The 115343-nt window shown below is 49.3% G+C and carries 104 protein-coding genes, 3 tRNA genes and 4 pseudogenes (1 of these 111 running past the window's edge); 85 read left to right on the top strand and 26 right to left on the bottom strand.

All coding sequences use genetic code 11. The features are described from left to right. Positions 1–347 precede the first annotated feature (347 nt). From ACXX82_RS05395 to ACXX82_RS05380, 4 genes are all read left to right on the top strand, one after another. Entirely contained in the window at positions 348–1508 is a 1161-nt protein-coding gene (locus ACXX82_RS05395; RefSeq protein WP_458562560.1) for an RluA family pseudouridine synthase, read from the top strand. Between the two features lie 95 nt (positions 1509–1603). Then, the gene (locus tag ACXX82_RS05390; RefSeq protein ID WP_458562559.1) at positions 1604–2263 is read left to right on the top strand and encodes an HAD-IIIA family hydrolase; all 660 of its coding nucleotides are present in this window, start codon (positions 1604–1606) and stop codon (positions 2261–2263) included. A gap of 27 nt (positions 2264–2290) precedes the next feature. Next, positions 2291–2662 (top strand): Rieske (2Fe-2S) protein, encoded by a 372-nt coding sequence (locus tag ACXX82_RS05385; RefSeq protein WP_458562558.1) that lies wholly within the window; start codon positions 2291–2293, stop codon positions 2660–2662. Between the two features lie 44 nt (positions 2663–2706). Continuing rightward, on the top strand, positions 2707–3693 hold the full coding sequence (locus tag ACXX82_RS05380) for a S49 family peptidase (RefSeq protein WP_322232538.1): 987 nt from the start codon (positions 2707–2709) through the stop codon (positions 3691–3693). A 539-nt stretch (positions 3694–4232) separates the two neighbouring features. Here the strand turns inward: ACXX82_RS05380 and ACXX82_RS05375 are convergent. Continuing rightward, the gene (locus tag ACXX82_RS05375) at positions 4233–4985 is read right to left on the bottom strand and encodes an SAM-dependent methyltransferase (protein WP_322232537.1); all 753 of its coding nucleotides are present in this window, start codon (positions 4983–4985) and stop codon (positions 4233–4235) included. 68 nt (positions 4986–5053) lie between these two features. Beyond that, positions 5054–5713, bottom strand: coding sequence for a Maf-like protein (locus ACXX82_RS05370; RefSeq protein ID WP_416186772.1), 660 nt, complete (start codon positions 5711–5713; stop codon positions 5054–5056). Between the two features lie 114 nt (positions 5714–5827). On the opposite strand from ACXX82_RS05370, the gene ACXX82_RS05365 reads away from it, so the two are divergent. The 28 genes from ACXX82_RS05365 to ACXX82_RS05230 all read left to right on the top strand — a co-directional run bounded on the left by ACXX82_RS05365 (position 5828) and on the right by ACXX82_RS05230 (position 31155). Continuing rightward, on the top strand, positions 5828–6322 hold the full coding sequence (locus ACXX82_RS05365) for a YceD family protein (RefSeq protein ID WP_322232536.1): 495 nt from the start codon (positions 5828–5830) through the stop codon (positions 6320–6322). Positions 6323–6536: 214 nt separating this feature from the next. Next, positions 6537–6719, top strand: a complete 183-nt coding sequence (rpmF, locus tag ACXX82_RS05360; protein ID WP_014006864.1) for a 50S ribosomal protein L32 — start codon at positions 6537–6539, stop codon at positions 6717–6719. Between the two features lie 151 nt (positions 6720–6870). Beyond that, the gene (gene plsX / locus ACXX82_RS05355) at positions 6871–7974 is read left to right on the top strand and encodes a phosphate acyltransferase PlsX (protein ID WP_322232535.1); all 1104 of its coding nucleotides are present in this window, start codon (positions 6871–6873) and stop codon (positions 7972–7974) included. Further along, positions 7971–8957 (top strand): beta-ketoacyl-ACP synthase III, encoded by a 987-nt coding sequence (locus ACXX82_RS05350; protein WP_322232534.1) that lies wholly within the window; start codon positions 7971–7973, stop codon positions 8955–8957. The genes plsX and ACXX82_RS05350 overlap by 4 nt, the downstream gene beginning before the upstream one ends. 148 nt (positions 8958–9105) lie before the next feature. Then, positions 9106–10038: an ACP S-malonyltransferase gene (gene fabD / locus ACXX82_RS05345; protein ID WP_458562557.1), complete on the top strand. Its 933-nt coding sequence runs from the start codon at positions 9106–9108 to the stop codon at positions 10036–10038. Positions 10039–10146: 108 nt separating this feature from the next. Next, positions 10147–10911 (top strand): 3-oxoacyl-ACP reductase FabG, encoded by a 765-nt coding sequence (fabG, locus tag ACXX82_RS05340; RefSeq protein WP_323506644.1) that lies wholly within the window; start codon positions 10147–10149, stop codon positions 10909–10911. A gap of 233 nt (positions 10912–11144) precedes the next feature. Then, on the top strand, positions 11145–11387 hold the full coding sequence (gene acpP / locus ACXX82_RS05335) for an acyl carrier protein (RefSeq protein WP_205321776.1): 243 nt from the start codon (positions 11145–11147) through the stop codon (positions 11385–11387). Between the two features lie 30 nt (positions 11388–11417). Further along, positions 11418–12659, top strand: a complete 1242-nt coding sequence (fabF, locus tag ACXX82_RS05330; protein ID WP_322232531.1) for a beta-ketoacyl-ACP synthase II — start codon at positions 11418–11420, stop codon at positions 12657–12659. 54 nt (positions 12660–12713) lie between these two features. After that, positions 12714–13268, top strand: a complete 555-nt coding sequence (locus tag ACXX82_RS05325) for a flagellar hook-length control protein (protein ID WP_458562556.1) — start codon at positions 12714–12716, stop codon at positions 13266–13268. Between the two features lie 42 nt (positions 13269–13310). After that, complete coding sequence (gene rpoE / locus ACXX82_RS05320) at positions 13311–13940, top strand: RNA polymerase sigma factor RpoE (RefSeq protein WP_322232529.1); 630 nt, start codon at positions 13311–13313, stop codon at positions 13938–13940. A 58-nt stretch (positions 13941–13998) separates the two neighbouring features. Continuing rightward, on the top strand, positions 13999–14637 hold the full coding sequence (locus ACXX82_RS05315) for a sigma-E factor negative regulatory protein (protein WP_322232528.1): 639 nt from the start codon (positions 13999–14001) through the stop codon (positions 14635–14637). A gap of 1 nt (position 14638) precedes the next feature. Beyond that, positions 14639–15655, top strand: a complete 1017-nt coding sequence (locus ACXX82_RS05310) for a MucB/RseB C-terminal domain-containing protein (protein WP_322232527.1) — start codon at positions 14639–14641, stop codon at positions 15653–15655. Between the two features lie 12 nt (positions 15656–15667). Beyond that, complete coding sequence (locus tag ACXX82_RS05305) at positions 15668–17173, top strand: DegQ family serine endoprotease (protein ID WP_322232526.1); 1506 nt, start codon at positions 15668–15670, stop codon at positions 17171–17173. Positions 17174–17354: 181 nt separating this feature from the next. Beyond that, positions 17355–17633 carry a glutaredoxin family protein gene (locus ACXX82_RS05300; RefSeq protein ID WP_458562555.1) on the top strand — a complete coding sequence of 93 codons (279 nt, stop codon included), beginning with the start codon at positions 17355–17357 and terminating at the stop codon, positions 17631–17633. A gap of 353 nt (positions 17634–17986) precedes the next feature. Next, positions 17987–19780: a translation elongation factor 4 gene (gene lepA / locus ACXX82_RS05295; RefSeq protein WP_322240161.1), complete on the top strand. Its 1794-nt coding sequence runs from the start codon at positions 17987–17989 to the stop codon at positions 19778–19780. After that, entirely contained in the window at positions 19777–20694 is a 918-nt protein-coding gene (gene lepB, locus ACXX82_RS05290; RefSeq protein ID WP_322232524.1) for a signal peptidase I, read from the top strand. Before lepA ends, lepB begins: the two co-directional genes overlap by 4 nt. A gap of 34 nt (positions 20695–20728) precedes the next feature. After that, entirely contained in the window at positions 20729–21121 is a 393-nt protein-coding gene (locus tag ACXX82_RS05285; RefSeq protein ID WP_322232523.1) for a DUF4845 domain-containing protein, read from the top strand. Between the two features lie 20 nt (positions 21122–21141). Next, complete coding sequence (gene rnc, locus ACXX82_RS05280; RefSeq protein ID WP_322232522.1) at positions 21142–22134, top strand: ribonuclease III; 993 nt, start codon at positions 21142–21144, stop codon at positions 22132–22134. Positions 22135–22192: 58 nt separating this feature from the next. Beyond that, complete coding sequence (era, locus tag ACXX82_RS05275; RefSeq protein WP_322232521.1) at positions 22193–23104, top strand: GTPase Era; 912 nt, start codon at positions 22193–22195, stop codon at positions 23102–23104. Between the two features lie 9 nt (positions 23105–23113). Further along, positions 23114–24103, top strand: a complete 990-nt coding sequence (gene recO, locus ACXX82_RS05270; RefSeq protein ID WP_458562554.1) for a DNA repair protein RecO — start codon at positions 23114–23116, stop codon at positions 24101–24103. A gap of 18 nt (positions 24104–24121) precedes the next feature. After that, entirely contained in the window at positions 24122–25393 is a 1272-nt protein-coding gene (locus ACXX82_RS05265; protein WP_458562553.1) for a benzoate/H(+) symporter BenE family transporter, read from the top strand. 118 nt (positions 25394–25511) lie between these two features. Then, on the top strand, positions 25512–26276 hold the full coding sequence (gene pdxJ / locus ACXX82_RS05260) for a pyridoxine 5'-phosphate synthase (RefSeq protein ID WP_323506645.1): 765 nt from the start codon (positions 25512–25514) through the stop codon (positions 26274–26276). Positions 26277–26307: 31 nt separating this feature from the next. Then, a complete protein-coding gene (gene acpS, locus ACXX82_RS05255) occupies positions 26308–26700 on the top strand; it encodes a holo-ACP synthase (RefSeq protein WP_458562552.1) in 393 nt (130 codons plus the stop codon). Positions 26701–26873: 173 nt separating this feature from the next. Then, complete coding sequence (gene nagZ / locus ACXX82_RS05250) at positions 26874–27887, top strand: beta-N-acetylhexosaminidase (RefSeq protein WP_458563959.1); 1014 nt, start codon at positions 26874–26876, stop codon at positions 27885–27887. 36 nt (positions 27888–27923) lie between these two features. Further along, positions 27924–29780 (top strand): excinuclease ABC subunit UvrC, encoded by a 1857-nt coding sequence (uvrC, locus tag ACXX82_RS05245; protein WP_458562551.1) that lies wholly within the window; start codon positions 27924–27926, stop codon positions 29778–29780. A 324-nt stretch (positions 29781–30104) separates the two neighbouring features. Next, positions 30105–30677, top strand: coding sequence for a CDP-diacylglycerol--glycerol-3-phosphate 3-phosphatidyltransferase (gene pgsA, locus ACXX82_RS05240; protein WP_322232515.1), 573 nt, complete (start codon positions 30105–30107; stop codon positions 30675–30677). Between the two features lie 123 nt (positions 30678–30800). Beyond that, a tRNA-Gly gene (locus tag ACXX82_RS05235) sits at positions 30801–30876 on the top strand. A 205-nt stretch (positions 30877–31081) separates the two neighbouring features. Then, a tRNA-Cys gene (locus tag ACXX82_RS05230) sits at positions 31082–31155 on the top strand. 140 nt (positions 31156–31295) lie between these two features. Here the strand turns inward: ACXX82_RS05230 and ACXX82_RS05225 are convergent. Further along, positions 31296–32948: an isovaleryl-CoA dehydrogenase gene (locus tag ACXX82_RS05225; RefSeq protein ID WP_458562550.1), complete on the bottom strand. Its 1653-nt coding sequence runs from the start codon at positions 32946–32948 to the stop codon at positions 31296–31298. Positions 32949–33152: 204 nt separating this feature from the next. Between ACXX82_RS05225 and ACXX82_RS05220 the strand changes: the two genes are divergently transcribed. The 7 genes from ACXX82_RS05220 (at position 33153) to ACXX82_RS05190 (ending at position 40338) form a co-directional block, all read left to right on the top strand. After that, positions 33153–35354, top strand: coding sequence for a DNA polymerase III subunit gamma/tau (locus tag ACXX82_RS05220; RefSeq protein ID WP_458562549.1), 2202 nt, complete (start codon positions 33153–33155; stop codon positions 35352–35354). Positions 35355–35667: 313 nt separating this feature from the next. Then, the gene (locus tag ACXX82_RS05215; protein ID WP_205321753.1) at positions 35668–35988 is read left to right on the top strand and encodes a YbaB/EbfC family nucleoid-associated protein; all 321 of its coding nucleotides are present in this window, start codon (positions 35668–35670) and stop codon (positions 35986–35988) included. Positions 35989–36000: 12 nt separating this feature from the next. Continuing rightward, on the top strand, positions 36001–36309 hold the full coding sequence (locus ACXX82_RS05210; RefSeq protein ID WP_322232512.1) for an antibiotic biosynthesis monooxygenase family protein: 309 nt from the start codon (positions 36001–36003) through the stop codon (positions 36307–36309). Between the two features lie 8 nt (positions 36310–36317). Next, on the top strand, positions 36318–36914 hold the full coding sequence (gene recR, locus ACXX82_RS05205) for a recombination mediator RecR (protein ID WP_322232511.1): 597 nt from the start codon (positions 36318–36320) through the stop codon (positions 36912–36914). 307 nt (positions 36915–37221) lie between these two features. Beyond that, a complete protein-coding gene (locus ACXX82_RS05200; protein WP_322232510.1) occupies positions 37222–38259 on the top strand; it encodes an ABC transporter substrate-binding protein in 1038 nt (345 codons plus the stop codon). Positions 38260–38545: 286 nt separating this feature from the next. Next, positions 38546–39370: an ABC transporter ATP-binding protein gene (locus tag ACXX82_RS05195; protein ID WP_322232509.1), complete on the top strand. Its 825-nt coding sequence runs from the start codon at positions 38546–38548 to the stop codon at positions 39368–39370. Between the two features lie 116 nt (positions 39371–39486). Next, positions 39487–40338: an ABC transporter permease gene (locus ACXX82_RS05190; RefSeq protein ID WP_322232508.1), complete on the top strand. Its 852-nt coding sequence runs from the start codon at positions 39487–39489 to the stop codon at positions 40336–40338. A 70-nt stretch (positions 40339–40408) separates the two neighbouring features. On the opposite strand, the pseudogene ACXX82_RS05185 reads toward ACXX82_RS05190, so the two are convergent. The 6 genes and pseudogenes from ACXX82_RS05185 to tal all read right to left on the bottom strand — a co-directional run. Further along, a pseudogene (locus ACXX82_RS05185) lies at positions 40409–40994 on the bottom strand (ABC transporter permease subunit); the annotation flags it as partial. Positions 40995–41275: 281 nt separating this feature from the next. Beyond that, positions 41276–41509, bottom strand: a pseudogene (locus ACXX82_RS05180) (TolC family protein); the annotation flags it as partial. Between the two features lie 12 nt (positions 41510–41521). Then, positions 41522–41728 (bottom strand): hypothetical protein, encoded by a 207-nt coding sequence (locus ACXX82_RS05175; RefSeq protein ID WP_458562548.1) that lies wholly within the window; start codon positions 41726–41728, stop codon positions 41522–41524. Between the two features lie 15 nt (positions 41729–41743). Beyond that, a complete protein-coding gene (locus ACXX82_RS05170) occupies positions 41744–42016 on the bottom strand; it encodes a TolC family protein (protein WP_458564056.1) in 273 nt (90 codons plus the stop codon). Further along, positions 41958–42302 (bottom strand): annotated as a pseudogene (locus tag ACXX82_RS05165) (efflux RND transporter permease subunit); the annotation flags it as partial. The gene ACXX82_RS05170 and the pseudogene ACXX82_RS05165, both read right to left, overlap by 59 nt. 140 nt (positions 42303–42442) lie before the next feature. Continuing rightward, the gene (gene tal / locus ACXX82_RS05160) at positions 42443–43378 is read right to left on the bottom strand and encodes a transaldolase (RefSeq protein ID WP_322232507.1); all 936 of its coding nucleotides are present in this window, start codon (positions 43376–43378) and stop codon (positions 42443–42445) included. Positions 43379–43739: 361 nt separating this feature from the next. On the opposite strand from tal, the gene ACXX82_RS05155 reads away from it, so the two are divergent. The 18 genes from ACXX82_RS05155 to ACXX82_RS05070 all read left to right on the top strand — a co-directional run bounded on the left by ACXX82_RS05155 (position 43740) and on the right by ACXX82_RS05070 (position 61918). Continuing rightward, positions 43740–45308, top strand: a complete 1569-nt coding sequence (locus ACXX82_RS05155) for a hypothetical protein (protein ID WP_458562547.1) — start codon at positions 43740–43742, stop codon at positions 45306–45308. Positions 45309–45722: 414 nt separating this feature from the next. Next, positions 45723–46121 carry a hypothetical protein gene (locus ACXX82_RS05150; RefSeq protein ID WP_458562546.1) on the top strand — a complete coding sequence of 133 codons (399 nt, stop codon included), beginning with the start codon at positions 45723–45725 and terminating at the stop codon, positions 46119–46121. 75 nt (positions 46122–46196) lie between these two features. Beyond that, positions 46197–47546, top strand: coding sequence for a TolC family protein (locus tag ACXX82_RS05145; protein ID WP_323506656.1), 1350 nt, complete (start codon positions 46197–46199; stop codon positions 47544–47546). After that, complete coding sequence (locus tag ACXX82_RS05140) at positions 47543–49144, top strand: efflux RND transporter periplasmic adaptor subunit (protein WP_458562545.1); 1602 nt, start codon at positions 47543–47545, stop codon at positions 49142–49144. The genes ACXX82_RS05145 and ACXX82_RS05140 overlap by 4 nt, the downstream gene beginning before the upstream one ends. After that, entirely contained in the window at positions 49141–52323 is a 3183-nt protein-coding gene (locus ACXX82_RS05135) for an efflux RND transporter permease subunit (RefSeq protein ID WP_458562544.1), read from the top strand. The genes ACXX82_RS05140 and ACXX82_RS05135 overlap by 4 nt, the downstream gene beginning before the upstream one ends. A gap of 172 nt (positions 52324–52495) precedes the next feature. Then, entirely contained in the window at positions 52496–52861 is a 366-nt protein-coding gene (locus ACXX82_RS05130) for a copper-binding protein (protein WP_458562543.1), read from the top strand. Positions 52862–53097: 236 nt separating this feature from the next. Beyond that, entirely contained in the window at positions 53098–53379 is a 282-nt protein-coding gene (locus ACXX82_RS05125; protein ID WP_322232500.1) for a metal/formaldehyde-sensitive transcriptional repressor, read from the top strand. Positions 53380–53654: 275 nt separating this feature from the next. After that, positions 53655–53861, top strand: coding sequence for a DUF1289 domain-containing protein (locus ACXX82_RS05120; RefSeq protein WP_322232499.1), 207 nt, complete (start codon positions 53655–53657; stop codon positions 53859–53861). Positions 53862–53929: 68 nt separating this feature from the next. After that, positions 53930–54988 (top strand): DMT family transporter, encoded by a 1059-nt coding sequence (locus ACXX82_RS05115; protein ID WP_322232498.1) that lies wholly within the window; start codon positions 53930–53932, stop codon positions 54986–54988. Positions 54989–55302: 314 nt separating this feature from the next. Beyond that, positions 55303–55716: a hypothetical protein gene (locus ACXX82_RS05110; RefSeq protein WP_458562542.1), complete on the top strand. Its 414-nt coding sequence runs from the start codon at positions 55303–55305 to the stop codon at positions 55714–55716. Positions 55717–55845: 129 nt separating this feature from the next. Continuing rightward, positions 55846–56223, top strand: a complete 378-nt coding sequence (locus tag ACXX82_RS05105) for a hypothetical protein (RefSeq protein ID WP_322232496.1) — start codon at positions 55846–55848, stop codon at positions 56221–56223. Positions 56224–56232: 9 nt separating this feature from the next. Then, positions 56233–57639, top strand: a complete 1407-nt coding sequence (locus ACXX82_RS05100; protein WP_322232495.1) for a TolC family protein — start codon at positions 56233–56235, stop codon at positions 57637–57639. 27 nt (positions 57640–57666) lie between these two features. Next, positions 57667–59058 carry a multicopper oxidase family protein gene (locus ACXX82_RS05095; protein ID WP_458562541.1) on the top strand — a complete coding sequence of 464 codons (1392 nt, stop codon included), beginning with the start codon at positions 57667–57669 and terminating at the stop codon, positions 59056–59058. A gap of 66 nt (positions 59059–59124) precedes the next feature. Then, a complete protein-coding gene (locus tag ACXX82_RS05090) occupies positions 59125–59610 on the top strand; it encodes a cupredoxin domain-containing protein (protein WP_458562540.1) in 486 nt (161 codons plus the stop codon). A 47-nt stretch (positions 59611–59657) separates the two neighbouring features. After that, complete coding sequence (locus tag ACXX82_RS05085; RefSeq protein WP_416186843.1) at positions 59658–59999, top strand: copper-binding protein; 342 nt, start codon at positions 59658–59660, stop codon at positions 59997–59999. A 155-nt stretch (positions 60000–60154) separates the two neighbouring features. Then, positions 60155–60436 carry a metal/formaldehyde-sensitive transcriptional repressor gene (locus tag ACXX82_RS05080; protein WP_323506663.1) on the top strand — a complete coding sequence of 94 codons (282 nt, stop codon included), beginning with the start codon at positions 60155–60157 and terminating at the stop codon, positions 60434–60436. A 7-nt stretch (positions 60437–60443) separates the two neighbouring features. Then, positions 60444–61730, top strand: a complete 1287-nt coding sequence (gene dmeF, locus ACXX82_RS05075; RefSeq protein ID WP_416348544.1) for a CDF family Co(II)/Ni(II) efflux transporter DmeF — start codon at positions 60444–60446, stop codon at positions 61728–61730. After that, the gene (locus tag ACXX82_RS05070) at positions 61727–61918 is read left to right on the top strand and encodes a DUF1289 domain-containing protein (protein WP_322232491.1); all 192 of its coding nucleotides are present in this window, start codon (positions 61727–61729) and stop codon (positions 61916–61918) included. Before dmeF ends, ACXX82_RS05070 begins: the two co-directional genes overlap by 4 nt. Positions 61919–62323: 405 nt before the next feature. Here the strand turns inward: ACXX82_RS05070 and ACXX82_RS05065 are convergent, their stop codons facing one another. The 4 genes from ACXX82_RS05065 to ACXX82_RS05050 all read right to left on the bottom strand — a co-directional run bounded on the left by ACXX82_RS05065 (position 62324) and on the right by ACXX82_RS05050 (position 67017). Then, on the bottom strand, positions 62324–63481 hold the full coding sequence (locus ACXX82_RS05065; RefSeq protein WP_323506665.1) for an ABC transporter ATP-binding protein: 1158 nt from the start codon (positions 63479–63481) through the stop codon (positions 62324–62326). 161 nt (positions 63482–63642) lie between these two features. Next, positions 63643–64539 carry a carbohydrate ABC transporter permease gene (locus tag ACXX82_RS05060; protein WP_322240155.1) on the bottom strand — a complete coding sequence of 299 codons (897 nt, stop codon included), beginning with the start codon at positions 64537–64539 and terminating at the stop codon, positions 63643–63645. Positions 64540–64543: 4 nt separating this feature from the next. Further along, positions 64544–65506, bottom strand: a complete 963-nt coding sequence (locus tag ACXX82_RS05055) for a carbohydrate ABC transporter permease (protein ID WP_322232489.1) — start codon at positions 65504–65506, stop codon at positions 64544–64546. A gap of 245 nt (positions 65507–65751) precedes the next feature. After that, entirely contained in the window at positions 65752–67017 is a 1266-nt protein-coding gene (locus ACXX82_RS05050; protein ID WP_322232488.1) for an ABC transporter substrate-binding protein, read from the bottom strand. 367 nt (positions 67018–67384) lie between these two features. On the opposite strand from ACXX82_RS05050, the gene zwf (ACXX82_RS05045) reads away from it, so the two are divergent. Both zwf (ACXX82_RS05045) and ACXX82_RS05040 read left to right on the top strand, forming a co-directional pair. Further along, a complete protein-coding gene (zwf, locus tag ACXX82_RS05045) occupies positions 67385–68860 on the top strand; it encodes a glucose-6-phosphate dehydrogenase (RefSeq protein ID WP_322232487.1) in 1476 nt (491 codons plus the stop codon). A 138-nt stretch (positions 68861–68998) separates the two neighbouring features. After that, a complete protein-coding gene (locus ACXX82_RS05040; RefSeq protein ID WP_322232486.1) occupies positions 68999–70975 on the top strand; it encodes a glucokinase in 1977 nt (658 codons plus the stop codon). 116 nt (positions 70976–71091) lie between these two features. Here ACXX82_RS05040 and ACXX82_RS05035 read toward each other — a convergent pair. The 6 genes and pseudogenes from ACXX82_RS05035 to pgi form a co-directional block, all read right to left on the bottom strand. Beyond that, a pseudogene (locus tag ACXX82_RS05035) lies at positions 71092–71175 on the bottom strand (cytochrome b); the annotation flags it as partial. Positions 71176–71366: 191 nt separating this feature from the next. Then, positions 71367–72482: a porin gene (locus tag ACXX82_RS05030; protein WP_458562539.1), complete on the bottom strand. Its 1116-nt coding sequence runs from the start codon at positions 72480–72482 to the stop codon at positions 71367–71369. A 680-nt stretch (positions 72483–73162) separates the two neighbouring features. After that, positions 73163–74374 carry an AGE family epimerase/isomerase gene (locus tag ACXX82_RS05025; protein ID WP_458562538.1) on the bottom strand — a complete coding sequence of 404 codons (1212 nt, stop codon included), beginning with the start codon at positions 74372–74374 and terminating at the stop codon, positions 73163–73165. 127 nt (positions 74375–74501) lie between these two features. Beyond that, a complete protein-coding gene (locus ACXX82_RS05020) occupies positions 74502–75356 on the bottom strand; it encodes an SIS domain-containing protein (protein ID WP_322240154.1) in 855 nt (284 codons plus the stop codon). Between the two features lie 15 nt (positions 75357–75371). Continuing rightward, entirely contained in the window at positions 75372–76844 is a 1473-nt protein-coding gene (zwf, locus tag ACXX82_RS05015) for a glucose-6-phosphate dehydrogenase (protein ID WP_322232483.1), read from the bottom strand. A gap of 150 nt (positions 76845–76994) precedes the next feature. Further along, complete coding sequence (gene pgi / locus ACXX82_RS05010) at positions 76995–78698, bottom strand: glucose-6-phosphate isomerase (RefSeq protein WP_458562537.1); 1704 nt, start codon at positions 78696–78698, stop codon at positions 76995–76997. Positions 78699–79075: 377 nt separating this feature from the next. Here pgi and edd point away from each other — a divergent pair, with 377 nt between their 5' ends. Then, entirely contained in the window at positions 79076–80929 is a 1854-nt protein-coding gene (gene edd, locus ACXX82_RS05005) for a phosphogluconate dehydratase (protein ID WP_458562536.1), read from the top strand. 103 nt (positions 80930–81032) lie between these two features. Next, positions 81033–81683, top strand: a complete 651-nt coding sequence (gene eda, locus ACXX82_RS05000) for a bifunctional 4-hydroxy-2-oxoglutarate aldolase/2-dehydro-3-deoxy-phosphogluconate aldolase (protein ID WP_322232480.1) — start codon at positions 81033–81035, stop codon at positions 81681–81683. Between the two features lie 320 nt (positions 81684–82003). On the opposite strand, the gene ACXX82_RS04995 is transcribed toward eda, so the two are convergent. After that, positions 82004–82150 carry a hypothetical protein gene (locus ACXX82_RS04995; RefSeq protein WP_322232479.1) on the bottom strand — a complete coding sequence of 49 codons (147 nt, stop codon included), beginning with the start codon at positions 82148–82150 and terminating at the stop codon, positions 82004–82006. Positions 82151–82219: 69 nt separating this feature from the next. Between ACXX82_RS04995 and ACXX82_RS04990 the strand changes: the two genes are divergently transcribed. From ACXX82_RS04990 to ACXX82_RS04975, 4 genes are all read left to right on the top strand, one after another. Next, a complete protein-coding gene (locus tag ACXX82_RS04990) occupies positions 82220–82936 on the top strand; it encodes an ABC transporter permease (RefSeq protein ID WP_323507047.1) in 717 nt (238 codons plus the stop codon). 72 nt (positions 82937–83008) lie between these two features. Then, the gene (locus ACXX82_RS04985) at positions 83009–83923 is read left to right on the top strand and encodes a glycine betaine ABC transporter substrate-binding protein (protein ID WP_416186771.1); all 915 of its coding nucleotides are present in this window, start codon (positions 83009–83011) and stop codon (positions 83921–83923) included. Between the two features lie 10 nt (positions 83924–83933). After that, positions 83934–84584, top strand: coding sequence for an ABC transporter permease (locus ACXX82_RS04980; protein WP_322232477.1), 651 nt, complete (start codon positions 83934–83936; stop codon positions 84582–84584). Beyond that, a complete protein-coding gene (locus ACXX82_RS04975) occupies positions 84584–85705 on the top strand; it encodes an osmoprotectant ABC transporter ATP-binding protein OsmV (RefSeq protein ID WP_322232476.1) in 1122 nt (373 codons plus the stop codon). Before ACXX82_RS04980 ends, ACXX82_RS04975 begins: the two co-directional genes overlap by 1 nt. A 295-nt stretch (positions 85706–86000) precedes the next feature. Here ACXX82_RS04975 and ACXX82_RS04970 read toward each other — a convergent pair whose 3' ends face one another. The 4 genes from ACXX82_RS04970 to gloB form a co-directional block, all read right to left on the bottom strand. After that, entirely contained in the window at positions 86001–87419 is a 1419-nt protein-coding gene (locus ACXX82_RS04970) for a DEAD/DEAH box helicase (RefSeq protein WP_322232475.1), read from the bottom strand. 482 nt (positions 87420–87901) lie between these two features. Beyond that, entirely contained in the window at positions 87902–88684 is a 783-nt protein-coding gene (gene fabI, locus ACXX82_RS04965; RefSeq protein ID WP_322232474.1) for an enoyl-ACP reductase FabI, read from the bottom strand. Between the two features lie 239 nt (positions 88685–88923). Further along, the gene (locus ACXX82_RS04960) at positions 88924–90507 is read right to left on the bottom strand and encodes a transglycosylase SLT domain-containing protein (RefSeq protein WP_458562535.1); all 1584 of its coding nucleotides are present in this window, start codon (positions 90505–90507) and stop codon (positions 88924–88926) included. 263 nt (positions 90508–90770) lie between these two features. Then, a complete protein-coding gene (gene gloB, locus ACXX82_RS04955; protein ID WP_458562534.1) occupies positions 90771–91574 on the bottom strand; it encodes a hydroxyacylglutathione hydrolase in 804 nt (267 codons plus the stop codon). On the opposite strand from gloB, the gene ACXX82_RS04950 reads away from it, so the two are divergent. The 5 genes from ACXX82_RS04950 to ACXX82_RS04930 all read left to right on the top strand — a co-directional run bounded on the left by ACXX82_RS04950 (position 91573) and on the right by ACXX82_RS04930 (position 94976). Continuing rightward, entirely contained in the window at positions 91573–92448 is an 876-nt protein-coding gene (locus tag ACXX82_RS04950) for a class I SAM-dependent methyltransferase (protein ID WP_458562533.1), read from the top strand. The genes gloB and ACXX82_RS04950 overlap by 2 nt on opposite strands. An 83-nt stretch (positions 92449–92531) precedes the next feature. Then, complete coding sequence (gene rnhA / locus ACXX82_RS04945; RefSeq protein ID WP_322232470.1) at positions 92532–92966, top strand: ribonuclease HI; 435 nt, start codon at positions 92532–92534, stop codon at positions 92964–92966. Between the two features lie 227 nt (positions 92967–93193). Continuing rightward, a complete protein-coding gene (gene dnaQ / locus ACXX82_RS04940; RefSeq protein WP_323507045.1) occupies positions 93194–93919 on the top strand; it encodes a DNA polymerase III subunit epsilon in 726 nt (241 codons plus the stop codon). 118 nt (positions 93920–94037) lie between these two features. Continuing rightward, positions 94038–94114 (top strand) — tRNA-Val (locus ACXX82_RS04935). Between the two features lie 616 nt (positions 94115–94730). Continuing rightward, complete coding sequence (locus tag ACXX82_RS04930; protein WP_322232467.1) at positions 94731–94976, top strand: hypothetical protein; 246 nt, start codon at positions 94731–94733, stop codon at positions 94974–94976. Between the two features lie 75 nt (positions 94977–95051). Here ACXX82_RS04930 and ACXX82_RS04925 read toward each other — a convergent pair whose 3' ends face one another. Next, on the bottom strand, positions 95052–95420 hold the full coding sequence (locus ACXX82_RS04925) for a DUF1304 domain-containing protein (protein ID WP_322232466.1): 369 nt from the start codon (positions 95418–95420) through the stop codon (positions 95052–95054). A 518-nt stretch (positions 95421–95938) separates the two neighbouring features. On the opposite strand from ACXX82_RS04925, the gene ACXX82_RS04920 reads away from it, so the two are divergent. The 15 genes from ACXX82_RS04920 (at position 95939) to upp (ending at position 114454) form a co-directional block, all read left to right on the top strand. Next, positions 95939–96607, top strand: a complete 669-nt coding sequence (locus ACXX82_RS04920; protein WP_322232465.1) for a response regulator transcription factor — start codon at positions 95939–95941, stop codon at positions 96605–96607. Next, positions 96604–97986: a sensor histidine kinase gene (locus tag ACXX82_RS04915; RefSeq protein WP_323507044.1), complete on the top strand. Its 1383-nt coding sequence runs from the start codon at positions 96604–96606 to the stop codon at positions 97984–97986. Before ACXX82_RS04920 ends, ACXX82_RS04915 begins: the two co-directional genes overlap by 4 nt. Before the next feature lie 318 nt (positions 97987–98304). After that, a complete protein-coding gene (locus tag ACXX82_RS04910; RefSeq protein ID WP_322232463.1) occupies positions 98305–98847 on the top strand; it encodes a hypothetical protein in 543 nt (180 codons plus the stop codon). Between the two features lie 124 nt (positions 98848–98971). After that, entirely contained in the window at positions 98972–100129 is a 1158-nt protein-coding gene (locus tag ACXX82_RS04905; RefSeq protein WP_458562532.1) for an efflux RND transporter periplasmic adaptor subunit, read from the top strand. Beyond that, complete coding sequence (locus ACXX82_RS04900) at positions 100122–103217, top strand: efflux RND transporter permease subunit (protein ID WP_458562531.1); 3096 nt, start codon at positions 100122–100124, stop codon at positions 103215–103217. Before ACXX82_RS04905 ends, ACXX82_RS04900 begins: the two co-directional genes overlap by 8 nt. 60 nt (positions 103218–103277) lie before the next feature. Further along, a complete protein-coding gene (locus tag ACXX82_RS04895) occupies positions 103278–104777 on the top strand; it encodes an efflux transporter outer membrane subunit (protein WP_458562530.1) in 1500 nt (499 codons plus the stop codon). A 430-nt stretch (positions 104778–105207) separates the two neighbouring features. After that, positions 105208–107115: a threonine--tRNA ligase gene (gene thrS / locus ACXX82_RS04890; protein WP_458562529.1), complete on the top strand. Its 1908-nt coding sequence runs from the start codon at positions 105208–105210 to the stop codon at positions 107113–107115. A gap of 59 nt (positions 107116–107174) precedes the next feature. After that, on the top strand, positions 107175–107696 hold the full coding sequence (gene infC, locus ACXX82_RS04885; RefSeq protein WP_108439777.1) for a translation initiation factor IF-3: 522 nt from the start codon (positions 107175–107177) through the stop codon (positions 107694–107696). Positions 107697–107939: 243 nt separating this feature from the next. Further along, on the top strand, positions 107940–108137 hold the full coding sequence (gene rpmI, locus ACXX82_RS04880; RefSeq protein ID WP_168055223.1) for a 50S ribosomal protein L35: 198 nt from the start codon (positions 107940–107942) through the stop codon (positions 108135–108137). A 23-nt stretch (positions 108138–108160) separates the two neighbouring features. Beyond that, positions 108161–108520: a 50S ribosomal protein L20 gene (gene rplT / locus ACXX82_RS04875; protein WP_168055225.1), complete on the top strand. Its 360-nt coding sequence runs from the start codon at positions 108161–108163 to the stop codon at positions 108518–108520. A gap of 394 nt (positions 108521–108914) precedes the next feature. Next, the gene (gene pheS, locus ACXX82_RS04870) at positions 108915–109931 is read left to right on the top strand and encodes a phenylalanine--tRNA ligase subunit alpha (protein WP_323507040.1); all 1017 of its coding nucleotides are present in this window, start codon (positions 108915–108917) and stop codon (positions 109929–109931) included. 100 nt (positions 109932–110031) lie between these two features. After that, a complete protein-coding gene (pheT, locus tag ACXX82_RS04865; RefSeq protein WP_458562528.1) occupies positions 110032–112458 on the top strand; it encodes a phenylalanine--tRNA ligase subunit beta in 2427 nt (808 codons plus the stop codon). A 309-nt stretch (positions 112459–112767) separates the two neighbouring features. Then, positions 112768–113181, top strand: coding sequence for an integration host factor subunit alpha (locus ACXX82_RS04860; RefSeq protein WP_322232456.1), 414 nt, complete (start codon positions 112768–112770; stop codon positions 113179–113181). A gap of 8 nt (positions 113182–113189) precedes the next feature. Next, positions 113190–113618: a MerR family transcriptional regulator gene (locus ACXX82_RS04855; protein ID WP_322232455.1), complete on the top strand. Its 429-nt coding sequence runs from the start codon at positions 113190–113192 to the stop codon at positions 113616–113618. A gap of 185 nt (positions 113619–113803) precedes the next feature. Beyond that, the gene (gene upp / locus ACXX82_RS04850; RefSeq protein ID WP_458563958.1) at positions 113804–114454 is read left to right on the top strand and encodes a uracil phosphoribosyltransferase; all 651 of its coding nucleotides are present in this window, start codon (positions 113804–113806) and stop codon (positions 114452–114454) included. Positions 114455–114645: 191 nt separating this feature from the next. Here the strand turns inward: upp and curA are convergent, their stop codons facing one another. Continuing rightward, positions 114646–115343, bottom strand: partial view of an NADPH-dependent curcumin/dihydrocurcumin reductase gene (curA, locus tag ACXX82_RS04845; protein WP_458562527.1) — the 3' portion only. It continues 331 nt past the right edge of the window; 698 of the gene's 1029 nt are visible here — the last part of the coding sequence; the start codon falls outside the window, past its right edge; the stop codon is at positions 114646–114648.

Genomic DNA, 115343 nt, shown 5'->3' with positions numbered 1-115343 from the left:
GGGGGCGAGCGTCTTGGTAAGTCAAAAAAGTGCATTGTTCAGCAAAAACTGGCGTTACGTTCACTGCATCTACTAATGAGCTAGTCACATAACGTTTCAACAATCTGAATCGCGTGTCTGTCTCATCAAACTTATCCTATTCATCCAAACATACTGTCCAACAACCGTGCGCGTTATCCGATGACAACTACGGTGCGACCTTGACTCGCGCAGGGGTGATGCGTACACATTTTTCCATCAAATTTGCAAATTGGCGAGGCTGGTGGAGACGCCCCTGTGTAGAATGGTCTTTTTATTCTTACACCAACAGCGGTTTGTAACCACTGTGAAACAATTATATATTCAAAATGAAGGACTTAGCGAGATTTTCTGGAGTAAGGGCTGAGGGCCGCCGCGATGGGCGAACTCAGGGCAAGGCACAGGTGCGGACCCCAGCCGCTACCAAGTACAAAACTGTTCTTCAAAGCAAGATGATTGAGGCAGCCAAATTAACCAACCTATCTAAAGTAACCAAAGTATCTGAAGTTGTCGCGCCTCCTGAAGTCGCTCCCCAAGTCCAGTTAATCACTATTTCCGACGAAGAAGCGGGCCAGCGGATTGATAATTTTTTATTACGTATTTGCAAGGGAGTGCCGAAAAGTCATATCTATCGCGTTTTGCGTTCGGGCGAGGTCCGGGTAAATAAAGGCCGCATAGATCAGACTTATCGATTGTTGGAAGGCGATATCCTGCGCGTACCACCCATCCGTATTGCAGAAAGAGCTGAAAAGACGGCACCGGGTGCGGAATTTAAAATTCTCCTGGAGGATAGTCATCTGCTTGTCATTGACAAGCCGGCGGGTGTTGCCGTGCATGGCGGGTCCGGTGTCAGCTACGGTGTGATTGAGCAATTGAGGGCTTCTCGCCCCGACGCCAAATTTCTCGAACTGGTGCATCGTCTTGATCGTGATACTTCAGGCATTTTATTATTAGCAAAGAAACGTTCCGCTTTGACTAATTTGCATGAACAAATGCGTGATGGCGAAACCGATAAGCGTTATTTAGTTTTAGTGCACGGGGATTGGAAAAATGCGCGTCAGCATGTAAAGTTGCCTTTGCACAAGTATACTGCCGCAGATGGTGAGCGTCGGGTGAGGGTGCAAGAAGGAGGTCAGGCCTCGCACACGGTATTTAGTCTTATTCGCAGATATGGCGATTTTGCGTTGCTTGAGGCTGAGTTAAAAACGGGTCGCACTCACCAGATTCGGGTGCATCTTGCTTCAAGCGGTTTTGCGATCGCAGGTGATGATAAATACGGCGATTTTTCATTAAATCGTGCCTTGCAAAAGGCAGATGGCGAGCGAATTGCATTTAAACGCATGTTTTTGCATGCTTATCAGATTACTTTTACGCATCCGGAGAGTGGAAAACCGGTGACTTTAAAGGCGCCGCTACCGCCAGAATGTGAACGTTTTCTAAAAAGTTTGCCGCAAACAAGCTCGGCAGCAGAACAAGCGCAGGACGATTAAAATGGGAGTGTTAGGTCAGGGTGTCTTCGCTAATCCTCACCTATGAACGCATTTTTTAAGAAATTACAAGGAGCTGGCAAGTTACTGTCAGAAATATGGCGCGGAAAAGTTTTGATTTAATTGTATTTGATTGGGACGGTACGCTGATGGACAGCACCGCGACAATTGTGAAGTGTATTCAATCGGCGGCAAAAGATCTTGGTCTGGCGATTCCTGATCGGAAGGCCGCGTCGCATGTCATCGGGCTTGGACTGTCCGAGGCAATTCGTATGGCGATGCCGGGATTAGAGCCGCATCTGTATCCACGTGTGGTAGAGAGATATCGCCACCACTATTTGGCGCAGGATGAAGATTTAATCCTATTTGATGGCGTTCGGGAAATGTTGGCGGATCTGTCGCAGCAAGGTTATTTTTTGGCTGTGGCAACCGGGAAGAGTCGAGTTGGGCTAAATCGTGCTCTCCACTCCAGCAATTTGCTGTCTGTTTTCGATGCCACGCGTTGTGCCGATGAGACTTTTTCAAAGCCACATCCGGCGATGTTACACGAATTGACGCGTGAACTTGGCCAGGACCTTAAGCGTACTGTCATGATTGGCGATACCACGCATGATTTACAAATGGCTATCAATGCTGGTGCAGCAGCTATTGCGGTCGATTATGGCGTGCATCCAGCCAGTGAACTAACGCCGTTGCATCCGGTCTTTACTGCTAGTTCAGCGATAGCGTTACATGCTTGGCTAAATGACAATGCGTGAAATGCAGTTATTTCAGCGTAATTCAACATGACATCTGGTTTGATACCAATCTGCTCTTCTTCTGATCTCGTTGAGCGTGGGATGGGTGTGCGCTTTGCCGTAAAAGTGAATGGTGAAGCGCTGACCGCTTTTGTGGTCCGTTATGAAAATAGCGTACATGGATATTTGAACCGGTGCGCGCACGTTCCGATAGAGTTGGACTGGAATGAAGGTGATTTTTTTGAATCCAGCGGCTTGTATCTTATGTGTGCCACGCATGGCGCAATCTACACGCCTGATCAGGGAAAGTGCGTTGGCGGCCCTTGTCGTGGGGCGAGTTTGCGCAAAGTGGCGGTAGAAGAAAATGATAATCAGGTATTCTGGCGCCCTGATGACTATGTTAATGCACCTGGAGTGTAGTGCGGCCAGGCGCGGCTTAATTTTCCCGGTGGACGAAAACCGGAATGCGTACTAACAATTGCAAAACCGATATTGAGAATATGGAAAATCCGAAAAAAGAAGGCTGGGAACGTGATTTACTGGAAAAGTTGGCGACCGCTTCGTTGCGCGAGCAGCGTGCGCGCCGTCGCTGGGGAATTTTCTTTAAGCTGGCGACTTTATGCTTGATTGGCTTTGGGGTTTGGTATGCGGCCCACTACGAGAGCGCTGATACGACCACGGTTGGTCGGCATACGGCGTTGGTTAAACTTAATGGTGTCATTGACGCAGACGGCAACGGATCTGCAAGCGTATTGATCCCGGCGCTTGATAATGCCTTTGCGGCGACTGATTCGGTCGGTGTGATATTGCGTATCAATAGTCCTGGCGGAAGTCCGGTTCAGGCGGGAATTATTAACGACGAAATTGGTCGCTTACGTAAGGAATATCCGAAGAAGCCGTTATATGTCGTGGTTGACGAAATGTGCGCTTCGGGTGGTTATTATATTGCTGCCGCAGCAGATAAAATTTATGTCAACAAGGCGAGTATTGTCGGATCGATTGGGGTCTTGATGGATGGCTTTGGTTTTACCGGTCTGATGGAAAAACTGGGTATTGAGCGGCGGTTATTAACGGCTGGTGAAAATAAAGGATTTCTCGATCCATTTAGTCCGATGTCCGAAACTCAAAAGGGCTTTGCGAAAGAAATGCTTGGCGAAATTCATCAGCAATTTATCGACGTAGTTCGCAAAGGTCGCGGAACGCGTCTGAAAGAAACGCCGGAAACATTTTCTGGTTTGTTTTGGACTGGCAGTAAAGCGATTGATATGGGATTGGCGGACGGCTACGGTACGGTCGAGAGTGTCTCACGCGATATATTGAAGGCGGAAGACGTGGTTGATTACACCAAGAGCGAAGGGTTGCCTGAACGTGTGTTGAAGAAATTTGGCGTGTCGGTTGGCGAGGGCGTCGTGGGGACGATGATGAGTTTGCAGAAACCGGTATTACGTTAATAACATATAAATTATTTAAGTTAATTTAATGTAAATAATTTCGTTAATATTATGTAAATAATTATGTTGATAAAGGCGACTTGAAAATAAGTCGTCTTGCACTCTGATGATTTTGTCGTATAGTGAAGTCACATTCAGCAGAATTATTTGAGGAGGCGAATATAGAAACTACACTATCGTTAGCCATTCAACAGTAATCAACCGGTATTAAATTGACGGATCTGGAGCAATACACCCCTTGCACTAGAATGACGATTAAATGCTGGACACCACTGCATTAAATGCGGCCCCGAGAAGTTTTCGACTTCTCAAGAATACGTCTTTCGAGACATGCAAATTCGGCGACAGCGCAACACTGTCGCCGTTTTGCGTTTTGGGCGCTGCTCTGCTCCGCAAAATTGCTAGCTAAGGTTTATTTAGATTTGACGCTCGTGCGAGCGTATTGGCTTCACTTGATTGAGACTATCTAACGCGGATGCGCAATAGCTCACCAATCATCCGTATTTTTAGTTGATAGTTCTCGACTAATTTTTTCCTAGCTATTCTGCGAGTATCAAGAAAACCGTCGGTTTTTTATGAAAGTCTGGACCTTTGTTCGTGCCGAGTGCAGTCTTCCAGCGCGCGGCCGTTTGCGTTTTTATTGTCTCGGTCAATAGCGTAAGATCGGTTGCGACACAAATCAATGTATTCGGCTGGCATTGAGCGCTCAGGGCCTCCAGTAAGGCAGTATTGCGATACGGAGTTTCGATAAAAAGCTGGGTTTGATTTTCTTGACGGGAGCGCAGTTCCAACGCTTTGATGCGCTTGGTCCGCTGGTCAACATCAATTGGCAGGTAACCATTAAACGCAAAACTTTGTCCATTTAAACCACTACTCATTACTGCCAATAATAATGATGACGGACCAACCAACGGTCTGACCTGAATGCCATGCGCATGCGCCATTCGCACCAGATTAGCACCAGGGTCGGCGACTGCCGGGACGCCCGCTTCAGAAACCAGGCCAGCATCCTGACCGGCCAGTAATGGCGCCAACAGTGCCGGTAATGCGGTAACCGGTGTATTAACGTTAAGTTCGGCGATATTAATGGTTTGCAGCGATTGTGTCAGTGGATGCGAGGCGTTGATTAACTTCAAAAATGCACGCGCTGTTTTAGCGTTTTCGGCAATGAAATAACCTAGTTTCGCAGTGAGGCCCTGGACATCTTCCGGAATAACGGAAGCCAGAGGATTGCCATGCTCGACGTCGGTTTGCCCGAGGGTATTGGGAATCAAATACAGGATACCTGCCATGCTAACCTTTATTTCTATATGAGAATGATTATGTGAGAGTCACGATACGGGAAGATATGCGCGCCGTTTTAATTGGTGAAAAAGGACACGCCAGCGCGGCGTAACATGCCGGTTAGTGCAATGAGTGGCAAGCCCGTCAGCGCAGTTGGATCGCTGCTCTCGATTTTTTCAAGAATGGCGATCCCAAGTCCTTCATTTTTGGCACTTCCTGCGCAATCGTATGGTTGTTCAATATGCAAATAAGCATCCAGTTCTGCGTCTGGCAAATTACGGAAGGTGACAAAAGTCTGAATATTTTCCAGTTGCACTATGCTCTCGGATTTAATTGAGCGTCCGTCCAGCAGACATAGTGCTGTGTGAAACACAACTCGTCGACCACGCATTTTTTGCAGTTGAAGGAGGGCATTTTGATGCGTCCCCGGTTTCCCGATCTGCTCCCCGTCTAGCGTCGCAATTTGATCTGATGCAATAATCAGTGCTTCTGGCGCCATCAACGCCACCGCCAATGCTTTCTCTCTGGCAAGTCGCATGGCAGTTTCTTCTGGTGTCTCGCCCAAACGCGGGGTTTCGTCGATTTCTGGAGATATCACCTCGAACGGAATGTGCAAGCGGGAGAGCAATTCCTTGCGATATTTGGAGCTAGAGCCAAGAATAAGACGAGGTGAGATGTGGATATTTGATATAACGCCGGACCGCGTTGGCGCTGGAAGCTGTTGCGAAGAGGGCATAGGAACGAAGTTTGACGTTTTTTTGAATGAGTGCTCAACAAAAGCGCCGTAACACTTTGACGGATAAGGGGAAAGGCTGTTATTATCGCAGGTTTTCAGGGTTCCGCTTCGCCTATGAGTGCTTTTGTTATCGACGCGTTTGAGTTTTCCCGCCTGAAAGAACGTCGTGAAGGTGCAAGCCCGGTCTCTGATCTGGGGCGATTGGCAGAAGAACTGGCTGACCCTTCGGGGACGTTAAAATGGGTGCTGGCTGGTGGTTCAAACCATGTTGCGCATCCACAATTAACATTGACGGTGACCGGCTCACTACAAATAACGTGTCAACGCTGCTTGTCCCCTTTTGCGTTTGATGTCGACTCGGAATCTGTGTTGATTTTGGCAAAAGATGAGGCGAGCGCAGATGATATTGACGCTTTGCTCGACGATGACCAGATCGATGTCATTATCGGCTCCAAAGCACTCGATATTATTCAATTGGTAGAAGACGAGGCGCTGTTGGCCCTGCCACTGTCACCTAAGCATGCTGTTTGCCCCGATACGTCTGCACTCGAGGCGTTAAAGGCCGGTAAAAAAGATTCGCCATTTGCGATGTTAAAGAATTTGAAGTAGCAAGGTTGTAGGGGTTGTCGTTCCAGATTGCGGTAACGTTGTTGCGCTAAGTGTCGCGGTTGTGATGTTATGCAGTACCGAACGTGACGAAGTGTGGCATGAAGTGTAGCAATGAGTAAGGGATTCCGCGCCCAAAAGCGGCAGGAATTTCTGGATTTTCTATGTAGTAAATCCAGATATGTTAAAATTTTAGATCTTAGATTCAGGAGTTATCATGGCTGTTCAGCAAAATAAAAAGACCCCATCCAAGCGCGGCATGCACCGTGCCCACGATTTTTTGGTAGCGCCTCCTCTGGCGATTGAGCCAACTACAGGTGAAACACACCTGCGTCACCATATCAGCCCAAACGGTTTTTACCGTGGCCGTAAGGTATTGAAGACTAAGAACGACGAGTAATTTACTTGTTGTCTTAAGTAAAAAAAGCGGCATCATTGAGCTTCTCAATGATGCCGCTTTTCTTTTGTAAGTTAAAAATTGTGAGCGGTGATTTTGACGCTAGCCAAATCTGCCCCATAATGTTGGTTGGAAACGGCACTGAATCAAAATAATGACAATTAAAATCTCTATCGACTGTATGGGTGGCGATCATGGTCCATCTGTAACAGTGCCTGCAGCTATTGCATTTGCCAAACGCGAACCAGAGGCTGAATTAGTATTGGTCGGCCTTGAGGATCAAATTCGGGCCGAATTAAAAAAGCACAAAGCGCAGGAACACCCTCGTCTGTCAGTCGTGCACGCGGAGGAGGTGATAACGATGGATGATTCGGTTGAAACCGCGTTACGGCGTAAAAAGAAATCCTCCATGCGCGTGGCGCTTGAATTAGTGAAAGACGAGAAGGTACGTGCCTGCGTTTCAGCTGGAAATACCGGCGCGCTGATGGCAGTCTCGCGTTATTTGCTAAAAACTATCCCTGGCGTGGATCGGCCAGCAATTTGTACCATCCTTCCAAATCAAAAGGACGGGCCGACTTATATGCTTGATCTTGGCGCGAACGTTGACTGCGAGCCGCAGCATCTGCACCAATTTGCTCTCATGGGTTCAGCACTTGTCTCAGCCATGGAGGGCAAGGCTAAGCCTACGGTCGGTTTGCTCAATGTTGGCGAGGAAGATATCAAGGGCAACGAAATGGTCAAGCAAACCGCAGAATTGCTGCGGGCTGATCACGAAAAAGGTCTTATCAACTTCTATGGAAATGTTGAAGGTAACGATATTTTTGAGGGAACAACCGACATTGTGGTGTGTGACGGTTTCGTCGGCAACGTTACTCTTAAAGCCTCCGAGGGCCTCGGAAGGCTGGTAAAAAGTGTGCTGACGACAGAATTTAAAAGCAGTATTCTTAATATGATCGGTGCTTTAATTGCGAAAAGTGCTATTAAAGCAATATCGCGCCGTCTCAATCCATCACGATACAATGGCGCAAGTTTGCTCGGTTTACGTGGGCTAGTGTTCAAGAGCCACGGTAGTGCTGACGTGTATGGCTACGAATGGGCCATTCAGCGTGCGTTCGATGCAGCCAAGCATGATGTGTTATCACGTATTACAACGACCATTGCAGCGTTGATGCCGCAGACAGAAGCAGCTTTGGTGCAGGTTGAAGTGCTTGCAAATGCTGCCACCAATATTGAGCCACCCCAACAGAAGACAGCATGACTATTTATAGCAAAATTGTGGGTACCGGTAGTTATTTACCACCCAAACGCCTTACTAATCAGGACCTCGCAGTGCAATTGGCCGAGAAAGGTATTGAAACCTCGGACGAATGGATATTTTCGCGTAGCGGGATATCGGCGCGGCACTACGCTGAGGCTGATGTGCAATCTAGTGATCTCGCCGTTGCTGCTTCAAAGCATGCGCTTGAAATGGCGGGGATGGAGCCAAACGACATTGATTTGATTATTGTCGCCACGTCGACTCCTGATCATTTTGGGAGTTTTCCGAGTACGGCTTGCGTGGTGCAGCAGAAACTGGGTATTACCACCGGTGGCGCTGCATTCGATGTGCAAGCGGTATGTAGTGGCTTTGTATACGGCGCTTCAATCGCTGATGCCTTCATCAAAGCCGGTACGCACAAGAACGTTCTGGTCATTGGAACGGAAGTCTTTTCCCGTATTTTGAATTTTGAAGATCGCACTACATGCGTGTTATTTGGAGACGGCGCTGGCGCGGTTGTGATGACTGCTTCACAGGAACCAGGCGTTCTCGCTACCAAGCTGCATGCTGATGGCCGCTATGGGCATATCCTATGCGTTCCTGGCAACGTAAGTAGTGGGGCGGTTGATGGTAGTGCTTTCTTATATATGGATGGCCCGGCGGTGTTCAAGCTAGCGGTATCGGTACTGGAAAAAGTCGCTAAGGAAGCGTTGGAGATCGCTGGTATTTCAGCATCTGAAATCGACTGGCTGATTCCTCATCAGGCGAATATTCGCATCATGCAAAGTACCGCGCGCAAACTTGGTCTGCCACCAGAGCGGATGGTTGTCACCGTTGACCAGCATGGGAATACATCTGCCGCTTCAATCCCGTTAGCGCTTGATAAGGCTGTGCGTGATGGTCGCGTCAAAGCTGGACAGAATGTACTAATGGAAGCTGTTGGCGGTGGTTTTTCCTGGGGTGCTATTGTGGCAAGAATGTAAGTTGGTCGCTAGTCGGATCGGCTCCCAAGCGCGCAGTATGAAAAAATGCTTGATGGTCGCTTCTGAAATTTTTTGGCACACATTACCCAATACGCTGGCTTTTTTATTTTCCGTCTACCTCATTAATTTATAGCATTATAAAAAACGTATGATTAAATTTGCATTTGTTTTTCCTGGGCAGGGCTCGCAAGCGGTAGGTATGTTGAACGGCTTTTCGGATAATCAAGTTGTGCAGGACACTGTCGCTGAAGCTTCGGAGGCACTGCAGTTTGATCTCGCGAAGCTTATCGCCGATGGACCCAAAGAAGATTTAGATCTGACCACTAATACGCAACCTGTCATGCTCACAGCGGCCGTGGCGTTTTATCGGGCTTGGATGGCGGCGGGTGGAGTCGTCCCATCTATCGTTGCAGGGCATAGCTTAGGTGAGTATTCTGCGTTGGTCGCAGCCGGAGTGATCAACTTTAAAGATGCCGTGCCGCTGGTGCGTTTTCGCGCGATGGCAATGCAACAGGCAGTGCCGGTTGGGCAGGGCGGAATGGCTGCTATTTTAGGTTTATCGGACGATGACGTAAGGGCGGTTTGTGCAGAGGCTGCACAGGGTGAAGTAGTCGAGGCAGTTAACTTTAATGCGCCCGCACAAGTCGTGATAGCGGGCCACAAGGCAGCAGTTGAGCGAGCCTGTGAAGCAGCGAAGTTAAAAGGTGCCAAACGTGCCTTGTCATTACCAGTTTCAGCACCATTTCACTCTTCGCTTTTGGTTCCTGCATCAAATCGTTTGCGCGAATACATGGAGAGTCTGGTTTTTGAGGCGCCGCAGATCATGTTAATAAATAATGTCGATGTCGCAACTGCTGTTGATGCCGCATCTATTAAAGATGCTTTGGTTCGTCAAGCTGCCAGTCCGGTACGTTGGGTAGAAACGATTCAAAAAATCGGTAATAGCGGCGTAACGCATGTTATCGAGTGCGGTCCTGGCAAGGTTCTTGCTAGCCTTACCAAGCGCATTAACGGTGAATTGGTGGGCGAATCGATTTTTGATCAGGCTTCATTGGATAAAGTTCTGGCATTGCTGAAGTAAGTGTTATAACGGCGCCAGCATTTGGCATGGCATTTATAATTAAAAAAGTATCTAATTAAGCTAGCTAATAAGTTATCTCAATAAACACTCTAAACAATCATAATTAAAATGCAAAATTCGGTTACACAAAATTTAGAAGGTCAAGTGGCGCTCGTTACTGGCGCTTCGCGCGGTATTGGCCGTGCAATTGCGCTTGAACTGGCGCGCCGGGGTGCAAAAGTTGTGGGTACCGCCACGTCAGAGGTCGGCGCTGCTGCTATCACGGCGTACCTTAATGAGGAGCAACTAGGCGGTGGACAAGGTGTAGTACTCAATGTTAATGATGCGTTAGCTTGTGCGGCAGTTGTCGAATTGGTGCAAAAACAATTCGGAACGCTCTCGATTTTGGTGAACAATGCCGGTATTACGCATGATCAGCTAGCTATGCGGATGAAAGATGAGGAGTGGGATGCTGTGATATCCACGAATCTGACCGCCGTAGCGCGTTTATCCCGTGCTGTATTGCGTGGAATGATGAAAGCCAAACATGGACGGATCATCAATATTACCTCTGTAGTCGGGTCAACCGGAAATCCAGGACAAATGAATTATGCGGCATCGAAGGCGGGTGTCTCTGGCATGAGCCGGGCTTTGGCGCGTGAGATAGGTAGTCGAAACATTACGGTCAATTGTGTAGCACCCGGTTTTATTGATACCGATATGACTAAATCTCTCAGTGAGCAGCAAACCGCTGCGCTCCTACAACAAATTCCTCTGGGAAGACTGGGTGCTGCAGAAGATATTGCAGCGGCGGTGGGTTTCCTTGCCTCACTTCAGGCTGGTTATATCACCGGTACGACCTTACACGTAAACGGTGGTATGTATTGTAATTGAGTAAATTGTCCTAATCTGTCTTTGGATTAAGATGTTTCGAGGCTTGGGCATTGTGTTCAGTCGAATATTTTTGGATGAAGTCCTGAGCTGTAAAGTGAAGTATGTCGTAAATAATTAAGGGCTTTTGGCAGGAGTTGGCTATTTATTAACCGCCGATGCTAAAAGTAAATTTTCTCAGCGCAAATCTGCTAAAATGCGCGCACTTTCTGTAACCTAATAACTGGAGGCATCACATGTCTGATATCGAACAACGTGTAAAGAAAATCGTCGCAGAACAACTTGGCGTCGCAGAAGCTGACATCAAAATTGAATCGTCATTTGTTGATGATCTTGGTGCAGACTCACTCGACACCGTAGAATTAGTGATGGCACTAGAAGATGAATTCGCCATGGAAATTCCAGACGAACAAGCTGAAAAAATTACTACTGTGCAACAGGCTATTGACTACGCCAAGGCGCATGTTAAAGCGGCCTAGTTCTGCTTTAAACGCATCCAGGAGAATCGTTTGACTCGCTCACGTGAACGTCGTGTTGTGATAACTGGCCTGGGTTGCATTTCACCGGTCGGCAATACTGTTGCCGATGCATGGAATGCAGTCATATCAGGAAAATCCGGTATCGCAGCCATCACCAAGTTTGATGCTTCTGCTTTTTCCACGCATTTTGCAGGAGAAGTAAAGGGCTTTAATGTCGAGGACTACATGCCCGCAAAAGATGCGCGGCATATGGACACCTTTATCCATTATGGGATGGCAGCAGGAATTCAGGCGATGCAAGACAGCGGCCTGGAAGTCACTGATGAAAATGCCGAACGTATCGGCGTCATCATTGGCTCTGGTATTGGCGGCTTGCCGCTGATTGAAGAGACTCATGTCGAGTTGACCAATCGCGGTCCGCGCCGCATTAGTCCCTTCTTCATTCCAGCTTCGATCATTAATATGATTTCAGGCAACTTGTCGATCAAATACGGTCTGAAAGGACCAAATCTGGCGATAGTTACTGCTTGCACAACCGGCTTGCACTGTATCGGGCAGGCCGGACGTATGATTCAATACGGTGATGCTGACGTTATGATTGCCGGCGGTTCTGAGGCCAGCATTTCACCGTTAGGTTTGGGTGGTTTTGCTTCGGCAAGAGCGCTCTCATCGCGTAATGATGATCCTGAAACTGCATCCCGCCCTTGGGATAAGGACCGCGACGGATTCGTATTAGGTGAAGGTGCTGGTGTTCTTGTCCTTGAAGAGCGCGAGCATGCGATAGCCCGTGGTGCTAAAATTTATGCAGAACTGCTTGGTTTTGGCATGAGTGCTGATGCGTACCACATGACGGCACCCAACCTCGATGGACCTCGTCGTTGTGTCGGCTCGGCCCTTAAAGATGCAGGTATAAATGGCGATCAGGTGCAGTATTTGAACGCGCATGGTACATCGACGCCGCTAGGCGATCAGAATGAAACTAATGCGATCAAAGCTGTTTTTGGTGATCATGCGTACAAGTTAGTTGTCAACTCGACCAAGTCGATGACAGGTCACTTGTTAGGTGGCGCAGGCGGCCTGGAATCGGTATTTACGATTCTGGCATTGCATCATCAGGTCTCACCGCCGACTATCAATATTTTCAATCAAGATCCGGAATGTGATCTTGATTATTGCGCCAACACAGCGCGTGATATGAAAATTGATATTGCAGTAAAAAACTCGTTTGGTTTTGGCGGTACTAACGGGACGTTGGTTTTTGGTAAAGCCTAAGCAGCTCCGTATATACTCATTCAAACGTCAGGTGACGCTTGAATGAGTATATCAATGAACACTCTTCCATCCGGCGAGACGCCACTTAATCCTCGAATGTCGATTGCGGTTTCTGCGTTGGTGCTGCCATCCAGGCGCTTGTTCCTTTTGGTGTCTGCATTAGCAATCGCAGCCGCCTTGATTAGCATGTTAATCGGCTTAGGCTTCATCGGTCGTCTTTTGCCCGCAATTGGAATAATTCTTGGCGTTTTGGGTCTGCTGATCAGCGTTGGTGCTTGGTTTCGTTATCGGGGCACAACGCAACCACTGCGTATCATCATCTCTGGCGCTGGCCAGATAAGTATTGTGGAAATCTTACCTAATGCACCGATTGTCGACACGATTGAGGTACCAGTTACCGCGCAATTGTTGAGTGGATCCACCCTTTGGGGGAATTTACTGCTATTGCGGCTTCAATTGCATAACGGGCGGACAAAGTCTGTCGTTATACTAGCTGACTGTGTACCTGAAAATGTTTTCAGGGCAATCTCTGTAGCATGTCGTTGGATCGCATCTCGTGGACATGCGAACGGTCAAAAGAAAGTAAGATATGAACAACCAAATGGTTGAACTTATTGTAGTGCACTTTGTCCATGCTTCGGTCATGCGCGTATGTTGCAAAAGCAAAAGGAATGGGCATTGACGACAGAACGCGAAATTGATCAACTGCTTGTTGAACGCGTGCAACGCGGCGACAAAAAAGCGTTCGAGCTATTGGTTATTAAATACCAACGTAAGCTAATGCGCCTTGTGTCGCGGCTCGTCCGTGATCAAGCAGAAGCTGAGGATGTTGTACAAGAAGCTTTTATTAAAGCTTATCGCGCACTCCCTCAGTTCAGAGGTGACTCTGCGTTTTATACTTGGTTATATAGAATTGGAATTAACACCGCCAAGAACTATTTGGTGACGCAAGGACGCAGAGCGCCTACATCAACGGAATCAAATTCGGAAGATGCAGAAACTTTTGACGATGGAGAGCAACTAAGGGATATAAACACTCCTGAGTCGTTGTTGGCAACCAAGCAAATAGCGCAAACAGTCAATGTCGCAATGGAGGCTTTGCCGGATGAACTTCGGACGGCAATAACATTGCGCGAAATTGAGGGGCTGAGTTATGACGAGATTGCGGAAGCAATGGGGTGTCCGATCGGTACAGTGCGTAGCAGAATATTTAGAGCAAGAGAAGCTATCGCAGAAAAGTTGAGGCCGTTATTAGGTACGGCTATCGACAAACGTTGGTAAAAGCGAAATAGCGATTTTCGGGAACGAAGGGGTTGGCCAGGTTTTAACTAGGTGACTTATGAATACCAATGAAATACCCCAAGAGCAGATATCTGCCTTGGCTGATGGTGAATTATCTAATGCTTACGTGGATGTGGCATTGGCGGCATTGCGTCAAAATGAGGGGCGTGCAACGTGGGATGCTTACCATCAAATTGGCGATATATTGCGCTCTGACGACATGGCATTTTCATTGAGTTCAGACTTTACTTCGCGCATGCTTGAACGGCTGAATGCCGAGCCCGCAATGATCGCTGCACCACTGGCGGTCGTGCCGATTGCAGAGAGACACATTGCTATAGGCAGTGGGTCTGCTGCAATCGGCACGCGCTCGTTAAAACGTTTTGCTCTGCCCAGTATGGCAGCGGCAGCAGCGGTTGCTGCAGTTGCGTTTATTACGGTGCCGCACATGATGAATGTGAATAATCAGTCTACAAGTCCGGCGATGCTTTCTGCGGTGCAAATGACGTTGGCGTCAGCTTCTAACATTAATGTGGGTTATGGGTCTCAAACCGTGACATTACCAGCAGATTCTGAAGTACTACGCGATTCGCGTATTGATGAGTATTTGTCGGCGCACCAGCGTTTCTCTCCTTCACTTTATAATACTGCGCAATACGCTCGCTCAGCTACATTTGCCATTGATGCTGATAACTAATATGCGGCAGACTAAGTTTCTGCTTCGGTTTTTCATTATTTTGTCGACTTTATTTGCTCTTTCCGCGCGCGCGGAAGGAGTAACGACAGAAAAGCTTGCCGACAATCATGAAGCGCAGACTCTTTTGAAAAGAATTCAGTCTGCGGCACAAAAGCTTAATTACTCAGGCACGTTCGTATACCAACAAGGCAATCAAATGCGTACATCACGCATTACGCATATCTTGGAGGGGCGCAATGAGTTAGAAAAGTTAGAAGTGTTGGACGGCAAACCGCGCGAATATATTCGTCACAATGAGGACGTGACTTGTTACATGCCCGACACCAAGACGTTATCGATTGAGAAACGGGTTACGCAGGATGTATTTCCTGCGATCCTTGCTTCCATTCCCAGCGATTTGACCGATTATTACAATGTCAAACTTGGCGAATCAGGTCGGGTAGCGGGTCATGATTGTCAGGCGGTTCTGCTTGAACCCAAAGATAAAATGCGTTATGGCTATAAACTTTGGGCAGAAAAAAAGTCAGGTCTGCTGATGAGAGCCCAGACGTTAAATAATAAAAACGAGATCGTTGAACAGATCTCGTTCACCGAGATTTTCATCGGTAACATTTCACGTAACCGCATAAGATCAAGTTTTGGCAATACGAGTAGTTGGCATGTAGAGCATAGTGCGATGAGCCCCACAAATTTGAATGAATGGGCCGTTACCGGAATGCCGCCTGGTTTCAAGAAGGTGCGGGAATTAAAGCGTGTAGTAGTTGATGCGCCCGCGCAGAACTCAGGGGCAGCACCGGTTAGACGGGAAGTGTCGCAAATTGTTTTTTCTGATGGATTAGCTGCCATATCGGTGTTTATTGAGCCGGGTAGTCAAAGTCGCACGGAAGGCTCGATGCAGCAAGGAGCTTTGAATATTGTAGGAAAACGTCAAGGTGACTTCTGGTTGACAATTGTCGGTGAAGTACCTGCCGTGGCAATTCGTCAGGTTGCCAATTCGATTGAACTCAAAAATAAATAAGACCTATACACTATGAAAATGGCTCGCACTGCTCATCATGTTTTTTCAGCACTTTTGTTAGGAGCGACTGTATCTTTTGTTGTTCCCGTCATATTCGACACGCTACCTTCTGCTGTCGCGGCTCCTATGGTCGGATTGCCCGACTTCACGGAAATAGTTGAAAAAGCAGGGCCGGCTGTCGTCAATATTCGTACTACCGAAAAAGCGAAAGCTGATGCGGCGGCTACCGGTCAGCCGAGTGATGATGAAATGCAGGAGTTTTTGCGACGATTCTTCGGCGTCCCACCAAACGGTGCTGGTAAGCCACAACCACTTGTTCCTAAGGGGCGTAAACCGAGTGCCAAGGCGCAGCAACCTGAAGAGGTGCCGCGCGGTGTTGGTTCAGGGTTCATTATTTCAGCAGACGGCTACATTATGACTAATGCCCACGTTGTTGATGGGGCCAGTGAAGTATATGTGAAGCTGACAGATAAGCGTGAATTTAAAGCTAAAGTGATTGGGGCGGATAGTCGCACTGATGTTGCGCTGCTGAAAATCGAAGGTACTAACCTGCCACGCCTGACTATGGGCGATTCCGATAAGATCAAGGCTGGCGAATGGGTTTTGGCGATAGGATCACCTTTCGATCTTGAAAATACGGTCACGTCTGGCATTATTTCTGCAAAAGCGCGTGATACTGGTGACTATTTGCCATTGATTCAAACCGATGTGGCCGTGAATCCTGGTAACTCGGGTGGACCTTTGATAAATATGCGTGGGGAAGTGGTTGGTATTAACTCCCAGATATATAGTCGCTCAGGTGGCTTTATGGGTATCTCTTTTGCTGTACCGATAGATGAGGCGATGCGGGTTTCCGATCAACTCAAAACGTCAGGAAAAGTTACCCGCGGTCGTATTGGTGTCCAGATTGGTGAGGTCACTAAAGAGGTGGCGGAATCATTGGGCTTACCGAAAGCGCAAGGAGCACAAGTTGAACGCGTTGAGTCTGATGGTCCAGCAGCCAAGGCGGGGGTTCAGGCAGGCGATATTATCTTGAAATTGAATGGTACGACGATTGAAAAAGCGAATGATCTCCCGCGCATTGTTGGCAACATCAAACCGGGTACGAAGGGCGTTTTGACTGTTTGGCGTAAAGGTGCAAGTCGTGATATAGCGTTGACGATTACGGAAATGAAAACGGATAAAGTTGAAAAGGCAGATGACGCGGCTGGTAGCGCTGATGCTGCAAAGCCGAGCCCGGTAGCCAATGCATTAGGATTGGTGGTGAGTGATTTGAGCGCCGACAAGAAGAAAGAAATGCAAGTTGATTATGGCGTATTGGTTGATTCAGTTGAAGGAAGCGCAGCCCGCGTTGGTCTACAGGTTGGCGATGTGATTCAGCGCTTGAACAATACGGACGTGAAGGATGCTAAGCAATTCAATGCTTTAGTTTCTAAATTAGAATCGAAAAAAATGGCTGTAGTGTTAGTTCGCCGTGGTGAGTCATCGCAGTTTGTGCCATTACGTCCAACTAATTAACACGTTTGGCTGGGTTGTAAGGCTGGATATTTGCTGCAGGCGAGAATAGTCCGTAAGGCGATGAAAGCTGCAGACTGCGAAGTTTGTAGCTTTTTTTATGTAATTTATTTTCTACTAACAAGATCGCTTTATTTGCGCATATCGCGGGTTAAGTGGCGAATGAGAATTTTTTTGGACGTCGATGTCGATAATTACTTTCACTCTCTTGGGACGTTCTTATTGTCATTTATGTGACGATATGTTGCATGCATTATTAGCATTACCCGCGATGGCAGAACTGGTTAATATTTACGGGCAAGGCCTTGTCGAGCAAATTGATGTGGACGGTGCCCCGGAATTGGTTGCGCTCTACGACGAGTTAGTCCCTGTTCTTATCGGCAACAAAGAAGGGCAATCACCTGTGCAACTTTGCCATTATTTTTTGGATTCCGACAAGGTGAACTCTTTTTTAAAGCAATGAATAACTGTTTCGCTGTGTAACCGCGTGAAAAATTAACATTTCTTTAATGTCAGGATGCTTTAGAACGCAAGGTGCGCATCCCGGGTGATTTAAGACGCCTTTTCATGATTTTATGGCTTGTCGCTGCGAAAGACCTGGATATATTCGATAAGACGAAGTAGGACGTTTGGGGTTGATCAGGCCGTTAAATCTGTTCACCAGAATTCGCACAAGTCCGATTTGTCAGTTTTTTGCCACTAAAATCCGGTAAAATGGCGTCAATTGAATATCCTGCCATAAATGGTGCTCGCCTGGGCGACAACAGCCCGGATCAGAGCACCTTTTTTGTAATCGCATTGCCTCGACCAACATTAATGAACAACATTCGTAATTTTTCCATCATTGCTCACATTGACCACGGTAAATCTACTTTGGCGGATCGTATCATCCAATTTTGTGGAGGATTGTCAGATCGTGAAATGGGCGCGCAAGTACTTGATTCGATGGATATCGAGCGCGAACGCGGTATTACCATTAAAGCGCAAACGGCTGCCTTGTCATATAAGGCACTAGATGGGCAAATCTATAATTTGAACCTCATCGATACGCCAGGGCACGTCGACTTTAGTTATGAAGTAAGTCGTTCATTGTCTGCGTGCGAAGGCGCATTGTTGGTAGTCGATGCTTCACAAGGGGTCGAGGCACAGACCGTTGCTAATTGTTACACCGCGCTAGACCTGGGACTTGAAGTTGTGCCGGTTCTTAATAAAATCGATTTGCCGTCTGCCGATCCAGAGAACGCAAAAGCAGAAATCGAAGATGTTATCGGCATAGATGCCTCCGACGCAGTGCAGTGCTCGGCCAAAACTGGTTTAGGCGTGCGTGAAATTCTCGAAACCATTATTGTTAAGGTACCCGCGCCAAAGGGTAATACGGATGCGCCTTTACAGGCTCTGATCGTAGACTCCTGGTTTGATAATTACGTTGGCGTAGTGATGTTAGTGCGCATTGTGAATGGGACCCTGCGTCCTAAAGACAAGATACAGCTGATGGCCGCCGGTTCGCAACATCTGACTGAAAGCATTGGTGTATTTACGCCGAAAATGCAAGTCCGCGAAACGTTGTCTGCAGGACAGGTTGGATACATCATTGCTGGTATTAAAGAACTAAAGGCGGCGAAGGTTGGCGACACAGTGACGCTGGCAAATAATCCGGCCACCGGAGCCTTACCCGGCTTTAAAGAGGTTCAGCCTCAGGTTTTTGCAGGTCTATTTCCGGTTGAATCTAATCAGTATGATGCTTTACGTGATTCACTGGAAAAACTGAAGCTGAATGACGCCGCTTTGCAATATGAGCCGGAAGTTTCACAAGCACTAGGATTTGGTTTTCGCTGTGGTTTCCTAGGCTTGCTTCACATGGAAATCGTCCAGGAGCGGCTCGAACGCGAATTCGATATGGATCTGATCACCACTGCGCCGACGGTGATTTATGAGGTTGTCCTGCGCGACGGTTCTATCTTGATGGTCGATAATCCATCAAAAATGCCCGAGCCGAGTAGAATCGAAGAGGTGCGTGAACCTATCGTAACGGTCAATTTATACATGCCGCAAGAGTACGTCGGGTCGGTTATTACCCTCTGTACTTTGAAGCGAGGTATGCAAAAAGACATGCACTATCACGGCAAGCAAGTGAAGCTGATCTACGAAATGCCGATGGCTGAAATTGTTTTGGACTTTTTTGATCGCCTAAAATCCACTTCGCGCGGTTATGCGTCAATGGATTATGAGTTCAAAGAATATCGTTCAGCCGATGTGGTCAAAGTCGACATGCTGATTAATAGTGAAAAAGTCGATGCTTTAGCGATTATTGTGCATCGCTCTAACAGTAATCATCGTGGGCGTGCAGTTGCTGCCAAGATGCGTGAACTGATTCCACGTCAAATGTTTGATGTCGCGATTCAGGCCGCAATTGGTGTGAATATTATTTCCCGTGAAAACGTCAAAGCGCTTCGTAAAAACGTGTTGGCAAAGTGTTACGGCGGCGACATTAGTCGTAAGCGCAAATTGCTAGAGAAGCAAAAGGCAGGTAAGAAACGCATGAAGCAGGTCGGTTCGGTGGAAATTCCACAAGAAGCGTTCCTCGCAATTTTACAAGTGGATGACAAATGACATTGCAATCAATTTTAGGAAATTTCGCGTTAATTCTGTTTGTGCTGATGGTGGTAACAGGAATTATCTGGTTCTTGGACCGATTTTATTTACGCGCGCAACGTCGCGCTAAAGCCGATGCGGCGCTGGCAGCATTTGATGCGCGGAATGTCAAATTACGTGCAGAAGGCATCAAATTAGAAAGTAGTGGTCGCGCCGAACTGGAAGCTAACCTATTGCGTCAGCCAACCTGGGTCGAATATTCCGGCAGTTTTTTCCCCGTCATTGCCATGGTATTTTTCTTGCGCTCCTTTCTTTATGAGCCGTTTAAAATTCCATCGAGTTCAATGGTCCCTACTTTGTTAGTGGGTGACTTGATTCTAGTGAATAAATTTACTTACGGTATTCGGCTACCCATCCTCAACAAAAAAATCATTGACGTAAGTACCCCTCAACGCGGTGATGTGATGGTGTTCAAATATCCGAAGGATTTGTCATTGGATTACATCAAACGCGTAGTTGGCGTTCCTGGTGATAAAATAGTGTATAAAAACAAGCGCTTAACCATTAATGGCACCGCGCTTACCTATACCGCATTACCAGACTATTTAAATGAAGATAGCTTAAATTATTCCAAGCAATTTGCAGAAAATCTGTCGAATGTTGATCATAAAATTGCCGTGGTGGAACAAGCCCCTCCGATCAATTTAAGTGGTGTTCAGGATTTTCCGTATAAAGAAAACTGTTCTTATAATCAAGATGGCTTCGCATGTACTGTTCCTTCTGGGCAGTATTTCATGATGGGCGATAATCGGGATAACAGCGAAGATAGTCGTTATTGGGGTTTTGTCCCAGATCAAAATATTGTTGGTAAGGCATTTTTGGTGTGGATGAATCTAGGTAATCTGAAGCGTATTGGTACTTTTTTTGATTAAATTCTTTGACGCAATAACGTATCAGGAGCGATGAATGACAAGAAATTCAAGGAATGCCTGGAGGCAGCAACGGGGTATTACGTTGTTTGGCTTAATTGTCTGGTTAGCAATTCTTGGATTTATTGTCGTCCTTTCTGCAAAAGTTATTCCTACTATTATTGAATATACATCGATTAAAAAAGCAGTTGCAACTGTTAAATCAAGCGGCGGTACTGTAAAAGAAATTCGCGACGCATTTGATCGTCAAACCGAAGTGGGCTATATCGATGCAATCCACGGTAAAGATCTGGACATTACCAAAAATGGCGAGGATATTGAAATTAACTTCGCGTATAGAAAAATAATTTCGATCGTTGCACCGGTCAGCTTGTTAATTGACTATTCTGGAACAACCGCTAGTTCGTCTAGCAAAAAAACCATCGATTGATGGAGTAAGTCGTAGACCAAATGGACGTTATATTATTGCAAAATCGGCTTGGCCACACATTCAAGGATGCTACGTTGTTGCAGCAGGCCTTGACGCACCGCAGTCATAGCACCTTGCATAACGAGCGGCTAGAGTTTTTAGGCGATTCGATATTGAATTGCGTTGTCGCATCGTTGTTGTTTGACCGCTATACCAAAATTGATGAAGGTGACTTGTCCAGGGTGCGTGCTAATTTGGTAAAGCAGCAATCGTTATATGAAATTGCACAACGCCTGGAGTTGTCTCAATTTTTGCGATTGGGTGAAGGCGAACTCAAGTCTGGTGGTTTTCGCCGTCCGTCCATTCTTGCAGATACGTTGGAGGCGTTGTTTGGCGCGATTTTCCTTGATGCTGGTTTCGATGTCGCGCGCGATGCAATACGGGCCTTGTATATTCCTATTTTAGATACCGTCGATCCAAAGACGTTGGGTAAAGATGCTAAAACGTTATTGCAAGAATATCTGCAAGGAAAGAAAATTGCTTTACCGCAATATAATGTAGTGGCGACGCATGGAGCTGCGCATAATCAAGAATTCGAAATTGAATGTCTCGTTCCAAAATTAGAAATTCAAGTATTTGGCACCGGAGGAAGTCGTCGCGCAGGTGAGCAAGCGGCTGCAAAATTAGCTTTGGAAGCAGTGCAACAAGCTTTTATAAAAACACCGGGTGCGACGCGAAAAAGTAAGCCTAGAACCTCCCAATTGAAACTTGCTGGGATTGCTACCATTCAGCCTGATGCGCCCGGTAAGGAAGTGGCACTGTCAAAGCCAGTATCAATAAAGGATGTTGTTAAAAGCGAGGCTGTAAAACATCCTGTTAAGGCGGCGGCGCTTCCTGCCAATTTGACACCAGTTATCGTCGCAGACGTTTCTGTAGTATCGAAAGCGCAACCAGCGCAAACGGGCGCGGCAACAACGACCTCAACTACGACGGCAACAGTCGGTACTAAAGTTACCGTTGCTGCGCGTCGTTAATGGCTTTAAAAATAGCTCTAAATACCTTACCACTTACCGCGAGTAAATCGACAACCGCATGACAGAATCCGTATCCCAGGCACCCGCATCCGACTTTCGTTGCGGCTACATCGCTATAGTAGGTCGTCCCAATGTTGGTAAATCGACGTTGATGAATGAACTTATCGGTGCCAAAGTGAGTATCACTTCGCGCAAAGCGCAGACCACCAGACACCGCATTACCGGCATCCAAACTTTGCCCGATACGCAATTTGTCTATGTGGACACGCCTGGTTTCCAGACCCGTCACTCAAATGCATTGAATAAAACGCTGAATCGCACTGTCACGACGACGTTGACGGCTTCAGATGTCATCTTGTTTGTGATTGAGGCTGGTACTTTCGGACCAGCCGACCAGCAAGTGCTTGAGCTCTTACCCGCTAGCGTGCCTTGCATATTGGTAATTAATAAGTCAGACCGCGTTAAAGACAAAGCTGTGTTGTTGCCATTCGCCCAGAAAATTGCGGCGTTACGGGATTTTGCCGCGGTTGTGCCTGTGTCTGCCAAACTGCGGTTTCAGTTGGAAAACTTGCAAGCGGAGACGCGTAAATATCTCCCGCTTAACCCACCGGTGTTTGGCGAAGATGACATTACCGATCGTAGCGAAAAATTTTTAGCCGCTGAAATCGTGCGCGAAAAGTTATTCCGTTTTGTTGGCGATGAGTTGCCTTACACCAGTACTGTTCTTATCGAAAAGTTTGAGGTGGAAGGTAATTTGCGACGTGTATTTGCCGCGATTCTGGTTGAGCGTAATACGCATAAATCGATGGTAATCGGTCAAAAGGGCGCGCGTTTGAAAGATATCTCGACACAATCCCGTCTGGATATGGAGCGCCTTTTCGGTGGTCCGGTTTATCTGGAAATTTGGGTAAAAGTAAAATCCGGCTGGGCCGATAACGAAGCCGGATTGCGCGCCTACGGTTACGAGTAAGACGTCGGTATGAGTGCCACCAGTGTTGATGCGGCTATAGAGGCAATTGCTGTCCACGCGGAACAATTGTCTACCGTGGTGGCGGACTCTACACTTGTTGCTGTTGTCGAGAACGCGTTCTCTGGTTTGGCAAATAGTGCAACCACAATAGCCGCAACAACCGAATCTGCACCTTCTCCTGGATTGATTGCCAACTCAGCGTCAATTCAACATTCAACTCCCCCTAATGGCGGAAAATCATCCGCCGCCGCCGCGGTCGCAACTAAGCGCGTTACTCGTCCCTCTGCAGAGTCGCGGATTGCGGGGCAACCTGGCTTTGTTCTGCATAGTTATCCGCATCGCGAAACCAGTCTGATACTGGATGTATTTACGCGCGATTATGGACGGATTGCTTTGGTAGCCAAAGGTGCGAAGCGTCCGCTGTCGAAACTGCGTGGTGTGCTGCAAACGTTCCAACCTCTTTCTCTCAGCTGGAGCGGCAAATCCGAAATCCGTACATTAACCGCTGCCGAATGGGTTGGCGGGATGTTGCCATTGGAAAAGTCAGCGCTATTATGTGGTTTTTATCTTAATGAACTTCTGGTAAAGCTGTTGGCGCGGGACGACGCCCATCCAACTTTGTTTAATCATTACGTCGTCACGCTAAACAAGTTGGCGCATCAGGAGCCAGCACCGATCGTCTTGCGGCAGTTTGAACGCGCATTATTGAAAGAAACCGGGGTTTCCGGGGATTTTACGATCTGTACCGGTAGTCGGCAGCGTGTCGAGTCCGATCTCCTGTATGTGGTCGATCCGGAGCGCGGACCTAGGGTGGCGCGGCTATCCGATAGCTGGCCATCAGTTAGCGGTAAAACATTGCTGGATATGGCGCGCGAGGATTACAGTGATATCAACACGCAGGCGCAGAGCAAAGTATTAATGCGATTTTTGCTGGCCTATCATTTGGGGGGCGCACCGTTAAATACGCGCCAGATTTTGATTGATTTGATGCAATTGTAAGACAACAAGAAAATGCGAATGAAAAATTTCCCATGGTCCACTTTGGCTGCTGGCTTCATCACCGTATTGGTCGGCATTACCAGCTCGGCAGCTATCGTGTTTCAGGCCGCCGCGTCTGCCGGTGCGACACCCGCTGAGATTAGCTCATGGATGCTAGCGCTTGGATTGGGAATGGGCGTCACATGCATCGGTTTGTCATTGCGCTACAAGACGCCAGTCGTTACCGCGTGGTCAACGCCAGGCGCAGCGCTGTTGATCACCAGCCTTGCTGGCGTACCGATGTCGGCGGCGATTGGGGCATTTTTATTTTCAGCAGCACTTTGCATCATATGCGGCGTGACAGGTTGGTTCGAGCGGGCCATGGGTAAAATTCCATTATCGATAGCCGCAGCGATGCTGGCCGGTATTCTGGTGCGCTTCGGCATGGATGTTTTTGTTGCTATGAAGCTGCAATTTTGGTTGGTTTTCGCCATGTTTATTGCTTATCTGTTGTGCAAGCGCTGGATTCCACGTTATGCCATCATCCTCGTACTGGGAGTTGGCATAGCGATTGCGGCGAAACAGGGCTTATTGCATTTCGAGAATTTTCATATCGCCTTCGCCCAACCGGTATTTACGATGCCGACCTTTTCGTGGGCAACGGCGATAGGTATAGGGATTCCTTTATTTGTCGTCAATATGGCATCACAGAACGCACCAGGCGTCGCGGTGCTGCGCGCTTCGGGTTACGATGTGCCGATTTCTCCACTCATTACGTGGACTGGAATAACCAATTTTCTGCTCGCGCCATTTGGTTGTTTTTCACTGAATCTGGCCGCCATTACGGCAGCAATCTGTACTAGCAAAGAAGCGCATGAAGATCCACAAAAACGGTATTGGGCTGGTGTTTTCGCAGGGATCTTTTATTTGCTGGTGGGAGTATTTGGCGCAACAGTGGGGGCATTATTCGCTGCGTTTCCAAAAGAACTGATACTGGCAATTGCGGGGCTGGCGCTACTTGGAACTATCGCGAATGGCCTTAAGGTAGCGATGTCGAATGACAGTCAGCGTGAGGCTGCATTAATTACTTTTCTAGTTACCGCATCCGGTGTTTCATTTGCGGGTATTGGTTCCGCGTTCTGGGGGCTACTGGCCGGGGCGCTTGCTTTATTTTTGCTGACTTCGCGCGCTCGGGTTGCTCCGCAAACTTCGGACGCTGCCGCTGTTGTCACCACCGTTGTGGAGCCACCATCGCTATCTGTCCGACCTTCATCTTCTACGGTGCAGACCTCTTTGCGTCAAAACTCATGACAGAGCGATTAGGTCGGTGTACTTTTGAATTATGCTTTAATTCTACTGTCTATTTATTTACCGACTATCTCTGCCCAATATATCTACCCACTAATTCCATCTGCGACCCCATAAACTGATGAGCTATCTTAATCCCACCCCAACGGTCATTGACCTCGGCATTAATATCGACCATGTCGCAACATTACGTAATGCGCGTGGCACAACCTATCCGGACCCACTACGGGCCGCCTTGGAGGCGGAAGAAGCTGGGGCGGATGCAATCACATTGCATCTCAGGGAAGATCGTCGTCACATTAAGGACGCAGACGTCGAGATCATTCGTCCCTTGTTGCGTACGCGGATGAACCTGGAGGCGGCCGTGACGCAAGAAATGATTGATTTTGCTTGCAAAATTAAACCGCAAGATGTGTGTCTGGTACCGGAGCGGCGACACGAATTGACAACCGAGGGTGGCCTCGACGTCATCAAATATTTTACCGAAGTGCAAGCTGCGGTACGCCAACTGCAAGCCGAGGGAATACGCGTGAGCCTTTTCATCGATCCCAATGTGGATCAGATTCAGGCAGCGGCAGAAGTCGGCGCACCAGTCATCGAACTGCATACTGGGCGCTATGCAGAAGCGCATCAAGCTACCGAACAGCGTAGCGAACTTGAGCGCGTCCAGCGGGCAGTCCAGGAAGGCGTTATCCGTGGGTTGAAGGTGAACGCAGGCCATGGTTTGCATTACACCAATGCCCAGGCGATTGCCGCGATACCAGACATCGCTGAACTCAATATCGGGCATGCGATTGTGGCGCACGCGGTGTTTGTTGGTTGGAAAGCGGCGGTCAGTGAAATGAAAGCATTGATGGTGAAGGCACGGTTGAATCGTCACAGTTAAATCGCGGCTAAACAGAATGTAAAAGGACATCATGATTTACGGCATTGGTACTGACATTATTCAGATTCCACGGATTGAAGCGGCGTTGTCGCGTCATGGCGACCGCTTTGCGGAAAAAATTCTGGGGCCTGAAGAACTCGTAAAATACCATCATCGAAAAGCTAAGATAGCGGCACGCGGTATTCGATTTTTAGCGACGCGTTTTGCGGCAAAGGAAGCATTTTCCAAGGCCATCGGAATAGGTCTGAGAATGCCGATGACATGGCGCGCGATGCAGACGTTGAATGCACCTGGCGGCAAGCCTGTGGTCCTCACCAGCGGTGTTCTTGAAGAATTTATGTTGAAGAACGGTCTGACCGCGCAGGTGTCGATTACTGACGAAGTTGAGTATGCGGTCGCTTTTGTCATTGTGGAAAAAATATGAGTATGAGTGTAATAGTTTCAAATGCGGATCAGCAAGACAGGGCGCTAATGACTGATCATCTTTTGATTGATCAACTTCAGCTTGGTCATGTCGAAATTGATCAGGTAATGATTGATAAAGTAAAAATTGAAACCGATGGCGACAGTCAGCCACGACAGCCAATGGGGCCAGTAATGCTCGACGTCGTCGGCATCAGCCTGACTGCGGATGATATTCGAAGGATTCAACATCCGCTCACAGGCGGCGTCATTCTCTTCACGCGCAATTTTCAGGATAGGGCGCAACTGACGGCGTTAACTGCTGCTATTCGTGCAGCCCGTCCGAAGATACTCATTGCGGTAGATCATGAAGGCGGACGCGTGCAGCGTTTCAGAACAGATGGATTTACACGCCTACCCGCAATGCGCGCGCTTGGAGAGTATTGGGATCGCGATGTATTAGGCGCGACCAAACTGGCTACGGCGGTCGGTTTTGTGCTGGCCGCAGAATTGCGGGCATGCGGAATCGATTTGTCGTTCACGCCAGTGCTCGATCTTGATTATGGTGGGTCTACCGTGATCGGTGAGCGTGCCTTTCATCGTGACCCACGCGTAGTGACTTTATTGGCAAAAAGCTTGAGCCATGGACTGCGGTTAGCCGGGATGGCAAACTGCGGAAAACATTTTCCAGGTCATGGTTTTGTAGAAGGCGATTCGCATCTCTCGATTCCGCTTGATCAGCGGTCATTGCGGCAGATTATGGAAGAGGACGTCAAACCGTATGACTGGCTCGGAATGAGTTTATCGGCGGTGATGCCGGCGCACGTGATTTATCCAAAAGTAGATTCACATTCAGCCGGATTTTCAAAAAAATGGCTGACGATACTGCGCGAAGAAGTCGGTTTTAACGGCGTTATTTTTAGCGATGATTTGAGCATGGCTGCGGCCAGTTCTGCCGGTACAGTGTTAGAGGGCGCAAATGCAGCCTTAAACGCTGGCTGCGATGTCGTGATGATTTGTAACTCTCCCGATAAAGCTGATGAATTGCTGGCTGGCCTGCGTCTCGAAGCGACAATGGCATCGCAAGCCAGTGCGGCACGTCTGACAACGTTAGTGCCGCAAAGTATCGCGCTGGATTGGGAAGGCCTACAAAAAAATGCTGAATACCGGTCTGCCAAGAAATTGGTTACCGCACTTGTTTCCGCTTGATCGGCAGTGCTGTAGCACTATTGAATAGTTCAAAATATGATTGATTCTGAGATTCCTAATCCGATGGCGGTCGTTTTGGATACGGTTGCCAAACTGCCGAATCTGCCCGGCGTGTATCGCTATTTCGATGCTGCTGACAATATTTTGTACGTTGGAAAAGCGCGCGAACTAAAAAAGCGCGTCTCTAGTTATTTCCAGAAAAATCTTGCTAGTCCACGGACGGCAATGATGGTGCAGAAAATTGCACGATTGGAGACTACTGTGACGCGCAGCGAGGCTGAAGCATTAATACTTGAAAGCAATTTAATCAAGTCTTTGCAGCCGCGCTATAACATTCTTTTTCGAGATGATAAGTCGTATCCGTATCTCAAGATTAGTGGCCAGGAATATCCGCGTATGGCATATTACCGCGGCGGAATCGATAAAAAAAATCAATATTTCGGCCCATTCCCCAGCGCATGGGCTGTGAAAGAATCGATACAAATTTTGCAGAAAGTTTTTCTGCTCCGAACCTGCGAAGACTCGGTATTTGCCAATCGAACACGGCCTTGTTTGCTGCATCAGATCCAGCGTTGCAGTGCTCCTTGTGTCGATCTGATCACGCGTGAGGATTATGCGGTTGATGTCGACAATGCCGCCAAATTTTTACGCGGTCGCCAAACCGAAGTGATGGCGACACTAGATCAAAAAATGCACGCGTTTGCGGCTGAATTAAAATTTGAGCAAGCGGTTGTAGTGCGCAATCAGATTAGCGCTTTATCTAAAGTCTTACACCAGCAAAGTATGGAAATCGTTGGTGATAGCGACATCGACATTATTGCCGCAATTGTGCAAGGCGGTCGCGTCTGCGTCAATCTTGCGATGGTGCGCGGCGGTCGCCATCTTGGGGATCGGGCGTATTTCCCCACGCATATCGAGAGCGCATTGATTGGCGCTGATGAAGCGATTGATGTTTCCGTGATGAAGGCCTTTTTGGCGCAGCATTACATTGATACTTTTATTCCTGGCACACTGATCCTGAATCTCGATATCGACGAACCGGCATTAATGCTGGCGTTGATGGCGCAATGTGGACACCGTATTAATCTGGTATTTCAACCGCAAGGCCAACGCCGTCAATGGCTGGATATGGCGCAAAAGGGCGCCGAAATTTCGCTGACCCGACTGTTGTCGGAGCAGGGTTCTCAACAGGCCCGAACACGCGCATTGGTCGATGTCCTGACTATCGATATTCCAGATGTGGATGCTTTTCGCGTGGAGTGTTTCGATATTAGTCATACCTCTGGCGAAGCAACGCAGGCATCGTGTGTTGTGTTCCATCATCACGCGATGCAAAATGGTGAATATCGGCGTTATAACATTAAGGACATTACCCCGGGCGATGATTATGCCGCGATGCGTCAGGTATTGATGCGACGTTACGAGAAAGTCGCTAATGGCGGCGGTACGATGCCCGATATCGTGTTGGTTGATGGTGGCAAAGGTCAGGTCGAAATGGCGCGGCAAGTGCTGACAGAACTTGGTTTGGATATTAGTCTGATCGTCGGCGTTGCTAAAGGCGAGGGCCGCAAAGTAGGTCTGGAAACGTTGATTTTTGCGGACGAACGTACGCCGCGCGAATTGGGTAGGGAATCTGCTGCGTTGATGTTAATCGCACAGATTCGCGATGAGGCGCATCGTTTTGCCATCACCGGCATGCGCGCAAGACGCGCTAAAGCACGTCAAACCTCTCGTTTGGAGGAGATAGAGGGCATTGGTGCAAAGAGACGCCAAAAGCTGCTGGCACGCTTTGGAGGACTCAGAGCGGTGGCAGATGCCAGTATTGATGATTTAGCTTCTGTGGAGGGTATTTCGCGGCAACTGGCTGAAGATATTTATCGTCAACTCCATTGACCTAAGTTGTTGCGTAAAATCGATTAAGGCGGTTTATCCGTGTTTTATTTCCCAACTGCAGCCATACTCCTAGATAATTAGTGCTGGTCACAGAGCATACCGAGCAATAAGCCAGAAGATTGTCGGATCGGCTCTGCGCTCCTGCGAGGAATTGGCTGCGAAATGAACTAAACGATCCGTGTTTTACCAATCTCTTGACCAATAGCGCGTTATTGGCAGGAAAGTTGGCTAAAATTTGGTCTCGCTCAGCGCATTTTGCGTTTCAATATCGTGGGACGCAGAGTTAAGCCCTTAGTCTCATGGCGATAACATTAAATATAATTTATGCCCTTTAATTTTCCTATTCTTCTGACCTGGCTACGCGTTGCGCTCATTCCGCTGGTAGTTGGTGTGTTCTATCTCCCTGATTTTGGGTTTTCTGCTACGGATATCGGGCTAGGATCGGCCATTGTGTTTATCGTGGCAGCCTTGACGGATTGGTTCGATGGTTTTCTCGCTCGTCGCTGGAATCAAACTTCGGCATTTGGCGCATTTCTAGATCCGGTCGCCGATAAATTAATGGTCGTCGGCGCGTTGTTAGTGTTAGTTAATTTGGATCGGGTAAGTCCGATCATTGCGTTTATCATCATCGGACGAGAAATCACCATCAGCGCGTTGCGCGAATGGATGGCACAAATTGGTGCGTCTAAATCGGTAGCGGTTAGTTCACTAGGGAAAATTAAGACAGCCGCCCAAATGACTGCGATTCCAGTTCTGCTGTATTCCGGCAAATTATTCGGCGTTGATATCCGGCTTCTTGGGCATGGATTGATGTTGATCGCAACCGTACTGACGGTTTGGTCAATGTTCTATTACCTGCGTAAGGCTTGGCCGCTGATTAAAGAAAAAGCGCAGTAAAAACCATGCGTCGAATTTTTATTAAGTACCTTTTGTAAAATGCTTGACATCATTTTTAGACCATCTATAATGGCGTCTCTCCAGTAGATGTTGCAGAGCAGCGTAGCGGATACAAAAGAAAATGCGGGAGTAGCTCAGTTGGTAGAGCGATACCTTGCCAAGGTATAGGTCGAGAGTTCGAGCCTCTTCTCCCGCTCCAAATTCAAAAAAGGAAGCTCAAAAAGCTTCCTTTTTTAATGTCCGAGCTAGCATCTATCAGCCATGTTGATAGATGTAAATGGACCTAATGCAGTTTTAAACCAGCATTAGAATGTGCGTCTGTTCCGATAGTTTAGGAATGGTAGTGCTAGCAGGAAAGTTGGCAAATTTTCCGATACTGTTGTTACTTGTTGACTTCAAGGAATGGCGGGGTAGCAAAGTGGTTATGCAGCGGCCTGCAAAGCCGTCTACGCCGGTTCGATCCCGACCCCCGCCTCCAAGTATAAGTCAATGAAATCAAGAGCTTAGCCCACATCATAGTGGGCTATTTTTTTGTCTGAAGTGTCAAAATCCGCTCCAGTATAAGTATCGTCAGGCTCTATTTGGCGAAAACCATTACTTCACATATCAATGCTCAGATTACGGCATTACCCGCTTCAGGATTTGTTTCTGAACATCCGCGTTGATCTCACTGCTCAAAGTCCCATAAACACGTCCTGCCGCAGCGTCGCAACGACTGTCAATAAATGCGTCGGCAATTGTTGGCGGGGCATGTTGCGCCATCAATGCGGCCTGGACCGTTAATATGAGGGTTTGAACCAATCGGCGAGCGTTGCGTTCTTGCTGATCCGGCGGTGTTGAAAGTAAGTTTTTTAGACTGCTCAACATCACGCCGATAGAAGCATGGCCGCTGGTGACACTGTGCAGATGTTCAAGTAACAGGGTAAATCCTTCTGGTTCGCGCCCGATTGCCCGCAATACATCTAGGCACATGACGTTGCCTGAGCCTTCCCAGATTGAGTTGACCGGTGCTTCTCTGTAAAAACGTGCCATCGGGCCAGTTTCGACGTATCCATTGCCGCCCCAGATTTCCATACATTCTCCTGAGAATTCTAAGGCCCGCTTGCATATCCAGAATTTTGCGGCGGGCGTGACAATGCGTTTCCATGCGCGCTGTAAGGGATCGTTGGGTGCCTCAAATGCACTGGCAAGTTGTAGCATTAATAGTGTTGCGGCTTCGCTTTCCAGCGCCAGATCAGCGAGGACGTTTTGCATCAATGCCTGTTCGGCCAAGGGGGCACCGAAAGCGCTACGATGACGCGCATGATGTAATGCTTGCACAAGCGCTTGGCGCATGAGACCGGCGCTGCCGATGACGCAATCGAGGCGTGTGTGATTTGCCATTTCGATGATGGTAGCGATACCGCGCCCTTCGTCACCCACCATAATGCCAAAGGCATCTTCAAATTCGACTTCGCTGCTAGCGTTTGAACGGTTGCCGAGTTTGTCCTTGAGTCGTTGAATAAATACGGTATTTTTGCTGCCATCGGGCCGCCAGCGCGGCACAAAAAAGCAGCTCAATCCTAATTCTGTACGTGCTAATACCATGTGTGCGTCGCACATCGGTGCAGAAAAAAACCATTTATGGCCTGTCAACAGGTAGTCTGCACCACGACCGCCACCTCCGGGTAGTGGAATAGCCAGTGTGGTGTTTGATCGCACATCGGAACCACCTTGTTTTTCAGTCATGCCCATACCAATTAGCATGGACGTTTTTTGTCCTAGCGGCAGATCGCGACCGTCGTGTTCGCACGCATATAATTTGGCTTGCAAGGCAGCGAACAGGGCTGGTTCCTTTTGCAAGACAGGAATCGAGGCAAACGTCATGGTAGTTGGACACAATGATCCTGCCTCCACCTGCGCATGGAGAAAGTAGCCAGCTGCCCGTGCAACATGGCTTCCGGGGCGGGGCGCACTCCAAGGCAAGGCGTGTAAGTTTTCGCGACGTAACATTCCTAATAGCGCATGCCAGGCTGGGTGAAATTCGACTGCATCGATACGGTTACCCAAACTGTCAAAGCACTGCAATTCTGGCGCATGACGATTTGCTGCATCTGCCAACGCCCAGATTTCTTCGCGACCCAATTCTGCACCGTAACGGGCTAGCTCTGCGGCGTGCCAGCCAGCTTGCAGGCGTTGCACGCCCGCCGTCAATATGGCGTCGTCGTTATACAAATTGTTATCGGTCAGTGGTTTGACCTGATTAGTGACTTGGTGCGTGGGCGATTGCATGGCATCTCCTGGCGGGCTTGATCTGACGTTGCATGTTTGAACGCATGGCAAGGTTAGCGTAGTCCGAATTTGTTATATGTGCCAGCGCAAAAGCGAGCCAACTCGGGGCAGATTTGTCGGCATTTCTTAAAATCCTTGCGAGCGCTTCCTCTAAGGTAAAATGAGTGCTGAATTTAACAGCCAGCAATGCGCGCCCGCCACTCTATGTCATACCAAGTCCTAGCTCGTAAATATCGCCCAAGAAGTTTCGACACCCTGGTTGGTCAGGAGCACGTTGTGCGGGCATTGACGCATGCGCTGGAGCAACAGCGCCTACATCATGCTTATTTGTTCACTGGTACAAGGGGCGTTGGTAAAACGACGCTGTCGCGCATACTCGCCAAGGCCTTAAATTGTCAGGGTATTGATGGCAACGGTGGAATTACCGCTCAGCCGTGCGGTGTGTGTGATGCCTGCGTGGCGATTGATGCGGGGCGATTTGTTGATTATATTGAAATGGATGCAGCATCCAATCGCGGTGTGGATGAAATGGCGCAATTGCTGGAGCAGGCGGTCTACGCGCCGTCAAACGCCCGTTTCAAGGTCTACATGATCGATGAAGTCCACATGCTGACCAACCACGCATTCAACTCCATGTTGAAAACGCTGGAAGAACCGCCCGATCATGTCAAGTTTATCCTTGCTACTACCGATCCCCAAAAAATCCCGGTAACGGTCCTGTCGCGATGCCTGCAATTCAATCTGAAGCAGATGCCGCCGGGTCATATCATTAGCCATCTGGACGATATTCTGGGGCAGGAACAAATTGAATTCGAAACACCGGCTTTGCGCCTTCTGGCACAAGGCGCACACGGATCAATGCGCGATGCCTTATCGTTAACCGATCAGGCGATCGCCTACGCAGCTGGCAAAGTAACGCTTGAGGCGGTCCAGGGAATGTTGGGCGCGCTGGATCAGACCTATTTGATTCGGGTGCTAGATGCTTTGGCCCTAAACGATGGTGCCGGTTTGTTGGCTGTTGCTGATGAAATGGCAATTCGCAGTTTGTCGTATAGTGCCGCGTTGCAAGATCTCGGTACTTTGTTGCATCGCGTCGCGTTGGCGCAAAGCGTCCCTGGAGCGTTAGCAGAAGATTTGCCTGAGCGCGAAGATGTCATGCGTCTGGCTGCGGCGTTTGATGTCGAAGAAATCCAATTGTTTTATCAGATCGTTGTGCACGGTCGTAATGAACTTGGCTTGGCACCGGATGAGTACGCAGGGTTTTCAATGACCTTACTGCGAATGTTGGCGTTTCGGCCTCAATCGGGAGATGGAACAGGAATAGTGGCAGCACAGCAGCGATCAGTTGCGCCGTCGCGCCCGTCTGCATCACCTGCATCATCTTTCACTCCCGCTTCATCGCCAGCCGTTGCAGTTAAAGCCCCAATAACCGTCGCTCCGACGCCGTCAATTCCTGCAGCACGATTAAGTAGTGCGCCGCAGGCCGCTACCACCAGCGCTCCTGTAGGACGTGTCGATGGTAACCTCAGTCCGGCGATGGCAGCATTGGCAGCAGCGCGAGGGGGCGTCGCCAGCAAACGCCCGGGCGCCTCTCCCGCCGCGCCTGCAACTGCTTCGGTTACCGCGGCAATCAGTAATTCTGCGATACCGGTCAGATCTCAGCCGACGGCGATCCCGGAGATCAAAGTACCGGCAAGTCAACCACCGAAAGTAACTTCTACTGTATCGTCGCCACCACCTTGGGAAGAGGATATTCCGCTGCCGATGGACTTGTCGGATAACGATTCATCCGGATCGAGCTATGACGCGCGCGCAGAGCCACGTACCGCTTCCGCCATGCACACATCAGGTCGTTCAGAAGCGCGTCCTGTAACAAGTACTCCGTCTGTGCCAACACCGGCAAACAAGCCAACCGCAACGTTGAGTATGGATGCGCTGTCAATGCAATCGTCATCGTCAAATCCACTGCCACAGAAAGCCGCTGCTGACCCGTTCGTTTATCATCCAGATCCATCATTGAACTGGGATGGCGACTGGCCAACCTTGGCGGCACTATTGCCGGTACGTGGTGTGGCACATCAACTAGCGCAGCAAAGTGAGTTGCTGCGTTTGGACAGTACCGGAGCAGCCATTCAAATTTACCTGCGCATTCCCCTCGAGACGTTACGCTTACCCGCTAATGTTGATAAACTAACTGCGGCGTTAACCGAGCGTTTTGGTCGCACGGTGCGGGTCGAGACAGAAATTGGGAACGTGCGTCACACCGCGAATGTGAAGGCGCAAGGCGAGCAGGCGGAACGGCAGCGTTTAGCTGAAGAGACCGCAAAAAATGATCCATTTATTCAAAGCATGATTCGTGAGTTCGGTGCAGCGATTGTTCCTGGATCGGTCAAACCGTTAGCCTGAAGCTAAGCCTGAACTTGAGCAGTATCGTCACGGACGGTAGGTCACGGACGGTAGGTCACGGACAGTAGGTCACGGACGGTAGGTCACGGCAATGTAAAATTGACATGGGTGACGAAAAAACAAGCCAATTTAAAATTGGGCTAACTGCTTCGACGGAGGAATTGTTATAAACGCCGTCGAAGCGCAGTTAAACAGTTGGTATCGCCCAACCGTAATGGGCTGGATAGATTGCTAAATAGCAATAAAAATTATCGCCATCAATGTGCGATTTTGTGTCATTCCCAACACTGAATTAACTTAAAGGAGCAACATTATGATGAAGGGCCAACTCGCAGGCTTGATGAAGCAAGCGCAAGCAATGCAAGATAATATGAAAAAAGCGCAGGATCAATTGGGCTTGATCGACGTCGAAGGTGAATCTGGCGGCGGTCTCGTCAAAGTAGTCATGTCTTGCAAAAATGCTGTCAAGCGCGTGACGATCGATCCGTCCCTGCTGGCTGATGACAAGGACATGCTAGAAGATCTGGTCGCTGCTGCTTTCAATGACGCCGTACGCAAGGCAGAAGAAACCTCGGCAGAAAAAATGTCCGGGCTCACTGCTGGTATGCCACCAGGCTTCAAAATGCCGTTTTAAGTACCGCATCCTATGATTCTTAACGCTGCAACGCTGGATATTATTCCCGGTCAGGAAGCCGCATTTGAAGCGGCTTTCGCGGAGGCGAAAAAACTGATTATGTCCACGCCGGGTTATATTTCGCATGCGTTGCAGCGTTGCGTGGAACTCCCGAATCGTTATATTTTACTGGTGCACTGGCAGACGCTAGAACACCACACGATCGGCTTCATGCAATCGTTTCAGTATCAAGAGTGGCGCACGCTAATGCAGCATTTCTATAAGCCGCCACCGATTCTTCACTATGCACCGGTGGGTCGCAAGATCTATCGTGGTTTTTAAGGTCTGATGTGAAAACCCCTTCCAGTCTGGCCTTTTTGACAGAAGCTTTACGCCACTTGCCCGGCGTCGGCCCGAAGTCGGCGCAACGTATGGCTTATCATCTGTTGCAGCATGATCGTGATGGCGCAGCGTTGCTTGGTCGCGCATTGATGCAAGCGGTCGAAAAAGTACAGCATTGTTCAATGTGCAATACTTTCACCGAGCATGATCTGTGTGAGGTATGTTTGGATCCTGAGCGTGACACGTCATTACTCTGTGTAGTGGAAACACCCACCGATCAGTTGATGATCGAGCAGACGTTGACGTTTAAAGGCCTATATTTTGTGTTGATGGGACGGTTGTCGCCGCTTGATGGTATTGGCCCGAAGGATCTTCAACTTGAAAAATTAATCGTCCGCGCCACCAATGGGGTCGTAGCCGAAGTAGTGTTAGCGACCAATTTCACCAACGAAGGCGAAGCCACCGCCCATTACATTAGCGAAACCATGAAAGCACGCGGCCTGAAGGTTAGCCGCCTGGCTCGTGGGGTTCCGGTTGGTGGCGAGTTGGAATACGTGGATGCCGGTACTATTGCGCGTGCCATGTTGGACCGTCGCGCCACTTAACGATAATCATTCGTCGTCGTCGACATGCTTTTTCGTCACGTGCAGCCTTAGAGATCTAAACATTGTCGATTTAACTTGTAGTTGATTAATACACAGCATAAGGGGCGATGGTATTCATTTTATGTCGCCGAATAACGATAAAAAAAACTCACCATGTGCCTTTTCAGCTTGTAACGCGAGATAACGCGATGCCTGCGGTATTATGTGGTCACAATCCTACTAGGATTTAAAAAAACAAAGTTCATCGCTTCCAATAGCGGAATAAATAATATCGTTACAACGTAACCATTGATGTTGAGGAGACAAAATGAAGTTTAACTGGAAGCAGTTTGGTGTCGCACTTTGCCTGTTTTTGGCAGGATATTTTACATTTAACAGCAAATTATTTGCGCAAACACTAGAAAAGCCGAAAGTATCGATTGCTGTCGGCGGCAAGAACTTGTTTTATTACCTTCCTTTGACGGTCGCTGACCAACTAGGGTATTTCAAAGATGAAGGTTTGCAGGTTGAAATCTCTGATTTCGCCGGTGGTGCGAAAGCGTTGCAGGCACTGATTGGTGGCAGCGCGGATGTCGTATCCGGCGCATTCGAGCACACCATTAGTATGCAAGCAAAAAATCAGATGATTACGGCGTTCGTGCTGCAAGGCCGTGCGCCACAGATCGTGATGGCGGTTTCCAATAAGACCATGCCGAATTACAAATCGATTGCTGATTTAAAAGGTAAGAAAATCGGCGTGACTGCACCCGGTTCTTCTACCAGCATGATGAGCAATTTCGTACTCGCAAAAGGTGGTTTAAAGCCTACTGACGTTTCGTATATCGGCGTCGGTGCATCGGCCGGTGCATTGTCTGCATTACGTTCAGGACAGATTGATGCCATTGCTAATCTGGACCCTTTGATTACGATGCTGCAGCAAAAAAATGAGATTCGCATCATATCTGATACGCGCACGATAAAAGAGACGGAAGCTGTTTTCGGCGGACCGATGCCAGCGGCGACTTTGTACGCCTCCGCTGACTTTATCAAGAAATATCCCAACACGACACAAGCTTTAACCAACGCGATGGTGCGCGCTTTGCGGTGGTTGCAAAAAGCGGCGCCAGAAGATATCGTCAAGGCCGTCCCTGAAAATTATTTACTAGGCGATCGTGCACTCTATATTGAAGCGTTCACCAAGGTTCGTGAAGCGATCTCACCGGATGGAAAGTTCCCGGACGCAGGCGCCGCTACTGCATTGCGCACGCTAGAATCGTTCGATCCGACGTTGGCCGATAAAAAAATTGACCTGTCTAAAACGTACACCAATGCATTCGTGACAAAGGCCGATCTTAAGTTTAAGTAAGCCGATAGTAAGCTGATATAAAATGCTGAGATCAATCAAGTATTAATCTCGGTAAATAAATCGCCCTGCACCAGAAAAAGGAGAGCAGGGCGATTTGGTTTTTAGTTAATTGCCGACATCCTGCGGTTAGATGAATGCGGCAGCAGCATCGCCATGTTGTGTCACTATATAAGTGCGCTGAACGATGATTTTTATAGGTTAGATTTATCGTTGATTTTTATCGATAAAACTTATCTGATGCGTTTTATTTTCCATCGCAATTTTTTCGGCTTGCGCCATCATTCTTATGACTCCAGTTTCACCGACGCCAGCATTATTTCTCGACAATATCAGCTGTACTTTCATTTCAAAAGATGATCGTTCACAGCGCTATACCGCCGTCGCAGACACCACCCTTACCATCGCGCCAGGGGAATTTGTTTCGGTAGTGGGACCGACCGGTTGCGGCAAGTCGACCTTGCTCAATGTTGGTGCGGGTTTGTTGCAACCCTCTACCGGCAGCGTCAAAGTGTTCGGTGAAGAGTTGACGGGTATAAATAAACGTGCCGGTTATATGTTCCAGTCGGAAGCATTAATGCCATGGCGCAGCGCGTTGCAAAACGTGATCGCCGGTTTGCAATATCGAGGGATGGAAGAGCCTGAGGCAAAGCAGCTCGGTGAGGAATGGTTAGCGCGGGTCGGACTGCAAGGGTTTGGCGATCGCTTTCCGCATCAACTATCCGGCGGCATGCGCAAGCGCGTGGCATTGGCGCAAACATTGATTCTTGATCCAGACATTATTTTGATGGATGAGCCGTTTTCGGCACTGGATATTCAAACGCGTCAGCTGATGGAAAATGAAGTGCTTGCATTGTGGAGTGCGAAAAAGAAAGCGGTTCTCTTTATTACCCATGATCTGGACGAAGCAATTGCCATGTCGGATCGTGTCATCGTCCTGTCTGCCGGGCCGGGAACGCATCCGATTGGTGAGTTTGTGATTGATCTTGAGCGTCCGCGTGACGTCGCAGAAATTCGCAGCGATCCTCGCTTCGTAGAACTGCATCAGCAGATATGGAGCGTATTGAGGGACGAGGTGCTGAAAGGCTATCAGCAGCAGAAAAAAATCGCCTGACAGACCAAGCTACAAGGCGAGACGCAAGACGCAAGACGCAAGACGATATCAGGATAGGTTAGTCATCGAATAGAAATTGTGACTATTTCCAAAAAAATAAGAAAGAGCACGACATTATGTGGCAAGCAATTAAACCCAATTACAAAAATATGCGCGTTTATCAAGCGCTGGTATTAGTCATATTTTTTGCAGCGTGGCATGTAGTGACCCGTAACCAGCAGACCGCATTTTTCTTCGGCGAGCCAATCAAAGTATTGGAGCGGGTCTGGCAATGGTTCACGGTTGGCAGCGGCAGTCTGGATGTCGGTATCGGTGACACAACATGGTTCACGTTGAAGTTTCCAGGCGAGATTTATTCCCACCTGCTGGTGACGCTGACAGAAACCATGCTGGCGTTTGGGATCGGTACTGTATTGGGTTTAGGCGTAGGATTATGGCTTGCGCTGTCACCATTGACATCGGCAATCCTTGATCCCTATATCAAAGCATCTAACGCCATGCCACGGGTTATTTTGGCACCTATTTTTGCTATGTGGTTCGGATTGGGCATTTGGTCCAAAATCGCATTGGCGGTCACATTGGTATTTTTTATTGTATTCTTTAATGTCTACCAAGGCGTCAAAGAAGTCAGTCCTGTCGTCCTGTCAAACGCTCGCATGTTGGGTGCGAATCAGCGGCAATTGCTGCGCACAGTCTATTTGCCATCGGCGACATCATGGGTTTTCTCCAGCTTGCATACGTCTGTCGGGCTTGCTTTTGTCGGCGTGATCGTCGGTGAATATTTAGGTTCTGCACGTGGTGTTGGCTACTTGATTTTGCAGGCTGAAGGGGCGTTTGATATCAATACCGTATTTGCCGGCATTATGGTGTTAACTGCATTTGCGTTGATTCTTGATTCCTTGGTCGGCATGATTGAGAAACGACTAATGAAGTGGCAGCCAAAAACGGGCGATACCGAGCGCCTATAATTTGCTGCGATCTTCTGTGGTGCGCAGTAATTTACAGGGCATCTTTTCACTACTTTGTATGATGGTGGAGTCAGTGGTGCGCCTTCCAAGGCACCAGGTTATGTTCCAGATATCGCATGACCAAATCGAATAGACAAGCGATAATCCCGATGAGGACGATGCCCATTATCACGATATCGGTGCGCAGGAAGTTGGATGCATTCAACACCATCTGACCGATACCTGCCGTAGCTGCCACCATTTCAGCGGCGACTAGCGTCGTCCAGCCGAATCCGATAGCAATCCGTAAGCCGGTCAGAATATCGGGCAGTGCCGCCGGTAAAATGACATGCCGTAACAGTTGCCAACGATTGGCGCCCATCCATAGCGCAGCATGCAACTGCTCTGACTGAACGCCGGCAACGCCCGCGCGAGTTGCCACGGCGATTGGCGCAAAACAGGCAAGATAAATAAGTAGAATTTTTGCCGTCTCATCAACCCTGAACAAGATCACGATCAAGGGCAGATACGCTAGCGGCGGCAGCGGACGATAAAAATTCAAGCAGCGGATCGAAGATGCCGCGCACAATCCTGCCGGTTCCCATCAGTAGTCCAAGCGGAATGGCAGTAATAGCGGCAAGTACAAAGGCACCGAATACGCGCAACAGACTCCATGCCACGCCGAGGAGAGAAAAGTGTGAAACCATGAAAAAACGCGGTCATGCATTTGGGCATGACCGCGTTCAAAAAATCCAGGTTTACATTACTCGCTTCAGCTAGTGCGACGCCTGGACGCTGGGAAGAGATTCCTCTGATGACCGTAATAAGACGGTCGATTTCATCGAAGGCTTCATCAAGCCCATGGGTGACACGGAAATTTTCATTTTCCTGACGTCAATCCAAAGGGCTGAGACGCATTGGAAAAAGTACTCCCGTGCTACCTTAACAGCTTGATCCCTCAACGCAAATTGATTTGCCTAACCTTTATCGATATGTCCTTGTCAGGACTTCCTACTGCAACGTTGCTATCCCAACCGCCACCCAATGCGCGGATGAGTGCGACAGTAGTGACTGCACGACTGCCCTTTAGCTGCGCTTCGTTACGTTCAACTGCGGTTAATTTGCGCTGTGCATCGAGTAAGTCCAGATAACGAAAACGACCCGCGTCATACAATTTTTGTGCGACGTCGGCTGAGCGTCTGGCTTATACCAGTGCGTCGTCAATTTGTGCCGCTTGTCCCGGCAAAATACGTAATCCGGCTAAGTTATCCTCAACTTCGCTAAATGCGACTAGTACACGTTGCCGGTAACTGGCAACCGACTCTTCCAATACCGCTTCGCTTTGAGTGACATCGTTTTTGTTGGGGCGCCATCGATTACGGGCAAAGACATCAACGCGCCGAGCACCCATGAGCGGCTACTCCAATTAAATATTAGCGAGGCTAGTGCCTTCGCCACCCGAAGCATTCAGCATCAATGCAGGAAACATCGCCGAACGTGCAACGCCGATGCGGGCATTGGATGCTTCCATGGTGCGTTGCGCCGCAGCGATATCCGGACGACGCTCTTGTAGCGACGATGGTAATCCGGCTGGAATAATCGGCAAGCCTGCAATACTGGTGAGCGGATTGTCACTGGCAGAAAAATCCGCTGCTGGTTTGCCCAACAATACCGCTAACGACGGTCTCGCCCATTGCATGGCGCATCTCTGAACTGGCCCCTTGCGAGAATACCAGTGGCACAACACCCATGATGAACGCGAAAGACGTCATCAGGATGGGCCGCAATCGCAAATGTGAAGATTCCAGAGCCGCTTTCACGATGGAGCGGCCATGGTTCTCCAGTTCAAGGGCAAACTTGACAATCAGGATGGTTTTTTGGTACGTCAGTCCGACAAGGACAAACAAGGCGATCCGGGTAAAAATATTGTTGTCGCCGTGCGTTAGTTTGACGCCGAATACCCCGTGCGCCAGGCGACGGGGCATTCTTATAGGAGAGATTTATACGTAATGCGGATACAGACTTCAGCTTAAATTAAGCTTAAAAAACCCCATATTGTCGGATACGTTCACTAGTCTTGATGAATAGTTAACGTCAATAAAACTGAAAATTTACTGAAAATTGATCAACGTAGCGCTTCGATTAATTTTTCCAGCTTAACGGTGTCGGCACTAAATTGACGAATACCTTCGGCCAATTTTTCGGTCGCCATAGCATCGTCATTCACCATGTTTCGGAATGCCGATTCATCCAGGCTTATTTTTTCAACTTCAGTTTCTTTCGATGCGTCAGCGCTCAGTTTGCGTGTTACCGGATCGTTACTTTCTTCCAGTTTTTGTAGTAAATCAGGACTAATGGTGAGTAGATCGCAGCCAGCGAGTTCCAGAATTTGGGAGGTATTCCGGAAGCTTGCTCCCATCACTTCAGTGGCGTAGCCGAATTTTCGGAAGTAACTATAAACCTGCTTCACAGATTGCACACCAGGATCATCCGCGCCGGTGTATTCCTGGCCAGTCGATTTTTTATACCAGTCATAAATCCGACCAACAAACGGCGAAATCAATTGAACTTTTGCCTCCGCACAAGCAATCGCCTGCGGCAAAGAGAATAGCAAAGTCAGGTTGCAATGAATGCCTTCTTTTTCTAAAACTTCAGCTGCGCGAATGCCTTCCCATGTCGAGGCAATTTTAATCAGTATGCGCTGGCGATCAATACCGGCCGCTTCATACAGGCCGATCAATTTACGGCCTTTTTCGATGGTTCCTTGCGTGTCGAACGACAGGCGTGCATCTGTCTCTGTCGATACCCGGCCCGGAATAATTTTTAATATTTCGAGCCCGAAGACGATCAACAGCTGATCAATAATATCGCGTGTCGACAAACTGGAATGATCACGTACAGCTTTTTCCATGAGCGGTTGGTAATCCGCTTTTTGCACGGCTTTCAGGATCAAAGATGGATTCGTCGTCGCATCGCGTGGCGCGAACGCTTTCATCGTCTGAAAATCACCGGTGTCGGCAACGATGGTGGTGAACTGCTTGAGTTGTTCTAATTGGTTCATGGCAAGGTATCGGTACGGTGAAGGGTTGATCGAAAACTTTACTAGTCCTAATGGTTATTCTACGCAGAATTTGAGCGCAAGCCAAAATCACGGCAGTTACCACCTTCTCATTTGTATCCAGGTGATGCGATTAGTTCCTTACCGCCTATTTCCTTTTGTGCATAACGCTGCGTTAGCGCCGTTGATGATGGTGACAAGTCTTATAAATTAATAGCGTTATCTGTCTTATTTTGAGCGTTTACTGATATCAGGCGAATACCGCGACTTTATAGAATGATGATGTTGAATAATTTCAAAAAAACAACATGATCGATCCCATTCGGCCAGGGATTCTTATCGATAAAATGAAGGGTAAAAATGTATGATAAATCCAAGAGTGATCACCTGTCAGCCACAATCTCTACTTCATATAATCCCAGAAAATCCTACTGCTATTGTTCCACTGCAAAATACGCCGGATCAACAAACGATCGTCATGGCGGCAGACATAAGAGAACTCCCTCTCCCGAGGGAACAAATTGAATCTCTGAATCCCTCCAGACAGGCAATGTTGTGGATACTCGATTCTCCGTCACAATTTTTTAACGATCTGCAGGAAATGGCTACGCAGCAGATCAATGATGAAATAAAGGACGTACGAGGAAAGGTGTTCGACGTCAGGGCAGATTTGGACAAACGCAATCCGAGAGCGCAAGTTGATGGCCTAAGCAAAGCGCTTATAAAGTATCATGTGGCCCGCGATTCAGGAGAGAATCCTGCGTTGGTTCAGGCGCTAAGTGACAAAGTTGATGTCTTAATGGCCAGTATGAAAATGAGTACCAACACCAGCCTTTTTCTTCAGATACTTAAGGCCGGGATGGCGATACGGACGCCATTGCTTATACAGCAGCTTGCAATTGGGGGAGATGCGCCAGAGCTGCCGGGAGTGTCTGCAAAAGTGGGTGTGCAAATTCAAACAGTATTCCCTTCACTTTCTCTCTGTCAATGCTTGGGTAACGTGCAAGTGAATCCCGAGACACATATTCAGGCTTTTGCTCACTTTGAAACTGGCTGGTCAGCACCTTTCGGAGAAACTATTAAAGCTGGCGCGTATGTGGCGGATATAGAACATATTGGATTTGATTACAGATTATCTCAAAATGGAGAAGGCATGTTGCCCTTCTCGCTGGATAATTTATGTATTGCTTTTGAATCGGTTCAACGTGCTGAAGTGAATGTTTCAGTGAAGCAATCTACAGATCATGTGCAATTTAATGAGCAACTTACCTTCGGTGCTGATTTTGTACAACAACGCCTTTTCGATTGCACTTCAAGCGGGATGATCGCTGCTGGAGGACATGCCGCTATTCAGACCGCATCTGCATTGGTGGCCACCGGTGCGGTAGCCACTGTTATGTCTCAGGTAGTGGTCGGTACTGCTAGTATTCCGCTTCTGTTTGCGTCAGCAGTGGGAGGATGCTTCCTTGGTGGAAAAATGACCAGCGCTATGAATTTTTTACCGCCAACAAAAGTAGTCAATATTGCTGAGGGTTTTACGGCTGGTATCGATTTTGGCGCGAATAGTAGCAAACCTGTTCTGGATGGCCTCAAAGTAAGTATGCGAAATCTGGACCGATTAAATGCCTCGGTTGTGAGTGTTAAAGACAATACGCGCAATGTATACGCTACCGCTAATGATCGGGAAGTGATGACTATATCTACTCAGAGCGATGGAGGACCTGAAGCTGTTTTGGACATCCGCGAGGCCACCGAAGATTTCGAAATGCGATCTATTCATGATGATTCGGAAGAATCGCCGGAATCAATGGAAGCACAGGAAACGCCAGAAACGGTACTCAGACAGCGTGTGACCCAGGAATTATCGGTCAACAGCGCCTATTCTTCAATGCGCTCAAGAGCTAATAGTCGTTCGGACAATACGAAACTGTAGTTAGTTGTCGAAAAGCATTTACATGCGACACTTAGTGAAGGACGCGTGTATCCGGTTTTTTAATATCAGATGCACCCGTCATTTTCATATTAATCAAAGGGCTGTCGATGCTTTATTTTTTAGTTATTTCGACTTTTATTTTATGAGTGTTGTCATCGTTTTACACGTCGATCCACGGTTCAATAATAAACTACTGTATCTTGGCTTAGCCTCAAATATTACTTGACCTTCCCGCAGGGGGAACGATGATAATGCACTGTTAATATTTTTTAACGACGCCAAGTGACAATATTGCATTACCTGGGATGTATTTTTTAGGAACAAAAAATGGAAAATTAGCTGCCAAAAATTTGTCGTTACTTGACAATAATTACCGCTGCTGTTTACTATAAATTAAGTAAAAATTTAAGAATAATGAAACTCACCCGCCCATCTCGCCTGATTGCCACAATCATTGTGCTGATCAGCATGCTGTTCATGCAGCTTGCTGTGGCTGGATATGCTTGCCCAGGCCTGAAGATAGGGCAGGTTAGCGAGTCGGTAACGATGGAGGTGGATCAGACGATGATTGGCTGTCAGGGCATGGATACGACGCAGCCGAGTTTGTGCCAGGCGAACGATCAGGCAGGTAATCAATCACTTGATAAACCCGAGTTGCCGCATGTTAAAGCCTTTGTAGCGGCCACACTGACCTTGGTAGTGCACGATGTGGCGCTCATCGATACGCCAATTACCACGCATGCAGAATCCCTCCTTTTAACGCGGACCACGGCGCCGCCATTGTCCATCCGCAACTGTTGCTTCCGCATTTAATTTCCCAGATCGCCTAGTCCGTCATCGACGTGCCGTGAGCACGTCTGATGTTGTCTTTCGCTATCTGGAGCTTTCATGTCATCGCCGATGCTATCCCCGCCTGCTGCGCACCCTCAAGTGCGCACTGCGATTGTTCGTTTTTTCCTAAGAATTAGTCTGATCGCATCAGCATTATCGCTGGTGCACCCTGCCAATGTTTACGCAGTTGAGGTTCCGCTGACGTTGGCCGAGGCACAGCGCCGCGCCGTAGAACGTTCGCGCCAGCTGACCGCTCAGGATTTCTCTGTCGCCTCTGCGCGTGACATGGCGATTGCTGCAGGTCAGTTGCCTGATCCGGTATTGAAAGTCGGTATCGACAATCTGCCAGCCACGGGCCGCGATCGTGGCAGTCTCAATAACGATTTCATGACCATGCGTCGGGTCGGCCTGATGCAGGAAATCACACGTTCCGATAAACGCCGACTACGTTCTGACCGTTTCGAGCTTGAGGCACAAAAAAGCCTTACCGAGAAAACCGTAACAACCGCTGCAATTGAGCGCGATACGGCTCTGGCGTGGCTTGACCGGTATTACGCAGACGCGATGGCCCAGGTTGTTGCCGAGCAAGGTGAGCAGGCCAAACTTGAAATCCAATCAGCCGAAGGGGCATATCGCGCCGGTCGTGGCAGCCAAGCCGACGTTTTTGCTGCCCGCAGCGCACTAGCGATATTTGATGATCGTGCCAGCGAAATACAGCGCCGTGTGCGCAATGCCAATATTATATTGGCACGCTGGATCGGCGATGTAGCCAGCTTATCCCTGGCCGCGAAACCTGCCACCAATACTATCCGGCTGGACCCGGCGACGTTGAATACGCAGCTTGAACATCATCCTCAAATAGCAGTTCTCACCAAGCAGGTGGAAGTCGCCGAAGCCGACGCCAAACTGGCGAAGGCCAACGAACAAGCCGACTGGACCGTCGAGGTCGCGTTCCAGCAACGTGGCTCTGCGTATTCGAATATGGTGTCGGTTGGCGTTTCGATTCCACTGCAATGGGATCGGAAGAACCGCCAGGATCGCGAACTCTCTTCCAAACTGGCGCTAGTCGAACAAGCCAAAGATATCCGCGAGGATACGTTGCGCGCGCATATTGCAGAGACGCGCAGCATGATCGACGAATGGCATAACGATCGCGAGCGTTCTGTGCGCTATGAACGCGAACTGATTCCGCTAGCCAATCAACGCACGGGAGCAACGATTGCCGCCTACCGTGGTGGCAAAGCCAGTTTGGTAGACGTACTGGCGGCCCGTCGCAATGATATCGATATCCGCATTCAGGCGTTACAACTGGCAACTGACACCGACCGTCTGTGGGCGCAACTCAATTTTCTATTTCCTACCGACGATCTGATGGCGCAAACGGGAATGAACAAGGATACCAAATGAAGCATAAGAAAATTCTCGTCTCCGCTGCCGCTGCCGCTGTCGTTGTGCTCGTAGCAGCCGGTTATGGCTTATATGCGGCTGGCATGCATCAGGGCAGGAAGATCACGACGCCATTATCGAGTGCCACGGCTAATAGCGATACTGGTAAAAAAGTACTGTATTGGCACGACCCGATGGTACCCAGGCAAAAGTTTGACAAGCCTGGCAAGTCGCCGTTTATGGATATGCAACTGGTACCGGTTTATGCTGACGGCGGGGGCGATGGTGCCGATGGTGCCGACGGTGGCAAGGTCAATATCAGCCCGCGCGTCCAACAAAATCTGGGTATTCGTACCGCCGAAGTCACTCGGGGAAACCTGACGTCGGCAGTCGTTGCCGTTGGTAGTGTTGCCTACAACGAACGCGATGTGGTATCGATGCAGGCACGCAGCAACGGTTTTCTCGAACGACTGTTTGTGCGTGCGCCCCTTGATCCGGTCCGCAAAGGGCAAGCGTTGGCGCAATTGTATGTGCCGGAGTGGATCGCGGCGCAGGAAGAGTACCTATCTGTCAGACGCATGGAGGGGAATGGGTTAGAGACGCTGCTTGATGGTGCGCGCCAACGCATGCGGCTGGTCGGCATGACTGATGAACAGATACGTCTGGTCGAATCCAGCGGCAAGGTGCAAGCGCGTCTGACTATTGTTGCGCCGATTAGCGGCGTTGTTTCGGAGCTTACGGTGCGTGAAGGGATGACCGTGATGGCGGGCGCGCCGATGTTCAAAATCAATGGTCTGGGCACGATCTGGATTAATGCCGACATACCTGAGAGCGTCTCCGCTCAGGTGCGTCCAGGCAATGCGGTTGAGGCGCGCACGCCTGCGTTGCAAGGAATGGTATTTAAGGGGAAGGTCAACGCAATCTTGCCGGACGTGAATGCCACTACCCGCACACTGAAGGCACGTATTGAGTTAGCGAATCCTACCGGTCAACTAGTGCCAGGTATGTTTGCGATGCTCAATTTGTACCCCGCTACGCGTAAGAACCTCTTGCTAATACCTACGGAAGCGGTGATTCAGACAGGCACTCGCAGCTTGGTCATGGCGGCGCAAGGAGAGGGTAAGTTTCTCCCAGTCGAGGTTGAGGTCGGTAGCGAAACAAACGGTCAGACCGAAATTCGCAAAGGATTGGAAGTCGGGCAGAAGGTCGTGGTCTCCGGTCAGTTCCTGGTTGATTCCGAAGCCAGCCTGAAGGGAGCCGAAACCCGCATGAGCCCAATGAATGCACCAATGAGCGGTATGGATGCACCCACACCGGCCAACGCCACCGTTGCGCAAACCGGCAAAGGCACTGGACCTATGCACCGCGGCCAAGGTAAGGTCGAAAGTATTAACAAAGAAGAGATCACCATTTCTCATGGTCCGATTCCAACTCTGCAATGGGGGCCAATGACGATGGGATTCAAATTGCCAGCGAGTGGTTTGCCGCATAACGTTGCAGTGGGTGACACCGTCGTTTTCGAGATTCGTCCGATCAAGGATGGCGCATTTGAGATCAGCTCTATCAAGCCGCTCAGCACGAACGACGCAGCGAAGAAGCCAATGGGAGCTGCGCAATGATCGCCAGACTAATCCGGTGGTCAATTGCGAACCGTTTTCTGGTGCTATTGGTGACGCTGATGGTGACCGCTTGGGGCATCTGGGCACTTTCGCGCACACCGCTGGATGCTATTCCCGATCTGTCTGACGTACAAGTCATTATCCGCACCAGCTACCCAGGTCAGGCACCACAAATCGTCGAGAATCAGGTGACTTATCCGCTGACGACGACCATGCTGTCGGTGCCGGGGGCCAAGACTGTGCGGGGATATTCATTTTTCGGTGATTCTTTCGTCTACGTATTATTTGAAGATGGCACCGACCCTTACTGGGCGCGCTCGCGCGTGCTGGAATATTTGAACCAGGTCCAGTCGCGCCTTCCGCCGCAAGCCAAAACCGCGCTCGGGCCGGACGCGACCGGTGTCGGCTGGATCTACGAATATGCGTTGGTGGATCGCAGCGGTAAGAATGATCTCTCGCAGTTGCGAGCCTTGCAGGATTGGTTTCTCAAATACGAGTTGAAAACAATACCGAATGTCTCTGAAGTCGCCAGCATTGGCGGCATGGTAAGGCAGTACCAGATTGTGCTCGATCCTGAAAAGATGCGCGCTTACAACATCCCGCAAGGCAAGATTATCGAGGCGGTGCAGAAAGCGAATCAGGAAACTGGCGGCTCGGTGCTGGAACTGGGGGAAGCAGACTACATGGTGCGCGCATCGGGTTATCTGAAGTCGCTGGACGATTTCCGCAAAATTCCTTTAATGACCACCGAGGCGGGTGTATCAGTGCGGTTGGCTGACGTAGCGCGGATTCAGATTGGTCCAGAAATGCGGCGCGGGATTGCCGAACTAAATGGTGAAGGTGAAGTCGCTGGTGGCGTGATCATTATGCGTTCTGGGAAGAACGCACTGGATACCATCGCTGCCGTGAAGACGAAGCTGGCGATATTGAAAGCCAGTCTGCCGCCCGGCGTCGAGATCGTCCCGACCTATGACCGGTCGAACCTGATCAAACGCGCGGTCACCAATTTGAAAGACAAATTGATCGAGGAATTCATCGTCGTCGCTGTGGTCTGCGCGATCTTTCTGTTTCACCTGCGTTCGGCACTCGTTGCCATCATCACGCTTCCGATCGGTATCCTGATCGCTTTTATTGTCATGTATTACCAGGGTGTTAACGCCAATATCATGTCGCTGGGTGGTATCGCTATCGCCGTCGGTGCCATGGTCGATGCGGCGGTGGTGATGATCGAGAATGCGCACAAACATATCGAAGCCTGGAACCACGCCCATCCCGGAACAAAATTAAAAGGCAACGACCACTGGCGCGTTATCGGCGACGCCGCCGCCGAGGTTGGTCCAGCGCTATTCTTTTCGCTGTTGATCATCGTACTTTCTTTTATTCCGGTGTTCACGCTGGAAGCGCAGGAAGGGCGGTTATTCGCGCCTCTGGCCTTTACCAAAACGTATGCGATGGCTGCGGCGGCCGGTTTGGCCGTGACGTTGATTCCTGTCTTGATGGGTTACTTGATACGCGGTCGGATACCGGAAGAGCAAAAAAATCCGCTCAATCGCTTTCTGATCGCGTTGTACCGCCCGTTGCTTGATATCGTGCTGCGGTTTCCGAAGCTAACCTTGCTGGGTGCAGCGTTGGTGGTGATCGTAACGATCTGGCCGATGCGGCATCTTGGCGCTGAATTTATGCCGCCGCTGGACGAAGGAGATGTGCTGTACATGCCATCTGCATTGCCGGGCCTGTCAGCGGGCAAGGTGTCACAGTTGCTACAACAGACTGATCGTCTGATTAAAACCGTACCAGAGGTTCAGACCGTGTTTGGTAAAGCAGGGAGAGCCGAGAGCGCCACTGATCCGGCGCCGCTGGAAATGTTTGAAACCATCGTTCAGTTCAAGCCGCACACTCAATGGCGACCCGGCATGACGCCGGACAAGCTGATTCAGGAACTCGACCGCATAGTCAAGGTCCCTGGGCTGTCTAACATCTGGGTTCCACCGATTCGCAACCGGATCGACATGCTGGCAACAGGTATAAAAAGTCCGGTCGCTATCAAGGTTGCGGGGGCCAGCTTGCTGGAAATTGACCGTATTACGCAAGCCATCGAACATGCTGTCAAGCACGTACCCGGTGTGTCGTCGGCGCTGGCTGAGCGTTTGAACGGCGGCCGCTATATCGATGTTGACATCAATCGCGATACGGCCGCGCGCTATGGTTTAAATATCGCTGATGTGCAAAGCATCGTCTCCACGGCGATTGGCGGCGACAACATTGGTGAAACCATTGAGGGCTTGCAGCGCTTCCCGATCAATGTGCGTTATCCGCGCGAGGTGCGAGACTCTATCGAAAAGCTACGCCAGTTACCAGTCTTGACCGATCGCGGCGCGCAGATTCAACTGGGTGATGTCGCTGCCATTCGCATTAACGATGGCCCGCCGATGCTGAAAAGTGAAAATGCACGGTTGTCGGGCTGGGTCTATGTTGATATTCGGGACCGCGACCTAAGCTCCACCGTACGCGATATGCAGCAAGCCGTCGCCAAAGAAGTCGCATTACCGGCTGGCTACTCTGTTGCATGGTCTGGACAATTCGAGTATCTGGAACGTGCCACCGCCAAACTCAAAGTCGTCGTTCCGGCCACCTTGCTGATTATCTTCGTCCTGCTGTATCTCACCTTCCAGCGTTTCGACGAAGCGGCCTTGATTATGGGGACGCTGCCGTTTGCGCTGGCGGGCGGTATCTGGCTGTTATGGCTGCTCGACTATCACCTGTCGGTCGCTGGCGGCGTCGGTTTCATCGCATTGGCGGGCGTCTCCGCCGAGTTCGGGGTGATTATGTTGCTTTACCTGAAACACGCCTGGGAACAGCGCCTGGCTAACGGCAAGGATAGTGAGGCAGATTTGATCGATGCGATTCGGGAGGGTGCAGTGTTACGGGTCCGCCCCAAGGCGATGACGGTCGCGGTCATCATCGCTGGGCTAGTGCCGATTATGCTGGGCACTGGCACTGGATCGGAAGTCATGCAGCGCATCGCGGCACCGATGGTGGGTGGAATGATTACGGCACCGTTGCTATCAATGTTTGTCGTGCCTGCGGTCTATTTGCTGTTACGGCGGCGTCAGCTGCGACGGAGTCGAATCGCCGCCAGCATGGCTATTGCGAGCACAACCTTAAAAGTAGAAGCATAGAGGTAGAAGCATAGGGCCTGAATAGCACGTTTTATGGTCGCCATTGAGACGACCAAGAAGTAGCAGCAATTGTGTGTGAAGTATCAGATGCCCGCCATCCGCACCATGTTCGTTGAATGGATGGAGGCAGTCAGTTTTAAATCATCTCTCTTAACTTAATAAGGAAATAAATATGAAATCTATCGTAACGCTGGCCCTGATGATGACGTTATCTGCATCCGCCTTGGCCACGGCGCAATCTGGTGGTATGAAGGACATGGACATGAACATGAAGACCATGCCTATGGATAAAATGGGTTCCGATTCCAGCGTCAAAGCAACCAGCCACAAGGCGACTGGTACGGTGAAGGCAGTTGATCCGACCAAGGGCACAGTGACGTTGGCACACGGACCGGTGAAAAGTTTGAATTGGCCAGCAATGACAATGACTTTCTCGGTGAAAGACAAGATGTTCTTCGACAAACTTTCTGTCGACAAAAAAGTGACGATCGACTTTACCAAACAGGACGCGAAGTATGTCGTAACCGCTGTGAACTAAGGTGGTCAAAGGGCTGAGTACCTAGTTCTGTTTAATGTACCAGCCTTTTCTCACCGAGCAGGTCGTCTTTGTGTTGCACTGATAGCGCATGCGCGAACCAATCGTCAGCCACTCGGACCTGCCGTTGTAATGTGAACAAACTGCACATTTTAAAGAGCGCATCACGCTTCACAACTCCGTCTTTCGATTTTCGTTCTTATGATATAGTCCCCCATCCTATTTATTAAGGGGAAAATATGGGCCACACCATCCGCGACAAACAGAAACTTTTAAACCGTGTGCGTCGCATTCGAGGACAAATTGATGCGATTGAGCGCGCCTTGAGCGAGGAAAGTGACTGCATCACTGTATTGCAGCAAATTACCAGTTGCCGAGGTGCTATGAACGGCTTGCTCGCTGTGGTATTGGAGGATCATATTCGTACTCACTTGGTCGATGCCGATCCTCATCCACATGATGGCGTGCAGGGTGATGCAAAGGAGCAACTGATTGAAGTTGTTCATAGTTATTTTAAGTAAATCTATGATGAATAAACCATACGGTGCTCCATTTGAAATTGATCATCATCACTTTTTTTAGGGGAAGATCACGACAAAGAGCGCGCGCAAAAGCGCGGTTGTGATCTTGCTTTGCAGTGCCATGATATAGGCCGACGTTATCGGCGTTCATCAGCTCGACGTTTTAGCCTTGCCTATGTTGGCGCTGTAGTGTCATTAGTGACCCAGGAGTCAGCGCATGGTCCATCGTTCTGCCAGCATCGATGGCGGCAGGTCACAGGGTTCGCACCTAAGATATGAGTGGGAGTTCACCTTGTATTGATATCTGTAAATTTGAGGGAAAATCTGGTTTCTGCATTGCCTGCCTGCGCACACGCGACGAGTGTAAGGAGTGGAAAAAGATGAAAGATAACCGACGTCATCAAATAATTAATGACCGTCGAAGAAGAGAAGCAAAATTGCCCAGCGGAGCCGAGTCATCACCCGAATCAACGATTGGCTGATGGTTGTGGGATTTATTTCCCAACGCAAAATTGGGTTTAAACTATATTAGTTAGACAATGGATCCATCATGCATAAAGGCGTTATTTACGCGCTGTTAGCGGCGGCGTTGTTTGGTGCCAGTACCCCATTTTCCAAGTTGCTTGTGGGTCAAATGGCACCGGTCATGGCTGCAGGACTGCTTTACCTTGGGAGCGGGGTTGGTCTGCTCGCATGGTATGCGATACGTACCATCGCGACTTACGACAAGAAAAAACGAACTGACGGCCTCACGGGCCGCGATCTCCCGTGGTTAGCTGGGGCAATCCTATTCGGTGGTGTTGCCGGGCCGGTATTATTGCTGGTTGGTTTGATGCATGTTCCGGCTTCGTCTGCCTCGTTATTGCTCAATATGGAAGGCGTATTAACCGCCTTACTAGCCTGGTTTGTTTTTCGTGAAAATTTCGACCGCCGTATATTCATGGGAATGATTTTCATTGTATTGGCGGGTATTTTTCTGTCAGGGGAGCAGACCAAGGAGCTAGGCACGCCTTGGGGAGCGCTGGCTATCATTGCCGCGTGTATATGTTGGGCCATCGACAATAATCTGACCCGAAAAGTATCAGGAAGCGATGCCGTGCAAGTAGCTGGAATGAAAGGTCTGGTGGCAGGACTGGTGAATCTGTCGATTGCGCTGGCTATGGGTTATTCTGTGCCGGAAGGTCGTACTGTATTGAGTGCCGGAATTGTCGGTTTCTGCGGTTACGGCCTCAGTCTAGTGATGTTTGTACTGGCATTGAGGCATCTCGGCTCGGCCCGGACCGGTGCTTATTTTTCTGCCGCACCGTTTGTGGGCGCGATCATGTCACTATTCATTCTTGGTGAAGTTCCCGGTAACGTATTTTGGATGAGTGCGGCGTTGATGGGGATTGGCATCTGGTTGCACGTGACGGAAAGGCATGCGCACGAGCATGCCCATTTGCCGATGCCACATTCTCATTCCCACATGCATTACCATGATATCCATCATCAACACGCACATGACTTTCCATGGGACGGCAAAGAACCGCATAACCACGCCCATCAGCAGCAAGCGTTGGTGCACACACATGCCCATTTTCCAGACTTGCATCATCGGCATCGGCATTGAGGGAGCTACATTTCGAAACTAGTTTCAGATAGGGATCACCTTACGTAGTCAAGGTGGCGGTCTCCTCTACGCCAATCGTAGTGTTTCAAGGATGATCTCGGTGTGTTGGCAAGTTGGTACGTACCATACACTTACCAAGTAGGAGTGTTTCAACAATTTTCAGCGTATAAGAGTAATCCTGGACACGAAAAATTGCAGCTTGCTCTAGAATAAATAGCCGTCCTTGCCTCGATTTTTTCCGCATCCAGCGGTTATGTCGTGTGGTTTTTGCATTCTTCACCTTGTATCCCTGTTTTTTAAATTATAATTAATTCATGGCTAAAATCCTGAAAATTGCGTTGTTATGGCGGGTGATGATTGCGCTCCCGACGCAAGGCTTCGCATCAGCTATGATGATCGGTTGTGGATCCAGCCATCACCACACAGCGGAAGTTGCCTCAACGGGGGGTGATCATGCCACTAGTCAACAAAGTGATCATTTCGATTCTGATCATGGTGTTACTGGCAGTGACGGGTTTCTCTCTAAAGCGAATGGCAAGCAATCGAGCTTTAGCAAATGTGGTACTTGTGCCGGTTGCTGTCTTGGGACCGCTGCATTTCTTCCATCGATGGCTACATTCAACGTGCCAACGGCAATAGGCAGCGCGCTACGTATTCCTAGCGAGAAACGTTTTACTGTCATTTTTCCAGACGGCCTTGAACGGCCACCTCATCTCCTCTTTATTTAAAAAGCAAATTTAATTTTTTGCACAGGGCTATTCTAGCCACCGCTGCATAGTTAAATTCTGCACATCCACGTCATGCCCACTTGTTGTGCGCATTCTGACTTTATTTGACTTTGATCTTCGATAGACATCATGAACTCCACCCTTTTTACGAGGTGCGTTCTCTCTGCCTGCGCCTGGTTAATACCATTCGCTGTCGGGGCGAAAGTAACCTCTGACGATGCACAAAACGTGCGAGCCACATCCGCTAGTACGCCGTATAAATCCGTTTTTTTGGATTACAAAAGTTATCAGGATCCTGATGTTCAGGCTTGGAAGAAGTCCAACGCTGACGTGAGCGAGATTGATGCGATGAAGGCCTCCAGCATGGGAGGCATGAAAGGCATGTCTGACAAAAGCATGGATAATATGAAAGAAAATAGTCCCATGCTCGCAGATAAAAAAGCAGCATCGCCGCCCGATCAAATGCCACCCGCTATGCCAGTGCACGACGGCATGCAATCACGCTAAGGAGCGATCATGCGATTATCTTCTGTTTCTTTTTGCCGGCTTGTTCTTACAGCCTCGGTTTTATTCTTGGGTGGTTGTGCTTCGCTGTCGCAGGACGGCGGCTTTTCGTCGGTTCAGTCTATGACGAAGGAGCGCATCGGTCAGGAAGTCAAGTGGGTCAAATCTGACGCGGACGTCAATAGTGTTGCCATGACCATTGAACCACTTCTCACAAAGCCACTAAACGTTGACGATGCGGTAAAGATCGCCTTACTTAATAACAAAGGTCTGCAAGCGAGTTACAGCGAACTGGGTATCGCTGAAGCTAATTTTGTACAGGCTGGGCGCCTCAAGAATCCTTCTTTTACGTTCGGTCGTTTGCGCCGCGGCGACGATATCGAGATTGATCGTACCTTAATGCTGCCTATCATGAGCTTGCTGACAATGCCCATTGCCAGCAAGCTTGAACGGCGTTACTTCGAGCAGGCACAATTGCTTGCTGCTGCGGAAGTTTTAGCTGTAGCCGATGCAACACGCCGCTCCTATTTTGCTGCCGTCTCAGCGCAGGAAACCGTTAAGTATTTGACGCAAGTCAGTACTTCCGCTGAAGGTGGCGCGCAACTGGCACGACAGATGGCGGCGGTTGGCAACTGGAGCAAACTGGAGCATTTGCGTCAGCAGTCTTTCTATGCAGACGTGACGGTGCAACTAGCACGGGCGGCACAGATGCAAGTCGCTGAACGTGAAAAACTGACACGGTTGCTTGGTTTATGGGGAAGCGGTACCGCGTTTCAATTACCGGCTCGCCTCCCTGATCTGCCTAAAGCGCCTGAAGAGATTGTCGATGTCGAAGTGCAGGCCATGCAAAATCGACTCGACATCATGATGGCGAAGCGCGAACTTGCCGCTCTGGCGACATCGCTAGGGCTTTCCAAGACCACGCGGTTCATTAATATCCTCGATGTAGGATTAATGCATAACAACTATAACCAAAGTCCTTTGCGTGAGAATGGCTATTCGATTCAGCTTGAAATTCCCTTGTTCGATTGGGGCGGCGCACGGGTGGCAAAGTCCGAGGCGCTATACATGCAAGCGGTAAATCGTTCAGCCGAGTTGGCCGTAAACGCCCGCTCGGAGGTGCGCGTAGCGTACGCCGACTATCGCAGCTCTTACGATATCGCCCGCCATTACAGGGATGAAATCGTGCCTCTCAAGAAACGGATTTCGGACGAACAAATGCTGCGTTACAACGGCATGCTAATCAGCGTATTTGATTTGCTAGCTGACGCCCGCGCGCAAGTTATCAGCGTCAATGGCGCTATTGAAGCGCTGCGCGATTACTGGATCGCCGATTCCACCTTAAAAATGGCACAGACCGGCCGATCGTCGGTTGGCAGTAATAAAGCCGGTTTTTCTTCTGGCGCGGCCGCTGACTAATCGACAAACAATACAAGGATAATTATTATGGTCTCACGTAGAAATTTCATCAACGGTGCGGGCGCTGTCGCGATTGGCGCTGGTTTAGTCAGTCGGGTGGGGGCCGCATCACTTCCTGAAGCCGCCACAATGGCTGGGGCGACTACACAAGCGCCTCTCTCGCCATCGAACGGGCGTCCTTATAACCCGGTGGTCACTCTGAACGGCTGGACTTTGCCGTGGCGCATGAAAAATGGCGTTAAAGAGTTTCATCTGGTAGCCGAACCCGTAGTGCGCGAAATAGCGCCAGGGATGAAGGCCAACTTATGGGGCTATAACGGTCAGTCTCCGGGACCTACCATTGAGGTGGTAGAAGGCGATCAGGTACGTATCTTCGTCACCAATAAATTACCAGAACATACGAGCGTCCATTGGCATGGACAGCGCTTGCCGAATGGCATGGATGGCGTGACTGGCCTGACGCAACCCGGTATCCAACCGGGCAAAACATTCGTATATGAATTTATTGCAAAGCGTCCCGGTACGTTTATGTATCACCCGCACGCGGATGAAATGACACAAATGGCGATGGGCATGATGGGGCTGTGGATCACGCATCCGAAAGATCTGACTCAGCACCGTGTAGATCGTGATTTCTGCTTTTTGCTCAACGCTTATGACATTGATCCCGGCAGTTACACACCTAAAACCAGCACGATGCTCGACTTCAATTTGTGGACCTTCAATAGTCGTGCGTTCCCTGGCATTGATCCGATGGTGTGTAACCAGAATGACCGGGTGCGCATCCGCGTCGGCAACCTGACAATGACCAATCATCCGATCCATTTGCATGGGCATGAATTTGTTGTCGCAGGAACCGATGGCGGTTGGACGCCCCCTGGATCGCGTTGGCCTGAAGTGACGACAGATATCGCGGTAGGTCAAATGCGGGCGATTGAATTTGATGCTAATGCGCTAGGTGATTGGGCCTTCCATTGCCATAAGGCACATCACACCATGAACGCGATGGGTCATAACGTACCAACGATGATCGGCGTGGATCAACGCGATGTTCTCAGCAAAATTAACAAGCTGATACCGGACTATATGGTGATGGGCGACAAAGGCGGCTCAATGGGAGAGATGGAGATGCCTTTGCCCGACAACACTTTACCTATGATGACCGGTACCGGTCCGTTTGGCGGCATTGAAATGGGTGGCATGTTTACCACCGTAAAAATACGTCAAGGGATAGCGCGAAATGACTATAAGGACCCCGGTTGGTATAAGCATCTACCCGGCACAACGGCCTATGAATGGAAAAGTGACGATGCCGCGATGCCGGACGCTATGCAAGCGCCAGATGCCAAGCACATGGAGGCGAAGCCAGGTGAAAAAATTCTGAAGGTCATTAGGGGAGGCTCGCATAGCGACCATTAATAGTTTTTGCGATTTGTTTCTATTTTAGGCACTACAACATCTGGTTTTAACTATGAGGATAATTTTATGAAATCCACTTTAATCGCAACGATGCTGGCACTGTCCCTGTTATCGATGAATGTCTTCGCTCATGGTGACGATGGCCATGCTAAGGCAGATGACAAACAGGAAGGCTATGCCGCACCAATGGGGGTGCCGGGCGACGCAAGCAAGGTAGTTAAAACAATAGAAATTGATATGAACGACGCGAGGCGTTTCACACCGGCGACCATCTCAATCAAACGCGGTGAAACGGTCAAGTTCGTTGTCAAGAATACCGGCCAGGTAAAGCACGAAATAGTTTTGGGTTCTATCTTAGAGCTAAAAGAACATGCCGCATTGATGATTAAATTTCCGGAAATGGAACACTCTGACCCTAATCAGGTATCTGTGGAACCAGGTAAAACCGGTGAACTGATTTGGCAGTTCAACAAAGCCGGTACATTCGATTTTGCCTGTCTACAACCAGGACATTTCGAAGCGGGGATGCGCGGGAATATCGTTGTCAAATAAATTTTTTCCACACATATCGTAAAGGATTTCAAATGAGAACCCATTCAATTCAATCGGCAGCGCGCGCCATGATAATCGCTGTCTCATTGACTATGCCGTTTGGTGCGATGGCGGCCGAAGAAATAGCCAAAGCTAACACTGCGGAAGTGCCATCCGCTGATGCTGCTGCCATGTCGACCGGAGAAGTCAAAAAAATTGATAAAGAAGCCGGTAAGATCACGATCAAGCATGGCCCATTGGCAAATCTGGAAATGCCAGCCATGACGATGGTTTTTAGGGTGAAAGATCCGGTAATGCTGGACCAGGTCAAACAAGGAGAGACGGTCAATTTCGTCGCTGAAAAAGTGAACGGTGCCTTGGTCGTAACAAAAATTGAGCTTGGTGGATAAGTGGCGTTTCACCCACTTCGCCGGAAACGCCCTTTTTTTGGAAGAAGCGCGAGCAATTCGCAATATGTGCTCCTCTATCCGGTGCTCCTCTAATTGCTCATTCCTATTTGCCTGATTATGATATAGTCCCCTATCCTATTTATGGAGTTGAAGATATGGGCCACACAATCCGCGACAAACAGAAACTTTTAAACCGTGTGCGTCGCATTCGAGGGCAAATCGATGCGATTGAGCGCGCCTTGAGCGAGGAAAGTGAGTGCATTACTGTATTGCAGCAAATTACCAGTTGCCGAGGTGCTATGAACGGCTTGCTCGCTGTGGTTTTGGAGGACCATATTCGTACCCATTTGGTCGACGCCGATCCTCATTCGCATGACGGTGCGCAAGGCGATGCAAAGGAGCAACTGATTGAAGTTGTCCACAGCTATTTTAAGTGAATCTATGATCAATAAACTTTATGATGCCCCGTTTGAAGTTGATCATCACCACGTTTTTTTAGGTGAAGGCCATGACAAAAACGAGCGCAAAACCTGGGCTGTGATTGTGCTTTGCACTGCTATGATGCTGGCCGAAATTATTGGTGGTCATTTATTTGGGTCGCTGGCCTTGGTGGCCGATGGCATGCACATGTCTACCCATGCAGGTGCGATGTTGATCGCGGCGTTAGCATACACTTACGCCCGCAAACATGCCAATGACACCCGCTTTGTGTTTGGAACAGGCAAGTTGGGCGACTTGGCGGGCTTTTCCAGCGCCATCATCCTAGCGATGATTGCTTTGTTCATTGGTTATGAAGCCATTGCCCGCCTTTTGTCGCCAGTACCTATTAGCTTTAGTGAGGCCATTCCCATTGCCGTGGTCGGATTGCTGGTGAATATTGCTAGCGCCTGGTTACTGAGCGGTGGTAACCATGCTGGCCATAGTCATGGGCATTCGGATAGCGATCAACACGATCACGCCGCACATGGTCACAGTGAAGAAGTTCACAACATAGAAACCTCTGGCGGGTTGTTGGTACTCTCCATTTTTGAGGACGGCGTCCCGCCTGTTTTTCGCATCAAAGCAGAAACCGCGGGTGCCAGTTTACCCACAGGGGAAGTGTGTGTCACGACCGTGCGTCCGAACGGTACCCGCCAAATATTCTCCTTCAAACAAACATTGGATTATCTTGAGTCAACGACAGAGATTCCCGAGCCTCACGCGTTTACAGCTTTACTAACACTGCCGCAAGGTGTTCACAGTGTTGCCTTTGAAGAGCATGCGCATCAGCAAGAAAGTGATACGATTGATCGCCGTGACCACAACATGCGTGCAGCCTATATTCACGTCATTGCCGATGCAGCGGTCTCGGTATTGGCGATTATTGGTCTTCTGTTGGCACAATCATTTGGCTGGCTATGGATGGACCCACTTGCTGGCCTTGTCGGTGCATTAGTGATTGCAAACTGGTCCTATGGTCTGATTCGCGATACAGGCGCAAACCTGGTGGACGTCAGCCCTGATGATTTATTGCCTGGCAAGGTCAAGGCAATTGTTGATACTGCCGGCGATAAGTTGATCGATTTGCATGTTTGGCGTCTTGGCCCCGGCCACTTTGGTGCCGTAATTTCAGTGGTGACTGACAAGCTAGCGCATGGTCCATCTTTCTATCACGCTCTGTTACGGCAAGTTACAGGACTATCGCACATTACAGTGGAAGTCCATATGCCGCAATTGGCCGCTAAAATATGAGTGTGAAATCACCCTGTATAGAGGTCTGTAAATTTGACCGAAAATCTGGCTTCTGCACCGCTTGCCTGCGCACGCGTGACGAGTGCAAGGGATGGAAAAAAATGAAAGATAACCAACGCCATCAAATAATCAATGACCGCCGAAGACGAGAAACAAAGTTGCCCGCCGGAGGCGAGTCATCGCCCTAATCAAAAATAGGCCGATTGTCGCGGAATCTATTTCATCAGGAGAAGATGGCGTCAATAGGGTTAAGCATTAGAATCATTGCGTACAAAGGCATTATTTATCCGCTGCTAGCGGCGGCGCTGTTTGCTCCCAGTACGCCATTTTGCAAGTCTATGTGGAATAACGCAGACTTAGTCGAGGATCAAAAGAGGTGTACTTTCGGGCGCATTTGAGATGCGCCACCTCAATGTTTAATCTGGCCTTATCTGATCGATGAAATGTCTTAAAGTAATGACAGTAAGAGCGCCGGATACGCGGCAATAAGCTTAACAGGATGCAAATAGGCGGCCTTATGCGCCGCCTATTTTATTCGCTAATATTACATTTATCTTGTCATGGATGAGAGCACGGTGATGGTGTGCCGTTACTTAACTAACTCTCTGCTCCGACTCAGGATCAAAAAATACCGCCTTCGATAAGTCGAAAGCCAATTGCATTTGTTCCTTCGGTTTTGCGGCTGCGCGAGGATGGGTGCGGCAGGTGACGCGTGCACCATTGAAGTACGTGAATACGAGCGTGTCAGGGCCGGTTGGCTCGGTCATTTCGATGGTGCAGGAGACTTCGCTCGGACGATAGTCATCATGTGAAATCGAAGCGCCAATTTCTGCACCGCGGGCGCTTTGTGCATCAGTGACGTGTTCCGGACGAATCCCCAAGATGATTTCGCGACCGATCCAACTGGCAATGGCGGGTGTTTCTGTATGCGTTGGGGGCAGCGGAACCAATGTGGATTGTCCGTCATGTTCCAGATTGAAGGCAGCACCGCCATTGCTTCCGTGCGAGACCAGTTTGCCGCGCAGGAAGTTCATTGACGGCGAGCCGATAAACCCAGCCACAAACAAATTTTGGGGATTGTCGTAGATGTCTTGTGGCGTGCCGAATTGTTGCACCACGCCGTCTTTCATGACGGCAATTTTGTCACCCAGCGTCATCGCTTCGATCTGATCGTGGGTAACGTAGACGATAGTGCTGCCAAGACGTTGATGCAATAATTTAATTTCTGCCCGCATTTCTACCCGTAGTTTGGCATCCAGATTGGATAACGGTTCATCAAATAAAAACAGCGACGGATCACGTGCGATAGCCCGGCCCATGGCCACGCGTTGGCGCTGGCCGCCCGAAAGAAGGGCTGGCTTGCTGTCTAACAGATGGGTAATTTGAAGGGTTTGTGCTACCCGGTCGACGATTTTTTTCTGTTCGGCTTTGGGTACTTTGCGGATGCCAAGACCAAACGAAATATTTTCGCGCACGGTCATGGTTGGATACAAAGCATACGATTGAAATACCATCGCGATGTCACGCGCCTTTGGTGGGATATCGTTGACCACGCGGTCGCCGATCATGATTTCCCCTTCGGAGACAGTTTCCAGCCCGGCGATCATGTTCAGCAGCGTCGACTTGCCGCACCCGGAGCCACCGACCAAAATCAGAAATTCCCCATCTGCAATCTCCAGATCAATACCTTTGAGAACTTCATTGCCGTTTGGATACACTTTGCGCACATTGCGAATTGATAAACTAGCCATCTTTACTCCATCCCTTGATCGATCTTTACAGTCGAAATGATTATGTCGACTGATGCAAAATAAGAGGGTTACATTCACCCGTTAGTGAGTCAGTTGTGAGTCGTTGTGAGTCTTTGGTGAGTCTTCAGTCACGCCACAACAACAGTTGCGGTGAACGGTTTTCAGCCTTTCACAGCGCCAGCAGTTAGCCCGCGGACAAAATATTTTCCAGCCAGCAAGTACACCACCAATGTCGGCAATGCAGCGATGATCGCGGCGGCCATATTGACATTGTATTCAGTCACCCCGGTCGAGGTATTGACCAGATTGTTGAGCGCGACTGTGACTGGTTTAGCGTCCGAGCCACCAAACACCACGCCGAACAAAAAGTCATTCCAGATTTGCGTAAATTGCCAGATGAAGCAGACCATGAAAATCGGCAGCGACAATGGGAAAATAATTTTGCGATAAGTCATGAAGAAACCTGCGCCATCAATACGTGCCGCCTTCACCAGCTCCTCTGGCACCGTAATGTAGTAATTGCGGAAGAACAAGGTGGTGAACGCGATGCCGTACACAATGTGTACAAATACCAAACCCGGCGTGGTATTAGCCAAATTGACCATTCCCAACAAACGCGCCATCGGCAGAATAACGACCTGGAACGGGATGAAGCAGCCCACCATCAGGGCAGTAAAGACAATCTCAGACCCGCGGAAGCGCCAATGCGCGAGCACGTAACCATTCAGTGAACCGATGAGAGTCGATATGAGTACGGCCGGAATCGCCATTCTGAGTGAGTTCCAGAAGTAGGGGGCCAGGCCGTTGCAATCGACGCCCGTACATGCGTGACCCCATGCTTTGATCCATGCTGCGCCGGTGAGAGTGTGCGGTAGCGAGAGTAGATTGCCTGTGCGTATTTCATCCAGCGTTTTGACGGATGTACTCAGCATCACATACAGCGGTATCAGGTAATACAGCGCGCAAAAAATCAACAGTACGTAAATCGCCGCACGACCGATTGTAAGCTTGGAACCCTCGTGGTGGATGGTGCTGCCGTTGCTTTTAGTGTTGCTCATGCGGTTAGCGGCCATTGCGCGCTCCTTTCGTTTCCAGGTACATCATCGGCACTAATACTGCCATGACGGTTGCCAGCATCATCATTGCCGACGCCGCGCCCAATCCCAGTTGACCGCGGGAGAATGAATATTGATACATGAAGATTGCCGGTACGTCGGACGAAGTTCCAGGACCGCCAGCAGTTAACGCCATCACCAGATCGAAACTCTTAATAGCGATGTGGGCAAGTATCAGTAAGGCGCTAAAAAATACCGGACGTAAAGCAGGGATGACAATGCGCCGATAGATCGTTGGCAGGCTGGCGCCATCGACTTGGGCGGCCTTGATAACGCTGTCGTCAATGCCGCGTAGCCCCGCCAGAAATAACGCCATTACAAATCCCGATGACTGCCAGACACCGGCAATGACCACGGTATAAATCGAGAAGTCAGAATTAACCAGCCAGTCAAATGTAAAGTGGGTAAATCCCCAGTCATGCATCATCTTTTCCAGACCGAGTCCTGGATTCAAAATCCACTTCCACGCCGCGCCAGTAACGATGAACGATAGCGCCATTGGATAAAGATAAATGGCGCGTAAAGCGCCTTCACCGCGAATTTTCTGATCCAGAAAAATCGCCATGAAAAGGCCAATTGCAAGGCAAATCACAATGAACAGCCCGCCGAAAATGCCTAGATTCGTCGCAGCGACCCACCAACGGTCAAGGCCGAACAAATCCGTATATTGATGAAAACCAACTAACGTATAGTTCGGCATCATGCGGGAGTCGGTCAGCGACATCCATCCCGTCAGTGCAATGAATCCGTAGACAAATACAAGTGAAATAATAATGGTCGGTGATAATACCAGACGCGGTAGCCAGCTATCGGCGAAAGCAGCGATGCGCCCTCGCGGTGCTAGATTTTTCGAGGGATGACGAGCGCTCCCGGCTGATATCGTTGAAGAGGGGAGGGTTTGATCGGACATGCGAGTCTCCTGATGCAGGATCATAGCCAGGTCATCGGTGCTGACGCCATTGCATGTGCAATAGTAGCCAACCTCAGACCGGGCGGATGCCAACGCGCTAATATCGATCACGCTGACATCCGGGTTTTATTTACGTACTTATTACATACCTATTTACTTCACTAGTGCGCTAATTTATTTTGTTAGCTTCATGTGCGAGTTTATGTATATGTACGTCTTAAAGGTTGATTTGTCTAAATAAAAAATTATTTAGTTTTTGCTGCCTTGGCCAATGCCAGCGTGGCTGCTTGCGATGTCATATTCGAGTTCATGAACTTCGAAACTACATCCAGCATTGCGCCTTGGACTGCCGAACTGACCGCCATGCCGTGGGCCATACTTGGCTCTAAAGTATTGGCTTTGTTTGCGGCTGCCATGTCGTTCATTGATTCGATTGCGCAACTGTCAAATTTGGCGCGTGGAATATCTGGACGAACTGGAATTGATCCTTTGTTCAGATTGAAAATTTCCTGAAATTCAGGACTCATGATGGCCGTTGCCAGTGTTAACTGTGCTTTTTGTTCCGCAGGATCTTTTACTTTGAACATAGCGATCGAGTCGATATTGTAAGTATATGATCCAGTTGTGCCCGGTGCTGGCACGCAGAGGAAATCTTTGCCAGGTTGTTTGCCTGCAGCGGTGAACTCGCCTTTGGCCCAGTCGCCCATAAACTGCATACCGGCCTTACCGTTGATGACCATCGCAGTAGCCAGATTCCAATCGCGCCCAGGAGCGTTTTTATCGATGTAGGTTTTGATTTTTCCGAGCGTGTCAAAAGTCTTGATCATAGTCGGGCTAGTGAGCGCCTTTTGATCCAGCTTCACGATCGCCTTATTGTAAAAATCAGCGCCACCGACACCCAACGCCGTTGTTTCAAAGACCGTGGCATCTTGCCATGGCTGTCCGCCATGTGCGATGGCGATAAAACCAGCTTTTTTAATCTTATCGGCAGCATCAAAAAATTCTGGCCATGTGGTCGGCGTTTTGGCGCCCGCTTTTTTTAATACCTCAGGATTTACCCAAAGCCAGTTCACGCGATGCACGTTGACAGGCGCAGCCACATAATGACCTTGATATTTCATCGTGTCAGAAACGACCTTCGGCAGCAGCGCATCCCACTTGCCGGCAGTTGCGGCGGCGTCAATATTCGCCAGCACGCCTTCTTGGCCCCACTCCTGAATAGCGGGTCCTTTGATCTGTGCGGCAGTCGGAGGGCTACCGGCGATGACGCGGGCTTTAAGTGCCGTCGTCGCGTTTTCACCAGCGCCACCGGCGACTGCGAAGTCTTTCCAGGTTATACCCTTGGCTTCCATGATTTTTTTCAGTTCTGCGACCGATTTGGCTTCGCCGCCGGAAGTCCAATAGTGCAGCACTTCAACTTGCGTGGCATTGACCGCCGCGGATGCTGATATTAATGCAGTTGCTGTGACCGTTGTTACCATTGTGGCTTTAATGAGTTGCTGCAGTTTCATACTTGTCTCCTGTATTAAAAACGCTAAATAAGGTGTCTTTCGTTGGTAAGCCGTGATTGCTGGCTTCTCGATTGCTGACGCAAACTGAAAAACACCTATCCACTACCGGTGCATGGAAGCTACACCTTTGCTACTAAATATGTCTGATTTTCCGGCGTGATGGTTCACCCTTGCTCAGCAACTTTCATTATTTCTCTGCGATGGCTAAACGATAACTCTTAAAGAGTAATCAAAAGTTAGCTAGTAAAACTACAGAGAAAATTGATTTTATTAGATAATAAAGTTAAATCGTCTCTTTCATCACTTGTAATTGTAGTAATGCTACATTAATATTGCAATATAAGTTTTTATTTATTACAGAAAAGCGATGCAAACCCAACCTCCTTTTATTTTTACCCTGTTCGGCGCGACCGGCGATTTGTCGATGCGGAAGATTCTTCCGGCGCTTTTTGTCGCCCATCGGGATGCCAAGTTGCACGCGAGCGGACGCATTATTTGTGTCTCAAAGCAGTCTTTTAGCCGGGATGAGTATCTGGATTGGGTGAGCAAAAATGCCGTCCAATATGTGAAGGGTAGCGAATCAGTCAATCCGAATGACGCGGTGTGGCAAAGCTTTTTGGCACGTATTGATTATCTGCCGCTGGATCTGGTCGAGCCGACCGGGTATCAACGGCTCGCCGAGTTGCTGGCGGAGAATAAGGTTGTTTCGGTTTTTTATCTGGCGACTTCACCGCTCTTATTTGAACGCATTTGTGCCAATCTGGCGGCGAGCACGATTGATTTATCGCAAGCACGGGTTGTCTTGGAAAAACCGCTTGGCCATGATTTGCGTTCGTCGCATGCCATTAATGACGCGGTTGCACGGGTTTTTGCCGAAGATCAGATTTATCGTATCGATCACTATCTTGGCAAAGAGTCAGTACAAAACTTGTTGGCGTTGCGTTTCGCGAATAGCTTGTTCGAACCACTTTGGCGGCGTGAATCAATTGCGCACGTGCAGCTGACGATTGCAGAACAACTGGGCGTGGAAGGGCGCGGAGAGTTCTATGATGGGACTGGCGCGCTGCGTGATATGGTACAAAATCATTTGTTGCAATTGTTGTGCACGGTAGCAATGGAGCCGCCGACTTCGTTTGATGCCAACGCAGTACGTGATGAAAAGGTCCGTGTATTACGTGCTCTCAGACCATTTTCTGCGGAAGATCTCGAACTGCGCGCAGTGCGTGGTCAATATGTGGCAGGCGCTGTTAATAACCAGTCCGTGCCTGGTTATTTACAAGAACCGGGTATCGGAACGCATTCGCAGACAGAAACCTTTGTGGCTTTACACGCAGAGATTAATAATTGGCGCTGGGCTGGCGTACCGTTTTTTCTTCGCACCGGTAAGCGTCTTGCCCATCGTGCCGCAGAGATTATTATTACCTTTAGACCTGTTCCTCATGCGATTTTGCCGATGCCATTTGGACCCAGCGGAACAGTGAGTAATCGTCTGGTGATCCGTTTGCAGCCGGATGAGTCGATTCAATTACATTGTCTGGCAAAGCAACCCGGCGATGGGATGATCATGCAGCCGGTAGCACTTGATCTGTCGTTCGATCAAGCTTTTCAACAACGTCGGGCCGAGGCCTATGAACGTCTTTTGCTGGATGCCATTCGCGGTAATTTATCGTTGTTTGTGCGTCGCGACGAGCAAGAAGCAGCTTGGAAATGGGTAGAGCCTTTGTTGAACCACTGGCAATCAAGCGCGTCTCCACCCAAGCCTTATATGGCCGGTAGTTGGGGCCCAACGGCCTCATTTGCGATGATGGCACGAGCCGGGGCGCAATGGCCTGAGGATCGCTGAAATTTGGCAAAACTAATGCGATAATTTGATATTAAGAGATGCGTGCATTTAACGATATGTCGAAGTGCACCGATGCATCAACAGTCGAATTATCTTTTAGATTAATTAACCAATTGTATTGATTGAAAGTTTCACTTCATGGCGTCATCTACAACCGCAAATCTTAACGCAATCTCGGCGGACGGTTACCTGGATGGCCCACGCTTGCTCGCAGATGTCGGCGGTACGAATGCGCGATTTGCATTGGAACGTGCTCCCGGCCAAATTGAAGCGATTCAGACTTTACGCTGCGCTGATTATGCAGAGTTTGCGCTGGCGGTCGAAGCTTATCTGGCATCCATTCCCCATCCGCAAGTGCGGCATGCCGCTATTGCGATTGCCAATCCGGTGCATGGTGATGAGATCAAAATGACCAACCACCATTGGGCTTTTTCGATCGAAGCCACGCGTCGTCGCCTCAATTTTGACACGTTGTTAGTGGTCAATGATTTCACCGCGTTGTCAATGGCATTGCCGCATCTGGAGCATGTCCATTGCGTTCAAATCGGTGGTGGAAAACCATTGACTGGCGGCGTCATCGGACTGGTCGGTGCTGGAACCGGATTAGGCGTCGGAGGCTTAATTCCTTCAGAAGGACGTTGGATTGCGCTGGGTAGCGAAGGCGGTCACGTCAGTTTTGCGCCTGGCGATGCGCGTGAAGCAGCGATCCTTGCCTATTGCTGGCGACACTATTCTCACGTTTCTGCCGAGCGTCTGGTGTCAGGTCCTGGTATCGAAATTACGTATATGGCGTTGGCCGACATGCGCGGTGTAGTCAATCCGGAGCCGCTACACACGGCCCAGATTGTGGAGCGGGCTTTAAATGGCACTGACGTCTTGTGTAGTGAAGTATTGGAGTGCTTTTGCGCTATGTTGGGTACAGTTGCAGCTGACGTGGCGGTGACGTTGGGTACGTTGGGCGGCATCTATATTGGCGGTGGTGTAGTGCCACGCTTGGGTGAATATTTTGCCACTTCAGCATTCCGTGCACGCTTTGAAAATAAAGGGCGATTCGGTACTTATCTGGCCAAAATTCCAACGTATGTCATCACTGCGCCTTATCCCGCTTTTGTCGGCGTCGCAGCTATTTTGGCAGAGCATTTAGGTGGCGGCAACGCCGTGCCGATTCTGGAAAGAATACGCAAGGCGCGTTCACAGTTCTCACCAGCTGAACAGAAAGTAGCGAGTCTGATTTTAGCCCATCCTCGCGCCGTCATGAGCGAGCCGATATCGGAAATCGCACGTCGTGCGGAGGTCAGTCAACCAACCGTGATTCGTTTTTGCCGCACCATGGGTTGTCAGGGACTTGCCGATTTTAAGTTGAAACTGGCGTCGGGCGTCACCGGCACTGTACCGGTCGCGCATAGTCAGGTGCACGTCGGCGATTCGTCTCTGGATGTGGGAGTCAAGGTCGTCGACAATACTATTTCAGCGATGATGGAAGTACGCGACAATCTCAATGCAGACACACTGACCAAGGTGATCGATATTCTGAGTCAGGCTTCACGCGTAGAGTTTTATGGTTTTGGTAGTTGCGGTCTGGTGGCAGAAGATGCGCAACAGAAATTCTTCCGTTTGGGTATACCTGCGTCCGCTTACACTGATCCACAATTACAGGAAATCTCAGCCTCGTTGTTGAGAAGTACTGATGTCGCCGTGATTATCTCGAACTCCGGTCGTTTGCGCCATTTGGCTCCAGCGGTTGAGGTGGCGGTGAATTCCGGTGCGACCATCATTGCGCTGGCACCGAGCAATTCTCAGCTTGCCAAGAGGGCAGATTACACATTGGCGGTCGAGCACGACGAAGGCAGCAATATGCATATTCCGATGGTGTCGCGGATATTGTTATTGTTGTTGATCGACGTTCTGGCGGTTGGTGTATCGATGAATCGTGCGAGCCCATTTGCAGAGCTTCAGAGGCAGGCTAAACGCGGCATTCTGACGCACACTGCCGCAATCGAGGGTGATGGGGCCAGCGATAAAATGGCAGCCGAAGAGGGTACGCAGGCATCGCCCTCAACAGCATCAGATAAAAATGGCCCGTCAACGCCAAACCTGATTTCACATACCAAGTAAAAGTTGCGTGCTATCTCAACTTCATGATTGTGACTGCTGAACTGTCGCCTACCTTTGGCGACCGGTTCGCCGGCCACCGGAGTGCCGGCCACCGGAGTGCCGGCTATATCACCACATCACCACATTCTGCGTAACGCACTGTCGCGTTTGACAAAATGATGAAATAACGCTGCCGCAGCCTTCAAGCCAATCACAAAGTAAGATAGTCAATCGCGATTTATCAATCAATAAGCATCGCCCATAAAAAATGCCCATTCATAGTCGAATGGGCAAAATCTGGGGGATACCCAGGGACGTCTTGCAGTTGCCACTAATCGGCAGATTTACAAGGTAAAGTGAACAGCCGTGCCGAGCTCAAGCGACGCGACCATCCACTTTACCCTGGTATTGCTTAGAACGAGTGGCTGACACCTGTGTAAAACGCATTTTGGTTTTGACCAGTCAAACCAGTGCCATCGCCTGACTCAACCTGGAAGTTGGTGTTCGAGCCGTTACGTACAGTACCGATGCTTGCGTACAGCAAAGTGCGTTTCGACAAACTGTAGTTTGTACCCACCATAAACAAGTTGGCGCTGCCGACATTTTGGTTAAGTTTTACGTGATATGCGGCCGCGATCAATGTCAGTGCAGGTGTCAACTGATAGTTGGCGCCGACCCAGAAATGGTTCGCTTTGGTTGAGCCAGTCGTCACGTCTTGTGGTGCCGACAGATTTTGGTAAGCTGCATATAGTTTCAGCTTATCGATATTGACCGTTCCACCTAGTGTCAACTCTTTCGAATTTGTGAACAAGGTCGAGTAGCGACCAGCACCGTCGTTTGCAACGTCATACATCGCTACAAGGGAGTAACCAGGTTGGACAAAAGATAATGCTATACCGCTGCTGCTCTTAGGTTTGGTTGCACCAGGCGTTTCGCCGAAACCGTATGCGCCTTGGGCTGTGAAGCCACCGAAACTTGGCGAGATGTATTGAACCTGATTGCTGGTTTGCGGCCAGTTACGTCCTTTAACCAAGGTTGCCGAACCCAGATTCTGTTGACCGGTTGGATCCAGGCTCCAGACGATGTCACTCGGTAAAGTTAAATCACGACCGATTTTGACAGTACCGAAATCACCTGACAAACCAACAAAAGAACGACGTGACCAGATTTGTGCCGGGTTGTTTGGGCTGCTACCGTTGATTGCGCCGTTGCCCGCATTAAAACCGTTTTCCAACGTGAAGATAGCTTTTAGTCCGCCACCCAGATCTTCAGTACCTTTAAAACCGAACATGCTGGTACCCCAGCTGTTACCGCCAGTACCCCATTTTCCACCGCGTTGACCGTTCGAAGCGTTGTACTGGTTGCTGTTGTAATCGATACCGGCATCCACGCGACCATAGATGGTGACGTTGGATTGGGCTTGTGCTTGGCCGGCGCAAGTGGCGGCCAGAATAATTGCAGCTGCAAGTGGCTTTACCATTGGCAGGCGAGAGCCCGCGCGCAGACTTTTTAAAACAGTTTTGCTCATTTCATCTCCTAAGTAAAATATGGTGTTAACCACGCTTTTCGAGTCTTTTTGCTCGAAATTTTTTGAGTCTTGCTATTGCAAATATTTGCATTGCCGGACTTGATTTGTTGATGAGGATGTTAAACGACATTCGATGTAAATTGTTTGTTTTATGTAGTTTTACTATATTTGTGTTGCAAAAAAGCCGCAGATTGGTCTAGGGGTTCAGCACTTAAATACCTTAAAAGTTATCGCTGGAATAGAAATGGTTATCGGTTTAATGGAAATTGTATGCTGTCTTGAACGAAGGTAATATTTTGTATTTTTACTACAAGTAGCTTTGGTACATTTTCATTGCTCTAAAGGACGGTATAGGAAGGCGCAGTCGCGGTGCTGTCGCTACATTTATCAGCGCGAAATAAAATTCAGCGTGTTTTTATACGGCGCACCAAGGAATCTGCTTGCGCGCTTTGCGGCGGGTGGGTAGCCGATACTTATATGAGCGGATGAGGAGAGTCGCAGTTGATGGCGCTGTTGATTCAAGCCGAGGTATTTGGCGGTTGTGCCACAAATAAGGTTTGCATCTTGCGGCGGTTTTTGGTTACCTCTTCGAGTCACGGGCTTGCAGGTATTTGCGGATCAAGGAATAAATCTTAGCGGCAATCCCTGCATCCGAAAAACCAACAATATCGATACGCTTCCTATGCTAAAGCGCAGTCAACCGCATATAACGACTCCAGGTACGCGCCCATCGGGTGATAGAAGTCAGTCTTGCCGTGCGGTGGCTTTTCAGGACCGTAGCGTTGGTTATCGCGGTGCAAAATCCGATACCAGCCGCCTCGCTGCTGATCGATCAAATGATCCGCACTGTATTGCCATAGCTTGTTATACCAATCCCAATACTCCGGGTTGCCAGTGCGCTGCGCCAGCAATGCAGCCGTTGCCAGCGACTCTGCCTGGACCCAAAAATATTTGTCATCGTCGCAGGCGGTGCCGTCCGGTGCTAGCCCGTACACCAAGCCACCGTGTTGCGCATCCCAAGCCAACGGCATCGTTACATCAAAGAGTGCTTGTGCGCGCACCACCAGCCAGTCGCTGTCATGTTGCAACTGTGCGCTATGGCGATCAAGCAGCAACAATAATTTGGACCATTCGGTCATGTGGCCCGGTTGATAACCCCACGGTCGAAACATATTGCTACTGTCGTGACGGTTGTATTCCCAATCCACGCGCCAGTCAGCATCGTAATGTTCCCATATCCAGCCATCACAGAGCGCCGCCTGACGGTTTGTGATGTTGTTGGCTAACAGCTCTGCGCGATGAAGATAGACTTTATCGCCGGTCGCTTCAAATGCGGCAATCAACGCTTCACAACTATGCATATTCGCGTTTTGTCCACGATAGGGCGATACAACGCCATCCGGCGTCGCTTCGTCCGCATATAAACCGTCGGCCTCCGACCAGAACACGCGTTCCATCAATGCAAAGGCGGTGCGCAAGCCGGTCGCGGCTTCGGCAATGCCAATTTTTAGCGCGTGTGCATGGGCTAATAAAACGAACGCCAAGCCGTAACAATGCTGAGTGCGGTCGATTGGAGTACCATTTTCAAGCACCCAAGCATAGCCACCATATTCAGGTTGTTTATGTTTTTCTTCTAGGAAGCGCAAACCATGACGCGCCGCATCCCGATATTCTTCCTTGCCATCCAGACGAAATGCCAGTGCATAACAAAATACCATACGCGCGCTATTCACCAGATGGCGACTCGACGCGTCGTAGATACTACCGTCGTCATTAAAGTAATGAAAAAATCCACCAGCGGGATCAATCGAGCGTGGATGAAAAAAAGCGATGTCGCGGCGCATTTGTTCGTGCAGAAAAACTGGTAGTTGAAATCCGGAAGGTGGCGTCATCTGGTTTGTCTCTTTTGGGTCAATTTATTTTTATGGTGTTACGTATCACCGCGCTGCATGGTGCAGTAACCACATTAGCGCAGGTCTTTTTGAGATTGATTTTTACGTGATATTTATAAGGAGTGCATCAACGAAAGAATGAGTCAAACTGCATGTCAAATTGCTGCAATGCTTTTTGTGCGTTCTGCATTTTCTTTCGAAACTCCGGACCGCGTTTAAGGGCTAATCCGACTGCCAGAATATCGATCACGACAAGATGCGCAAGACGCGCTGAGATCGGCGTATACGGGTCAGTATTGAAACTGAGATCGATCGGCACTAATACCGTTGCCAGTTCAGCCAACGGCGTTCCGCTTGGTCCCAACACGATGATATCGGCACCGCCCTTTTTTGCTAGCTGCACGCTTCTCAGCAGCGCGGCATTGCCACCTCGTTGCGAGATGGCGACAACGGCATCGCCTGGTTGCAACAGCGATGCGGCAATACTATGAATGTGCGGATCGGAATAGGCGACGGTTGGAACGCCGGATCGAAAGAATTTATGCTGTGCATCAGCAGCGACAATACCTGACGTGCCCTGGCCGTAAAACTCGATCTTGTTCGCTTTGAGCAGAACATCCAGGGCGCGCTGAATCGCATCCGGGCTGAGGTGATTGCGCAAGTCCAGCAAAGTATTAATTGATCGACTGCAAATCTTGTTAACCAGATCTGCAGCGATATCATCTTGCGCCAGCATTTCATTCGCACCAGGCAATGCTACCGCGAGACTCTGGGCCAATTTCAGTTTGAAATCATGCCAGCCCTCATACCCGACAGCCCGACAAAAGCGTACTACCGTGGGCTCAGAAACGAGGGCATTTTTGGCTAGCGCGGTGATATTCTCGGACAGCGCGAGTTGCGGATTATCGAGAATCGTCAACGCGACTTTTCTCTCCGACTTAGATAACAAATCAATTTGCGTACGAATAGCATCGAGGAGCATTGCCACGGTGGACTCCTATACTTCCGGTAATGCTTCTTCGCGCCATTGCAAGCCGTCGCGTCCAATCAGGGCGCTCGCCGCCGCCGGTCCCCAAGTACCTGCACTATAAGGAATCGGTTCGTTTTCTTCCTGCTCCCAATAGTTCAGAATTGGCTCTACCCATTCCCAGGCCGCTTCCAATTCATCACTACGCATGAATAGCGTCAACTGGCCGCGCAATACATCGAGTAGTAAACGTTCATAGGCCTCCATGCGCGGTGCTTTAAAGCTTTCGCGAAAATTCAGCTCCAGTTCAACCGGTTTCAGCCGCATGCCGTCGCCTGGCGTTTTTGCCATTAAATTCAAATGCAGACCTTCATCGGGTTGCAATCTGATGACGAGGCAATTGGATTCAAAACTACTATTCGGTTGCGTAAAAATTGAATGTGGAATTTTCTTAAATCGAATAACAATTTCTGCCAGCGAATCGGCCATACGCTTGCCGGTACGCAGATAAAAGGGGACGCCAGCCCAGCGCCATGTATCCACCTCGGTTTTTATCGCCACAAAGGTTTCGGTACGTGAGTGCGGATCGGCATCCTGCTCTTTGCGATAGCCGGGTACTGCAATGCCATTCACATGTCCTGCCCGGTATTGGCCGCGCACGACATTTTGCGCGAGGCTGACTGGTGTAAAGCGTTTTAATGAGCGCAGAACCTTGAGTTTTTCATCGCGGACAGCATCGGAAGTGATCGATACCGGAGGCTCCATGGCGACGATGCATAATAATTGCAGCAAATGGTTCTGTAGCATGTCGCGCAGGGCGCCGGAGCTTTCGTAGTAACCCATTCGATTACCAACGCCAAGTTCTTCCGCGATCGTGATCTGTACGTCAGAAATCCATTCGCGACGCCACAATGGCTCGAACAGAACATTACCGAAGCGGAGCGCCAGCAGGTTTTGAACAGTCTCTTTGCCGAGGTAATGATCGATGCGGAAAATTTGTGATTCAGAAAATATCTGACCCACTTCAGCGTTAATTTGTTTGGCGCTGGCAAGATCGCGACCGAGTGGCTTTTCGAGGACTACACGCGAGTTGGGCGTGGCTAATCCGGAAGCTGACAGGTTACGACAAATTTTAGAAAACAGCGCAGGTGGCGTCGCCAGATAAAATACATTAGTGACGCTTGGATCAGGCCGCATTGCTGCCACAAGTGCTTTATAAGACTTCGCATCGGTGGCGTCCATCGCTACATACTGAACGCGCTTGCAAAACCGTTCCCAGATGACGGGATCAAACGTCTCCATCGAAATGTGAGGGCGGGCGTCTTTATCGATATGCTGTAGAAAATCATCGTTCGACAATTCATGTCGCCCAATGCACAAAATGCGCGCGTGTGGTGGCAAATCGTCGGCGCGATCACGCGAGTACATCGCAGGTAACAATTTACGCATTGACAGATCGCCAGTGCCGCCAAAGATTGCCAGATCAAATTCTGCTAGAGCCATGATGTTTGATTATCCGTTTACTTAAAAAGTCTACATTGATTCGAGCGACATTATTGCGCGCTATGCTGCGTGACGTTTCGCAGCCTCAACCGATAATGCAGTGCCGGCGTTGAGACTGCGTTTTGGCCTATTTGCGTGTCTTAGCGTGTCTTAGTTACCTGATAAAGCCGCACGTGCACGACCAATTAAACCATTGGTTGAACTATCGTGCTTGTCGGGGGCCGTATTGCCGGTCAGTTCGTCAAGAATATGCGTAGCCATTACCTTGCCCAACTCGACACCCCATTGATCAAAACTGTTAACTCCCCAGATGGCACCTTGTACAAAGGTTTTATGTTCGTATAGTGCAATCAGTGATCCGAGCGATGTTGGCGTTAACTTTTGTATCAAAATGGTATTACTAGGACGATTACCGGGAAAGGTCCGATGCGGTAAGAGTGCGCTGATGTCAGATTCTGGCATCCCTTTATTCTGCATCTCAGCACGCACTTCGTCTGCTGTTTTGCCGCGCATGAAGGCTTCTGATTGGGCAAAACAATTTGCCAATAGTGCAGCTTGATGGCCGGGCAGATGATGACTCGGCGCCAATGCAGCGATGAAGTCGACAGGCGTGACATCGGTACCCTGATGTAATAACTGGAAGTAGGCGTGCTGGCCATTGGTGCCGACATTTCCCCAGATAACAGGGCAAGTTTTAATCTGAAGCGGACTGCCATCGAGCGCGACGCGCTTGCCGTTACTTTCCATTTCCAGTTGCTGCAAATACGATGGAAAATTGCCCAGGTCTTGATGGTAGGGCGCTATCGATAACGATGCGCTGCCGCAAAAATTGCGTTGCCAAATACCGACGAGTGCCAGAATAACGGGCATATTCCGCTCAAGCGGCGCACTGCGGAAGTGGTTATCCATTGCATGCGCGCCGGCCAGAAATTCGCTAAACTGTTCAAATCCAACCGCCAGCGCAACTGAAAGACCAATTGAAGACCAAACGGAATAGCGACCACCAACCCAATCCCAGAATGGAAACATATTTTGCGGATCAATGCCGAATGCTTTGACGCCTTCGGTATTGGTGGATACGGCCACAAAGTGATGGGTCAGATCGCTTTCCTGCGCGCCGTCCGCCTGTGTCAGAAACCAGTTGCGGGCGCTGTGCCCATTCATCATGGTTTCCATCGTCGTGAACGTTTTGGACGCAATGACGAATAGGGTCGTGGCCGGATCAATTTGCGATAAAACAGCATCGATGTCATGGCCATCTACGTTGGACACGAAATGTAATTTCAGCTCCGTATGCTGATAGGCGCGAAGTGCCTGGCAAACCATTTTGGGGCCGAGGTCCGAGCCGCCGATGCCAATATTGACGATGTCGGTAATCTGTTTGCCATTATAGCCAAGCCATTTTCCTGCCCGTACTGCTTCTGTAAATGCCGCGATTTGTTCAAGTACAGCATGGACATCATCATCGATTTTTTGTCCATCAATGACTAGTGCTCTATTGCCTGCGCTTGGCGGCCAAGGCGTGCGAAGCGCCGTGTGCAAAACTGCGCGGTCTTCGGTAGTGTTGATTTTTTCGCCAGCAAACATGGCATCACGTCGCGTCTCAACCTTACGCTCACGCGCCAGATCGCATAGCAAAGACATGGTTTCGCTAGTCAGCGTATTTTTGGCATAATCCAGAAATAGACCGGAAGCTTCTAAGGAGAAGTGTTTGAAGCGATGAGGATCAGCATCGAACAGTTCACGCAGTGCGATATTTTTTGTCGTAGTGTAGTGATTTTGTAGTGCTTCAAAGGCGGCGGCATCAGGTTTGAGGCTAGATGTGTCGTGCGCAGTATCGGTAGTATTAGGCATGTCCGGACTTTCATGGCAGCTTGGGTTGAGTAGGACTATACAACATTTTTTGGTAATTTCACTACAATTTGTTGCTAGATTTCGATTTGCACCGCAGCTCCAGCGTAAGTTGACGGGCTACAGGACCTAAAGGCTCTGTAGCGAGGAAAGTTGTTTTCTTGGCTGAAATATCTATAATATAGGATCAATTCCAAATGAAAATCAGCTGTACAGGTGGTGGTAATGTTCGCTACAGTTCAACGAAATGAATAAAATATAGTTAAAGCAGAGAAGGCGGGTGAAAATTAATTGTAGTAAAATTACAGTTTGAATATCGCAAGCTTGCTTTCCCATTTTGCACTGCGAGCTTATTTCATCTTATTTTCGAGGATTAAAACATGTCCGTTCTAGCCAGCGTTGCCAAAGTAACAGAGCGAATTATCGCGCGCAGCCAACCTTATCGCAGTGCCTATCTGGAGCGTATCGAGATAGCGCGTCGGCAAGATGTACAGCGCGGTGCGTTATCTTGTACCAATCTTGCGCACGGATTTGCCGCCTTTCCGGTGAACGATAAGTTACGACTTAAACAGGATAAAGATCTTTCTGTTGCGATTATTTCTTCGTATAACGACATGCTATCGGCGCATCAGCCGTTCGAAAATTTCCCCAAAATTATTAAAGATGCCGTTCGTGCTGCGGGTGGCGTAGCGCAATTTGCCGGTGGAACGCCTGCAATGTGTGACGGTGTGACACAAGGGCAACCTGGTATGGAGTTGTCATTGTTTTCACGTGATGCAATTGCCATGGCAACGGCTATCGCCCTGTCGCATAACATGTTTGATGCCGCGTTGTATCTGGGTATCTGCGACAAAATCGTGCCAGGACTGTTAATTGGCGCATTACATTTTGGACATCTACCAGCGATTTTTGTTCCTGGTGGTCCGATGACCAGTGGGATGTCGAATAAAGAAAAGGTCAAAATTCGCCAGTTATATGCGGAAGGCAAAGTTGATCGGGCAGGTTTGCTAGAGGCTGAATCCCAGTCCTATCACAGCGCCGGCACGTGTACTTTTTACGGCACCGCCAACAGTAATCAAATGTTGATGGAAGCGCTCGGCTTACATCTGCCTGGCTCTGCTTTTATCACCCCGAATACACCATTACGTGATGCGCTGACCGCCGAAGCAGGGCGTCAGGCGTTGAAGATTACTGATCACAGCGGCAACTATCGCCCGGTCGGGTATGTGGTTAGCGAAAAGAGTATTGTGAATGCCATCGTGACATTGTTAGCAACCGGCGGTTCGACCAATCACACATTACATCTGGTGGCGATTGCTAAAGCTGCGGGGATTGTTATTGATTGGAATGATTTTGATGCGTTGTCAGCCGTGGTTCCATTGGTGACGCGGATTTATCCGAATGGTGATGCAGACGTCAATCACTTTCATGCTGCTGGTGGGACCGGTTTTGTGATCCGCGAGTTGCTTGATGCTGGCCTGATGCACGAAGACGTAACGACGATTCTCGGAGACAGTTTGCGCGCGCATTGCGCAGAGCCATTTTTAGAAGGTAACGCAGTTGTATTTAAACCTGCTCCGGAAAAAAGCGGTGATGACTCGGTATTACGACCTGCCGCCACACCGTTTGCCGCAGACGGTGGTTTACGTTTGCTGACCGGTAATTTGGGCCGTGCAGTGATCAAAATTTCAGCAGTCAAGAAAGAGCACTGGATTGTAGAAGCGCCCGCGATTGTCTTTAACTCACAGGAGGCGTTTATGAAAGCCTTCCGTGCAGGTGAGTTGGACCGCGATTTTGTCGCTGTGTTGAGCTTTCAGGGGCCGCGTGCCAACGGTATGCCAGAACTACACGCACTCACACCTGCGTTGGGCCTGCTGCAAGACAAGGGGCGTCACGTGGCGCTGGTTACCGACGGTCGTATGTCGGGCGCATCGGGCAAAGTGCCGGCAGCAATTCACGTAACACCAGAAGTCTCGGCCGGTGGGCCATTGGCGCTGGTGCGTACCGGTGACATGATCAAGATGGACGCAGAGCACGGTATACTTGAGGCGATCGTGCCAGCCGCCGAGTGGGCGCAACGTCAATTGCAGTTGGTCAATCTGGACGCTAATCAAGTCGGCATGGGGCGCGAATTGTTTGCCATGTTCCGCAACACGGTGAGCGCGGCTGAGGAGGGCGCAACCTGTTTTGACTTACCTCCTGTGCGTGAGTTGGTGGCAGCTGTTTCTAACTAAGTCTGAGATTCATGATCTTATTAAGATCATGAAGATTATTACGGTTGCTTAAATGAGGTAGCCGAAAAATACGTAGTTTTGACGAACATAAGAAAGCAACGATATGACATCTTCCAAATATTTGTATGACAACGAAGTGCTGGACATCATGCGCACTTCTGCAGTGATTCCGGTGATCGCAATCGACGATATTGCCCATGCCGTCCCATTAGCAAAGGCGTTAGTTGCCGGTGGCATCCGTGTGCTGGAAGTAACGCTGCGCACGGTTCATGGGCTGGCAGCGATTCGCGCAATGGCCGAAGTGCCAGGAGCAATTGTTGGCGTCGGTACACTCACCCATCCGGACGAATTTGTTGCGGCGCGTGATGCTGGCGCCGTTTTCGGTGTATCCCCCGGATTGACCTCATCTCTCATCGCTGCGGCAAAGTCGAGCGGCTTGCCATTGTTGCCGGGGGTGATGACTCCTTCGGAAGTGATGGCGGCGCGTGAAGCCGGATTTCGTCAACTCAAGCTGTTTCCGGCAGTTCCAGCAGGTGGCGTAGGGATGTTGAACGCGATTGCAGGGCCTTTGAGTGATGTTGTTTTTTGTCCGACTGGCGGCATATCGCAACAAACTGCCGCACAGTTCCTGGCGTGCAAAAATGTTGCATGTGTTGGCGGATCGTGGTTGACGCCGAAGGATGCTTTGGAATCGGGTGATTGGGCGCGCATTACTGCATTAGCGTTAGCCGCAAGTCAATTGCGCTTAGCTTAATACTGATAGCCCGATACGCATCAATAGTCAGTGTGTGGTTGCGCTTTTGGCCGTCGCAGACTGACTTTGTTAAGAAACACGAATAAAATATAAACGCGTATTCATTTTGTTCTCTGCTTTTCTGCTCTGCCCATTCTCTTTTTTCCAAATTTTACGCTGAAAATAGTAGTTTTAGCGGTCAATAGACATTTCGGTAATAGGTTTGGTAAAAATCATTACTAGACTTCATCAAGAAAATTCATTACACTAGTGCCTCTTTGAAACATTGTGCCACCCCAAAATGGCGCAGTGAAGCTTCATGACCTGCATCAGTGGGTCGTCTATTGCTCCGATAAATGTTGGAGTTTCATCAAACGTGGGGTTATCCCTGCATTCAGTTTGCCGCCCCAATGCGGCAGTCGACCCATTCTGAACAGTCCTTTCAGGATACGGAATGGGATAAATAAATTGACAGCTTTGTTTGTCATGCTCGCGCGTCATTGTGTGTGCAGGTATTTTCTGTGCCTTGAACTCGTGCGGCAGAAATGGAGTAAAACATGACGAATCGCTATCGTAATGCCATCGTCGGCACAGCCATCACTATATTGGCCGTGGCGGGCATCGGCTGGACGGTCGGTGCCGACGCCATTGAGCGTTATCAAGGTGATCTGATCTATTACACTATGCGGCACATGCAACTAGTTGGCTGGTCGATGTTGTTGGCCCTTGTGACCGGTCTGCCCGCAGGAATTTTACTTAGCCGCCCTCTATTCGCGCGCCACGCTGAAAAATTCATGCAGATATTTAATATCGGCAACACCATTCCATCGATCGCCGTATTGGCCCTTGCGTTAGCGTTTTTCGGCATCGGTGATAAACCGTCAATCATTGCTTTATGGCTAGCCTCATTACTACCCATAGTACGCAATACGTACGAAGGGCTGAAGCAAGTCCCGCCCTCGTTACGCGACGCGGCTAAGGGTGTCGGTATGAAGCCCTACCAAATCTTGTTCCGGGTCGAGTTGCCAAATGCCATTCCGATTATTGTCGGTGGTATCCGAACCGCCTTAGCCATTAATGTTGGTACCGCACCGCTATCGATTTTGATTGGTGGCGAAAGTCTCGGTAGCATTATTTTCCCCGGCATTTATCTCAACAACCAGGATCAACTATTGCTTGGTGCCACCGCCACGGCAGTACTGGCGCTGATACTTGATGCCATCGTTTCTATCGGCAGCAACGCCTATCTCAGCAAACGCGGTCTATTGCGATAAACGATATCGCAGACATTGCTACCGCAGAGATTCAGATGCGGTTTATCAGCATCTTTTAAGAAGGAGAAAAAAATGAATTTTTTACGCATAAAGCATTTGCTGACAATGACGTTCGGCATATTTAGTCTCGTAATGGCGTCAGCCGCGATCGCTGGCCCCTTAGTAGTCGGCGGTAAAAACTTTACCGAACAGTTAATTCTATCGTCCATGACGCAACAGTATTTACAGTCTAAAGGGTACAGCGTTGAGCTGAAAAATGGCTTGGGTACCACCATCATGCGCCAGGCGATAGAAAGCGGCCAGCTAGATATCGTTTGGGAATATACCGGCAGTTCATTAATTGTATTTAACAAAATTACCGAGAAGCTGGACGACGAGCAATCTTATGAACGCGTCAAACAATTAGACGGCGCCAAAGGTTTGATATGGCTGAAACCATCTAAATTAAATAATACCTACGCGTTAGCAGTGCCTGCCACACGCGCTGAGGAAGAAGGAATAAAAACAATAGAAGATCTGGTAGACAGAATCGCAGCGGATCGCGAGCGCGATCCAGACAGCAAACATTTGTTCGGGGTTGACTTTGAATTTGCCTCACGTTCAGATGGTTTAGGCCCAATGTCAGAACTGTACAACATGCATTTTGACCGGAGTGAGGTCAAGCAGATGGATCCCGGTCTGGTCTATACCGCGTTACGAAACGATCAGTTGTATGTTGGCCTTACGTACTCTTCCGATGGTCGCATTGGTGGTTTTAATTTAAAGCTGCTAGAAGACAACAAGGGTTTCTTTCCGTTTTATACCGCGGCGCCCATGGTTCGTAAAGAAATACTCGACGCCAATCCAAAGCTGGCCGAACAGTTGAACGCTTTGTCGGCCACTATCGACACGCAAAAAATGGCAGCCATGAACAAGCAAGTGGATATCGATCAACAACCGATAGCGCAGGTTGCGGCCGATTTTTTACGCGCTCAAGGTTTGATGTGAGGGATGCAAAATGAGTTTATTTAACTATCTTTCCGGCGCGTGGCCTGAGATTTTACATCTGACTTTGCAACATTTGATGTTGGTGAGTATCGCCGTTGGTTTGGCCATTTTGGTTGGCGTTCCGCTTGGCATAGTGATGATTCGTCACCGTGGGTTAGCCAGCCCGATGCTCGGATTGGCCACCGTCATTTTGACGTTACCATCGATCGCGTTATTCGGATTGATGATCCCGTTGTTCTCCCGTTTTGGCCAGGGTCTGGGACCATTACCCGCCATCACCGCAGTATTTTTGTATTCGTTGTTGCCGATTATGCGCAATACGTATTTGGCACTCGATGGCATTGAAGACGGCGTCAAAGAAGCGGGCATTGGTATCGGCATGACGTTTTGGCAGCGCTTGCGTCTGGTTGATTTGCCATTGGCTGTTCCCGTGATTTTAGGTGGAGTCCGTTCCGCAGTCGTCATGAATATTGGCGTGATGGCAGTTGCCGCTGTGATCGGAGCGGGTGGTTTGGGCGTGCTGATTTTGCACGCGATTAGCCAAAGTAATATGCAAAAACTCGTGGTCGGTGCGGTATTGATCAGCGTCCTGGCAATTGTTGCCGACGCTTTGCTGCAGTGGCTTCAACGCGTACTAACACCGAAAGGAATGCAGAAATAATGATTGAACTCGACAAACTAAGTAAAGTCTTCACCCAAAAAGATGGCGTCAAAGTAAAAGCCGTTGATGAGGTAAGTCTCACCGTCGCCGAGGGTGAAATTTGTGTATTTCTTGGACCTTCCGGTTGCGGAAAGAGCACGACGCTCAAAATGATCAATCGTTTGATCGTTCCCACTTCCGGCCGTGTTTTATTGAATGGTGAAGAAACCACCGGTATCGATGAGGTTACCTTACGTCGTCACATTGGTTATGTTATTCAGCAGGTCGGCCTGTTTCCGAACATGACTATCGAAGAAAATATCACGGTCGTGCCACGCTTGTTGGGCTGGGATAAAAAGCGTTGCCGTGAGCGCGCGACCGAATTAATGGCGATGGTAGCACTTGATCCCAAGTTATATCTAAAACGCTATCCACGCGAATTATCGGGCGGTCAGCAGCAGCGTATTGGGGTGATTCGGGCGTTAGCTGCGGATCCTCCAGTCTTGCTAATGGATGAGCCATTCGGTGCCGTCGATCCGATTAATCGCGAGTCGATTCAGAATGAGTTTTTTCAAATGCAGCGTCAATTGAACAAGACAGTGATTATGGTCAGTCATGATATTGACGAGGCGATCAAGCTTGGCGATAAAATTGCGATTTTCCGTGCAGGAAAGTTGGTACAGCTGGATCATCCCGATACACTATTGGCGCGCCCAAAAGATGAGTTCGTTGGATCATTTGTAGGTCAGGACGCTACTTTGAAACGCCTGTTACTAGTGCGGGCTGGTGATGCAGCGACGACTTCTGCGACCGTGCGGGATGACTCTACGCTAGCAAATGCTTATGGATTAATGGACGAAAATGATTATCGCTACGTCACTGTTACCGACGTGGACAATCATGCCATGGGTTTTGTCTCCCGTCGGGATGCTCGCGGTGCGCAAGGAGCTTGCTCGGATAAGTTGAAGCCATTCCCCGTTAGCGCAACACCGGATGAGAACCTGCGCGTAGTGCTTTCCAAAATGTATAAGCATAGTACGAGCTGGATGCCAGTAATCGATCACGATAGTAGTTATTTGGGCGAGGTTACACAGGATTCAATTGCAGATTATTTGAGTTCGGGACGGACCCGGGTTAAATAAGGTTGGAGATACTTTTTCATTAGTCGTATTTATTACTACGGCTCAGAGATCGCCTTCTTTTTAGTTATGCTTCCTTGGTGGGTGCGTTGAGTCGGAGCAATAAAAAGCACCCAACTGAAGTGCTCCCTCGACAAGGGTCCTCAGAGTGCAAGTCGCTTGAATTAATGACGACCAAACTTAAAACACCAAATACCAATAAAAAAACGGCCACCGGAATAAATCCGATGGCCGTCTTGCTTAGCGTAGCTTAACAATCAATAAGCGATTGTCTTGCCAACCAATTTCAAATCTCTAATTAACGATCACCAAACGAGCGACGTGTGCTGCTGTCGTTAGTGCGGTTACCTTTGTAACCACCGCCAGCACCACCACCTGCGCCAGCACCGTCACGACGCGGAGCGCCTGGCTTGCTGAACGTACGACCGCCTGGCTTACTTGGCGCACTGCGATTGTCGCCTGGTTTCCAGCCACCTGGTTTGTGGTTTGAGCGTGGTGCAGAAGCTGTTTTCTTTGGTTCAAAACCAACAACGACATCGACCGGAATTAATTGCTTTGTGAAGCGCTCGATACGCTTAACGTTCATGCTTTCAGCATGGTTCACCAGCGATACAGCCACACCGTTACGGCCAGCGCGACCAGTACGACCAATACGGTGGACGTAATCTTCAGGGAACTTAGGCAAATCGTAGTTGAACACGTGGGTGATCGCTGGGACGTCGATACCGCGTGCGGCAACGTCAGTTGCTACCAATACGCGCACTTGACCGCGACGCAGACTGTCCAGAGTGCGGTTACGGGCGCCCTGATGCATGTCACCATGCAATGCGGCTGCAGCGAAACCGGCGATGTTCAGGCGGTCAGCGATATTGTCAGCGTCACGCTTGGTGGCAGTAAATACAACTGCCTGGTCCATCGTTTCGTCGCGCAACAGATGATCCAGCAAACGATTTTTGTGCGACAGATCGTCGACAAAATGCACCTTTTGTTGAATGTTTTCATGCTTGGTTGCTGAACCAGCGATCTGAATGATCATTGGGTTTTTAGTGATGCGTTTTGCCATGTTACCGACAACGCCATCAAGCGTAGCCGAGAACAACATGGTTTGACGTGATTCAGGTGTAGCAGCAACGATTTTTTCGATATCGTCGATGAAACCCATGTCCAACATACGGTCAGCTTCGTCAAGGACGAGAATTTGCAATTGCGAGAAATCGATCTTGCCTGATTCCATGTGATCGATCAAACGACCAGGTGTGGCGACCAGAATTTCTGGATTTTTAGCCAGCAATTGCATTTGTTTAGGATAAGGCATACCACCGAGGATCGAAATTGCCTTGATGCGCTTCATGTGTGAGCCGTACTTATCAGTAGCGCTCGTTACTTGCAGTGCCAATTCGCGTGTTGGGGTTAGTACCAACATTTTTGGTTGCGCAGCTTTGAAACGTGGGCGATCACCGCGTGAACGCGATGCTTGCATTTCTTGATTTGGTGTTTTGCCAGTTTGATCAACAACAGGCTCAGACGCGAATTTATGCAGAGCTGGCAGCATGAAAGCTGCAGTTTTGCCGGAACCGGTTTGCGACGATACCATTAGGTCGCGGCCTTCGATAGCGGCTGGAACAGCTTGTTCCTGAACGCTAGTTGGTTTTGTGTAGCCGGCTTCAGTCAGTGCTTGGATAACGGACGCGTGTAAGCCTAGTGATTCAAATGTCATTTATTTCTTTCGTAAAGTTCAGCGTCATCGTGCAAATATCAACTAAGTGACAAATGCTGAGAACGCAAAAAAGCAACGCCAACCAACGAAATGACTATGAAACGACAAAGAAATTTCGGCACAAAAGCTTTGCGCCGGGACGGTGTCAGTTAAACGACACACAAGGCGGGAGGGCTTTTACAATGCAATGTCTAAATTGAACGAAGACATGCTTAGGCTTGCGCAGCTACTTGTTTTTGTTTTTAACGATTAAACTTGCTTGCTCGCTTAATCGTTGCTTGCGTCATATTGCAACGCAGCCCATGATAATACAGTAATTTCGCCCGTGATACACGAAAAATGTTGCTGTTGCACATAAACAGCTTCAACAGAAACCTATAAGACCGTCGTTCGTTGTTTTTTTGTCGACCTTCAGCCGCAGAGGAAAGCAAAACGTCCGAGACATCCGGACGTTGTTGATGTTTTAAGAAAATGGTAAGTGTTTACTCGGAGATGCCGCCCACGACTTTTGAGAAGCCGCCATCGACGTAGGTAATCTCGCCGGTGATGCCGCTTGCCAAATCAGACAGCAGGAACGCGGATGCGTTACCGACGTCTTCGAGGGTGACGTTACGACGTAATGGGGCGTGTTCGGCAACAAAGCCCAGAATTTTGCCAAAGCCTTTGATCCCGCTTGCTGCCAGTGTTTTGATCGGACCGGCGGAGATACCGTTGACGCGTACTCCTTTAGGGCCGAGCGACTCTGCAAGATAGCGGACACTGGCTTCCAGCGAAGCTTTCGCCAGACCCATGGTGTTGTAGTTCGGTACCACGCGGTCAGAGCCGAGGTAAGTCAACGTCAGTAATGCCGAATTTGGACGCAACATTGGTAACGCTGCTTTGGCCATTGCAGGGAAACTATAGGAGGAAATGTCATGCGCAATCTTGAAGCCTTCGCGGGACAAGCCATCCAAAAAATCACCTGCTATCGATTCTGCCGGGGCGAAGCCAATGGCATGGACCATACCATCTAGCTGATCCCAGGATTTTCCCAGATCGGCGAATAATGCGTTGATTTGCTCATCGCTGCCAACGTCACAATTAAAAATGAGTTTACTGTCAAACTCGGCTGCAAATTTGGTGATACGGTCTAAAAAGCGCTCGCCGACGTATGTAAACGCGAGTTCCGCACCTTCACGTTTACACGCTTGAGCGATGCCATAAGCGATTGAGCGATTCGACAATACGCCGGTGATCAGGATTTTTTTTCCTTGCAGAAATGCCATGTTGACTCCAGATATGCGCGCCATGTGACGGCGGCGCGGTTGTGCGGTGCGTTCCTGCGCAATGACAAATACCAAGGTATCAATCGCAGTGTAACGGATATGTTTTTACGCGAACTGGGCCAGATTGTAGGGGTTCATTACGATCCCGGCAACTAGTCCCCGCTATATCGCGAATTATCTTGCGCTATCCCGTGATGTTTATCTCAGCATAGGTAAGCGTATTGATCGGAATATAAGGATTACTGCTTCCGTGTGCTACGGCTAGACGCGATTAGTTCACCCTTGGCATCTGCTGCGTGTGCTTTTTTGGAGGCGACGACTGTATTGTGTTTTGTTGCACTCCCTTTTCTCACTGGGCTTGCTACTTTTACAATGCGCTCTGTGCGTTGACCACGGCTATTTACCAACACGGCTTTATGATATTGCGTTCCAGTGGAAGCGCGTTTGGCCCCGCCATTGGAGGCGCCGGGTCGGTTTGGTACCTGCAATTGCAGACTTTGACCGCGGTTAATGCTATCGCGACGTAAACTGTTCCACGATTTGACCTGACTTATACTAACGTTGTAGCGCCCTGCGATGGATGCAAGCGTATCGCGTTTTCCAACTTTGACGAAAATGCGGCGCGTTTCTGGAATATCCGGTGCCACTGCCATCGTCGCATTGTCAGCGACTTCTGCTGTGATATCGCTATTTTGTGTTTCAGTTTTAGGCACCAGGATAGTCGATCCAGCCTTCAATACCATGCGCGGTGGAATATGGTTGACTTCGCGCAAGATCGCAGGTGTTGTGTCGAATTTGGCGGCGATCGCCTCAATCCGTTCGCGTGCATTTCCGACTGTGTGAGATGTCCAGGTGGACAATGATTTCGTCCATTGGGCAATATTTTTCTTAAATTTTTCTGCATTCGATTGCGGAAGCAAAATTTTGGTGTCCGAACTACCGATAATTACTGGTCGGTTAAATTGCGGATTGAGCGCCTTAAAATCATCAAGCGACAGTTCTGCCAGTTGCGCTGCTACCTTGACATCAATGTCACGGGTTTTGCCAATGGTTACAAAGTACGGTTCATTATCGATCTTCGGGAGCGCAATATTGTATGCGTCCGGTGCTGCGATGATATTTTTAACGGCTTGCAATTTGGGGACGTAATTACGCGTTTCCGCTGGCATTTGAGAGGCGAGACTGGCAAAGTCGGTTGGTAAACCAGCCGCCTGATTTCTGTCGATCGCTTTTTGGACTGAGCCCTGACCCCAGTTATATGCTGCCAGTGCCAATTGCCAGTCGCCAAACATGCCGAACAAGGTTTGCAAATAAGTCAGTGCGGCGTCCGTTGACGCCAGAACATCACGCCGGTCGTCCTTAAACATATCTTGCTTGAGATTGAAATCGCGTCCTGTTGCGGGCATGAACTGCCATAGACCGACCGCTTTGGCGCTAGAAAAAGCTTGCGGATTGAAGGATGACTCGATGAACGGCAATAAAGCTAGTTCAGTTGGCATGCCGCGTTTTTCGAGCTCCTGTACAACGTGAAACAAGTAGGGAGATGCGCGCAATGTGGTGCGTTCAAAATAATCGGGACGCGAGCTATAAAATTCAGTTTGGGAGGTGACTTGTGCGTTGTCCAGGTCGGGAATGCTGAAACCTTTTCGTATTCTCGCCCAGACGTCGACCTGCGTCATACCAAGCACACCAGCGCTTGGATTGGCGGGGTCGATTAAACTAAAAGTGGGGGCGTAAATAGAAATATCGCTAGCATGGGCCAGCAGCGGATTGCCGAAAAAAGCGATGGCAGCAAGCGCGAATGTCTTGAATTTAAATGGCATGGAATCTTTTTTGCGAAACCGGCCAGTAGGGCCAAGTAATAGAAATATAGAGCGTAGTGTACGTAAGCAGCTTTTGTCGCGTCAAGCAAAAATTATGCTTTCTCAAGGAGATAAGTGATTGATTAATAGCGTAATTAATAACCTAGACCTTACAGCAGGACGACAATCCGTCACTTTAAGGGCGGTTGCCCTCTGGCAAGAGATAATCTAAGGCGTTGGATCATGGGGCGTGACGAAAGGACGGCTGTTGGATTTGGAGCATATTATTTGAAAGTATTTTTCCAAAGCCGCAGCGCGGCAAACGCAGCGATGGGATTATCTTGATCGGTATGTGGAAGATGATCGCTATCTCGCAAGCTGGCGATAATTTCCGGCTCTCCATAACGCAAAAAAGGATTGGTGGCGTTTTCCTCGCCAATACTCGATGGTATTGTTGGGACTTGGCGATCACGTTTTGCTTGTTCTGTCGCAATGCGACGGGTCAGTGCTCCGTTGCCAGGTTCAACTGCCTGCGCAAAACGCAGATTGGACATTGTATATTCATGTGCGCAATAAACTTGTGTTTCTGCGGGCAAGGCGCTCAGCTTTGAGAGCGACGTCACCATTTGGGCTGGTGTGCCCTCGAATAAGCGTCCGCATCCGCCTGCAAACAAGGTGTCACCGCAAAACAACCAATTTTGTTGGTTCGCAACATAGGCGATATGACCACTAGTATGGCCCGGTACATCCAGTACTGACAGTGTTAATGGCAGTTGCGGAACGTCAATAATATCGCCTTCGTTTAATAGTTTGGTAACATCAGCAATGACTTCATGTGCGGGGCCGAAAACGGGGACATTGGCATGCTGCAACAAAATTTGCACCCCGCCGACATGGTCAGCATGGTGATGTGTCAGTAAAATAGCGCTAAGTTTGAGTGTCAGGGTGCCCAGCGCGGCGATTACCGGGGCGGCATCACCCGGATCAACCACTGCGGCGTGACATCCATCATGTATAAGCCATATGTAATTGTCATTGAAAGCCGGAATCGCCACTACACTCAACGCGTTACTTAACAAGGCAGTCATGGAATATCCGTCTTCAAAAAAGTCTATTATAGCGCTCGGCCCGTGGCTGCAAACGCCAATTGGCCAATATATGCTTACCTGGGAACAGGCGCATCTGGACGCGATGACCGCAGATATTTTCGGCTTTAATGCGATGCAAATTGGTTTGCCTCAAATGGATACCTTGCGGGCGAACCGAATGCGTCACAAGTGGTTAAGTGATAGTGAACCGTTGGAGAATTGGGCGCAAAATAGGAACGAAAGTTGCAATAATTCCACGTCAATGCAGGCCGCGGGCCAAGATCAGACGCATGACCAAACACAAGGCAGAATGGAGACTAATCAGGGCCAATCAAAAATAGTTATTGCCCACGATTTCGCCGACCTGCCATTTGCCTCGCAAAGCCTCGATCTTGTCGTTCTGCCGCATGTGCTGGAATTTGCTGCCGAGCCGCATCAGGTGTTGCGCGAGGTGGAACGCGTGTTAATCCCCGAGGGTCAAGTCATTATTTGTGGCTTCAATCCAGCCAGCCTATGGGGAATACGGCAATCGACCGGTCGGCTTTCAGGCGCCCATTTTTTGCCGCAAAATGCCGAATTTATTAGCTTGCTCCGACTTAAGGATTGGCTGAAGTTGCTCAACATGGAAGTGAATCGCGGGCGTTTCGGTTGTTATGCACCGCCTTGCGCAACCGCGAAATGGCTGAACCGATTTTCATTTATGGAGAAAGCGGGTAACCGTTGGTGGCCATATTTTGGTGCCACGTATATAGTGCAAGCGATCAAGCGCGTTAAAGGAATGCATCTGATTGGTCCCGCGTTTAGCAAAAAAGCGATCAAGGCGGCTAACGGCGTGCCGGCGACGAACAGAACACACAAAGCAGGTAAGAATTAAGACGGCGATAACGCTGTAGATCAAAGAATTTAGATTTCTTTTTCTTTTCAATTAACAAACTACTAACGAATAAGATATCAAGCATGGACAAAGTAGAAATATTTACCGATGGCGCCTGTAAAGGTAATCCTGGCACTGGCGGTTGGGGCGCATTACTTATTGCCAACGGTAGCGAGAAGGAACTATTCGGCGGCGAGCGCAATACCACCAACAATCGGATGGAATTGTTAGCCGTCATCGAGGCCTTAAAGGCGCTAAAAAAGCCATGTGAAGTCATCGTTCATACCGATAGCCAATATGTTCAAAAAGGCATTAGCGAGTGGATTCATGGCTGGAAGGCGCGCGGCTGGAAGACCGCAGCAAAAGCCCCGGTAAAGAATGTCGATCTGTGGCAGGCTCTGGATGCCGCGCAAGCACAGCACCAAATGGATTGGCGCTGGATTAAGGGGCATGCAGGTCATGTTGGCAACGAACGTGCTGATGAACTGGCTAACCGTGGCGTGACGACGGTCTTATAGTTCAGGCTTTTTTTTGCCCAATATCTAGGTCTTGTCGTTGATCTGGTCCCCAATTGGTACTACATGCACCCAAGGGCATGCATTTGCGGACAGTCCTTTTTTGTACACCTTTTAGTAGCAGCTGACCACTTCGCCAATCGTTGCTGACAATACAGATCACCATCAAATTGTAACAACGCCATCTTGGCTTTTTGTATACCTTTACCAGTTTTTAAAAATAAGTGACTATGCGACAAATTGTTTTAGATACCGAAACCACAGGCCTTAACCCGCGCACCGGTGATCGGGTCATCGAAATCGGCTGCGTTGAATTGATTGACCGTCGTTTGACAGGCAATAACTATCATCAATACATTAATCCTGAACGCGACTCTGAAGACGGCGCGTTGGCAGTTCATGGATTGACCACAGAATTTCTGAGTGATAAACCAAAATTTCGACAGATTGCCGCCGAACTGAAAGAATATATTAACGGCGCAGAAGTCATCATTCATAACGCACCGTTCGATCTGGGCTTTTTGGATGCTGAATTTAAACGCCTGGACCTTGAAACTTTTAGTAGCGAGATTGACGGCGTGATCGACACGCTGGTGCAAGCTAAGGAAATGTATCCCGGAAAGCGGAATTCGCTGGATGCGCTCTGTGATCGCTATGGCATTTCAAATGCGCATCGGACTTTGCATGGCGCTTTGCTCGATTCTGAGTTGCTGGCAGAAGTTTACCTTGCCATGACGCGCGGTCAGAATAGCTTTAGCATTGATTTTGGCGATAACCAGGATGGAGAGGGTGAAGATGGGGCGCGTTTGCCATTAACGCCTTTGGCGGAAATTTTCGTTCGTCTTGCCAGCGTCGACGAGCTTGAATTGCATGAGGGTGTGCTAGGGACCATCGACAAAGAGGTTCGAGGCCTCAGCGTCTGGCACAAATTACCTGCGGAAATTGCATCTAATTAATAGTAGGGCGCCATATGAGTCCTGCGTTCTGGTGGTTGATGGTCAATCTTTGCCAGAAGCTTTAAAATAAGGTTGTACAGATGCGAGTGTTGTTGTATTATTCTGTCCTGTTGCAAACGGGCGGTTAGTTCAGCTGGTTAGAATACTTGGTCGACATCCAAGGGGTCGCAGATTCGAATTCTGCACCGCCCACCAGAATATAAAAGGTCTTTCTTCGGAAAGGCCTTTTTCATTTTCAGCGCCATTCTTAGCCGTTCCCCGATTCGCGTGCCAGTGCATGCCTAGACATTGGGCGCATTGCTAGAATCCCAGACGCGTCGCGCACTCCCAATAATAACGTTAGGAAAATCATGATTTGTCATCAGTGCAAGACGCAAAGCCTCACGACCGATTTAACATGCACGCAATGCGGCGCTGATCTGGTTGGCAAAACAGGCGGTGCAAATTCACCGCCCATTCAAAAAAAAGTGCCACTCAATCCCAGATATTATGGACAGATAGCGTCGTGGGTTGTGATCTGCTTGTTTGTGCTGCTTTATAAGCTAGTACTTCCGGCATTCATAGTAAGTACCATTTGGGAAAACTCGACAATCTTTGGTGTTGGCGTTGCATTGTCGTGGATTGCAGGACGCTTAATTGGCAAGATTCTGGCGCAGAAAAAAGCAAACTGACGGCCGTCAACATTAGGCAAACCTTTTAAGCGGATGCCAATCTGGACAATAGAGTATGCAGATGCGTAGCTATGACAAGCTCGGATAAAGTAGTCTTGTTTTTTCCATGGTAGGATATTCCTAACAATGAGGAGACTACGATGCCATCCGAACTTTTAGGTACGTATGAAATTGAGTATTCGGCCGTCTTATTGCCTGACAGCGAGCATTGGGCCGCATATCTAACCATCTTTGCGCCGTCACCCAATCCCATGCACCGGAATAATATTTTTCCTAATCAACGGGTTTCCGTTGAGCACGTCTTTGCGAATCAAGAAGACGCGGAGCGAGAGGCGCAAAAAATCGGCGCTGAGATGATCAATAAGTGCAGCTCCAACAAAGCTTGATGCGATAGAAGGTTGATGCAGGTAAGATGCCCGAGTTAGCTGTTGAGCTACTCCAAAGAAGTATCAAAGGACGGATCAAATCGCCAGCAACACAGCTAGGGCAATGATGGCGGGAAGCGCCTGAACGATCAAAATTTTCTTGCCCACCGTTGCTGCGCCAAATAAGCCAGCAATGATGACGCATAGCAGGAAAAACACTTTGATCGAGAATCCGTTTGGTCCCAACCAAAGTCCCCACAACAAACCGGCAGCTAGAAACCCGTTGTATAAGCCTTGATTCGCTGCTAATGCCTTGGAGGCGGTGGCGAATTCTTGCGTCAGGCGAAACGTTTTCAGTCCTAGTGGTTTATCCCAGAACACCATCTCAAGTATTAGAAAATAGACGTGTAGCAATGCGACTAAGGTAATTAAGATAGTTGAAATAATACCAATGGCAGCGGTCATGAATTTTATCCTTTAATAGCGCAGAGTCATGATGCAGACGACGATGTCAATATTGCAATTTAATGAAAAAAGAGAGGTCAATCGGAGGTCAATACGATTATCCAGTCTGGGGCGGGTTATCTTTTGTCGTGGTGACATTGCTGTATTTCGAACAGGCCAAGATTCACTTGCGTTGCCTTCCCTTTTCCCGTTGCAGAAACCACTCTTTTCGCGCACGTAATCTCAGGGGAGCGTGTTAGCGTGAGTCGTCTTTCCAATAAATAGTTAATATTAGGCCATTATTTAGTGCGGCCACGCACGATACTACATAATTTTATGGCTTTTTATAACGAATAGTTTTTGCTCAATCTTGCTGTTGCGCCGTCGACTAGGGGGTGTGTTTTGTCATCACGCAGCCGAGCAGCACTTTCAATCAACGATACCGATTAGAATTGGCATCTAAATAATGTGGTTAGTAGATGCACTCCTTGCGGCTTCCCATATTTACTGCCCCATATTCAAACTTCGCAAATAAGATTATGCACATTCTGTTGGTAGAAGATGACTCAGTACTTGCCGACGGCATTTTGCGGATATTCAAAGGTCATGGAATGGTCGTTGACGTGGTGCAGAATGGCAGCGATGCTGACGCACTGTTACAACGCACCGAGATTTCCGTAGTGGTGTTGGATATCGGTTTGCCGGGTATGGATGGTTTTGAAGTCGTCCGTCGCTTGCGCGCCCGTGGCAGCCATATTCCCGTGTTGTTGCTGACCGCACGCGACTCCGTCCAGGATCGGGTCTACGGTCTGGAGATTGGGGCCGACGACTATCTGGTGAAGCCATTTGCGACACAGGAATTGGTGGCACGGGTAAGGGCTTTATTGCGACGCAGCGCGCCACAGCCGCTGGAGATGCATTTGGGTGGACTCTCACTCAATACGTCGTCCCGCAGAGCAAAAATCAATGGTAAGTCGATTGAACTCTCGGTACGTGAATGGGCAGTCCTTGAATATCTGCTGCAACAAGCGTCCCGCGTGGTGTCGCGGCAACAGATCATTGATGCGATTTTACCTTGGGGTGCGGAACTGACCCTTAATGCGGTGGAAGTTTATATCTCGCGTATTCGACTGAAAATTGCGGATGCCGGAATTGAAATTCGTACTATACGAGGATTCGGTTACATGCTGGAAAAAGTCGAGCTATGAACAGTATTCGGATCAACCTGCTGATGTGGCTAATTGTGCCGCTCCTCATTGTGAATTTTGTTGGCGCTGGCCTTAGTTATTGGCTGGCTTGGGTACCTGCACAAATTGCCTTCGATCAAAGTCTGGCAGATGCTGGCTGGGCCATGGTTCCCCGTTTGCAGGAAAAGAATGGCCAGGTAGAAAGCACGTTGTCGCAACAGGCTGAGCAAGTATTGCGAGTCGATCACTTTGACGCCATTTATTTGGTGGTGCGAAGCCAAGATGGGAAGTTGCTCGCTGGTGATGCGGATTTTCCGGCGCTGCCGCAGCAAAAAGCATTAAACGAGCCTACGCCCTATGAAGGTCAAATGCGCGGTGAGCCGGTGCGAATAGTGGCACTCCAGACGACGGTTGGGCGCCAGCAGGTATTTATCGGCGTCGCAGAAACGCTACGTAAGCGTAACCATATTCGATCCGTCATTTTTTTTGCGCTCTCTATACTGGAGGCGCTATTAGCGATTATGTTGATTGCGACGATCTGGTTTGCTGTGAGCAAAGGCTTGTTGCCGCTGAAAAAAATGCAGCTGGATTTGAATTTACGTAGCCACGACGATTTATCCGCGTTGGATGAAAACAATGTGCCGCTGGAACTTGGGCCAGTAGTGACGGCTATCAACGGTTTGCTCAACAAGGTGCAAAACGGCGCTCAGCGACAGCAACATTTTCTGGCAAATGTCGCGCACCAGTTACGAACCCCGTTGGCTGGATTCAGAACGCAATTGGAATGGTTACTACAAAAGAACGCTAGCGAACCGGAAACCGCGCATTCGATCAAACTCATGGCATCGTCGACCGAGCGGATGATCCGCCAGACTAATCAGTTGTTAGCCTTGGCAAGAGCGGAGCCGACAAAATTTGAAAAAGAACGGCTGGAAGTCATTGAATTAAATAAACTGGTGGAAGAGTCGATTCAGCATTTCGTCGAAGAAGCCGATAAAAAGGCTATCGACATCGGTTTTAATCTGCATAAAACCCGTGTAATGGGAGATCCATTTCTATTACGTGATCTGATCGATAACCTGATCGATAATGCGATCCGCTACTCACCTGGCAACGGCACTGTCACTGTTAATACGATACAAGGCAACGATGGCGGCATTTTCTCGGTAGAGGATTCGGGGCCCGGCATCGCCGCCTCGGAGCAAGAGTTAATCTTTACGCGCTTTTATCGTATTGATGACAATATTGCTGGCAATGGCCTGGGATTAGCGATTGTGCGCGATATTACCAAAGACCATGGGGCCAGAATCACCGTGGAACCCGGACCGACATGCGGCACCATATTCTCAGTGCTTTTCCCCTTTCCTATTCTTGGCACTCCCACTAAGTTGCAGTCTTAGTTGCAGTCTTAGTTGCAGTCTAAATTGCTGCTCTAATTGCAGGTCTGTCGCCCCACAATCATCCATATTGGCAGCGGTCATCTGGATGGCTTTGCTTCGATTGCGATGTTGGCATCTGCATTCCGTCCGCGTTCTATTTAGTCTCTTACCATCAATTGATCGCTTATCTTTTGTTTGTCAGGATTTTGTCAGGTTTCCTTCAGGTTATTGACAGGATCGGTGGTTATTCTGTAGTAGTTCCTTCTGGAATCGCAAGGAATCTTGTCAATTAGTTAGGTTCCCTGTGCCATATTACTTACTGGCGCTAGTTCCGACTCAATGACTTATTCCACTCGCATCCTATTTATTTACATCCTGCTAGCGCTGGGCATGACGATATCTTCGGCAAACGCACAGGATGCGCTGGTGCCGTGTCGACGGTTTCTGCACCAGATTGAATGCGTGACCGTGCCGCTTGCAACATCAGGTGAAGATGCCGACGCTAAGCAGTTTGTGGCACCGACTAACGGCTTAGGGAAAATTTATCTGATACGGCCCGGAACAATGGAGCCGAAACAAAAGACTGAGATTTTTTTGGATGGTAAATGGATCGCCAATTTGGCTCCGATGACCTATCTGGTGATGGAAACCAGCTCCGGTACGCACACTGTAAGTTCCAATCTACAAGCGGCTTCATCTTTGTCATTAGATGTTACTGGTGACAAAAATACGTATGTTAAAGAGCAGTTATACCAATTTTTCAATAGTGAAAAAATTGTTTTTGAAATCGTCGATCAGCACACCGGACAGGCCGACGTTTTGAAATCTGCCTTGATCAGCAAGGTTCCCGCCACGAGAGTTGATCAACCCTCCAAGCCCTGAAGCCATACATTGATGTCGCATTCTTTTTACAACACCTGATAAAGCGACGAATGCAACAGAATTACATTGATGTTGGGAAGATCAGCCCGATCAGCGAACAACGATTCTTACTATAAGTACCATCATGCAAAAGTCTATCCTGCCTAGAAAAAAAAATGTTTGTATTCTCGCAATCGGTGTCCTCGCTATTGCCGGAATCGTTTGGATTACGTCAAGCAGTAAAGGTGTTATCCATGCAGCAGATGCCAACGCTGAGCCAATCCCTAATTTGATTCGAAAAGGCGATCAGATTTCAGTTCCTTTGCATTCGCCGCTGCGTGACCGTCTTACCGTGCAATTGGTTGCGGCAATGGATACCGCACATGCTCTGGAATTGCCAGCGCAGGTAGAAGCCGATCCTTCCCGGACCATCAATATCGTGCCACCGGTTGCGGGAAAAGTGTTGGAGCTAAAGGTTGGCCTTGGCGATCATGTCAAAAAAGGACAGCTGTTGCTGGTGATGACGTCGGGTGATTTTGCGCAAGCAGCGTCGGACCAACAGAAGGCCCGCGATACTTTGCAACTGGCGAAGAAGATCGTTGATCGCCAGCGCGGCGTTCAAGACGCTGGCGCAGGCGCGGCGAAGGATTTGGAGCAAGCTGAAAGCGCAAGCATTCAGGCGCAGGCTGAGTTTACTCGCGCTGATACGCGGTTGAAATCCTTGGGTGTGGTAAGCGCAGATAGCAATGGACGCCGCCTCAATATCGTCGCGCCTACTTCCGGCAGTATCACGGCATTGTCAATCGGCGTCGGTCAAAGCGTCAATGATCCAACCGCGTCGATGATGACAATAGCGAATCTGGATAACGTCTGGATTACTGCCAATGTGCCTGAAAATTTAGTGTCATCCATCAAGACCGGACAGCAAGTGGCGATCCATTTGCCAGCTTATGCTGATATGCCATTTAAAGGCAGCGTCAGTTTTATCAGCGATGTTTTGCAACCGGATACACGTCGTGCGTTGGTGCGTATCAGCATGCCTAATGCCGATGGAAAATTAAAGCCAAACATGTTTGCAAGGGTGTCGTTCGCCGTCGCTCAAACATCCGCGCCAGTAGTGCCAACTTCGGCATTACTCATGAATAACGATGACACTACCGTTTTCGTCGAGACGACACCGTGGACGTTTGTAAGGCACAAGGTTGAACTGGGTAGTGAAGCAAACAGCAGCGTCCGTATTCAAGCCGGCCTCAACGTCGGGGATCGGGTTGTGACTAAGGGCGGAGTGCTTCTTAATGATTAATAACGTCGTCCGCTATTGCCTGCAAAAGCGCTATGCAGTGATTCTGGTGACGATTTTGGTGGCGCTGTTTGGCTATTATTCGTGGACCCGTATGGCGGTAGAAGCTTATCCTGAACTGTCCGATGTCTCCGCACAGGTGACGACCCAGGCGCCCGGTCTGGCTGCGGAAGAAATTGAGCAACAGATCACGATACCGCTAGAACGTCAATTGAGCGGCACGCCTGGTTTGGTACATATACGCTCGTCCAGCACATTTGGCTTATCCCTGATTACACTGACGTTTAAAGATGGTGCTGAAGATTACTGGGAGCGTCAGCGCGTCACTGAGCGCATCGCGCTGGTAACAATGCCAACAGGGATTACACCAACTCTGGATTCGGTCAGCGGTCCTTCGGGCGAAATTTATCGCTACACGCTTGAGTCTGATAGCAAGAATTTGATGGAACTGTCAGAGATTCAGCGCTGGATCGTCATCCCCGAATTACGGCAGATTCCAGGTATTGCGGATGTGGGCAATTTTGGCGGCATGACGATGGAATATCAGCTTGAGATTGATCAAAATCAATTGCAGCGCTTTGGCGTTTCGCTACCGGACGTGACCACTGCGATCAATAACAATAACGCCAACGCAGGCGGCAGTCGTATTTCCCGTGGTGAGCAGGGTTATGTCGTACGTGGACTGGGGATGATGCGCAGCTTGACGGACCTTGGCAATGTCGTGGTCAAGCAAGTCAGCGGTGTGCCGGTTTTGGTGCGTGATCTCGGCAAACTGCAATACAGTCATCAAGAACGTCAGGGAATTCTTGGCAAGGACAACAATCCCGATACGATTGAAGGCATCGTCAAGCTATTGAAATATCAAAATGCGTCCGAAGTGATCAAGGATGTGCATACAAAAGTGGCACAGTTACAGAAACAATTGGCGCCGCAAGGGGTGCGAATTGTTCCTTATATTGATCGCGATGAACTGATTCAACTGACCGTCCATAAAGTCAGCCACACGGTGCTGGAGGGAATTGGCCTTGTATGTATCGTGCTGATTTTATTTCTTGGTAGTCCGCGTAGTGCGCTGGTTGCAGCGGTGACGATTCCGCTGGCGTTGGTAGCTGTTTTCATTATGATGTATTTGACCAAAATGCCAGCGAATTTATTCTCGTTGGGCGCAATCGATTTTGGCATCATTGTGGATGGTGCAATTGTTGTGACGGAAGCGATTTTGCGGCGGCGCGAGGCCAAGCCAACTGAAGAGCTAACCGAGATAGAAGTTCGTGCAGCGACCACCGAAGTGATCAAGCCGATTTTCTTTGCGACGTTGATTATTATTAGTGCGTATTTGCCGTTGTTCGCGTTTGAACGTGCTGAAGGAAAGCTGTTATCACCAATGGCGTTCACCGTCAGCTACGCGCTGATCGGTGCGCTTATTTGTAGCATCGTTCTGGTGCCTGGATTGGCCTATATGGCGTTGCGAAAGCCACGCAAAATATTTCATAACAAGCCCCTCGAATGGTTAAGTACAGGTTATCGAAATACACTTGGTGGTATGTTGAACAATCCATCGATTGCGTATGTGATTGGTGTGGTGGCATTGGTCGGTGTGATTGCTTTAGGTGCTGTTACCGGGCGCGAGTTCATGCCGCAGCTGGATGAAGGGACGCTTTGGTTGCAAGTCCAGATGCCATCTGGATTGTCGCTGGAAAAAGGCAGCGAAATGGCGGCCGAATTAAGGCGTACGCTGCTATCGTTCCCTGAAGTTTCTTATGTCGTCACGCAGCTTGGTCGTAGTGATGACGGTACGGATCCATGGACGCCGTCGCATATGGAAGTGCCGGTGGGGTTGAAACCATATAACACCTGGCCTCCTGGAGAAAATAAGGCCGATTTTGTTCGACGTCTCAACGCACGGCTAGTGCAGCTGCCTGGCTTTTCTATCGGTATTAGTCAGCCGATTAGTGACGGCGTTAATGACGCGGTGGGTGGCGCGCATAGTCCGTTGGTGATTCGCATCTATGGTGAAGATTTCAAAGAGTTGCGTCGCATCGGCAATAACATTGTTGACGTTCTGCACGGCGTACGAGGAAGTGCTGACGTATCGATTTTTCAGGAACCACCGATCCCACAGATGGTGATTGATATTGATCGGGCTGCCGCTGCCCGTCTCGGTATTAATATTGCCGATATTTCTAACTTGATACAGACCGGTATCGGAGGCGCGCCGGTGACGCAGATGTATGTTGCCGATCGTATCTATAACGTGACGGTTCGGTTCCCCAAGGATAGTCGGAATGGGTCCGAGGCACTGGGAAACTTGCTCCTTACGGCATCCAGCGGCGCGCGCATTCCCCTTTCTCAATTGGCGCATATTAGGGCTGGAACAGGCGAAAGTACTATTACGCATGAAAGTACGCACAGACAGTTGACCGTTCGACTTGATTACGCAGATCGTGATTTGCTTTCCTATTATAAAGATGCGCAAGCCAGGGTCGCTAGTGATGTGCAGTTTGATCATTCCAAATATCGTCTGGAATGGGCCGGCCAGTTTGAAAATCAGGAGCGGGCGCAAGCACGTCTGATTGTGGTCTTCGGTCTGGTACTGGGTTTGATGGCGCTTATTTTATATGCCGGATTTGGCAAATTGCGCCAAGCCATGCTCATTCTGGGTGTAGTGCCGCTGGCCGCACTGGGCGGCCTGATCGCATTGCGTGTCACTGGCAATACTATTAACGTTGCGACCGGCGTCGGCTTCATCGCTCTATTTGGTGTTGCGGTACAAAACGGCATCATCATGGTATCCAACATCAATCGGGTGCGACAACAAGGTGTGATGTTAATGGAGGCGGTTTTGGCGGGCGCCTCTGAACGTTTCCGCCCGGTGCTTATGACTGCAACCGTAGCGTCGGTTGGCATGTTGCCAGCCGCGCTGGCAACCGGTGTCGGCACCGATGTACAGCGCGGCCTGGCCACGGTCGTTGTCGGTGGATTGGTGGTCGCGACGCTGTTGACACTGTTTATTTTGCCCACATTCTATTTCGCTCTGGAGCGTTGGATAGAACGTCGTAAAGGGGTAAGTCCGACTCCCGATGGCCGCTAGTCGATTAACAAAAATAGATCGTTGAGCCGGAGTACGGCCAAAGATTGAATAGGTTAAATCATGAAAAAATGTACGTTGCAGTCTCTCGCAAGTCCTCCGTTATTGGCAGTCGCCATGGTGTTGGCCGGTTGCGCAGTTGGCCCTGACTTTAGGCAGCCCGACGCACCATCGGTGCAAGGCTATTCCAAAGAGCCTTTACAAACTAAAACCGTTTCTGCCGAGACAATGGGTGGGACCGAACAGCAATTTGTAGCCGGTATGGATATTCCGGCGCAATGGTGGACGTTATTTCAGTCAGCGCCCTTGAATACGGTGATTGCACAGGCATTGAAGGCCAGCCCGGATTTGCAGTCGGCGCAAGCTGCTTTGCGGGCGGCGGAAGAGCAAGTCGCGGCGCAGCGTGGAAGCTTTTTCCCGACTGTTGATGCGAGCTTCACGCCGACGCGTCAGAAGGTGCCGACGACGCCGATTCAGTCGGAAACGCCGGTCTTTAATCTGCATACGGCACAGCTCAATGTGTCTTACAACCTGGATGTTTTTGGCGGTAATCGGCGTCAGGTCGAAAACTTGCAAGCACAGGCGGCACAGCAACGCTTTCAGCTCGAAGCGGCTTATTTGACGCTGACTTCAAATGTGGTCGCAGCAGCTGTTCAGGAGGCGTCCTTACGGGCGCAAATCGCTGCGGCCCAGTACGTCATCCGCATGCAGACTAAATTGCTGGATTTATTGCAACGTCAGTACAAACTGGGTGATGTGGCGCTGGCTGACGTATCTATCCAAAATGCGGCACTGGCGCAGACGCAGGCTACTTTGCCTCCTTTACAAAATGCATTGTCTCAGCAACGTGATCGATTGACTGCGTTGGCGGGGCGCTTCCCAAGTGATGAATTGGATGAAAAATTCGTTTTGTCACAATTAAGTTTGCCTCAGCAATTGCCAGTGAGTCTGCCATCAAATCTGGTACGGCAACGACCAGACGTGCGTGCTGCAGAGGAGCAGTTGCATGCGGCGTCAGCGGCGGTAGGCGTGGCGACAGCAAATATGCTGCCGCAAATAACGTTGAGTGCCAATATCGGGAGTTCGGCAAGTCAGCTCGGTAATTTATTTACGGGTGGAACCGGATTTTGGGGATTAGCCGGAGGACTGACGCAACCGTTGTTTTCGGGCGGCGCGCTGCTCCATAAAAAGCGGGCCTCTGAGGCGCTGTTTGAGCAAGCTGCTGCGCAATATCGTAGTACTGTGATTCTTGCTTTTCAAAATGTTGCCGATAGTTTGCGCGCGCTTCAATATGACGCCCAAACGCTTAAAGCGCAATTGGCGGCAGAACGGGCGGCAGCGCAAAGTCTGGAAATTTCTCGAAAATCAGTGCAACTAGGCGCAGCCAGTCCGCAAACGCTGTTGACCGCGCAGCTAATCTATCAGCAAGCGATTATCAATCTGGCGCAGGCGCAAGCGGCCCGTTTTGCTGACACCGCAGCGTTATTTCAGGCATTGGGAGGCGGTTGGTGGAATCGGACAGATGACGCCAAATCAGTCGTGGCGAGTAACGTGCCAAAATAAAGGTGTAAACTTAATAAGTCGTTAAGTGGGTGATTTACCATTGGCTCGCTCTACATCGCAGATGGGGCTTAAACGGCAAATAGTCGACTAAAACGATACGTCCGCCGCTTATCGCTCGTTGGACGGCTGATGCGCAGCTACCCATATTGCGGTGGTTTTCTGGTATCATCTGTCAATCTGCAGGCTTTAGACCATCACAGCAGTCAAAACACGAAACAATATCTGTAAGAGCGAGAAAGGCATCCTGGTTATGACACCGCGAACTACCACCGCAATCTGCGCGCGACACTAGTCGAGGTCTTTTTCATTGTTGAGAAAGCGCGGCTGGTCCGCGTTTTTTTTCGTCTGCATTTTTGACCATTATTCATCAATTTATTTTATTTAATATGGCATCGCTGAATGTAGAGCGATGATCGATATGGAGTTCAAAATGGTATCAGTTACACTTCCCGATGGTTCACAGCGTCAATTCGATGCGCCACTGACAGTCGCCCAAGTGGCCGCAAGTATTGGTACAGGCCTGGCAAAAGCCGCGTTAGCAGGTAAAGTCGATGGCGTCGTCGTTGATACCTCATATCTGATTGAGCGCGACGTCGCCTTGGCCATCATTACCGACAAAGATGCCGAGGGCCTTGATGTGATTCGCCATTCGACCGCCCATCTGTTGGCCTATGCAGTCAAAGAGTTATTCCCCGACGCGCAAGTGACTATTGGTCCGGTGATTGAAAATGGCTTCTATTACGACTTCGCATATAAACGCCCGTTCACTCCGGAAGACTTGGTTGTCATCGAAAAGAAAATGGCAGAACTGGCAAAAAAAGACGAGCCAGTGACACGCCGGGTATTGCCACGTGACGAAGCGGTCGCTTACTTCAAGTCAATTGGTGAGGCGTATAAGGCCGAGTTGATCGAATCAATTCCGGCTGATCAAGAGGTTTCGCTCTATACCGAAGGGTCGTTCACCGACTTGTGCCGCGGTCCGCACGTACCTTCTACCGGCAAGCTAAAAGTCTTCAAATTGATGAAGTTAGCGGGCGCTTACTGGCGTGGTGATGCTAAAAATGAAATGCTGCAACGGGTATACGGCACTGCGTGGACTAAAAAAGAAGATCAGGAAGCCTATTTGCACATGCTGGAAGAGGCAGAAAAGCGCGATCACCGCAAACTAGGCCGCGCTTTAGATTTATTCCATATGCAGGAAGAGGCGCCAGGTTTGATTTTCTGGCATCCAAAAGGATGGACTATCTGGCAACAAGTTGAGCAGTTCATGCGCCGTGTCTATCAAGATAATGGTTATCAGGAAGTAAAGGCACCACAGATTCTGGATCGTTCGTTGTGGGAAAGAACCGGGCACTGGGAAAATTACCGTGACAATATGTTCACAACTGAATCGGAAAATCGCAGCTATGCGCTGAAGCCGATGAACTGCCCGGGCCATGTCGAAATATTTAACTCTACACTGCATAGCTATCGCGATTTGCCGCTGCGCTTTGGCGAGTTTGGTCAATGCCATCGCAACGAACCGTCCGGCGCTTTGCACGGCATGATGCGTGTGCGCGGCTTTACGCAAGATGATGGTCATATTTTCTGTACCGAAGATCAGGTCCAGAGCGAAGTTGCGGCTTTTGATAAAGTGGTACGTGAAGTCTATGATCGATTCGGTTTTACCGAAGTCGCGGTCAAACTAGCCCTGCGACCGGAAAAACGCGTCGGTGAAGATGATGTGTGGGACAAGGCTGAGGACGCACTACGCGACGCTCTGCGTGCGTCAGGAACCACTTGGGAGGAATTGCCGGGTGAGGGTGCGTTTTATGGTCCGAAGATTGAATATCATCTGAAAGACTCTATTGGTCGCTCATGGCAATGTGGCACGATGCAGGTCGATTTCTCAATGCCTGGTCGTTTGGGCGCGGAATATGTGACAGAAGATAACAATCGCAAGGTTCCGGTCATGTTGCATCGGGCGATTGTAGGTTCGTTGGAGCGTTTCATTGGTATTTTGATTGAAAACCACGCTGGCGCGATGCCTTTATGGCTGGCACCGGTTCAGGTTGTTATTTTGAATATCTCGGATGCACAGTCGGAATACGTGCAAAGTGTTGCACAAACGCTGAAGAAACAAGGATTTAGGGTAGAGGCAGATTTGCGTAATGAGAAGATTACCTATAAAATACGCCAGCATTCTTTGCAAAAACCGCCCTATATCCTCGTTGTTGGTGATAAGGAGCGTGATGCAAATACAGTGGCCGTGCGTGCGCGGGGTAATGTCGATTTAGGTGTCATGTCAATTGACGCATTGGTAGAGCGCCTCAAAATTGAGGTTGAAACCAAAGCCTGATCGGAAAACCCAAAGCGTGGAAGCACGGCTTATCTATTTGATTTTTAAAGGAAACTGCAATAGCTACGGACAAGTCACATCGCATAAATGGTGAAGTAACAGCACCTGAATTGCGTCTTAGCGGCGTCGAAAACGAACCGCTCGGTATCGTTTCGTTGGCGGAAGCCTTTCGTCTGGCTGAAGAAGCTAACGTAGATCTGGTGGAAATTGCGCCGACTGCTCAGCCTCCCGTTGCGCGTCTTATGGACTATGGTAAGTTTAAATACCAGGAACAGAAGAAAGCCCACGAAGCCAAATTGAAACAGAAGGTTATTCTGGTCAAGGAAGTTAAATTCCGTCCGGGTACCGATGATGGCGATTACGGCATCAAACTGCGCAATTTGACCAAGTTTCTTGAAGACGGCGATAAAACCAAAATCACCTTGCGTTTTCGCGGTCGTGAAATGGCCCACCAGGATATCGGTGTGCGCATGTTGGAACGCCTTAAATCTGATCTTGAGCCGTTCGGACAAGTTGAGCAGTGGCCTAAGATGGAAGGGCGCCAGATGATCATGATCATTGGCCCTAAGAAAAAGAAATAATACAAAGAAGGAGTGAATGATTCGGATGACTCCGTTGATTGCATTTCTTTTCAAATTTTGTGATCAGGTGACCGATTTATCGCCCGCCCGATCCAAAAGCAACGGACTTGATTCCGTTGCAAAATCTGGTCACGGAATTGGGTGGTCAGGTTTAAACAAGTGAGAGTAGGCATACAAGTGCAACGATTGTTGCCACCTACAATCATGTTAAAAAAGGAGCTGTCCTTAAGGACAGATAGAATCATGCCAAAAATGAAAACGAAAAGCGGTGCTAAGAAGCGCTTTCGCGTCCGTCCGGGTGGAACTGTTAAGCGCGGTCAAGCGTTCAAACGTCACATCCTGACCAAAAAAACAACCAAGACCAAACGTAATTTGCGTGGTTCAGTCGGTGTCCATGAAACAAACATGGTATCCGTCCGCGCAATGTTGCCGAACTCATAACCTCACACTATTAAGGAGTTACTATGCCTAGAGTAAAACGTGGGGTTACAGCTCGTGCCCGTCATAAAAAAGTTCTAGCCCTTGCTAAGGGTTACCGCGGTCGCCGCAGTAAAGTTTACCGTGTTGCCAAGCAAGCAGTTATGCGCGCTGGTCAATACGCGTATCGCGATCGTCGTAACAAGAAGCGCGTCTTCCGTGCATTGTGGATCGCCCGTATTAACGCCGCTTCTCGTGAGCATGGCGTTACATACAGCGTATTCATGAATGGTCTGAAACGTGCCTCTATCGAACTGGACCGTAAAGTCCTGGCCGATATGGCAGTGATGGACAAGCCAGCGTTTGCTGCGATTGTCAATCAAGTTAAAGCCATCATCGCTGCGTAATTAACGACGTAGTTTTGCTAGTGCAGCTGAGTTGAGGTCACCTCAGGTAACTTTAATTTATGAAGCATGCGCAATCCCGAGCGGGGCAGAGGTGTATACCTTATGCCCCGTTTGTGTTTTTTAACTGCCATTTTATTCTGTATCGAATACGATTTCATTCGTTTGTCTTTGCTGAATTTTTAATGGTTTCTTGTTCCTGTTTGCTTTGGAAATGAGAGTGTGGATAGATTAAAAGTGTGTTGTTACGCCGCCTGGATGCCCTTGGCAATTGGACGATAGGTGTAACGCAGTGGATGCGGATAACGCCGTTATTTAAACACTTTTTTAATTTCTCCCCTTCATTACTAATGCTTATTGGAATTTTTCGGCTTCCCATTGGAGCAGGAAAAACTGCATGAACTCCCTAGAACAACTTGTAACGCAAGCCCAGGCTGATTTTATTGCCGCAATTGATGCGGCTGCGCTGGAAAACGCCAAAGCCAAATATCTTGGCAAAACCGGTCAAATTACCGAGCAAATGAAAGGTCTGGGCAAGCTCGGACCGGACGAACGTAAAGTGCAAGGTGCCGTGATCAATGTCGCCAAACAGCAGATCGAGAACGCGCTGACCGCGCGCCGTGATGCGCTGGCAGACGCGCAGATGCAAGTCCGTTTGAATGCCGAGGCAATTGACGTGACTTTGCCTGGTCGTGGTCGTGGCGTTGGCGGAATTCATCCCGTGATGCGGACCTGGGAACGGGTTGAAGAAATTTTCCGGTCGATTGGTTTTGATGTGGCCGACGGTCCCGAAATCGAAACAGATTGGACTAACTTTACCGCATTGAATAGCCCGGAAAATCATCCTGCGCGCTCAATGCAGGATACCTTCTACATCGAAGGCAATGACACACAAGGCAAGCCGTTGCTATTGCGTACGCATACCAGTCCGATGCAGGTACGCTATGCGCGCATGAACAAGCCACCGATCAAAGTAATCGCACCCGGTCGCACTTATCGTGTGGACAGTGATGCTACCCATTCGCCGATGTTTCATCAGGTTGAAGGTTTGTGGATCGCTGAAGATATCAGTTTTGCCGACCTCAAGGGTGTGTACCTGAATTTCGTCAAAGCGTTTTTCGAAACTGACGATTTACAAGTCCGCTTCCGACCTTCTTATTTTCCTTTCACCGAACCATCGGCCGAAATCGATATCGCATTTGGCAGTGGCCCACTAAAAGGGCGTTGGTTAGAAGTGTCCGGTGCAGGTCAGGTTCACCCGAGCGTTGTGCGCAATATGGGTCTTGACCCTGAGCAGTTTATCGGTTTTGCGTTCGGCTCAGGTCTCGAGCGCTTGACAATGTTGCGTTACGGGATCAGCGACTTGCGTCTATTTTACGAAGGCGATTTGCGCTTTTTAAAGCAATTTAATTAGAAATCGCGCTCGCCCAAGACGTCTCGGATGCTATGTGCCGCCTTCATGGCGAGCAAGCTGATCCGAGTCTTCCATGATGAAAGGTTTTTGAAGGTTTACTATGCAATTCTCTGAAAGCTGGCTGCGTACAATGGTCGATCCGAGCATGACTTCGGACGAATTATCCCACTTGCTGACGATGTCAGGCCTCGAAGTAGAAGAGGTCGCGCCGGTTGCGCCGCCGTTCACGAATGTCGTGGTTGGCCACGTGTTAGAGATCGCCAAACATCCGAACGCAGACCGACTCAATGTGTGTCAGGTCGATGTTGGAACCGGCACTGCGTTGACAATCGTGTGCGGCGCATCGAACGTTCGCGCTGGCCTTAAAGTGCCGTGCGCGATGCCGGGAGCCATGCTGCCGCCGGGTGCTGACGGCAAACCTTTTGAAATCAAAGTGGGCGAGTTGCGTGGAGTTGAATCGCACGGCATGTTGTGTTCGGCCCGTGAACTGAAATTATCCGAAGAAAACGAAGGTCTGCTGGAATTGCCCGGCGATGCTTCAGTAGGAATGAATTTTCGTGATTATTATGAGCTGAATGATCTGAAATTCACGATTAAACTGACGCCGAATAAGGCCGATTGCCTTTCCGTATTGGGCGTGGCGCGCGAAGTGTCTGCATTAACCGGCACCGAACTTAAGCATCCAGCTTACCAGGCAGTAAGCGCCAATATTTCAGAAGTATTGCCGGTCACTATTTCGGCACCAGATTTATGCGGCCGTTTTTCGGGCCGCGTTATTCGCGGTTTGAATGCCAGGGCTGCGACGCCGCAATGGATGAAGCAACGTCTGGAACGCAGCGGTCAACGCTCGATATCGGCACTGGTGGATATCTCCAATTATGTAATGCTGGAACTCGGTCGTCCGACCCACGTGTTTGATCTGGATAAAATCCATGGCAGTCTTGATGTACGTTGGGGAAAAACGGGTGAGTCACTCAAGCTGTTAAACGGCAATACCGTTAGTGTTGATGAGTGGATTGGCGTTATTGCAGACGAACAGCAAATCGAATCGCTGGCCGGTATCATGGGTGGTGACGCGACCGCTGTTTCGTTGGAGACGCAGAACATTTATCTCGAAGCAGCGTTTTGGTTTCCGCAAGCGATTCAGGGACGCGCACGCCGGTTTAATTTTTCCACAGATGCCGGGCATCGTTTTGAACGGGGCGTTGATTTTGCGACCACGGTTGAACATATCGAACGGATCACAGCGTTGCTCATCGAAATTTGCGGCAACGGCGATACCAAAGTCGGTCCTGTTGACGACCAAAAAATTAACTTGCCGTTACGCTTGCCCGTCACCGTTCGCACCGCTCGCGCTGTGAAGGTGATTGGTGTGCCGCTGACCGATGCACCGATAGCGGATATTTTTACACGCCTTAATCTGACGTTTACGCAAGAGCCGGGTATTTTTTCGGTTACACCGCCGTCCTACCGTTTCGATATCGAAATTGAAGAAGACCTGATCGAAGAGATCGTGCGCGTGTACGGTTTTGAAAATATACCTGCATTGCCGCCGGTTGCGCCGAATGAAATGTTTATTGCGCCTGAAAATACGCGCTCTTTGTTCGCAATCAGCCATAAGCTAGCCGCGCTGGACTATCAGGAAGTGATTAACTTTAGCTTTGTCGAAGAAGCCTGGGAAGTTGACTTTGCGGCTAACGTGCAACCAATCAAACTGATCAATCCTATCGCTAGTCAGATGAGCGTGATGCGTTCTTCATTGATCGCCAGTTTGGTCGCAAATGTGAAATACAACTTGAACCGTAAAGTGAGTCGCGTCCGTATTTTTGAATCTGGTACCGTATTTTTGCGTAACGTAGATAGCCAGGACGGCGCGTTAGCAGTCGCAGGGTTCGATCAACCGAAACATGTCGCTGGTCTGGCGTACGGTCCCTACGCTGAAGAGCAATGGGGACAGGTTAGCCGCGTCGTCGATTTTTATGATGTAAAGGCAGATCTCGAGGCCTTATTCGCTCCGGCAATATTGCGCTTCGCTAAGATTGATCATCCGGCCTTGCATCCTGGCCGCTCGGCACAGGTCATGTTGAACGGCAAGGCCGTTGGATTCATTGGTGAGCTGCATCCGCGCTTGCAGCAGAAATATGACCTTCCGTTGGCGGCAGTTGTATTTGAGATTACGGTAGAGGCTTTACAGCAACGCGAAGTTCCCAAGTACGTCGACATTTCTAAATTCCCGGCAGTGGTACGGGACCTCGCGGTGGTCGTCAATCAAGGTGTTCCCGCGCAAGATTTGCTGGATATTTTTGCCACCGAAAAGAGTACTAACAACGCCTGTCGAATTCTGCAAGCCTTTGTTTTATTTGATGAATATCATGGCAAGGGATTAGAAAATGACGAAAAAAGTCTTGCTTTCCGGTTTACCTTGCAAGATACTGAAAACACCCTTCAAGACGATACCGTTGATGCTGCCATGACCGCTTTGATTGCGGCAATTGGAAAGATTGACGGCGCGAAATTGCGCAGTTAAGCAAACGCTGGATTGTTAAAAAACATAAAACCTGTCAGGTAATACACATTTGGTAGGCTTACATTTTGACGTGAAGTTTGTGCCAGTAGTAAGTGTCGTTGGTAGGTTTTTTCATGCCAGCTTTGAGCCAACCTTAAAGTTAATCTTTATGGTTGGAAAATAAGGCTATGCTTTAAAGCAAGCTCCAGGTGCGTGACTGAGAGGCGCTATGACGAAGCTGTTCGTGCTGAAAAGTCGCATAAGTAGAATGCTCGTTTTTTTGACGTGGCGAATCGCAAAACAGGGTGAGAACAACGGAATGAACGCAGAATGAGCGATATGCAGGCAGTTGAGTTTGAATCGGTATTGGACGCTGATCTGAATCGGGCGATGCGCGAGGCACAGGCGCGCTCGCAGGCTGAAAAAGATTTACCGACATTAACAAAAGCCGAGTTGGCGGAGCTTTTATTTGAACAAGTTGGCCTTAACAAGCGCGAAGCCAAAGATATGGTCGAAACTTTTTTTGATGAAATGCGGAATGCGTTGGAACGCGGCGAAGCGGTTAAGTTATCAGGCTTCGGTAATTTTCAATTACGTGACAAGCCACAAAGACCTGGTCGTAACCCTAAAACCGGTGAAGAGATTCCTATTTCCGCGCGTCGTGTCGTCACTTTTCATGCCAGTCAGAAGCTTAAAGGCATGGTCGAAGCGACTTCGCAACAACCTTTTTCCCTCGTTCTTTAAGCTAATTCATGAATGATCGTATTAGTAAATCTGAGGTTATCGTCTTGCCGCCTATTCCTGCAAAGCGCTATTTCACTATTGGTGAAGTAAGTGAACTTTGTGGCGTAAAACCGCACGTTTTGCGTTATTGGGAGCAGGAATTTACGCAATTGAAGCCGGTTAAGCGGCGCGGTAATCGTCGTTATTATCAACATCATGAAGTATTGTTGATTCGGCGTATCCGCGAACTGTTATATGAGCAAGGTTTCACCATTAGCGGTGCGCGTAACAAACTCGATGGCAGGATGGCGCAGGCAGAAAAAGATTCTATGGCCGCCGCCGCGGAAGCTGCACAGAATAAAATTAACCTGATCGAAGTACGCCATGAGTTGGAGCAAATTTTAGCTTTGCTGACTTTAGTCGCACCTGAAAAAAACTCGGCATCCATCACGCAGTAGTTGGTGTTTGCTGGTGGTTGTCATACTGTGCATGGGCCTCGATGGTGCCGTTAAAGAGTCGCATAAAACTTTCCAAAAGGTGCATGAGAGTTTCATAAGCGCCGCCTGAAAATACGGCGGCACTTGTTGACAGATACGTTGCCTTGTTTCGCTCACCTCAACCGATCATTTTTCGTCTCATTCTTATGCTCAGCGACCCGCGTTTCCCCAATCTGTTTATCCTTAATCATCCGTTGATTCAGCACAAGCTGACCCATATGCGTATTAAGGATACGTCGACGCGTACTTTCCGCCAGTTGTTGCGTGAAATTACCCAATTGATGGGATATGAGATCACGCGGGATTTGCCGTTGACGACACAGCGTATTGAAACGCCTATTCAACCTATGGATGCGCCGGTAATTGCCGGACGTAAGCTTGCCGTGGTGCCAGTTCTGCGTGCAGGTATTGGTATGAGTGATGGCTTGTTGGATTTGGTGCCATCTGCCCGCGTGGGACATATTGGCGTCTACCGCGATCCTGCCACGCTGGAACCGGTTGAGTATCTTGTGCGTTTGCCGGATTTGGCTGAGCGCACGTTTATTCTTTGTGACCCGATGGTGGCGACAGGCAACTCAGCCGTGTACGCAGTCAATGTACTTAAGCAACGTGGTGTGACCGATGCGCAAATTATTTTTCTAGCGCTGGTTGCCGCACCAGAAGGCGTGCAAGTATTTCAGGATGCGCATCCACACGTTAAATTATATGTGGCCAGTCTGGATTCACACCTTGATGAGCATGCGTATATTGTTCCTGGCTTGGGTGATGCAGGGGACCGGATATTCGGAACTAAATAAATCAGGGCTTAAGCAAAGTCAGTCAGCAGCGCGGTGCTTTCATCGCGATTTGCCTAATGGGAAATTTGAAAGTTAATGACAGCAAAAACGCTCGCGCTCCGGTTGTTCCGGTTCGCGAGCGTTTTTTGTTATTAACAGACATTCTTGGCAAGGGTGAACGCGGTCACGCTGACCTCAACTAAGGCAGGATTTTATTCGGCAACCTTGATGATTAATTTGCCGAAATTTTTACCTTCTAGAAGACCGATAAACGCTTGCGGTGCATTCTCCAGGCCGTCAACGAACTCCTCGCGATATTTAATTTTTCCAGTTTTTAACCAGCCGCTCATTTCGCTAAAAAACGCGTTATGACGTGGGGCATAATCTGAATTAATAAATCCTTGTATCTTCAGGCGGCGGGTCAATATCGCACGTGAAAGTATTGATGAGCGATCTGGTCCTTCCGGTAATCCTGTCGCGTTATAGTTGGCGATTAAGCCGCATACTGGAATACGTGCAAATGAATTCAACAGCGGTAGTACGGCATCAAATACTGCACCACCAACGTTTTCAAAATAGACGTCAATCCCTTTATCGCAGGCTGCGGCCAGTTGCTGTGGAAAGTCTTTGCTGCGATGATCAATACAGGCATCAAAACCTAGCTCATCGACTGCATATGTGCACTTTTCTGCACCGCCTGCGATTCCTACGACGTGACATCCTTTCAGCTTAGCGATTTGTCCTACTAAAGAGCCAACCGCGCCGGTTGCAGCAGCAACGACCAGAGTTTCGCCAGCTATCGGCTGACCGATATCGAGCAAGCCGACATACGCGGTAAAGCCGGGCATGCCCAGTACCCCTAACGCGTGCGATGGCTTAAGAAGATGAGGATCAAGTTTTGTCAGACCGG

This window comes from Glaciimonas sp. GNP009 (assembly GCF_054343755.1).
The sequence above is the reverse complement of the archived record's forward strand: the minus strand, read 5'-3'. Positions and strand labels throughout refer to the sequence as shown.

Coding starts and splice junctions, on each gene's coding strand:
- ACXX82_RS05380 (WP_322232538.1), top strand. CDS start 2,707: ATGCGTACTAACAATTGCAAAACCGATATTGAGAATATGGAAAATCCG.
- ACXX82_RS04960 (WP_458562535.1), bottom strand. CDS start 90,507: ATGCCATTTAAATTCAAGACATTCGCGCTTGCTGCCATCGCTTTTTTC.
- rpmF (WP_014006864.1), top strand. CDS start 6,537: ATGGCTGTTCAGCAAAATAAAAAGACCCCATCCAAGCGCGGCATGCAC.
- ACXX82_RS05385 (WP_458562558.1), top strand. CDS start 2,291: ATGACATCTGGTTTGATACCAATCTGCTCTTCTTCTGATCTCGTTGAG.
- ACXX82_RS05200 (WP_322232510.1), top strand. CDS start 37,222: ATGAAGTTTAACTGGAAGCAGTTTGGTGTCGCACTTTGCCTGTTTTTG.
- thrS (WP_458562529.1), top strand. CDS start 105,208: ATGGTATCAGTTACACTTCCCGATGGTTCACAGCGTCAATTCGATGCG.
- pgsA (WP_322232515.1), top strand. CDS start 30,105: ATGCCCTTTAATTTTCCTATTCTTCTGACCTGGCTACGCGTTGCGCTC.
- pheT (WP_458562528.1), top strand. CDS start 110,032: ATGCAATTCTCTGAAAGCTGGCTGCGTACAATGGTCGATCCGAGCATG.
- nagZ (WP_458563959.1), top strand. CDS start 26,874: ATGCTCGACGTCGTCGGCATCAGCCTGACTGCGGATGATATTCGAAGG.
- edd (WP_458562536.1), top strand. CDS start 79,076: ATGTCCGTTCTAGCCAGCGTTGCCAAAGTAACAGAGCGAATTATCGCG.
- ACXX82_RS05025 (WP_458562538.1), bottom strand. CDS start 74,374: ATGACGCCACCTTCCGGATTTCAACTACCAGTTTTTCTGCACGAACAA.
- fabI (WP_322232474.1), bottom strand. CDS start 88,684: ATGGCATTTCTGCAAGGAAAAAAAATCCTGATCACCGGCGTATTGTCG.
- upp (WP_458563958.1), top strand. CDS start 113,804: ATGCTCAGCGACCCGCGTTTCCCCAATCTGTTTATCCTTAATCATCCG.
- ACXX82_RS05065 (WP_323506665.1), bottom strand. CDS start 63,481: ATGGCTAGTTTATCAATTCGCAATGTGCGCAAAGTGTATCCAAACGGC.
- ACXX82_RS05170 (WP_458564056.1), bottom strand. CDS start 42,016: ATGCAATGGGCGAGACCGTCGTTAGCGGTATTGTTGGGCAAACCAGCA.
- ACXX82_RS04985 (WP_416186771.1), top strand. CDS start 83,009: ATGAATTTTTTACGCATAAAGCATTTGCTGACAATGACGTTCGGCATA.
- eda (WP_322232480.1), top strand. CDS start 81,033: ATGACATCTTCCAAATATTTGTATGACAACGAAGTGCTGGACATCATG.
- zwf (WP_322232483.1), bottom strand. CDS start 76,844: ATGGCTCTAGCAGAATTTGATCTGGCAATCTTTGGCGGCACTGGCGAT.
- ACXX82_RS05120 (WP_322232499.1), top strand. CDS start 53,655: ATGAGTGGGAGTTCACCTTGTATTGATATCTGTAAATTTGAGGGAAAA.
- ACXX82_RS05195 (WP_322232509.1), top strand. CDS start 38,546: ATGACTCCAGTTTCACCGACGCCAGCATTATTTCTCGACAATATCAGC.
- ACXX82_RS05100 (WP_322232495.1), top strand. CDS start 56,233: ATGCGATTATCTTCTGTTTCTTTTTGCCGGCTTGTTCTTACAGCCTCG.
- ACXX82_RS04895 (WP_458562530.1), top strand. CDS start 103,278: ATGAAAAAATGTACGTTGCAGTCTCTCGCAAGTCCTCCGTTATTGGCA.
- ACXX82_RS05040 (WP_322232486.1), top strand. CDS start 68,999: ATGGCGTCATCTACAACCGCAAATCTTAACGCAATCTCGGCGGACGGT.
- tal (WP_322232507.1), bottom strand. CDS start 43,378: ATGAACCAATTAGAACAACTCAAGCAGTTCACCACCATCGTTGCCGAC.
- ACXX82_RS05310 (WP_322232527.1), top strand. CDS start 14,639: ATGCGGCAGACTAAGTTTCTGCTTCGGTTTTTCATTATTTTGTCGACT.
- fabD (WP_458562557.1), top strand. CDS start 9,106: ATGATTAAATTTGCATTTGTTTTTCCTGGGCAGGGCTCGCAAGCGGTA.
- pdxJ (WP_323506645.1), top strand. CDS start 25,512: ATGAGCTATCTTAATCCCACCCCAACGGTCATTGACCTCGGCATTAAT.
- ACXX82_RS05125 (WP_322232500.1), top strand. CDS start 53,098: ATGGGCCACACCATCCGCGACAAACAGAAACTTTTAAACCGTGTGCGT.
- ACXX82_RS05395 (WP_458562560.1), top strand. CDS start 348: ATGAAGGACTTAGCGAGATTTTCTGGAGTAAGGGCTGAGGGCCGCCGC.
- ACXX82_RS04970 (WP_322232475.1), bottom strand. CDS start 87,419: ATGACATTTGAATCACTAGGCTTACACGCGTCCGTTATCCAAGCACTG.
- ACXX82_RS05050 (WP_322232488.1), bottom strand. CDS start 67,017: ATGAAACTGCAGCAACTCATTAAAGCCACAATGGTAACAACGGTCACA.
- ACXX82_RS04950 (WP_458562533.1), top strand. CDS start 91,573: ATGGAATATCCGTCTTCAAAAAAGTCTATTATAGCGCTCGGCCCGTGG.
- ACXX82_RS05105 (WP_322232496.1), top strand. CDS start 55,846: ATGAACTCCACCCTTTTTACGAGGTGCGTTCTCTCTGCCTGCGCCTGG.
- ACXX82_RS04975 (WP_322232476.1), top strand. CDS start 84,584: ATGATTGAACTCGACAAACTAAGTAAAGTCTTCACCCAAAAAGATGGC.
- rpmI (WP_168055223.1), top strand. CDS start 107,940: ATGCCAAAAATGAAAACGAAAAGCGGTGCTAAGAAGCGCTTTCGCGTC.
- ACXX82_RS04930 (WP_322232467.1), top strand. CDS start 94,731: ATGCCATCCGAACTTTTAGGTACGTATGAAATTGAGTATTCGGCCGTC.
- ACXX82_RS05365 (WP_322232536.1), top strand. CDS start 5,828: ATGAGTGCTTTTGTTATCGACGCGTTTGAGTTTTCCCGCCTGAAAGAA.
- rnhA (WP_322232470.1), top strand. CDS start 92,532: ATGGACAAAGTAGAAATATTTACCGATGGCGCCTGTAAAGGTAATCCT.
- ACXX82_RS05285 (WP_322232523.1), top strand. CDS start 20,729: ATGACAAGAAATTCAAGGAATGCCTGGAGGCAGCAACGGGGTATTACG.
- ACXX82_RS04920 (WP_322232465.1), top strand. CDS start 95,939: ATGCACATTCTGTTGGTAGAAGATGACTCAGTACTTGCCGACGGCATT.
- era (WP_322232521.1), top strand. CDS start 22,193: ATGACAGAATCCGTATCCCAGGCACCCGCATCCGACTTTCGTTGCGGC.
- zwf (WP_322232487.1), top strand. CDS start 67,385: ATGCAAACCCAACCTCCTTTTATTTTTACCCTGTTCGGCGCGACCGGC.
- ACXX82_RS04915 (WP_323507044.1), top strand. CDS start 96,604: ATGAACAGTATTCGGATCAACCTGCTGATGTGGCTAATTGTGCCGCTC.
- ACXX82_RS05055 (WP_322232489.1), bottom strand. CDS start 65,506: ATGTCCGATCAAACCCTCCCCTCTTCAACGATATCAGCCGGGAGCGCT.
- ACXX82_RS05215 (WP_205321753.1), top strand. CDS start 35,668: ATGATGAAGGGCCAACTCGCAGGCTTGATGAAGCAAGCGCAAGCAATG.
- ACXX82_RS05095 (WP_458562541.1), top strand. CDS start 57,667: ATGGTCTCACGTAGAAATTTCATCAACGGTGCGGGCGCTGTCGCGATT.
- pgi (WP_458562537.1), bottom strand. CDS start 78,698: ATGCCTAATACTACCGATACTGCGCACGACACATCTAGCCTCAAACCT.
- rnc (WP_322232522.1), top strand. CDS start 21,142: ATGGACGTTATATTATTGCAAAATCGGCTTGGCCACACATTCAAGGAT.
- ACXX82_RS04925 (WP_322232466.1), bottom strand. CDS start 95,420: ATGACCGCTGCCATTGGTATTATTTCAACTATCTTAATTACCTTAGTC.
- ACXX82_RS05060 (WP_322240155.1), bottom strand. CDS start 64,539: ATGAGCAACACTAAAAGCAACGGCAGCACCATCCACCACGAGGGTTCC.
- plsX (WP_322232535.1), top strand. CDS start 6,871: ATGACAATTAAAATCTCTATCGACTGTATGGGTGGCGATCATGGTCCA.
- ACXX82_RS05030 (WP_458562539.1), bottom strand. CDS start 72,482: ATGAGCAAAACTGTTTTAAAAAGTCTGCGCGCGGGCTCTCGCCTGCCA.
- ACXX82_RS04900 (WP_458562531.1), top strand. CDS start 100,122: ATGATTAATAACGTCGTCCGCTATTGCCTGCAAAAGCGCTATGCAGTG.
- lepA (WP_322240161.1), top strand. CDS start 17,987: ATGAACAACATTCGTAATTTTTCCATCATTGCTCACATTGACCACGGT.
- rpoE (WP_322232529.1), top strand. CDS start 13,311: ATGTTGCAAAAGCAAAAGGAATGGGCATTGACGACAGAACGCGAAATT.
- ACXX82_RS05175 (WP_458562548.1), bottom strand. CDS start 41,728: ATGGGTGCTCGGCGCGTTGATGTCTTTGCCCGTAATCGATGGCGCCCC.
- ACXX82_RS04995 (WP_322232479.1), bottom strand. CDS start 82,150: ATGACAAACAAAGCTGTCAATTTATTTATCCCATTCCGTATCCTGAAA.
- ACXX82_RS05135 (WP_458562544.1), top strand. CDS start 49,141: ATGATCGCCAGACTAATCCGGTGGTCAATTGCGAACCGTTTTCTGGTG.
- ACXX82_RS05115 (WP_322232498.1), top strand. CDS start 53,930: ATGCATAAAGGCGTTATTTACGCGCTGTTAGCGGCGGCGTTGTTTGGT.
- ACXX82_RS05155 (WP_458562547.1), top strand. CDS start 43,740: ATGATAAATCCAAGAGTGATCACCTGTCAGCCACAATCTCTACTTCAT.
- ACXX82_RS04860 (WP_322232456.1), top strand. CDS start 112,768: ATGAGCGATATGCAGGCAGTTGAGTTTGAATCGGTATTGGACGCTGAT.
- rplT (WP_168055225.1), top strand. CDS start 108,161: ATGCCTAGAGTAAAACGTGGGGTTACAGCTCGTGCCCGTCATAAAAAA.
- pheS (WP_323507040.1), top strand. CDS start 108,915: ATGAACTCCCTAGAACAACTTGTAACGCAAGCCCAGGCTGATTTTATT.
- ACXX82_RS04990 (WP_323507047.1), top strand. CDS start 82,220: ATGACGAATCGCTATCGTAATGCCATCGTCGGCACAGCCATCACTATA.
- ACXX82_RS05225 (WP_458562550.1), bottom strand. CDS start 32,948: ATGCAATCGCCCACGCACCAAGTCACTAATCAGGTCAAACCACTGACC.
- ACXX82_RS05370 (WP_416186772.1), bottom strand. CDS start 5,713: ATGCCCTCTTCGCAACAGCTTCCAGCGCCAACGCGGTCCGGCGTTATA.
- ACXX82_RS05150 (WP_458562546.1), top strand. CDS start 45,723: ATGAAACTCACCCGCCCATCTCGCCTGATTGCCACAATCATTGTGCTG.
- ACXX82_RS04910 (WP_322232463.1), top strand. CDS start 98,305: ATGACTTATTCCACTCGCATCCTATTTATTTACATCCTGCTAGCGCTG.
- ACXX82_RS05210 (WP_322232512.1), top strand. CDS start 36,001: ATGATTCTTAACGCTGCAACGCTGGATATTATTCCCGGTCAGGAAGCC.
- uvrC (WP_458562551.1), top strand. CDS start 27,924: ATGATTGATTCTGAGATTCCTAATCCGATGGCGGTCGTTTTGGATACG.
- ACXX82_RS05300 (WP_458562555.1), top strand. CDS start 17,355: ATGTCGATAATTACTTTCACTCTCTTGGGACGTTCTTATTGTCATTTA.
- fabG (WP_323506644.1), top strand. CDS start 10,147: ATGCAAAATTCGGTTACACAAAATTTAGAAGGTCAAGTGGCGCTCGTT.
- ACXX82_RS05375 (WP_322232537.1), bottom strand. CDS start 4,985: ATGGCAGGTATCCTGTATTTGATTCCCAATACCCTCGGGCAAACCGAC.
- recO (WP_458562554.1), top strand. CDS start 23,114: ATGAGTGCCACCAGTGTTGATGCGGCTATAGAGGCAATTGCTGTCCAC.
- ACXX82_RS04980 (WP_322232477.1), top strand. CDS start 83,934: ATGAGTTTATTTAACTATCTTTCCGGCGCGTGGCCTGAGATTTTACAT.
- ACXX82_RS05020 (WP_322240154.1), bottom strand. CDS start 75,356: ATGCTCCTCGATGCTATTCGTACGCAAATTGATTTGTTATCTAAGTCG.
- ACXX82_RS04855 (WP_322232455.1), top strand. CDS start 113,190: ATGAATGATCGTATTAGTAAATCTGAGGTTATCGTCTTGCCGCCTATT.
- ACXX82_RS05110 (WP_458562542.1), top strand. CDS start 55,303: ATGGCTAAAATCCTGAAAATTGCGTTGTTATGGCGGGTGATGATTGCG.
- acpP (WP_205321776.1), top strand. CDS start 11,145: ATGTCTGATATCGAACAACGTGTAAAGAAAATCGTCGCAGAACAACTT.
- acpS (WP_458562552.1), top strand. CDS start 26,308: ATGATTTACGGCATTGGTACTGACATTATTCAGATTCCACGGATTGAA.
- lepB (WP_322232524.1), top strand. CDS start 19,777: ATGACATTGCAATCAATTTTAGGAAATTTCGCGTTAATTCTGTTTGTG.
- gloB (WP_458562534.1), bottom strand. CDS start 91,574: ATGACTGCCTTGTTAAGTAACGCGTTGAGTGTAGTGGCGATTCCGGCT.
- ACXX82_RS05305 (WP_322232526.1), top strand. CDS start 15,668: ATGAAAATGGCTCGCACTGCTCATCATGTTTTTTCAGCACTTTTGTTA.
- ACXX82_RS05325 (WP_458562556.1), top strand. CDS start 12,714: ATGAACACTCTTCCATCCGGCGAGACGCCACTTAATCCTCGAATGTCG.
- ACXX82_RS05315 (WP_322232528.1), top strand. CDS start 13,999: ATGAATACCAATGAAATACCCCAAGAGCAGATATCTGCCTTGGCTGAT.
- ACXX82_RS05070 (WP_322232491.1), top strand. CDS start 61,727: ATGAGTGTGAAATCACCCTGTATAGAGGTCTGTAAATTTGACCGAAAA.
- ACXX82_RS05090 (WP_458562540.1), top strand. CDS start 59,125: ATGAAATCCACTTTAATCGCAACGATGCTGGCACTGTCCCTGTTATCG.
- ACXX82_RS05350 (WP_322232534.1), top strand. CDS start 7,971: ATGACTATTTATAGCAAAATTGTGGGTACCGGTAGTTATTTACCACCC.
- ACXX82_RS05140 (WP_458562545.1), top strand. CDS start 47,543: ATGAAGCATAAGAAAATTCTCGTCTCCGCTGCCGCTGCCGCTGTCGTT.
- ACXX82_RS05220 (WP_458562549.1), top strand. CDS start 33,153: ATGTCATACCAAGTCCTAGCTCGTAAATATCGCCCAAGAAGTTTCGAC.
- ACXX82_RS05265 (WP_458562553.1), top strand. CDS start 24,122: ATGAAAAATTTCCCATGGTCCACTTTGGCTGCTGGCTTCATCACCGTA.
- ACXX82_RS05145 (WP_323506656.1), top strand. CDS start 46,197: ATGTCATCGCCGATGCTATCCCCGCCTGCTGCGCACCCTCAAGTGCGC.
- ACXX82_RS05190 (WP_322232508.1), top strand. CDS start 39,487: ATGTGGCAAGCAATTAAACCCAATTACAAAAATATGCGCGTTTATCAA.
- dnaQ (WP_323507045.1), top strand. CDS start 93,194: ATGCGACAAATTGTTTTAGATACCGAAACCACAGGCCTTAACCCGCGC.
- ACXX82_RS05080 (WP_323506663.1), top strand. CDS start 60,155: ATGGGCCACACAATCCGCGACAAACAGAAACTTTTAAACCGTGTGCGT.
- ACXX82_RS05130 (WP_458562543.1), top strand. CDS start 52,496: ATGAAATCTATCGTAACGCTGGCCCTGATGATGACGTTATCTGCATCC.
- ACXX82_RS04905 (WP_458562532.1), top strand. CDS start 98,972: ATGCAAAAGTCTATCCTGCCTAGAAAAAAAAATGTTTGTATTCTCGCA.
- ACXX82_RS05390 (WP_458562559.1), top strand. CDS start 1,604: ATGGCGCGGAAAAGTTTTGATTTAATTGTATTTGATTGGGACGGTACG.